Annotated in this window: 102 protein-coding genes, 2 tRNA genes and 3 pseudogenes (2 of these 107 cut by a window edge); 74 read left to right on the top strand and 33 right to left on the bottom strand. The window is 72.8% G+C overall.

Annotation, left to right across the window (positions count from 1 at the left end; all coding sequences use genetic code 11):
• Together SOY78_RS10450 and SOY78_RS10445 are read left to right on the top strand one after the other, a co-directional pair.
• A protein-coding gene (locus tag SOY78_RS10450) for a carbohydrate ABC transporter permease (RefSeq protein ID WP_324701544.1) crosses the window boundary here: on the top strand, positions 1-478 show its 3' portion. 410 nt of this gene lie to the left of the window's left edge; the window shows 478 of its 888 coding nt (coding positions 411-888); the start codon falls outside the window, past its left edge; it ends in the stop codon at positions 476-478.
• Positions 479-513: 35 nt separating this feature from the next.
• On the top strand, positions 514-1806 hold the full coding sequence (locus SOY78_RS10445; RefSeq protein ID WP_134416286.1) for an ABC transporter ATP-binding protein: 1293 nt from the start codon (positions 514-516) through the stop codon (positions 1804-1806).
• Between the two features lie 27 nt (positions 1807-1833).
• On the opposite strand, the gene SOY78_RS10440 is transcribed toward SOY78_RS10445, so the two are convergent.
• Genes SOY78_RS10440 through SOY78_RS10425 form a run of 4 tightly spaced genes read right to left on the bottom strand, consistent with a single transcriptional unit; the run spans position 1834 to position 4344 of the window.
• Positions 1834-2160 carry an NAD(P)-dependent oxidoreductase gene (locus tag SOY78_RS10440; RefSeq protein WP_277933390.1) on the bottom strand — a complete coding sequence of 109 codons (327 nt, stop codon included), beginning with the start codon at positions 2158-2160 and terminating at the stop codon, positions 1834-1836.
• Positions 2109-2828, bottom strand: coding sequence for an NAD(P)-dependent oxidoreductase (locus SOY78_RS10435; protein WP_324701543.1), 720 nt, complete (start codon positions 2826-2828; stop codon positions 2109-2111). Before SOY78_RS10435 ends, SOY78_RS10440 begins: the two co-directional genes overlap by 52 nt.
• A gap of 33 nt (positions 2829-2861) precedes the next feature.
• Positions 2862-3383 carry a gamma carbonic anhydrase family protein gene (locus SOY78_RS10430; RefSeq protein WP_324701542.1) on the bottom strand — a complete coding sequence of 174 codons (522 nt, stop codon included), beginning with the start codon at positions 3381-3383 and terminating at the stop codon, positions 2862-2864.
• A gap of 55 nt (positions 3384-3438) precedes the next feature.
• Entirely contained in the window at positions 3439-4344 is a 906-nt protein-coding gene (locus tag SOY78_RS10425) for a formyltetrahydrofolate deformylase (protein WP_134416288.1), read from the bottom strand.
• A 177-nt stretch (positions 4345-4521) separates the two neighbouring features.
• Between SOY78_RS10425 and SOY78_RS10420 the strand changes: the two genes are divergently transcribed.
• Positions 4522-6099: a hypothetical protein gene (locus tag SOY78_RS10420; RefSeq protein ID WP_324701541.1), complete on the top strand. Its 1578-nt coding sequence runs from the start codon at positions 4522-4524 to the stop codon at positions 6097-6099.
• 105 nt (positions 6100-6204) lie between these two features.
• On the opposite strand, the gene SOY78_RS10415 is transcribed toward SOY78_RS10420, so the two are convergent.
• Complete coding sequence (locus SOY78_RS10415) at positions 6205-7719, bottom strand: catalase (protein ID WP_324701540.1); 1515 nt, start codon at positions 7717-7719, stop codon at positions 6205-6207.
• Positions 7720-7946: 227 nt separating this feature from the next.
• Between SOY78_RS10415 and glyA the strand changes: the two genes are divergently transcribed.
• The 4 genes and pseudogenes from glyA (at position 7947) to SOY78_RS10395 (ending at position 13102) form a co-directional block, all read left to right on the top strand.
• A complete protein-coding gene (gene glyA / locus SOY78_RS10410) occupies positions 7947-9239 on the top strand; it encodes a serine hydroxymethyltransferase (protein WP_324701539.1) in 1293 nt (430 codons plus the stop codon).
• Positions 9236-10146 (top strand): annotated as a pseudogene (locus SOY78_RS10405) (bifunctional methylenetetrahydrofolate dehydrogenase/methenyltetrahydrofolate cyclohydrolase). The gene glyA and the pseudogene SOY78_RS10405 overlap by 4 nt, the downstream one beginning before the upstream one ends.
• A 97-nt stretch (positions 10147-10243) precedes the next feature.
• Entirely contained in the window at positions 10244-11230 is a 987-nt protein-coding gene (locus SOY78_RS10400; RefSeq protein ID WP_250161988.1) for an ABC transporter ATP-binding protein, read from the top strand.
• Positions 11231-11233: 3 nt separating this feature from the next.
• Positions 11234-13102, top strand: a complete 1869-nt coding sequence (locus SOY78_RS10395; protein WP_324701538.1) for an ABC transporter permease — start codon at positions 11234-11236, stop codon at positions 13100-13102.
• Positions 13103-13118: 16 nt separating this feature from the next.
• Here SOY78_RS10395 and SOY78_RS10390 read toward each other — a convergent pair whose 3' ends face one another.
• Positions 13119-14621 carry an MFS transporter gene (locus tag SOY78_RS10390; protein ID WP_324701537.1) on the bottom strand — a complete coding sequence of 501 codons (1503 nt, stop codon included), beginning with the start codon at positions 14619-14621 and terminating at the stop codon, positions 13119-13121.
• 102 nt (positions 14622-14723) lie between these two features.
• Here SOY78_RS10390 and SOY78_RS10385 point away from each other — a divergent pair, with 102 nt between their 5' ends.
• The 8 genes from SOY78_RS10385 to SOY78_RS10350 all read left to right on the top strand — a co-directional run bounded on the left by SOY78_RS10385 (position 14724) and on the right by SOY78_RS10350 (position 21443).
• Positions 14724-15287, top strand: coding sequence for a hypothetical protein (locus SOY78_RS10385; protein ID WP_135019643.1), 564 nt, complete (start codon positions 14724-14726; stop codon positions 15285-15287).
• Positions 15287-16213: an exodeoxyribonuclease III gene (locus SOY78_RS10380; RefSeq protein ID WP_135019644.1), complete on the top strand. Its 927-nt coding sequence runs from the start codon at positions 15287-15289 to the stop codon at positions 16211-16213. The genes SOY78_RS10385 and SOY78_RS10380 overlap by 1 nt, the downstream gene beginning before the upstream one ends.
• Positions 16214-16239: 26 nt before the next feature.
• Positions 16240-17322, top strand: a complete 1083-nt coding sequence (gene trpS / locus SOY78_RS10375; protein ID WP_324701936.1) for a tryptophan--tRNA ligase — start codon at positions 16240-16242, stop codon at positions 17320-17322.
• Between the two features lie 189 nt (positions 17323-17511).
• Positions 17512-18273: an ABC transporter ATP-binding protein gene (locus SOY78_RS10370; RefSeq protein ID WP_324701536.1), complete on the top strand. Its 762-nt coding sequence runs from the start codon at positions 17512-17514 to the stop codon at positions 18271-18273.
• A complete protein-coding gene (locus SOY78_RS10365; RefSeq protein ID WP_324701535.1) occupies positions 18270-19553 on the top strand; it encodes an ABC transporter permease in 1284 nt (427 codons plus the stop codon). The genes SOY78_RS10370 and SOY78_RS10365 overlap by 4 nt, the downstream gene beginning before the upstream one ends.
• A 58-nt stretch (positions 19554-19611) precedes the next feature.
• Entirely contained in the window at positions 19612-20214 is a 603-nt protein-coding gene (locus tag SOY78_RS10360; RefSeq protein WP_036381954.1) for a hypothetical protein, read from the top strand.
• Between the two features lie 78 nt (positions 20215-20292).
• Positions 20293-20907 (top strand): hypothetical protein, encoded by a 615-nt coding sequence (locus SOY78_RS10355; protein WP_181743507.1) that lies wholly within the window; start codon positions 20293-20295, stop codon positions 20905-20907.
• 8 nt (positions 20908-20915) lie between these two features.
• Complete coding sequence (locus SOY78_RS10350; protein WP_036381951.1) at positions 20916-21443, top strand: hypothetical protein; 528 nt, start codon at positions 20916-20918, stop codon at positions 21441-21443.
• 183 nt (positions 21444-21626) lie between these two features.
• Here the strand turns inward: SOY78_RS10350 and SOY78_RS10345 are convergent, their stop codons facing one another.
• The 4 genes from SOY78_RS10345 to sdhC all read right to left on the bottom strand — a co-directional run bounded on the left by SOY78_RS10345 (position 21627) and on the right by sdhC (position 25170).
• A complete protein-coding gene (locus tag SOY78_RS10345) occupies positions 21627-22418 on the bottom strand; it encodes a succinate dehydrogenase iron-sulfur subunit (protein WP_036381948.1) in 792 nt (263 codons plus the stop codon).
• Positions 22418-24205: a succinate dehydrogenase flavoprotein subunit gene (gene sdhA, locus SOY78_RS10340; RefSeq protein WP_036381944.1), complete on the bottom strand. Its 1788-nt coding sequence runs from the start codon at positions 24203-24205 to the stop codon at positions 22418-22420. The genes SOY78_RS10345 and sdhA overlap by 1 nt, the downstream gene beginning before the upstream one ends.
• A 77-nt stretch (positions 24206-24282) precedes the next feature.
• The gene (locus SOY78_RS10335) at positions 24283-24762 is read right to left on the bottom strand and encodes a succinate dehydrogenase hydrophobic membrane anchor subunit (RefSeq protein ID WP_036314556.1); all 480 of its coding nucleotides are present in this window, start codon (positions 24760-24762) and stop codon (positions 24283-24285) included.
• A 3-nt stretch (positions 24763-24765) separates the two neighbouring features.
• The gene (sdhC, locus tag SOY78_RS10330; protein WP_078025777.1) at positions 24766-25170 is read right to left on the bottom strand and encodes a succinate dehydrogenase, cytochrome b556 subunit; all 405 of its coding nucleotides are present in this window, start codon (positions 25168-25170) and stop codon (positions 24766-24768) included.
• Positions 25171-25417: 247 nt separating this feature from the next.
• On the opposite strand from sdhC, the gene SOY78_RS10325 reads away from it, so the two are divergent.
• From SOY78_RS10325 to ilvA, 20 genes are all read left to right on the top strand, one after another.
• Complete coding sequence (locus tag SOY78_RS10325; protein ID WP_002856569.1) at positions 25418-26569, top strand: mannose-1-phosphate guanylyltransferase; 1152 nt, start codon at positions 25418-25420, stop codon at positions 26567-26569.
• Positions 26570-26630: 61 nt separating this feature from the next.
• Positions 26631-27887: an amidohydrolase gene (locus tag SOY78_RS10320; RefSeq protein ID WP_036314553.1), complete on the top strand. Its 1257-nt coding sequence runs from the start codon at positions 26631-26633 to the stop codon at positions 27885-27887.
• A gap of 144 nt (positions 27888-28031) precedes the next feature.
• Positions 28032-29189, top strand: a complete 1158-nt coding sequence (locus SOY78_RS10315) for a BMP family lipoprotein (protein WP_061866928.1) — start codon at positions 28032-28034, stop codon at positions 29187-29189.
• Positions 29190-29315: 126 nt separating this feature from the next.
• On the top strand, positions 29316-30914 hold the full coding sequence (locus SOY78_RS10310) for an ABC transporter ATP-binding protein (protein WP_036313325.1): 1599 nt from the start codon (positions 29316-29318) through the stop codon (positions 30912-30914).
• Complete coding sequence (locus SOY78_RS10305) at positions 30911-32326, top strand: ABC transporter permease (protein ID WP_216880364.1); 1416 nt, start codon at positions 30911-30913, stop codon at positions 32324-32326. Before SOY78_RS10310 ends, SOY78_RS10305 begins: the two co-directional genes overlap by 4 nt.
• Positions 32323-33630, top strand: coding sequence for an ABC transporter permease (locus SOY78_RS10300; protein ID WP_216880363.1), 1308 nt, complete (start codon positions 32323-32325; stop codon positions 33628-33630). Before SOY78_RS10305 ends, SOY78_RS10300 begins: the two co-directional genes overlap by 4 nt.
• A gap of 2 nt (positions 33631-33632) precedes the next feature.
• Positions 33633-34064 (top strand): cytidine deaminase, encoded by a 432-nt coding sequence (locus SOY78_RS10295; protein WP_063189002.1) that lies wholly within the window; start codon positions 33633-33635, stop codon positions 34062-34064.
• 74 nt (positions 34065-34138) lie between these two features.
• Positions 34139-35473 carry a thymidine phosphorylase gene (locus tag SOY78_RS10290; RefSeq protein ID WP_036336740.1) on the top strand — a complete coding sequence of 445 codons (1335 nt, stop codon included), beginning with the start codon at positions 34139-34141 and terminating at the stop codon, positions 35471-35473.
• Positions 35474-35477: 4 nt separating this feature from the next.
• Complete coding sequence (locus SOY78_RS10285) at positions 35478-36125, top strand: DedA family protein (RefSeq protein WP_036336738.1); 648 nt, start codon at positions 35478-35480, stop codon at positions 36123-36125.
• 24 nt (positions 36126-36149) lie between these two features.
• Positions 36150-37361 (top strand): adenosine deaminase, encoded by a 1212-nt coding sequence (locus tag SOY78_RS10280; RefSeq protein WP_036384864.1) that lies wholly within the window; start codon positions 36150-36152, stop codon positions 37359-37361.
• Positions 37362-37368: 7 nt separating this feature from the next.
• Positions 37369-38175, top strand: a complete 807-nt coding sequence (locus tag SOY78_RS10275) for a MazG nucleotide pyrophosphohydrolase domain-containing protein (RefSeq protein WP_324701534.1) — start codon at positions 37369-37371, stop codon at positions 38173-38175.
• 177 nt (positions 38176-38352) lie between these two features.
• The gene (gene eno, locus SOY78_RS10270) at positions 38353-39630 is read left to right on the top strand and encodes a phosphopyruvate hydratase (protein WP_324701533.1); all 1278 of its coding nucleotides are present in this window, start codon (positions 38353-38355) and stop codon (positions 39628-39630) included.
• A 136-nt stretch (positions 39631-39766) separates the two neighbouring features.
• Positions 39767-40579 carry an FtsB family cell division protein gene (locus SOY78_RS10265; RefSeq protein WP_324701532.1) on the top strand — a complete coding sequence of 271 codons (813 nt, stop codon included), beginning with the start codon at positions 39767-39769 and terminating at the stop codon, positions 40577-40579.
• A 50-nt stretch (positions 40580-40629) separates the two neighbouring features.
• Positions 40630-42228 carry a DUF501 domain-containing protein gene (locus tag SOY78_RS10260; RefSeq protein ID WP_141843381.1) on the top strand — a complete coding sequence of 533 codons (1599 nt, stop codon included), beginning with the start codon at positions 40630-40632 and terminating at the stop codon, positions 42226-42228.
• 53 nt (positions 42229-42281) lie between these two features.
• The gene (locus SOY78_RS10255) at positions 42282-43697 is read left to right on the top strand and encodes an NAD(P)/FAD-dependent oxidoreductase (protein ID WP_060973857.1); all 1416 of its coding nucleotides are present in this window, start codon (positions 42282-42284) and stop codon (positions 43695-43697) included.
• 91 nt (positions 43698-43788) lie between these two features.
• Positions 43789-43865: transfer RNA gene (locus tag SOY78_RS10250), tRNA-Leu, on the top strand.
• Between the two features lie 184 nt (positions 43866-44049).
• Complete coding sequence (locus tag SOY78_RS10245; protein ID WP_324701531.1) at positions 44050-44925, top strand: Bax inhibitor-1/YccA family protein; 876 nt, start codon at positions 44050-44052, stop codon at positions 44923-44925.
• Positions 44926-45046: 121 nt separating this feature from the next.
• The gene (locus SOY78_RS10240) at positions 45047-46018 is read left to right on the top strand and encodes an aldose 1-epimerase family protein (protein WP_141843351.1); all 972 of its coding nucleotides are present in this window, start codon (positions 45047-45049) and stop codon (positions 46016-46018) included.
• Positions 46015-47232: an AI-2E family transporter gene (locus SOY78_RS10235; protein ID WP_141843353.1), complete on the top strand. Its 1218-nt coding sequence runs from the start codon at positions 46015-46017 to the stop codon at positions 47230-47232. The genes SOY78_RS10240 and SOY78_RS10235 overlap by 4 nt, the downstream gene beginning before the upstream one ends.
• Positions 47232-48563 carry a threonine ammonia-lyase gene (gene ilvA / locus SOY78_RS10230; protein ID WP_324701530.1) on the top strand — a complete coding sequence of 444 codons (1332 nt, stop codon included), beginning with the start codon at positions 47232-47234 and terminating at the stop codon, positions 48561-48563. The genes SOY78_RS10235 and ilvA overlap by 1 nt, the downstream gene beginning before the upstream one ends.
• A 10-nt stretch (positions 48564-48573) precedes the next feature.
• Here the strand turns inward: ilvA and SOY78_RS10225 are convergent, their stop codons facing one another.
• From SOY78_RS10225 to SOY78_RS10215, 3 genes are all read right to left on the bottom strand, one after another.
• On the bottom strand, positions 48574-49212 hold the full coding sequence (locus SOY78_RS10225; RefSeq protein WP_141843357.1) for a GPP34 family phosphoprotein: 639 nt from the start codon (positions 49210-49212) through the stop codon (positions 48574-48576).
• Positions 49213-49308: 96 nt separating this feature from the next.
• A complete protein-coding gene (gene greA, locus SOY78_RS10220) occupies positions 49309-49803 on the bottom strand; it encodes a transcription elongation factor GreA (protein WP_060973861.1) in 495 nt (164 codons plus the stop codon).
• Positions 49804-50060: 257 nt separating this feature from the next.
• On the bottom strand, positions 50061-50507 hold the full coding sequence (locus SOY78_RS10215; protein ID WP_002856530.1) for a DUF4307 domain-containing protein: 447 nt from the start codon (positions 50505-50507) through the stop codon (positions 50061-50063).
• A 115-nt stretch (positions 50508-50622) separates the two neighbouring features.
• Between SOY78_RS10215 and mca the strand changes: the two genes are divergently transcribed.
• Both mca and SOY78_RS10205 read left to right on the top strand, forming a co-directional pair.
• The gene (gene mca / locus SOY78_RS10210) at positions 50623-51615 is read left to right on the top strand and encodes a mycothiol conjugate amidase Mca (protein WP_141843359.1); all 993 of its coding nucleotides are present in this window, start codon (positions 50623-50625) and stop codon (positions 51613-51615) included.
• A gap of 48 nt (positions 51616-51663) precedes the next feature.
• A complete protein-coding gene (locus tag SOY78_RS10205; protein WP_036384966.1) occupies positions 51664-52068 on the top strand; it encodes a hypothetical protein in 405 nt (134 codons plus the stop codon).
• A 156-nt stretch (positions 52069-52224) separates the two neighbouring features.
• On the opposite strand, the gene trhA is transcribed toward SOY78_RS10205, so the two are convergent.
• The gene (gene trhA / locus SOY78_RS10200) at positions 52225-52944 is read right to left on the bottom strand and encodes a PAQR family membrane homeostasis protein TrhA (RefSeq protein ID WP_216880151.1); all 720 of its coding nucleotides are present in this window, start codon (positions 52942-52944) and stop codon (positions 52225-52227) included.
• 105 nt (positions 52945-53049) lie between these two features.
• Between trhA and SOY78_RS10195 the strand changes: the two genes are divergently transcribed.
• Positions 53050-53823 (top strand): isoprenyl transferase, encoded by a 774-nt coding sequence (locus SOY78_RS10195; RefSeq protein ID WP_036339992.1) that lies wholly within the window; start codon positions 53050-53052, stop codon positions 53821-53823.
• Here the strand turns inward: SOY78_RS10195 and SOY78_RS10190 are convergent.
• Positions 53802-54449, bottom strand: a complete 648-nt coding sequence (locus tag SOY78_RS10190; RefSeq protein ID WP_036384964.1) for a rhomboid family intramembrane serine protease — start codon at positions 54447-54449, stop codon at positions 53802-53804. The genes SOY78_RS10195 and SOY78_RS10190 overlap by 22 nt on opposite strands.
• Positions 54450-54670: 221 nt before the next feature.
• On the opposite strand from SOY78_RS10190, the gene SOY78_RS10185 reads away from it, so the two are divergent.
• Positions 54671-56125 (top strand): PhoH family protein, encoded by a 1455-nt coding sequence (locus SOY78_RS10185; RefSeq protein ID WP_036384963.1) that lies wholly within the window; start codon positions 54671-54673, stop codon positions 56123-56125.
• Between the two features lie 333 nt (positions 56126-56458).
• Positions 56459-56962 (top strand): prepilin peptidase, encoded by a 504-nt coding sequence (locus SOY78_RS10180; protein ID WP_036384962.1) that lies wholly within the window; start codon positions 56459-56461, stop codon positions 56960-56962.
• 90 nt (positions 56963-57052) lie between these two features.
• On the opposite strand, the gene SOY78_RS10175 is transcribed toward SOY78_RS10180, so the two are convergent.
• The 3 genes from SOY78_RS10175 to SOY78_RS10165 are packed head-to-tail and all read right to left on the bottom strand — an operon-like array spanning position 57053 to position 59788.
• Positions 57053-58474 carry a class II fumarate hydratase gene (locus SOY78_RS10175; RefSeq protein ID WP_324701529.1) on the bottom strand — a complete coding sequence of 474 codons (1422 nt, stop codon included), beginning with the start codon at positions 58472-58474 and terminating at the stop codon, positions 57053-57055.
• A 55-nt stretch (positions 58475-58529) separates the two neighbouring features.
• A complete protein-coding gene (locus SOY78_RS10170; protein ID WP_036384960.1) occupies positions 58530-59201 on the bottom strand; it encodes a carbonic anhydrase in 672 nt (223 codons plus the stop codon).
• Complete coding sequence (locus SOY78_RS10165; RefSeq protein ID WP_036384959.1) at positions 59198-59788, bottom strand: DUF4245 domain-containing protein; 591 nt, start codon at positions 59786-59788, stop codon at positions 59198-59200. Before SOY78_RS10165 ends, SOY78_RS10170 begins: the two co-directional genes overlap by 4 nt.
• Before the next feature lie 107 nt (positions 59789-59895).
• Between SOY78_RS10165 and glpX the strand changes: the two genes are divergently transcribed.
• Positions 59896-60918 carry a class II fructose-bisphosphatase gene (gene glpX / locus SOY78_RS10160; RefSeq protein WP_010079310.1) on the top strand — a complete coding sequence of 341 codons (1023 nt, stop codon included), beginning with the start codon at positions 59896-59898 and terminating at the stop codon, positions 60916-60918.
• A 23-nt stretch (positions 60919-60941) separates the two neighbouring features.
• Here the strand turns inward: glpX and manA are convergent, their stop codons facing one another.
• From manA to SOY78_RS10140, 4 genes are read right to left on the bottom strand one after another with little or no spacing between them, the layout of a single operon-like run.
• Positions 60942-62186, bottom strand: coding sequence for a mannose-6-phosphate isomerase, class I (gene manA / locus SOY78_RS10155; RefSeq protein WP_036384958.1), 1245 nt, complete (start codon positions 62184-62186; stop codon positions 60942-60944).
• Positions 62187-62227: 41 nt separating this feature from the next.
• Positions 62228-63841, bottom strand: a complete 1614-nt coding sequence (locus SOY78_RS10150) for an LCP family protein (protein ID WP_036384957.1) — start codon at positions 63839-63841, stop codon at positions 62228-62230.
• Complete coding sequence (gene purE, locus SOY78_RS10145; protein ID WP_141843365.1) at positions 63841-64398, bottom strand: 5-(carboxyamino)imidazole ribonucleotide mutase; 558 nt, start codon at positions 64396-64398, stop codon at positions 63841-63843. The genes SOY78_RS10150 and purE overlap by 1 nt, the downstream gene beginning before the upstream one ends.
• The gene (locus tag SOY78_RS10140) at positions 64395-65600 is read right to left on the bottom strand and encodes a 5-(carboxyamino)imidazole ribonucleotide synthase (protein ID WP_095695791.1); all 1206 of its coding nucleotides are present in this window, start codon (positions 65598-65600) and stop codon (positions 64395-64397) included. The genes purE and SOY78_RS10140 overlap by 4 nt, the downstream gene beginning before the upstream one ends.
• 162 nt (positions 65601-65762) lie before the next feature.
• Here SOY78_RS10140 and SOY78_RS10135 point away from each other — a divergent pair, with 162 nt between their 5' ends.
• The gene (locus tag SOY78_RS10135) at positions 65763-66323 is read left to right on the top strand and encodes a GtrA family protein (protein WP_002854495.1); all 561 of its coding nucleotides are present in this window, start codon (positions 65763-65765) and stop codon (positions 66321-66323) included.
• Positions 66324-66350: 27 nt separating this feature from the next.
• On the opposite strand, the gene SOY78_RS10130 is transcribed toward SOY78_RS10135, so the two are convergent.
• Positions 66351-66974, bottom strand: a complete 624-nt coding sequence (locus SOY78_RS10130; protein ID WP_095695405.1) for a hypothetical protein — start codon at positions 66972-66974, stop codon at positions 66351-66353.
• Between the two features lie 170 nt (positions 66975-67144).
• Between SOY78_RS10130 and SOY78_RS10125 the strand changes: the two genes are divergently transcribed.
• Positions 67145-67666, top strand: a complete 522-nt coding sequence (locus tag SOY78_RS10125) for a WhiB family transcriptional regulator (RefSeq protein WP_080696049.1) — start codon at positions 67145-67147, stop codon at positions 67664-67666.
• A gap of 55 nt (positions 67667-67721) precedes the next feature.
• On the opposite strand, the gene SOY78_RS10120 is transcribed toward SOY78_RS10125, so the two are convergent.
• Positions 67722-68267 carry a hypothetical protein gene (locus tag SOY78_RS10120; protein WP_254184041.1) on the bottom strand — a complete coding sequence of 182 codons (546 nt, stop codon included), beginning with the start codon at positions 68265-68267 and terminating at the stop codon, positions 67722-67724.
• Positions 68268-68329: 62 nt separating this feature from the next.
• Between SOY78_RS10120 and SOY78_RS10115 the strand changes: the two genes are divergently transcribed.
• From SOY78_RS10115 to SOY78_RS10105, 3 genes are read left to right on the top strand one after another with little or no spacing between them, the layout of a single operon-like run.
• Complete coding sequence (locus SOY78_RS10115) at positions 68330-68632, top strand: DUF3499 family protein (protein ID WP_020628239.1); 303 nt, start codon at positions 68330-68332, stop codon at positions 68630-68632.
• Between the two features lie 45 nt (positions 68633-68677).
• Positions 68678-70237 carry an adenosylhomocysteinase gene (gene ahcY / locus SOY78_RS10110; protein WP_220478842.1) on the top strand — a complete coding sequence of 520 codons (1560 nt, stop codon included), beginning with the start codon at positions 68678-68680 and terminating at the stop codon, positions 70235-70237.
• Positions 70238-70284: 47 nt separating this feature from the next.
• Positions 70285-71505, top strand: coding sequence for a TIGR01906 family membrane protein (locus SOY78_RS10105; protein ID WP_141843367.1), 1221 nt, complete (start codon positions 70285-70287; stop codon positions 71503-71505).
• A gap of 77 nt (positions 71506-71582) precedes the next feature.
• On the opposite strand, the pseudogene SOY78_RS10100 reads toward SOY78_RS10105, so the two are convergent.
• From SOY78_RS10100 to SOY78_RS10090, 3 genes and pseudogenes are all read right to left on the bottom strand, one after another.
• Positions 71583-73419 (bottom strand): annotated as a pseudogene (locus tag SOY78_RS10100) (AMP-dependent synthetase/ligase).
• Between the two features lie 68 nt (positions 73420-73487).
• Positions 73488-75101 (bottom strand): dolichyl-phosphate-mannose--protein mannosyltransferase, encoded by a 1614-nt coding sequence (locus SOY78_RS10095; protein ID WP_416383412.1) that lies wholly within the window; start codon positions 75099-75101, stop codon positions 73488-73490.
• A gap of 55 nt (positions 75102-75156) precedes the next feature.
• Positions 75157-76029 carry a hypothetical protein gene (locus tag SOY78_RS10090; protein ID WP_036384950.1) on the bottom strand — a complete coding sequence of 291 codons (873 nt, stop codon included), beginning with the start codon at positions 76027-76029 and terminating at the stop codon, positions 75157-75159.
• Positions 76030-76096: 67 nt separating this feature from the next.
• Between SOY78_RS10090 and rsmI the strand changes: the two genes are divergently transcribed.
• The 14 genes from rsmI to lepB all read left to right on the top strand — a co-directional run bounded on the left by rsmI (position 76097) and on the right by lepB (position 92241).
• On the top strand, positions 76097-76975 hold the full coding sequence (gene rsmI, locus SOY78_RS10085; RefSeq protein ID WP_036384949.1) for a 16S rRNA (cytidine(1402)-2'-O)-methyltransferase: 879 nt from the start codon (positions 76097-76099) through the stop codon (positions 76973-76975).
• A gap of 183 nt (positions 76976-77158) precedes the next feature.
• Positions 77159-78646, top strand: coding sequence for an NAD-dependent succinate-semialdehyde dehydrogenase (locus SOY78_RS10080; RefSeq protein ID WP_324701527.1), 1488 nt, complete (start codon positions 77159-77161; stop codon positions 78644-78646).
• Positions 78647-78765: 119 nt separating this feature from the next.
• Positions 78766-79719 (top strand): TatD family hydrolase, encoded by a 954-nt coding sequence (locus SOY78_RS10075; RefSeq protein WP_317676345.1) that lies wholly within the window; start codon positions 78766-78768, stop codon positions 79717-79719.
• Between the two features lie 33 nt (positions 79720-79752).
• Complete coding sequence (locus tag SOY78_RS10070) at positions 79753-81564, top strand: ABC transporter ATP-binding protein (RefSeq protein ID WP_141843379.1); 1812 nt, start codon at positions 79753-79755, stop codon at positions 81562-81564.
• A gap of 60 nt (positions 81565-81624) precedes the next feature.
• Positions 81625-82548: a 16S rRNA (adenine(1518)-N(6)/adenine(1519)-N(6))-dimethyltransferase RsmA gene (gene rsmA, locus SOY78_RS10065; protein ID WP_036384945.1), complete on the top strand. Its 924-nt coding sequence runs from the start codon at positions 81625-81627 to the stop codon at positions 82546-82548.
• On the top strand, positions 82545-83513 hold the full coding sequence (locus tag SOY78_RS10060) for a 4-(cytidine 5'-diphospho)-2-C-methyl-D-erythritol kinase (protein WP_036384944.1): 969 nt from the start codon (positions 82545-82547) through the stop codon (positions 83511-83513). The genes rsmA and SOY78_RS10060 overlap by 4 nt, the downstream gene beginning before the upstream one ends.
• Before the next feature lie 65 nt (positions 83514-83578).
• Positions 83579-85420, top strand: a complete 1842-nt coding sequence (locus tag SOY78_RS10055; protein ID WP_036384943.1) for an ABC-F family ATP-binding cassette domain-containing protein — start codon at positions 83579-83581, stop codon at positions 85418-85420.
• A gap of 140 nt (positions 85421-85560) precedes the next feature.
• On the top strand, positions 85561-87054 hold the full coding sequence (locus tag SOY78_RS10050; RefSeq protein ID WP_324701526.1) for a sugar transferase: 1494 nt from the start codon (positions 85561-85563) through the stop codon (positions 87052-87054).
• Between the two features lie 64 nt (positions 87055-87118).
• Positions 87119-87190, top strand: a tRNA-Gln gene (locus SOY78_RS10045).
• Positions 87191-87227: 37 nt separating this feature from the next.
• Entirely contained in the window at positions 87228-88721 is a 1494-nt protein-coding gene (glmU, locus tag SOY78_RS10040) for a bifunctional UDP-N-acetylglucosamine diphosphorylase/glucosamine-1-phosphate N-acetyltransferase GlmU (protein ID WP_144786288.1), read from the top strand.
• 85 nt (positions 88722-88806) lie between these two features.
• Positions 88807-89376, top strand: a complete 570-nt coding sequence (locus SOY78_RS10035; protein WP_216880147.1) for a type IV toxin-antitoxin system AbiEi family antitoxin domain-containing protein — start codon at positions 88807-88809, stop codon at positions 89374-89376.
• Positions 89363-90391, top strand: coding sequence for a nucleotidyl transferase AbiEii/AbiGii toxin family protein (locus tag SOY78_RS10030; RefSeq protein WP_225348330.1), 1029 nt, complete (start codon positions 89363-89365; stop codon positions 90389-90391). The genes SOY78_RS10035 and SOY78_RS10030 overlap by 14 nt, the downstream gene beginning before the upstream one ends.
• A gap of 111 nt (positions 90392-90502) precedes the next feature.
• Positions 90503-91483: a ribose-phosphate diphosphokinase gene (locus tag SOY78_RS10025; RefSeq protein ID WP_020627447.1), complete on the top strand. Its 981-nt coding sequence runs from the start codon at positions 90503-90505 to the stop codon at positions 91481-91483.
• Positions 91484-91485: 2 nt separating this feature from the next.
• Entirely contained in the window at positions 91486-92241 is a 756-nt protein-coding gene (lepB, locus tag SOY78_RS10020) for a signal peptidase I (RefSeq protein WP_216880146.1), read from the top strand.
• Between the two features lie 55 nt (positions 92242-92296).
• On the opposite strand, the gene SOY78_RS10015 is transcribed toward lepB, so the two are convergent.
• Positions 92297-93391 carry a PqqD family peptide modification chaperone gene (locus SOY78_RS10015; RefSeq protein ID WP_324701525.1) on the bottom strand — a complete coding sequence of 365 codons (1095 nt, stop codon included), beginning with the start codon at positions 93389-93391 and terminating at the stop codon, positions 92297-92299.
• A 200-nt stretch (positions 93392-93591) separates the two neighbouring features.
• Here SOY78_RS10015 and SOY78_RS10010 point away from each other — a divergent pair, with 200 nt between their 5' ends.
• The 11 genes from SOY78_RS10010 to galE are packed head-to-tail and all read left to right on the top strand — an operon-like array spanning position 93592 to position 106104.
• The gene (locus tag SOY78_RS10010) at positions 93592-94515 is read left to right on the top strand and encodes a glycosyltransferase family 2 protein (RefSeq protein ID WP_324701524.1); all 924 of its coding nucleotides are present in this window, start codon (positions 93592-93594) and stop codon (positions 94513-94515) included.
• Positions 94512-95573 (top strand): CgeB family protein, encoded by a 1062-nt coding sequence (locus SOY78_RS10005; protein WP_324701523.1) that lies wholly within the window; start codon positions 94512-94514, stop codon positions 95571-95573. Before SOY78_RS10010 ends, SOY78_RS10005 begins: the two co-directional genes overlap by 4 nt.
• The gene (locus SOY78_RS10000; RefSeq protein WP_324701522.1) at positions 95570-96691 is read left to right on the top strand and encodes an RNA-binding protein; all 1122 of its coding nucleotides are present in this window, start codon (positions 95570-95572) and stop codon (positions 96689-96691) included. Before SOY78_RS10005 ends, SOY78_RS10000 begins: the two co-directional genes overlap by 4 nt.
• Positions 96688-97479 carry an acylneuraminate cytidylyltransferase family protein gene (locus SOY78_RS09995; protein ID WP_324701521.1) on the top strand — a complete coding sequence of 264 codons (792 nt, stop codon included), beginning with the start codon at positions 96688-96690 and terminating at the stop codon, positions 97477-97479. The genes SOY78_RS10000 and SOY78_RS09995 overlap by 4 nt, the downstream gene beginning before the upstream one ends.
• Positions 97476-99719 carry an N-acetylneuraminate synthase family protein gene (locus SOY78_RS09990; protein WP_324701520.1) on the top strand — a complete coding sequence of 748 codons (2244 nt, stop codon included), beginning with the start codon at positions 97476-97478 and terminating at the stop codon, positions 99717-99719. Before SOY78_RS09995 ends, SOY78_RS09990 begins: the two co-directional genes overlap by 4 nt.
• Positions 99710-100849, top strand: a complete 1140-nt coding sequence (locus SOY78_RS09985; protein ID WP_324701519.1) for a glycosyltransferase family 4 protein — start codon at positions 99710-99712, stop codon at positions 100847-100849. Before SOY78_RS09990 ends, SOY78_RS09985 begins: the two co-directional genes overlap by 10 nt.
• Positions 100846-101991 (top strand): acyltransferase family protein, encoded by a 1146-nt coding sequence (locus SOY78_RS09980; protein ID WP_324701518.1) that lies wholly within the window; start codon positions 100846-100848, stop codon positions 101989-101991. The genes SOY78_RS09985 and SOY78_RS09980 overlap by 4 nt, the downstream gene beginning before the upstream one ends.
• On the top strand, positions 101988-103025 hold the full coding sequence (locus tag SOY78_RS09975; protein ID WP_324701517.1) for a glycosyltransferase family 4 protein: 1038 nt from the start codon (positions 101988-101990) through the stop codon (positions 103023-103025). The genes SOY78_RS09980 and SOY78_RS09975 overlap by 4 nt, the downstream gene beginning before the upstream one ends.
• A gap of 16 nt (positions 103026-103041) precedes the next feature.
• Positions 103042-104004: a glycosyltransferase family 2 protein gene (locus tag SOY78_RS09970; protein WP_324701516.1), complete on the top strand. Its 963-nt coding sequence runs from the start codon at positions 103042-103044 to the stop codon at positions 104002-104004.
• 10 nt (positions 104005-104014) lie between these two features.
• Positions 104015-105139 (top strand): glycosyltransferase, encoded by a 1125-nt coding sequence (locus tag SOY78_RS09965; protein ID WP_324701515.1) that lies wholly within the window; start codon positions 104015-104017, stop codon positions 105137-105139.
• Complete coding sequence (galE, locus tag SOY78_RS09960) at positions 105136-106104, top strand: UDP-glucose 4-epimerase GalE (RefSeq protein WP_324701514.1); 969 nt, start codon at positions 105136-105138, stop codon at positions 106102-106104. The genes SOY78_RS09965 and galE overlap by 4 nt, the downstream gene beginning before the upstream one ends.
• A gap of 42 nt (positions 106105-106146) precedes the next feature.
• Here the strand turns inward: galE and SOY78_RS09955 are convergent, their stop codons facing one another.
• From SOY78_RS09955 to SOY78_RS09945, 3 genes are read right to left on the bottom strand one after another with little or no spacing between them, the layout of a single operon-like run.
• Complete coding sequence (locus tag SOY78_RS09955) at positions 106147-107139, bottom strand: glycosyltransferase family 1 protein (RefSeq protein ID WP_324701513.1); 993 nt, start codon at positions 107137-107139, stop codon at positions 106147-106149.
• A 15-nt stretch (positions 107140-107154) separates the two neighbouring features.
• Positions 107155-108024 carry a glucose-1-phosphate thymidylyltransferase RfbA gene (rfbA, locus tag SOY78_RS09950; protein ID WP_324701512.1) on the bottom strand — a complete coding sequence of 290 codons (870 nt, stop codon included), beginning with the start codon at positions 108022-108024 and terminating at the stop codon, positions 107155-107157.
• 21 nt (positions 108025-108045) lie between these two features.
• A complete protein-coding gene (locus SOY78_RS09945) occupies positions 108046-109050 on the bottom strand; it encodes a glycosyltransferase family 2 protein (protein WP_324701511.1) in 1005 nt (334 codons plus the stop codon).
• Between the two features lie 33 nt (positions 109051-109083).
• Between SOY78_RS09945 and SOY78_RS09940 the strand changes: the two genes are divergently transcribed.
• Positions 109084-109944 carry an alpha-1,2-fucosyltransferase gene (locus tag SOY78_RS09940; RefSeq protein ID WP_324701510.1) on the top strand — a complete coding sequence of 287 codons (861 nt, stop codon included), beginning with the start codon at positions 109084-109086 and terminating at the stop codon, positions 109942-109944.
• A gap of 49 nt (positions 109945-109993) precedes the next feature.
• Positions 109994-111916, top strand: a complete 1923-nt coding sequence (locus tag SOY78_RS09935) for a glycosyltransferase family 2 protein (RefSeq protein WP_324701509.1) — start codon at positions 109994-109996, stop codon at positions 111914-111916.
• Between the two features lie 52 nt (positions 111917-111968).
• Here the strand turns inward: SOY78_RS09935 and SOY78_RS09930 are convergent, their stop codons facing one another.
• A complete protein-coding gene (locus tag SOY78_RS09930) occupies positions 111969-112778 on the bottom strand; it encodes a glycosyltransferase family 25 protein (RefSeq protein WP_324701508.1) in 810 nt (269 codons plus the stop codon).
• A gap of 81 nt (positions 112779-112859) precedes the next feature.
• Entirely contained in the window at positions 112860-113690 is an 831-nt protein-coding gene (locus SOY78_RS09925) for an alpha-1,2-fucosyltransferase (RefSeq protein ID WP_324701507.1), read from the bottom strand.
• 82 nt (positions 113691-113772) lie between these two features.
• On the opposite strand from SOY78_RS09925, the pseudogene SOY78_RS09920 reads away from it, so the two are divergent.
• Positions 113773-113904, top strand: a pseudogene (locus SOY78_RS09920) (IS3 family transposase); it runs 1095 nt beyond the window's last position.

Raw genomic sequence — 113904 nt, 5'->3', positions numbered from 1 at the left:
CCTGGTGACGCCGCTGTTCAACATGTGGCGCACCCTCGGGCTGTACGACACGTGGCTCGGCCTGATCATCCCCTACCTGTCCCTGACCCTGCCGATCTCCATCTGGACCCTGGCCGCGTTCTTCCGCCAGATCCCGTGGGAGCTCGACCAGGCCGCGCAGGTGGACGGCGCGACCCCGCTCGAGGCGTTCCGCAAGGTGATCGTCCCGCTGGCCGCCCCCGGCGTCTTCACGACGGCGATCATCGCCTTCTTCATCGCCTGGAACAACTTCGTGTTCGGCATCTCCCTGACCTCCACCGAGACCGCGCGCACCGTGCCCGCCGCCCTGGCCTTCTTCACCGGCGCCTCGCAGTTCGAGTCGCCGACCGGGGCCATCTCGGCGGCCGCGATCATCGTGACCATCCCGATCGTGATCCTGGTGCTGGCGTTCCAGCGTCAGATCGTGGCCGGCCTGACCAACGGCGCGGTGAAGGGCTGAGGCCCGCACACGAGACCTCCCGAAAGGACCCCCCGATGGCCTCCATCACCCTGAACCACATCGACAAGACCTACGACGACGGCTTCCACGCCATCAAGGACGTGAACCTGGAGATCGAGGACGGCGAGTTCGTCATCCTCGTGGGCCCCTCCGGCTCCGGCAAGTCCACGCTGCTGCGCATGATCGTGGGCCTCGAGGACATCACCGACGGCGAGATGCTGATCGACGGCCGCCGCGTGAACGAGGCGGCCCCCAAGGACCGCAACCTCGCGATGGTGTTCCAGAACTACGCGCTGTACCCGCACCTGACGGTGTACGAGAACATCGCCTTCCCGCTGCGGCTGATCAAGGAGAACAAGCCCTCCGAGGAGGAGATCGACCGCAAGGTGCGCGACGCCGCCCGCGTGCTCGAGCTCGAGGACCACCTCGAGCGCAAGCCCGGCAACCTCTCCGGCGGCCAGCGTCAGCGCGTGGCCATGGGCCGGGCGATCGTGCGCGAGGCGGACGCGTTCCTCTTCGACGAGCCGCTGTCCAACCTGGACGCCAAGCTGCGCGGGCAGATGCGCGCGGAGATCTCGCAGCTGCAGCGCCGCCTGGCCACCACCTCCGTCTACGTGACGCACGACCAGACCGAGGCCATGACCCTGGGCGACCGGGTGGCCGTGCTCAAGAAGGGCGAGCTGCAGCAGGTGGCCAGCCCGCGCGAGCTCTACGAGCAGCCGCTCAACCTGTTCGTGGCCGGCTTCATCGGCTCGCCGTCGATGAACTTCCTGCCCGCCTCGCTGAAGCAGAAGGAGGGCGGCCACGTGCTGTCCTCGCCGATCGGCGACATCCCGGTGCCGCCCGAGAAGGCCCGCGCCGCCGAGGGGCGGGACATCGTCTTCCTCGGTCTGCGGCCGGAGTTCTTCGAGGACGCCGAGCTGGTGGAGGACAGCCGCCGCGACCAGGGCTCCACCTTCGACGCGACGCTCACGCACCTGGAGTGGCTGGGCCACGAGCAGTACGGCTACATCGAGTTCGATCCGGACCCGGCCGTGGCCGAGATGCTCTCCTCGCTGGCCAAGGACCTGGACGCGGACGAGCTGCGCCCCGTCGTCGTGGCCACCCTCTCCGGCGAGTCCCGCGCCCGGCCGGGCACGCCGACCCGCCTGTGGGTGGACACGACGCGGGTGCACCTGTTCGACCCGACCACCGGTGAGAACCTCACCCGCGACCCCGAGGCCGGCGCCGAGCTGACCCGCCGGGCCGCCGAGGAGCGTCGCCGCCAGATCGAGATGGCGGCCGAGCGTGACGCGGTCGCGCGCGAGGCGGACGCGCCGCGCCGCTGAGCCGGCGCCGGGGACGCCGGAGGCGGGTCAGTACCCGCCCTCGGCGTCCACCAGGCCCTCCAGCTCCGTCCCGGCCGCGCGGGCCCGCAGGTTCCGCTCGACCCGCGCGTGGAGCAGCGGGACGCACATCTCCGGGGTGTCCGCCGTATGCGGCGTGATGAGGGCCCGCTCCTCAGTCCAGAGCGGGTGGCCCTCCGGCAGCGGCTCGGGGTCGGTGACGTCCGTGCCGAAGCCGTGCAGCCGGCCCGCCGCGAGGGCCTGGACGACGGCGTCCGTGTCCACCAGCGCCCCGCGGGCGACGTTCACGAGCACGGCGTCCTCGTCCAGGAGGGCGAGGCGGTCGGCGTCGAACATGCCGCGGGTCTCCTCGGCGCCGCCGCGGCGATCATCACCACCTGTGCGCCGGGCAGGACCTCGTCGAGGCGGTCGGTCGTGACGGTGCGGTCCGCGCCGGGCACGTCGCCCGCGCGTCGGCGGACCGCGGTGACGCGCACGTCCCAGGTCTTGAGCAGGCGGATGTACTCCTGTGCGATCCCGCCGCCGCCCACGACCACGGCGGTCAGGCCGTTCAGGGTGCGGCCGGAGGAGGGGCCCCACGTGGTGGCGCGGACGCGCGCGGGCAGGTCCCGCAGCAGGGCCAGGGTGAGCAGCAGTGCGTGCTCGGCCACCGGCGGCGCGTACGTGCCCTTGGCGGACGTCCACACGATGTCCGGGCGGCTGCGCACGAGCGGGACGAACGGCTCGATCCCGGCGAACGGGAGCTGCACCCAGCTCACGTGGGGGTGGGCGGCCAGGGCCGCGGCGAGTGTGTCGACCGGGATCGGGCGGACCATCAGCAGGGCCGTGGCGGAGGCGTCGCCCTCGGCCACGGCGGCGCCGCCGACGTCGGCCACGGCCTGCTCGGCCAGCCGACGGGCGTGGGCGTAGGGGGTGTCGGCGACGTCCTGCGCCGCGGGGAGGATGAGCAGGCGTTCGGGGGCGTCGTCGGGTCGGGTGCGGGGGAGAGCGGAAGTGGTGGGCATGGTGCCCACCGTCCCACATCCTCCGGGCCCGGTTCAGCCGGCGACGGCGTCCCGGTGCGCGGCGGACAGCCGCAGGTAGGTGGCCGCGTTCTTCTTGAGGCCCTCCCGCTCCTCGTCCGTGAGGGGGCGGCGGACCTTCGCGGGGACGCCCGCCACGAGCGAACCGGCCGGGACCTGCGTCCCCTCGAGCACCAGGGCGCCGGCGGCCACGAGCGAACCGGCGCCGATGACCGCGCCGTTCATCACCGTGGCGGACATGCCTATCAGGCAGTCGTCCTCCACGGTGGCCCCGTGCACCACGGCGGAGTGGCCCACGGAGACACCGGCGCCCAGGGTGCACGGGAAGCCCTCGTCCGCGTGCAGCACCACGTTGTCCTGCAGGTTGGTGCCCGCCCCGACGCGGATGGGGGCGGAGTCACCGCGGGCGGAGACGCCGTAGAAGGCCGAGGAGCGCTCGGCCATCTCGACGTCGCCGGTGATCGCGGCGGTCGGGGCGAGGAAGACGAACTCGTGGATGCGCGGGGTGGCACCCGCGACGGTGATGATGTGGGCCATGCCACCAGCCTAGGCGGGCAGCACGACGGCGCCGCGTGGCGCCGTCGTCCCGGGCTCAGCTGAAGACGACGGTCCGCCGGCCGTCCGCGAGGACGCGGTGCTGGGCGTGCCAGCGCACGGCCTGCGCGAGCGTGGAGCCCTCGACGTCGCGGCCGCGGGCCACGAAGTCGGCGGCGGTCTGGGCGTGGGTCACCGGCTGCACGGACTGCGCGATGATCGGGCCCTCGTCCAGGTCGGCGGTCACGTAGTGGGCGGTGGCGCCGATGAGCTTCACGCCGCGTTCGTGCGCCTGGTGGTAGGGGCGGGCGCCCTTGAAGGAGGGCAGGAACGAGTGGTGGATGTTGATGGCCATCCCGGCCAGGTCCCGGCACAGCTCGTCCGAGAGGATCTGCATGTAGCGGGCCAGGACCACCAGCTCGATGTCGAACTGGGCGATCAGGTCGCGCAGCCGGTCCTCCGCGGCCTCCTTGGAGTCCCGGCTCGAGGGGTCCTTGGAGACGGGCACGTGGATGAAGGGCACGCCGTAGAAGGAGGCGAGCGGCTGCAGGTCCAGGTGGTTCGAGACCACCACGGGGATCTCGATGGGCAGGGTGCCGGCGCGCTGCTGGAAGAGCAGGTCGTTGAGGGTGTGCCCGTCCTTGGAGCACATCACGAGGGTGCGCATGCGGTGCGCCGCGTCCCACAGGCCCATGCGCATGCCGAACTCCTCGCGCACCGGCGCGAGCGCCTGGTCGATGTCCTCCCACGTGGCCGGGGTCACGAACTCCACGCGCATGAAGAAGTCGCCGGTGTCCGGGGAGTCGTACTGCTGCGACTCGGTGATGTCCGCCTCCACGCCCAGCAGGGCGCCCGTCACGGCGTGCACGATGCCCTTGCGGTTCGTGCAGGCCAGCGTGAGCACGTGGGCGTGCTCGGCGCCGGAGGCGGGGGAGGGGCTGGGGGAGAGGGCTGCCGTGTCCATGGCGTCGATGGTAGGCGGTGCCGACCGCGCGGAACCGCGGGATGACGGGGCTGATCCCTGGTCGGGGGGCCGGGCCCCGTGTCATCCTCAAGACCAGGTTCCCCGCCGCGTGGCGGCGGGGGAGGCACGACGCGGCGCCCGGCACGGCCGGTCGCCCCAGCAACCGAGGAGCACCCCATGCCACAGTCCACCCTCTACTGGATCATCGCGGCGATCATTGTCGTGCTGTTGATCCTGATCATCCTCTCGGTGGTCGCCTCGCGACGTCGTCGCGAGGCCGAGACCGAGGTGGCCGAGACCCTGCTCGAGCGCCGGGGCGTCAGCGCGGACACCGCGGGTGAGCAGGCGGCCGCCGCCGCGGCCGCCCCCGCGGCCCCGACCCGCCTCTCCCGCCTGGACGAGGTGGCGGCCGAGAAGGACGCTCGCCCCGCGGCCGCGGTGAAGCCCGCCGGGGGTCCGGCTGCGTCCGACACCGCCGCGGCGGACCGCGAGACCGACGAGTCCGTGGCCGGCGTGGCCGGCGGTGCCGGGGTGACCGTGGACCAGCACGACGCCCCGAGCGCCGACGCCGCCGCTCAGACCCACCGCCGCGACGCCGCGGCTCCGGCCACCCGGGGCACTCTGCGCCCCGCTCCGGCGGCGCCGAGCACGGCGCGCGAGGCGGACACCGTGGGCCTGGGCGCGGCCGGTGTGGCCGGCGGCTCCGGCGTCACCCTGGACGAGCAGACGCCCGCGGCGGACGTCCCGGCGACCCCGGCCTCCCCGTCTGCGGTGACCGAGACCCCCGCCCCGGCGGCACCGGCCGCCGAGGCTCCGCAGCACAGGAGCCACCTCACCCCGGCTCCCGAGCACGTGCACGGGACCGTCCCCGCCGACGAGGTCGCCGCCGAGCACACCCCCACCAAGGAGCTCGCCACGGAGGCGATCCCCGTCCCTCAGGGCGAGCACCTCGAGACGCACACGGTCGCCACCACCGCGCACGGCTCGGTCACCGTCGTGGCCACCGAGTCGGACCAGGCCCTGCAGAACGGCGCCGACGGGGCGGAGCGCTCGGCCGCCGGGTCCCTGCGCATCGACGGCACGCCCGGGGTGCCCGGTCGCGTGGCGGAGGCGGACCGCGGGCCGGCGCGCACCGATGACCACGGCGCGGACGTCGCGCAGCCGGCGGCGGTCGAGCCCGCGGCTGAGCGCCCGCCGCTCGAGGCCGCCCCGGCCACCCGCCGGGCCGAGGCCCCGGAGACCCACGCCGGCACCACGCCGGCCACGCCCCTGGGCGGCACCCCGGAGCTGGATCCGACCGCAGCCTCGTCCGGCCGCGCGGAGGACACCACCCCGGCGACCCGCCGCGAGGCCCGCGCCGCGCAGTCGGCGGCAGCCGCCGGGGCCGCCGGGACTGCTGGGACCGCCGGGACTGCCGGGACCGCCGCGCCGACGTCGTCGACGCCCACGACCGTGGCCCCGGACACCTCCACCTCCTCCGCCCCCACGGATGAGGAGCCCGCCGAGGACGACACCGAGGGCGCCGCCCTCCCGGATCTGCGGGCGGACCGCGACGAGACCCGAGCCTCGGACGCTGAGGGTGAGTCGAAGCTGGCCCAGGCCGGCGCCGTGGCGGCCTCCGCGTTCGAGACCGTGCGTGACAAGGTCGCCGTCCCGCTGCGGGACAACGTGGCCGTGCCCGCCAAGGACAAGGTCGTGAAGGTGGTCAAGGACAAGCTGTCCCAGGCGCAGGAGCGCCGCTGGGGCAAGCGCTGACCGGAACAACCGCCCCACGACGACGGCGGCCGCCCCCTCGTGTGAGGGAGCGGCCGCCGCGCGTTCAGCGGAGCCCGCGCGGGCGCCCGCCGGGGGAAGGAGCCGTCAGATGCGGGCCTCGCCGCCGGCCTCGACGCCCGGGATGCCGTCGCCCTCGTGGCGCTTGACCTCGTCCTCGATGCGCTGGCCGATCGTGGCGTCCACGTTCTTCCAGTACTCGAAGGCGCGGGCCTGGACGTCCTGGCGGACGCCCTTCAGCGCGCCGGCCACGGTCTCCACGAAGTCCTCGCGCTCCTGGGCCGAGAAGACCTCGCGGACGAGGGTGCCGGCCTGACCGAAGTCGTCGTCGTCCGCGCGCAGGGCCTGGGCCTCGCGGGTCAGGGTGCCGTCGGCCTCCCAGCCGTCGTCCACCGGGCCGGTCTCGTCCGACCAGGAGTCGCCGTTGGAGTTCGGCGCGTAGGTGGAGCGGTCGCCGGTGTGGTCGTACCACATCTGGCCCTCGAAGGCGTAGTTGTGCACCGCGTTCTTGGGGCGGTTCACCGGCAGCTGGTTCACGTGGGCGCCCACGCGGTACAGCTGGGCGTCGTGGTACGCGAAGGCGCGGCCCAGGAGCATGCGGTCCGGGGAGAGGCCGATGCCCGGCACGGTGTTGCTCGGGCTGAACGCGGCGGACTCGATCTGCGCGAAGTGGTTCTCCGGGTTGCGGTTCAGGGTCAGCGTGCCGACCTTGATGCGCGGGTAGTCCTTCTGGGAGATCGTCTTCGTCAGGTCGAAGGGGTTGAACCGGTAGGTCTTGCCCTCCTCGTAGGGGATCGCCTGGATGTAGAGGTCCCACTTGGGGTGGTCGCCCTTGGCGATGGACTCGAACAGGTCCTGGCGGTGGAAGTCGGCGTTCTCGCCGGCGATCTTGGTGGCCTCGTCGTTCGAGAGGTTGTGCACGCCCTGCTGGGAGATGAAGTGGTACTTCACCCAGTGCTTCTCGCCCTGGGCGTTGACCCACAGGTAGGTGTGGGAGCCGTAGCCGTTCATCTCACGCCAGGTGCGGGGCAGGCCGCGCGGGCCCATCAGGTAGGTCACCTGGTGCGCCGACTCGGGGTTGTTGGTCCAGAAGTCCCATTGCATGGTGGCATCGCGCAGGCCGGAGTCCGGCAGACGCTTCTGCGAGCGGATGAAGTGGGTGAACTTCATCGGGTCGCGCAGGAAGAAGATCGGGGTGTTGTTGCCGACGATGTCGTAGTTGCCCTCCTCGGTGTAGAAGCGCAGTGCGAAGCCGCGCACGTCGCGCCAGGTGTCCGGGGAGCCGAGCTCGCCGGCCACGGTGGAGAAGCGCAGGAGGGTCTCGGTCTTCGTGCCCGGCTGGAACACGAGGGCCTTGGTGTACTTCGACACGTCCTCGGTCACCTCGAACTCGCCGAAGGCGCCGGAGCCCTTGGCGTGCGGGCGGCGCTCCGGGATGTTCATGCGGTTGAAGTGCTGGTGGGTCTCCAGCAGGTGGGTGTCGTGCAGGACGATGGGCCCCTCGCTGCCCACGGTCAGGGACTGGCGGTCGCTGATGGCCGGGGCGCCGTTCTGGCGGGTGGAACCGGTCGCGTGCGGGGTCGTCTTCTGGTACTCCGTCATGGAACTCTCCTTCGTCGATCGACGTCGGCCGCGCACCGATCGGCGCGGTGGGCGGCGTCATCCCCGATCTTGGCATATTTCTGAATCAGTCAAAAGAACCGGGTGCCGGGGTCGGTCGCCGGGGCCGCGGGCCGCCGTCGCGCAGGCCCGACGACGGCGCCTGGTCACTAGGATGGAGGGCACCGGAGCCTTCCGGCCGCACAGACCCCCGTTCGAAGGGAACCCCCGTGACGCAGACGCCCGACATCAACACCCAGCCCCTCGCCGAGGTGGACCCGGAGATCGCCGCGGCGCTCGCGGACGAGCTCGGCCGCCAGCGGGGCACGCTCGAGATGATCGCCTCGGAGAACTTCGTGCCGCGCGCCATCCTCGAGACGCAGGGCTCGGTGCTGACCAACAAGTACGCGGAGGGCTACCCGGGCCGCCGCTACTACGGCGGCTGCGAGTTCGTGGACGTGGCCGAGAACCTGGCCATCCAGCGCGCCAAGGACCTGTTCGGCGCCGAGCACGCCAACGTCCAGCCGCACGCCGGCGCTCAGGCCAACGTGGCCGTGATGACCTCGCTGCTGGACCACGGGGACACGATGATGGGCCTGTCCCTGGCGCACGGCGGCCACCTGACGCACGGCATGAAGCTGAACTTCTCCGGCAAGAACTACAGCATCGCCGCGTACGAGGTGGAGCCGGACACCCACCGCATCGACATGGACAAGGTGCGCGAGAAGGCCCTCGAGGCCCGGCCGAAGGTGATCGTGGCCGGCTGGTCCGCCTATCCCCGTCAGCTCGACTTCGCCGCCTTCCGCTCGATCGCGGACGAGGTCGGCGCCCGGCTCTGGGTGGACATGGCCCACTTCGCCGGCCTCGTGGCCGCCGGCCTGCACCCGAACCCGGTGCCGCACGCCGACGTCGTCTCCTCCACCGTGCACAAGACCCTCGCCGGCCCCCGTTCGGGCTTCATCCTCTCCACCGAGGAGCTGAAGAAGAAGATCGACTCCGCCGTGTTCCCGGGCCAGCAGGGCGGCCCGCTGATGCACGCGATCGCGGGCAAGGCCGTGGCCTTCAAGATCGCCGGCTCCGCGGACTTCAAGGAGAAGCAGGAGCGCACCCTGGCCGGCGCGCAGATCCTGGCCGAGCGCCTGACCGCCCCGGACATGGCCGAGCACGGCATCTCGGTGCTCACCGGCGGCACGGACGTGCACCTCGTCCTGGTGGACCTGCGCGAGTCTCAGCTGGACGGCAGGCAGGGCGAGGACATCCTGCACGAGGTCGGCATCACCGTGAACCGCAACTCGGTGCCGTGGGACCCGCGTCCGCCGATGACCACCTCCGGCCTGCGCATCGGCACCCCCGCGCTGGCCTCCCGCGGCTTCGGCGAGGCCGAGTTCCGCGAGGTGTCCGACGTCATCGCCGAGGCCCTCAAGCCGAGCCCGGACGTGGAGGCGCTGCGCGCCCGCGTCGTGAAGCTCACCGAGGACTTCCCGCTGTACGACGGCCTCGAGGGCTGGTCGAGCCGGCGATGACCGCGAAGGTCCTGGACGGCAAGGCCACCGCCGCCGCGATCAAGAAGGAGCTGCGCGGCCGCGTGGCCGCCCTCGCCGAGCGCGGGCACACCCCCGGCCTCGGCACCCTGCTCGTCGGTGAGGACGCCGGCTCGCAGAAGTACGTGGCGGGCAAGCACCGCGACTGCGCCGAGGTGGGCATCGAGTCCATCCAGCGTGAGCTGCCCGCGGACGCGACGGAGGAGCAGATCCTCGACGTCGTGCGCGAGCTGAACGAGGACCCGGCCTGCACGGGCTACATCGTCCAGCTGCCGCTGCCCCGGCACGTGGACACCCAGAAGGTGCTCGAGGCCATCGACCCGGACAAGGACGCGGACGGCCTGCACCCCATGAACCTGGGGCGGCTCGTGGCCTCGGTCGGCGGCGAGCTGGACTCGCCGCTGCCGTGCACCCCGGCCGGCTGCGTCGAGCTGCTGCGCCACCACGGTGTGGAGCTGGCCGGCAAGCACGTGCTCGTGATCGGCCGCGGCGTGACCATCGGCCAGCCGCCGGCCTCGTGCTCACCCGCCGCGAGGTCAACGCCACCGTGACCCTGGCCCACACCGGCACCACGAACCTCGACGAGCTGCTGGCGAGCGCCGACGTCGTGATCGCCGCCGCCGGCTCCGCCCACATGGTGACGCCGGAACAGGTCAAGGAGGGCGTGATCGTCCTGGACGTGGGCGTCTCGCGCGTGACCGGGGAGGACGGGAAGTCCCGCGTCCTGGGTGACGTGGACCCGGCCGTGAAGGAGAAGGCGGCCTGGATGGCGCCGAACCCGGGCGGCGTCGGGCCGATGACCCGCGTCATGCTGCTGGCGAACGTCGTCGAGGCCGCCGAGCGCGCCGCCGACGGCGAGGACTGGGCGGGGGAGCGGGTCGGCGCCTGACCTCTCCCCGCCCCGCGACGAACCCTGCGAATCGCAGGGTTCGTCGCCGAGGGGGCGGCACGCGTCCGGGCGGGCGATGCGCCTATGCTGTCGGCTTGTGAGCCCCACCACTCTGCACGCGTCCCCCGGCGACGCCTCCGTCATCCGTGCCCGTGGGCTGCGCAAGCAGTACGGCGAGTTCCACGCCGTGAAGGGCATCGACCTGGACGTGCGCCCCGGCGAGTGCTTCGGCCTGCTCGGCCCCAACGGCGCGGGCAAGTCCACCACCATGCGCATGCTCGCGGGCACCTCGCAGCGCACCGCGGGCGAGCTGACCATCCTGGGCATCGACCCGGAGGAGGACGGACCGGCCGTCCGCGCGCGCCTGGGCGTGGTGCCCCAGCAGGACAACCTGGACGAGGAGCTCACCGCCCGGGAGAACATCCTGATCTACGGCCGCTACTTCGGCCTGCCCTACTCGTACCTGCGGCCCAAGGCCGAGGAGCTGCTGGTCTTCGCCCAGCTCACCGAGAAGGCGGACGCCAAGGTCACGGACCTCTCCGGCGGCATGAAGCGCCGGCTCGTGATCGCCCGCGCCCTGGTCAACGAGCCGGCCCTCTTCCTCCTCGACGAGCCCACCACGGGCCTGGACCCGCAGGCCCGCCACATCCTGTGGGACCGCCTCTACCGGCTCAAGGAACGCGGCACCACGCTGCTGCTGACCACGCACCACATGGACGAGGCGGAGCAGCTGTGCGACCGGCTCGTCGTGGTCGACGGCGGCGAGATCATGGCCGCCGGCACCCCCGCCGAGCTCATCCGCGAGCACGCCTCCCGCGAGGTCCTCGAGGCGCGCTTCGGCGCGGACCGCAACGAGGCCGCAGCCCGCACCGTCCAGGCCCACGCGGGTGACGGCGTCGTGCACCGCGTCGAGGTCCTCCCGGACCGCGTCCTCGTCTACGCCCGACGCGCGGACGACCTGCACGACGTCGTGCAGCGCCTCGTCGACGAGGGCGCCCTGCCCGCCCCCGTCACCACGCTGACCCGCCGCGCGAGCCTCGAGGACGTGTTCCTCATCCTCACCGGCCGCACCCTGGTGGACTGACCCGTGCCGTCCCCCATCACGACGACGGCCCCCGGCCCCGCCTCGCCCGCCGAGCCGCTGCGCCCGCCGGTCACCGCGGCGGCGTCCGCGGAGCGCGTGAGGCGCCGCGGCGTCCTGCTCTACGCCGAACACCAGCTGCGGAACATGCGCCGCTACGGCGCGGTGCTGCTCGTCGGGGCGCTCGGCGAGCCCGTGCTCTACCTGCTGGCCATGGGCCTGGGCCTGGCCCAGCTCATGGGCGGCGGGATGCCGCAGGACGCCCTGGGCGGGGTCTCCTACGTCGCGTTCATCGCCCCGGCGCTGCTGGCCTCGGGCGCGCTGATGACCGCGTCCGTCGAGTTCTCCTACCCGGTGATGGGCGGGTTCCAATGGCAGCGCACGTACTACGCGGCGCAGGCCACTCCGCTGTCTCCGGCGCAGATCGCCCTGGGCCACCTCGCGGCCGTGAGCCTGCGGTTCGTGTTCCAGGCCGCCGTGTTCCTGCTGGTGATGCTGGCGTTCGGCGTGGTCTCGAGCCCGTGGGCGTGGGTGCAGGTCCTCACCGCCACGCTCGGCGGGCTCGCCGTCGGCGCGCCGATCATGGCGTTCGCCGCCTCCCTGAAGGAGGACAAGGGCCAGTTCGCCACCCTGCAGCGGCTCGTGGTCATGCCCCTGTTCCTGTTCTCCGCCACCTTCTACCCGCTGGACGTACTGCCCGTGTGGCTGCGCTGGATCGGCTGGCTCTCCCCGCAGTGGCATGCCGCCCAGCTCGGCCGCGTGCTCTCCTACGGGATGGCCGAGCCGGTCTGGCTCACCGTGGCGCATGTGGCGTTCCTGCTGGCCCTCGCGCTCGGCGGGGCCTGGCTCGCGGTGCGGATCTACACGCGCCGCCTCGGCTGGGTCCGAGGCACCCCGGACCGCGACGCCGTCACGGCCGCCCGCCGGGACCGTGCCCCGCGCCTGGGCCGCCGTGCCGCGCGCACCGGGGCCGCCCGCGCCGACGTCGCACCCGCCGCCGCGCAGGCGGGCCCGGCCGCGCCGTCGTCGTCGGTGGTGCGGGAACACGCCGTCGCCGTGCCGCCCATGCCCGAGATCCCCGTGCGCCGCGGCCCGCTGGCCGGCGCGTACTCGGGCAACGTGCGCGCGGTGATGGAGCGGGCGTTCCTGTCCCTGAAGTCCAACAACTGGGTGGTGTTCTTCTCCGGCTTCTTCGAGCCCGTGCTCTACCTGGCCTCCATGGGACTGGGGCTCGGCGCGCTGGTCGGCGACGTGGCCGGCCCGGACGGCGCCCCCGTCCCGTACGGCATGTACCTCGCCCCCGCACTGCTGGCGGTCTCGGCGATGAACGGCGCCATCTACAACTCCACGTGGAACGTGTTCTTCAAGCTGCGCTACGCGAAGACGTACCAGACCATGCTCTCCACGCGGCTGGGCCCGCTGGACGTGGCGCTCGGGGAGATCGCGATGGCGCTGCTGCGCGGGCTGATCTACGCGGTCGGCTTCCTGATCGTCATGACCGTGGCCGGGCTCGTCACCTCGTGGACGGCGCTGCTCATGATCCCCGGCGCCCTGCTCGTGGCGCTGGGCTTCGCCTCCCTCGGCATGGCGGTGACGAGCTGGATGAAGACGTTCCAGCACATGGACTGGGTCCAGATCGTGCTGATGCCCATGTTCCTGTTCTCGGCCACGTTCTTCCCGCTCGCGGTCTACCCGGAGCCGATCCAGTGGGTGATCCGCGTGTTCCCGCTGTGGCACGCCGTGGAGATGATGCGCGCCCTCGCGGTGGGCGTGCTGAGCTGGGCGACCGCCGGCCACGTCCTCTACTTCGTGGTGATGGCCGGCGTCGGGGTGTGGCTCGCCGCCCGCCGGCTCGGCGCGCTGTTCCTGCGCTGAGGCCCCCGCGGGCCGGTCAGGCCGCGCGCGCGGCGCGGCGCCGCCGGACCACGTCCAGGGCCGCGACCGCGGCGGTGAGCGCCCAGCACACGGCCACCATGCCCATGGCGGTCGAGGCCGCGTGCGCGTACGCCGCGGCCGACGGCGGACCGGCGCTCTCGGCTGCGGCGCCGGCCAGGGCCGCGAAGAACGCGCCCGTCACCACGGACAGGCCCAGGGCGGTGCCGAGACGCTGCGCCGTCTGGGCGACGCCGCCGGCCGCCCCCGCCTCGTGGCCGGCGACGTCGTCCATCATCAGCACCTGCGTGCTGGTGAGCAGCAGGGCCTGCGAGGCCGACTGCACGATCAGCCCCACCCCCACGATCCACGGCGACCACGCGCCGGCCGCGCTGCGCTCGAACGCGAGCGCGAGCACCCCCAGCGACACGAGGCCCACGAGGGCGCCGAGCAGCACGAGCACGGGCCCGCGCCGCTGCACCATCGAACCCACCCACGGGGACAGGGAGGCCACGACGACGGCGCCGGGCAGACCCACGAGGCCGGCCTCGAGCGGCGTGAACCCCATGCCGCGCTGCAGGAAGATCGCCACGATCGCGAACACCGCCGGCATGGTGGCCAGGTAGATGGTGGACTCGAGCGCGCCGATCGTGAAGGACGGCCGCCGGAACAGGGCCGGGTCCACCATGGGCTGCACGCCGGTGGCCGACGCCCGGGCCTTCACGCGCTTCTCCCACAGCCACCACGCCGTCACGAGCGCGGCGGCGAGGACCAGCAGCCAGGCGGTGCCCGGGACGATGAACGGCACCATGAGGCTCACCCCGCCGGCGCCGAGCAGCAGGGCGCCCACCGGGTCGAGCGCGGCGATCCCGCGTGGTCCGGGGGCGGGGGGCAGGCCGTGCACGCGGGTGGGCGGCGGCAGCCAGAGGGCGCCCATCGCGACGGCGGCCAGGCCCACGGGCACGTTCATGAGGAACGTGGAGCGCCAGCCCCACTCGGGGCCGAACGCGCCGAGGAACAGCCCGCCGAGCAGGGGCCCCACGGCCACGCCGAGGCCCACCACGGTGCCGAAGAGCCCGTAGGCCCGCCCGCGGGCGCGGCCGTGGAAGTTCGACTGGATGAACCCGATGACCTGGGGGTTGAACACGCCCGCGCCCAGGCCCGTGAGCAGGCGCCCGGCATTGAGCAGCAGGGTGTCCCCGGCCAGGCCGGAGAGCAGGGAGCCGAGCATGTACAGCGTGATGCCCGCCAGGAACAGGTTCTTGCGCCCCCACAGGTCGCCGGCGCGGCCCGCGGCCACGAGCACGGTGCCGAACGTCAGCATGTACCCCGCCAGCACCCACTGCAGATCCGCGCTCGTGGCGTCCAGGCCCGACTCGATGGCCGGCAGCGCCACGTTCACCACGGACACGCTCATCAGCGCGAGGAAGAGCGGCATGAGCAGTGCGGTGAGGATGCGGCGCTGGTCAGGGGTGAAGGCCCCGGACGCGGGGTCGGCGGGGTGCGGGGTGCGGGGGGTCATCGCCACAGGATAGGTGCCGACGCGGGCCGCCCGATTCGGAGCGCACCCCACGATGCGGGATGATGGAGGGCAGACCCCACGAGCCCCTCCGGAGGAGCACCCATGTCCCAGTCCCTGACCCCCGGTCCCGACGGCGCGCGCCGCGGCCCCCGCGCCGGCCTGCGCGTGGGATCGCTCGGCTTCGTCGCGATGATCGTCATCCTGATCGTGGCGATCATCTTCGCCGCGAACCAGAACGACGTGATCGGGTGGCTCGTGGTCGCCGTCGCCGCCGGCTGGCTCGTGTTCGCGGTGGTCGTGTACCTGCAGATGCGCCGCGGCGTCCAGGCCGCAGGCCGCAAGGTGGACACCGCCATGCAGAACGCCCGCGCCGACCTCGCCGCCCTGCGCGGCCGGGACACCGACGCCGCCGCCCCCGCGGTGGTCCCGCAGGCCCCGGCCGCGGACCCCCTGCGGGACACCAAGCTGGACCACTCGTTCAAGATCGCCCAGGTGCAGGTGCGCGTGGTGCGCGAGCAGCTCGCCGCGGGCGAGGGCATGGATCGCGAGATGGTGGACCGCGCCCTGGAGACCATCGACATCACGGCCTCCAACGCCCGCGACATGATCAAGGAGTCCAGGGCCGGTGGCGCCGAGGGCCCGGTGAGCGGGACGGTGATCGGCTGATGACGGCGCTGCCCGAGAAGGACCCCGTCACCGGGAAGTACCCCGAGCCCGCCGAGGGCGAGCCCGTGGTGCACGCCAACGCCGGGGCGCCCAAGGCCGACGGCGCCGTGCGCGTGGCCACCGTGAACGTCAACGGCATCCGCGCCTCGCACCGCAAGGGGATGCGGGAGTGGTTCGCCGGCCGCGGCGTGGACGTGCTCACCCTCCAGGAGGTGCGCGCCCCCGCGGACGTCACGGCGCAGCTGGTCCGCGAGATCGTGGGCGAGGACTGGGACGAGGTGCACCTGGCGGACGCCGTGGCCGCCGCCAAGGGGCGGGCCGGCGTCGCGATCGCCTCGCGGTTCCCGCTCGGTGAGGTCCGCACGGGCATCGCCGACGCCGACGGGTACTTCGACGACGCCGGCCGCTGGATCGAGGCCGTCCTGCGCCTGCCGGACGGCTCGCCGCTGACCGTGGTCTCCGCCTACGTGCACTCGGGCGAGGTCGACACCCCGAAGCAGGTGGACAAGTACCGGTTCCTCGACGAGATGGTCCGCCGCCTCTCCGAGCTGGCCGCGGGGGAGGGGCACGCCCTCGTCACGGGCGACCTCAACGTGGGCCACACCGAGCTGGACATCAAGAACTGGAAGGGCAACGTGAAGAAGGCCGGCTTCCTGCCCGAGGAGCGCGCCTACTTCGACCGGTTCTTCGGCGAGCTCGGCTTCACGGACGTGCACCGCGCCCTCGCCGGGCCGGTGCCGGGCCCGTACACGTGGTGGTCCATGCGCGGCAAGGCCTTCGACAACGACGCCGGGTGGCGCATCGACTACCACATGGCGACCGCGGGCCTGGCCGAGCGGGCGACGACCGCCGTCGTGGACCGCGCCCCCAGCTGGGGCACCCGCTTCTCCGACCACGCCCCGCTCGTGGTCGACTACCAGTTCTGACCGTGCAGGAGAGACCCGAGGCTGAGATGACCATGAAGAAGAACTCCGTGCAGGACGTCCTGGCCCAGGACGCCGCCGCCACCGCCCACCTGGCCGGCGCGTCCGCCCGGCACCGCGTGCTCTCCGGCATGCAGCCCTCGGCGGACTCCCTCCACCTGGGCAACTACCTCGGCGCCCTCGTGAACTGGGAGCGCACCCAGGCCGACTTCGAGGCGTTCTTCTTCATCCCCGACCTGCACGCCATCACCGTGCCGCAGGACCCGGCCGCGCTCGCGGAGCGCACGCGGGTGGCCGCCGCGCAGTTCATCGCCGGCGGCATCGACCCCGAGCGCTCCACGCTGTTCGTCCAGTCCCAGGTCCCCGAGCACGCGCAGCTGGCCTGGGTGCTGACCTGCATGACGGGCATGGGCGAGGCCATGCGCATGACCCAGTTCAAGGACAAGTCCGCCAAGCAGGGCGCGGACGCGGCCGGCGTCGGCCTGCTCGCGTACCCCATGCTCATGGCCGCGGACATCCTGCTCTACCAGCCGCACGGCGTGCCCGTGGGCGATGACCAGCGCCAGCACGTGGAGCTCACCCGCGACCTCGCCCAGCGCTTCAACCACCGCTACGGCGAGACGTTCGTGGTGCCCACCGGCTTCTACCCGGAGACCGGCGCGCGCATCTACGACCTGCAGGACCCCACGTCGAAGATGTCCAAGTCCGCGGCGTCCCCGAACGGGCTCATCAACATCCTCGAGGAGCCGAAGAAGACCGCGAAGAAGATCAAGTCCGCGGTCACCGACGACGGCACCGAGGTGCGCTTCGACCGCGAGGCCAAGCCCGGCGTCTCCAACCTGCTGACCATCCTCTCCGCGGTGTCCGGCACGCCGATCCCGCAGCTCGAGGAGGAGTTCGTCGGCAAGATGTACGGGCACCTCAAGGTCGCGGTGGCGGACGCCGTCGTCGAGCGCCTGGCCCCCGTGCGCGAGCGCGCCCTCGCGCTGCTGGACAACCCCGCCGAGCTCGACCGCATCCTCGCCGCCGGCGCCGAGAAGGCCCGCGCCGTGGCCACGCCCGTGCTCGAGGACGTCTACGCCAAGGTCGGCTTCCTGCCGCCGCTGCGCTGAGCCGGGCCGCACCGGCCCCGCGGCCTGCCGACGACGGCCCGCGCCCCCGACCTGCGGGGGACGCGGGCCGTCGTGTTTCTCCGACTCGAGGTGGAGGCGGTGGCACGTGCGCGGCTGACAGGATGGAGGCACCGCCCCCGCTCCTGCCGCCGTGGGGGCGAGCCCCACCGACAGAGGAGTGCCGGAGCCATGTCCACCACAGTCGCGACCCCCGGGGTCGCCGAGGTCCCGCCCGGGGCCGAACCCGTCCTGGAGACGGAGAACCTCGTCAAGGTCTACGGCCGCGGGGCGTCCCGCTTCGACGCGCTGAAGGGCATCACCCTGCAGATCCAGCGCGGCGAGTCCCTGGCCGTCGTCGGCAAGTCCGGCTCCGGCAAGTCCACCCTGATGCACCTGCTGGCGCTGCTGGACCAGCCCTCCGCCGGCGTCGTCGCGATGGACGGCCGACCCGTCTCCCAGCTCAAGGCCGCGGAGATCTCGCAGCTGCGCAACGAGCGGTTCGGCTTCGTGTTCCAGCAGTTCTTCCTGAACCCGAACCAGACGGTCCTGGAAAACACCGTGCTGCCGCTGAAGATCGCCGGCGTGGGCCGGGCCGAGCGCGCCCGCCGCGGCATGGCGGTGCTCGAGCGGCTCGAGCTCGCGGACAAGGCGAAGAACAAGGCCACGGACCTCTCCGGCGGCCAGAAGCAGCGCGTGTGCATCGCCCGCGCGCTCGTGAACAACCCGACGGTGCTGTTCGCGGACGAGCCCACGGGCAACCTGGACTCCGCCACCTCGGCGGCCGTGGAGGACATCCTCTTCGGCCTGCACCGCGACGAGGGCATCACCCTCGTGGTGGTCACGCACGACGACAACCTGGCCGCGAAGTGCGACCGTCGCGTCGAGCTGCAGGACGGCGTGGTCATCGCCGACGAGCGCGTCGGCACCGAGCGGGACGGAGCACGGGCATGAAGGTCACCGACGTCGCGGGCACGGCGCTCGCCAACACGATGCGCTCCAAGCTGCGCACCTTCCTCACCGTCGTCGCGATCGTGATCGGCGCATTCACGCTGACCCTCACCACGGGGCTCGGCGCGGGCATCAACAAGTACGTGGACAACGTGGTCGAGGGCTTCGGCAAGCCCGGCGAGCTGACCGTGATGAAGCAGCAGGACATGTCCTCGGCCGGCGCGGCGAGCGGTTCGCCCCAAGAGTACACGGAGCAGGACGCCGCCGGCGGCGAGATGTTCGGCATGCCGCTGCTCACCCAGGAGGACCTCGCCGCGATCGAGGACACCGAGCACGTCACCGAGGTGAAGACCTATCGGGTGGCCGAGCCGGAGTACATCCAGGGCCCGGACGACCGCAAGTGGCAGACCGGCTTCATGGGCAGCTCCGGTGAGATCGACATGCTCACCTTCTCCGCCGGCCGTGCCCCCGAGGCCGGCGCCGCGGAGATCGTCATGCCCGAGTCGTGGGTGGACGATCTGGGCGCCAGCGACGCCGAGGACCTGATCGGCACGGAGCTGACCGTCGTGGCGGCGACCCCGCTGCAGGAGCACAAGTCCGTGAAGGCCACCGTGGTCGGTGTGACGAAGGCGGCCGCGTCCGGTGCGGGCACCGCCCCGACGCCGTCGGAGTCGCTCGAGCAGGCGATCTACGACATCACGACGGAGGGCCTGCCGGAGTCCCAGCGGGACACCTACTTCCAGGCCACGGCGATCGTGGAGGACCCGGAGGCGAACGAGGACGCCGTGAAGCAGGCGCTGGCCGACCAGGGCCTGCTGGCGCAGACCCTCGAGGAGCAGCTCGGCGTGATCCGCGGCATCATCGACGCCGTCACGTGGGTGCTGACCGGCTTCGCGCTCATCGCGCTGCTCGCCGCCAGCTTCGGCATCATCAACACCCTGCTCATGGCGGTGCAGGAGCGCACCCGGGAGATCGGCCTCATGAAGGCTCTCGGCATGACCGGCGGGAAGATCTTCGGCCTGTTCACCATGGAGGCCGTCGTGATCGGCCTGCTCGGCTCGCTGATCGGCATCGGCCTGGGCGTCGCCGTCGGACTCATCGCGAACCAGGTGCTGACCACCGGCCCCCTCAGCGGCGTCACCGGCCTGGTCCTGTTCGCGGTCAACCCCCTCGCCCTGCTGCTGATCCTGCTGCTGATCGTGGCCATCGCGTTCATCGCCGGCACCTTGCCCGCCCTGCGTGCGGCCCGCAAGGATCCCATCGAGGCACTGCGGCACGAGTGATCCTGCCGCCGCGCCCGTCATCACCACCACCCGCACCCCCGACACCGAGGAGCTCACCATGACCACCGATCGACCGCACCAGGACCCGAACCCGGGCCAGCCCGCCGCGGGCTCCCGCTACGGCACGCAGCCCTACGCGGCCCCGGGCTACGGCGCCCAGCCGGGCAGCCCGTACGGCATCGTCCCGGAGCCGGCCGCGTTCCCCGCGCTCCTGACGCTGACACTCACGTCGCTCGCGCTGTACGTGCTGTCCTCCCTGCCGGCCCTGTTCGGCGGCGAGGAGAGCATCGAACGCATGCGGGACTCCCTTCGCCAGAGCGGCCTCACCCCCGAGCAGGTGGAGGAGATCGCGCCTGTCGTGGGCGCCTCCGTGACGGTGGGCACGATCATCGTCCTGCTCATCGGCGTGGCCCTGTACGCCCTGGTGTACTTCAACCTCCGCGGGGCCAAGAACTGGGCCCGCATCCTCGGCATCGTCGTCGCGATCCTGGGCACCCTCAGCGCCGTCGGCGGCATCTTCTCCTTCGTGACCTACCCCGGCATCGGCGGCGTGCTGGCCTCCGTGCTCAGCCTGGCGCTGGTGATCGTGAACATCCTGTGGCTGGTCAAGGCCTTCAACCCGCAGGTCGCGGCCTACACCCGTCAGGGCCGCCGCGCCTGACCCCGACGCCGTTCGCCGGCGGCGAGTCCTGGGTCGCCAGCCCTCGCCCCGGCGTCGGCCAGCGGAGACCATGGCGACATGGCCTCCGATCATCGACCCCCGCATCCCGTGTCCCCCGACTCCGACGACCTGGACGGCGGCGGGCGGCCCGTGGTGGGTCCGGACGAAGCGCGGCGGCGCATCGCCGGGCACTCCGGCCCGGACGCCCGCCCGCTCATCCGCCCCGATGCCCGCACCCCCGGCGTGTTCCGGGCGCTGCTCGGGCTCACGGTCGCGTCCGCGGTCCTCTACGCCGCGTCGATCCTGCGGAACCTCCTCCCGGGCGCGGCCCAGGACATCGCGGACTCGCTGCCCGAGGGCGGCGCGCAGTCGCCCGCGATGACTGCCGAGGCCATCGAGGGCGCCCTCACCGGCAGTGTCTGGTTCGCGACCCTGCTGGGTCTGGCGGTCTACGCGATCGTCCTCGTCGGCCTGACCCGGCACAGCAACACGGCGCGCATCATGGGTGCCCTGTTCGCCTCGATCGCCATCTTCGTGACGCTGCTGGGGGCCATCCGCCTGTTCGTCTTCCCCGCCGGGGACGTGGTGCTGCCCCTGGTCCTGGGCGGGCTGTTCGCGCTCGTGAACGCGGCCTGGCTCGTGTGCGCCTTCAACCCGGGCCTCGCGACGACCTTCCTGCGCCGCCGGGCATGATGGGGGGCATGCACCCCCTCCACGACGATCCCCACGAGACCACGGAGCGCGACCCCGGTCCCGATCGCGCGGCCCTGCGTCCCCTGCGCCTGTTCCAGACCGTCACGGCGGTCACGGGGGCACTGAGCGCGGCCGGCGTGGGGGGCGTGCTCGCGCTGCAGTTGTCGCCCACCTATGCCCGCGCCGTGCTGGAGGCGCGCTCCTGGGGCGCGAGCGAGGTCACCGACGCCGACGTCGCCGCGTTCCTCACCCCGGCGGGGGCGGGGCCGGTGGCCGCCGCGGCGGTGGTCGTCCTGACCCTGGTGCTCCTGGCCGGCATCACCCGCCGGATTCGGGCCGTGCGCCCCGTGGGGAGCGTGTTCGTGGTGCTGGGGATGCTCACGGCGGCCTTCTGGATGGTCGACGGCGGGCGGATGGTGCAGGCCGGGGGAGGGGGTCCGGTCGTGCTGGGCGCCGTCGTCGGGATGCTCGTGTCCAGCGCGGTGTGGCTGCGTGTGGCACACCGGCGGGAGACGCGCGACGCCTTCGACGTCTGAGCTCGCCCCGCCTCCGACTCCGCCTCCGGTCCCGCCCGTCCCCACGCCGAGGCCCGCAGACACGCCGCTACGCCGGTCCGGTGACGGCGCGTCTGCGGGCCTCGGCGGGAGGGGGCTCCGCCCACGACGACGGCGGCCCGCCTCCTCGTGCGAGGAGACGGGCCGCCGTCGTGGTGCGGGGGATCAGAACTGGCGGGCCAGGATGGCCTGCTTCACCTCGGCGATCGCCTTGGTCACCTGGATGCCGCGGGGGCACGCGTCGGTGCAGTTGAAGGTCGTGCGGCAGCGCCACACGCCCTCCTTGTCGTTCAGGATCTCCAGGCGCATGTCGCCGGCCTCGTCACGCGAGTCGAAGATGAACCGGTGCGCGTTGACGATGGCGGCCGGGCCGAAGTACTGGCCGTCCGTCCAGAACACCGGGCAGGACGAGGTGCACGCGGCGCACAGGATGCACTTCGTGGTGTCGTCGTAGATCGCCCGGTCGGCCTGGGACTGGTAGCGCTCCTTGGTGGGCGCGTGGCCCTCGGCGACCAGGAACGGCATGATCTCGCGGTAGGACTGGAAGAACGGGTCCATGTCCACGATCAGGTCCTTCTCCACCGGCAGGCCCTTGATGGGCTCCACCAGGATGGGCTTGGACAGGTCGAGGTCCTTCAGGAGCGTCTTGCAGGCCAGTCGGTTGCGGCCGTTGATGCGCATGGCGTCGGAGCCGCACACGCCGTGGGCGCAGGAGCGGCGGAACGACAGGGTGCCGTCGTGGTCCCACTTGACCTTGTGCAGGGCGTCCAGCACGCGGTCGGTGCCGTACATGGTCAGGCGCCACTCGTCCCAGTAGGACTCCTCGGAGGACTCCGGGAGGTAGCGGCGGACCTTGAGCACGATGTCGAAGCTCTCGACCTCGCCTGCGCCGCCGCCGGCGGACTGGGTCTGCGCCTGGGCCACGGGGGCCTCGGTCTCGGTTGCTGAGTGGCTCATCAGTACTTACGCTCCATCGGCTGGTAACGGGTCACGACGACGGGCTTGGTCTCGAAGCGGATGCCCTTGACGCCCTCCATCTCCGCCGTCTCGTCACGGTAGATCATGGTGTGCGCCATGAAGTTCTCGTCGTCGCGATCGGGGTAGTCCTCGCGGTAGTGGCCGCCGCGGGACTCCTTGCGGCCCAGGGCCGCGAGGGTCATCGCCTCGGCGATGTCCAGGAGATAGCCCAGCTCCATGCCCTCGAGCAGGTCGAGGTTGAAGCGGTGGCCCTTGTCCTGGACGGACACGTTCTCGTAGCGCCCGCGCAGCTCCTCGATCTTGGCCAGTGCGCGGCGGATCGAGTCCTCGTCGCGGAAGACCTGCATGTCCGCGTCCATGGACTCCTGGAGCTCGGCGCGGATGTCCGCGACGCGCTCGGAGCCGGTGGCGGAGCGCAGGTTCTCGATGTGCTCCACGGTCGGCAGCTCGCCGCCCTCGGGCAGCTCCACCCAGTCCGCCTGCACGGCGTACTCGGCGGCGTAGATGCCGGCGCGGCGGCCGAACACGTTGATGTCCAGCAGCGAGTTGGTGCCCAGGCGGTTGGACCCGTGCACGGATACGCAGGCCACCTCGCCGGCGGCGTACAGGCCCGGCACGACGGTGTCGTTGTCCTGGAGGACCTCGGCCTTGATGTTCGTGGGGATGCCGCCCATGAAGTAGTGGCAGGTGGGGAACACCGGCACCGGCTCCGTGTAGGGCTCGACGCCCAGGTACGTGCGGGCGAACTCGGTGATGTCCGGGAGCTTCTCGTCGATGTGCGAGGGCTCCAGGTGCGTCAGGTCGAGCAGCACGTAGTCCTTGTTGGGACCGGCGCCGCGGCCCTGACGGACCTCCTCGGCCATGGACCGGGCCACGATGTCGCGCGGGGCGAGGTCCTTGATGGTGGGGGCGTAGCGCTCCATGAAGCGCTCGCCGTCCGCGTTGCGGAGGATGCCGCCCTCGCCGCGTGCGGCCTCGGAGAGCAGGATGCCCAGGCCGGCCAGGCCGGTCGGGTGGAACTGCACGAACTCCATGTCCTCCAGCGGCAGGCCCGCGCGGTAGGCGATGGCCATGCCGTCGCCGGTGAGGGTGTGGGCGTTCGAGGTGGTCTTGTACACCTTGCCGGCGCCGCCGGTGGCGAAGACGACCGACTTGGCCTGGAAGACGTGGATCTCGCCGGTGGCCAGCTCGTAGGAGACGACGCCGGCGGTGCGCTTCTGCTTGTAGGCGGTGCCGTCCTCGCGCACGGCGTCCTCCTCCACCAGCAGCAGGTCGAGCACGTAGAACTCGTTGTAGAACTCCACGTTGTGCTTGACGCAGTTCTGGTACAGCGTCTGGAGGATCATGTGGCCGGTGCGGTCCGCGGCGTAGCAGGCGCGGCGCACGGGCGCCTTGCCGTGGTCACGGGTGTGGCCGCCGAAGCGTCGCTGGTCGATCTTGCCCTCGGGGGTGCGGTTGAAGGGCAGGCCCATCTTCTCGAGGTCGAGCACCGCGTCGATGGCCTCCTTGGCCATGACCTCCGCGGCGTCCTGGTCCACCAGGTAGTCGCCGCCCTTGACGGTGTCGAACGTGTGCCACTCCCAGTTGTCCTCCTCGACGTTGGCGAGGGCCGCGCACATGCCGCCCTGGGCCGCGCCGGTGTGGGAACGCGTGGGGTAGATCTTGGTGAGGACGGCGGTGTGCGCGCGCTGACCGGCCTCGATGGCCGCGCGCATGCCCGCGCCGCCGGCGCCGACGATCACCACGTCGTACTTGTGCACCTGCATTCAGGTCTCTCTTTCTGGGTGTCTGTGACGCGGCGGCCGCTCGGGCCGGCCGCACCGCAGGGTGAACGTTGCCGGGGTCAGCCGCAGAAGGCCGGGGAGCCCTCGAGCAGGGCGCCGGAGGCGTCCACCATGCAGGGATCGAAGGTGAAGATCACCAGGGTGCCGAGGATGATGATCACGGCCGTGGCGATGTACAGGATCATCGTCAGCCAGAAGCGGGCGCTGCCGCGGCGGGTGTAGTCGTTGATGATCGTGCGCACGCCGTTGGCGCCGTGCAGCATGGCCAGCCACAGGAGGGCCAGGTCCCAGAACTGCCACAGCGGGTGCGCCCACTTGCCGGCCACGAAGCCGAAGTCGATGGCGTGGATGCCGTCGCCCACCAGCAGGTTGGTGGTCAGGTGCACGGCGATCAGCACGACGAGGAAGACACCAGAGATGCGCATGAACAGCCAGGCGAGCATCTCGAAGTTGCCGCGGCCGCCGCCGTCGCGCGTGTACTTGGGGTCCAGACGGCGGCTGCGGGGCGCCGCGATGGTGGTCTCAGCGGTGGTGCTCATGGCTCAGTGACCTCCGAGTGCGAGGCTGAAATGACGGATGGCGAAGCCCAGGGTCAGGACGACCCACAGCCCCAGCACGATCCACAGCAGGGTCTTGTGGTGCTGGGTGCCGCCCTTCCAGAAGTCGACCAGGATGATGCGCAGGCCGTTCAGGGCGTGGAAGATGATCGCCGCGACGAGGCCGGCCTCGCCGAGCGCGAAGTACCACGTCTTGTACGAGCCGATCACGGCGTTGTAGGCCTCGGGGGAGACCCGGACCAGGGCCGTGTCCAGCACGTGGACGAGCAGGTAGAAGAAGATGACGACGCCGGTGACGCGGTGGCCCACCCAGGACCACATGCCGCCGTGGCCCCGGTACAGGGTTCCGCGGCCGTTCTTGGCCGGGGCCTGCGCAGTGGCGCTAGACACGGTTGATACCTCCAGGGGGAATGCACGATCCCGGTCCTCCGCCGTGGGACGACGACGGGCAGGGGCGTGTGCGAGTGGATTCCTCCGCCTAGGGTAGACCCTTCCCGCGCCTCCGTGCCCGATCGGGGACCCGGGCGACCACTGTGACGCGTGCGGCGCCCCGCCGCCGTCCTGTTCGGTCTGGGCTGTGCCCCGCCTGGGACGCGTCGAGTGGTCCCCCGTCCGGACGGTTCCGTAGTCTGGGCCGGTGAGCACCGATCCGAACCTGACCGATGCCCCGCGCGAGGCCGCGCCGGGCACGGCCCTGTCCCGCTTCCACGCCGTGATCCCCGCCGGGGGCGTGGGCACCCGCCTGTGGCCCCTCTCGCGGGCCGCCGCGCCGAAGTTCCTCCACGACCTCACCGGCTCGGGCCAGACCCTGATCCGTGCCACGTGGGACCGTCTGGCGCCCCTGGCCGCGGGCATGCTCGTGGTGACCGGGGAGGCCCACCGGGAGGCGGTGTGCACGCAGCTGCCGGCCCTGGCGGAGACGGATCTGGTGCTCGAGCCCTCGCCGAAGGACTCCGCGGCCGCCATCGGCCTGGCCGCGGCGATCCTCTCCCTGCGTGACCCGGACACGATCATGGGCTCGTTCGCGGCGGATCAGGTGATCTCCCCGGTGGAGGTCTTCCAGGACGCGGTGCGGCAGGCCGTCGAGACGGCGGCCACCGGCCGGATCGTGACCATCGGCATCGAGCCCACGCACGCGGCCACGGGCTTCGGCTACATCCGCCGGGGCCGCCGCCTCCGCGTGGCCGGCGCTCCGGACGCGCATGACGTCGCCGCGTTCGTGGAGAAGCCGGACCTGAAGGTCGCCCAGCAGTACGTGAAGTCCGGCCGCTACCTCTGGAACGCGGGCATGTTCGTGGCGCCCGTGGGCCTCATGCTGGCCCACCTCGAAGAGAACGAGCCCGCGCTGCACGCCGGCCTGATGGAGATCGCCCGCGCGTGGGAGACGCCGGAGCGGGACGAGGTCATGGCCCGGGTGTGGCCCGAGCTGACGAAGACCGCCATCGACTACGCCGTGGCCGAGCCCGCCGCCGCCGTCGGCGACGTGGCCGTGATCCCCGGCTCCTTCACGTGGGACGACGTGGGGGACTTCGCGGCGATCGCCCGCCTGAACCCGGTCAAGGACGCCTCCGGCATCACGGTGATCGGCGACACCCCGCGGGTGTACTCGGACGACGCGTCCGGCGTCGTGGTGACGGACACGAAGCGCGTCATCGCGCTGATCGGCATCGAGGACGTCGTCGTGGTGGACACCGAGGACGCGCTGCTGGTCACCACCACGGAGCACGCGCAGGAGGTCAAGAAGGCCGTCGAGGCGCTCAAGGCCGAGGGCGTGGACGAGGTCCTCTGACCGCGTCCCCGGCCGGGTCCGGTCCGCACCGACCGGCACCCCCGGAGTAGGGTGCTGGGCCATGACCACCTCCGACTCCGTGCTGACCGGGCCCCGTCCGACCTCCGTCCCCTCGGTGGGCCCCGTGGTGGCCGAGCTCGAGGACGAGATCGTGTCCTTCCGCCGGGACCTGCACCGGCATCCCGAGCTCTCCTATGAGGAGTACCGCACCACCGACCGCATCGTGGAGCTGCTCTCCGGCTATGGGCTCTCGCCCGTGCGGATGGAGTCCACGGGCGCCTATGTGGACGTCGGGGAGGGGCCGGTGGTGCTGGCCCTGCGCGCGGACATCGACGCGCTGCCGGTCGAGGAGGAGACCGGCCTGCCCTACGTGTCCGTCAATGACGGCGTCGCGCACGCGTGCGGCCACGACATGCACACCGCCGTCATGGCGGGTGTGGCCGTCGCCCTCGGCCGCATCCTCCGCGGGGCCACCGCCGACCCCGACCTGCGCGCGGTCGGCGAGCGGGTCCACGGCACGGTCCGCGTCATCTTCCAGCCCGCGGAGGAGCGGCTGCCCGGCGGCTCCCTGGCCGTGCTGCGGCAGGGGATCCTCGACGACGTGCCCCGCATCCTGGCGGCGCACTGCGACCCCCAGGTCGACGTCGGCTCGATCGGCACCCGCATCGGCGCCATCACCTCGGCGGCGGACACGATCCGGATCACCCTCACCGGACGCGGGGGGCACACCTCGCGGCCCCACCTCACCGAGGACATGGTCTTCGCCCTGTCCCAGATCGCCGTGAACGTGCCCGCCGTGCTCTCCCGGCGGATCGACGTGCGCTCGGCCGTCTCCGTGGTGTGGGGGCAGATCGCCGCCGGCAGCGCGCCCAACGCGATCGACAACACCGGCTACCTGGCCGGGACCATGCGCTGCCTCGACGCGGACGTGTGGGAGGAGGCCGGTGCGCTGCTCGACGAGGTGGTCCGGCAGGTGGCCGCGCCGTACGGCGTGCACGTGCAGCTCGAGCACGTGCGCGGCGTCCCGCCGGTGCACAACACCGAGGGCGAGACGGCGCTGATCGAGACCGCGGCGCGGCGGGAGCTCGGCTCGCGGGCGATCGTCCTGACCCCGCAGTCGATGGGCGGCGAGGACTTCGCCTGGATGACCCAGAAGGTGCCCGGCTCCATGCTGCGCCTCGGCACCCGGTCCCCGGGTGGCCCCATCTACGATCTGCACCGCGGGGACTACGCGCCGGACGAGCGGGCCATCGGCGTGGGCATGCGGGTCTTCACCGCCGCCGCGCTGCAGGTGCTCACGGGCGAGGACCACCACTGACCCCGCCGCCCGCACCCGCCGGAGGGGACGGGCCCACCGTTCGGTAGACTCGCGCTCATCCGGACGGGGCCGCCCGCACGGGCCCCGTCTTTCCGCGGCCACCGGCCGCGGACCTCGCACCGTGCCTTCCGAAATGAGGACCCCATGGGCATCGCCACCCCCTCGGCCGCGCGCCGTCGTCGTCTCCTGCTCCCCGTCGCCGCGCTCGGCGTCTCCGGCCTGCTGCTGACCGCGTGCGGCGCCCCGCCGGAGCAGTCCGAGGCCTCGGGCTCCGGCGCCGCCGAGAGCGAGGCCATCGCCACCGTGGACGGCGTCGGCTCGGACAACAAGGACTACAAGGCCTGCATCGTCTCGGACGAGGGCGGCTTCGACGACCGCTCCTTCAACCAGTCCTCCTACGAGGGCCTCAAGGCCGCCGAGAAGGCCTACGGCATCACCACCAGCGAGGCCGAGTCGAACGAGCCCAGCGAGTTCACCCCGAACGTGACCGCCATGGTCAACGCCGACTGCGACGCCGTCATCGGCGTGGGCTTCCTCCTCGGCGACGCCATGAAGCCGATCGCCGCGCAGCACTCGGACACCCACTTCTTCGGCGTGGACGTCACCGCGGAGGGCTTCTCCGACAACTTCCAGAAGCTCACCTACGACACGGCGCAGGCGGCGTTCCTGGCCGGCTACCTGGCGGCGGGCACCACCGAGACCGGCACCGTGGCCACCTACGGCGGCATGGAGATCCCCACCGTCACCATCTTCATGGACGGCTTCGCCCGCGGCGTGGAGCACTACAACGAGGTCAAGGACAAGGACGTCAAGGTCCTGGGCTGGGACAAGGACGCGAAGACCGGCTCCTTCACGGGCGACTTCAAGAACGTGGCCAACGGCAAGACGAACACCGCCAACTTCATCAACGAGGGCGCCGACATCGTGATGCCGGTGGCCGGCCCCGTGGGCCTGGGCACCCTGGACGCCGTCCGCGAGGCGAACCAGGGCGGCAAGGACGTCAAGGTCATCTGGCCGGACTCGGACGGCTACGAGTCCACCAAGGACGGCAACCTGATCCTCACCTCGGTGAAGAAGAACATGGGCCAGTCCGTCGCCGACGTGATCGCCGCGGACCTGAAGGACGAGTTCTCGGCCGAGCCCTACGTGGGCACGTTGGAGAACAAGGGCGTCGAGCTGGCCCCGTTCCACGACTTCGAGGACACGGTGCCGCAGGAGCTCAAGGACGAGCTCAAGGACCTCGAGGCCAAGATCGTCTCGGGCGAGCTGAAGGTCGGCTCGGAGTACTCCCCGGAGGCCTGACCCGCCTCGCCACCGCCGCAGGGCCGGCCCGGACCCCTCCGGACCGGCCCCGCGGCGCGCGGGCGCCCGGCCCGCCCCCGCCGCCGAGCGCGGCACCACGAGCATCGACCAGACGGAAGGCCCTCGATGAGGCTCGAACTGCGCGGGATCACCAAGCGCTTCGGCTCGTTCGCCGCGAACGAGGACGTGAACCTGACCGTGGAGTCGGGGCGGGTGCACACCCTCCTCGGCGAGAACGGCGCCGGCAAGTCCACCCTGATGAACGTCCTCTTCGGGCTCTACGAGCCCACCGAGGGGGAGATCCTGCTCGACGGCGAGCCCGTCCGGTTCTCCGGCCCCGGCGAGGCCATGCGCGCGGGCATCGGCATGGTGCACCAGCACTTCATGCTCGTGCCCGTCTTCACGGTGGCCGAGAACGTGGCCCTCGGCGACGAGCACACCCGCGCCCTGGGCGTGCTCGACCTCGAGGCCACCCGCCGGCGGATCCGGGAGATCTCCGCGCAGTACGGCTTCGACGTGGACCCGGACGCCGTCGTCGAGGACCTGCCCGTGGGCGTGCAGCAGCGCGTCGAGATCATCAAGGCCCTCGTCCGCGACGCGCGCATCCTCATCCTGGACGAGCCGACCGCCGTGCTCACCCCCCAGGAGACCGACGAGCTGCTCGGCATCATCCGGCAGCTGCGGGCGGACGGCACGGCGATCGTGTTCATCTCCCACAAGCTGCGCGAGGTCAAGGCCGTCTCGGACGACATCACCGTGCTGCGCCGCGGCCGCGTGGTCGGCACGGCGGAGCCCTCCGCCGAGGCCGCCGAGCTGGCCGCCCTCATGGTGGGCCGGAACGTCGTCCTCGAGCGGCGCAAGACGGCCCCGACCCTGGGGGAGGAGACGTTCCGCGTCGAGGACCTCTCCGTCGTCTCGCCCACGGGCCAGGTGCTGCTGGACGCCGTGTCCTTCGCCGTCCGCCAGGGCGAGGTCCTCGCCGTGGCCGGTGTGCAGGGCAACGGGCAGACCGAGCTGACCGAGGCGATCATGGGCCTGGTCAAGGCCACCGGCTCCGTCACCCTGGACGGTCGGGAGCTGATCGGCCGGTCCACCCGCCAGATCATCCGCGCCGGCGTCGGCTTCGTGCCCGAGGACCGCTCCACGGACGGGCTCGTCGGCCCGTTCTCCGTGGCGGAGAACATGGTGCTCAACCGGTACGACGTCGCCCCGGCCGGCAACGCCGTGCAGATGCGCCCCGCCGCGGTGCGGGCGCTCGCCGAGCGCCGCGTGGCCGAGTTCGACGTCCGCACCCAGGGCGTGGACCTGCCGGTCTCCTCCCTCTCGGGAGGCAACCAGCAGAAGGTCGTCATGGCCCGCGAACTCGTGGACGGGCTGCGCCTGTTCATCGCCTCGCAGCCCACGCGCGGCGTGGACGTCGGCTCGATCGAGTTCCTGCACGACCGGATCATCGCCGAGCGCGACGCCGGCACCCCCGTGCTGATCGTCTCCACCGAGCTGGACGAGGTCCTCGAGCTGGCGGACCGGATCGCCGTGATGTACCACGGGCGGATCGTCGGCATCGTGCCGGGGGACACCTCGCGCGAGACGCTCGGCCTCATGATGGCCGGCCAGACCCCCGACGACGCGGCCCTCGCCTCCGGCGCAGACGTCGCCGCGGGCACGCCCGGCACCGCCGGTGAGGCGCCCGCCGCCCACCCCACCACGGAAGGAGAGCGCCCGTGAGCACCGCCGCCCCGCAGCGCCCGGCCCCCGCGTCCGACGCGGCCGCCCGGCCCGCCCCCGCCGACTCCGCCCTGCGCCGGATCCTCTCGGGCAACGGCACGGTCACCGCCCTGGCGATCCTGCTGTCCCTGCTGATCTCCGGCCTGCTGATCATCGCCGTGGACGAGGACGTCCGCGATGCCGCCGGCTACTTCTTCGCCCGCCCGGGAGACCTGCTGTCCGCCGCCTGGGCCGCGTTCGCCGGAGCCTTCGCGGCCCTGTTCCGCGGCGCCGTCTTCAACTACCGGGCCTCGGACGCGACGGGCATGCTCTACCCGCTCACCGAGACCCTCACCGTGGCGACCCCGCTGATCATCATCTCGCTGGGCATCGCCATCGCCTTCCGGGCGGGCCTGTTCAACATCGGCGGCCAGGGCCAGTTCATCTTCGGCGCCATGTTCGCCACGTGGTTCGGCGTGCACCTGCACCTGCCGCCCGGCGTGCACCTGCTGCTCGTCGTCGTGATGGGCGTGCTCGGCGGCGTGCTGTGGGGCTCCGTCGTCGGCGTGCTCAAGGCCTGGACGGGCGCGCACGAGGTGATCCTCACGATCATGCTCAACTACGTGGCGGTGAACCTGCTCGCGTACCTGCTGAACACCCCCGTCCTGCGGGCGCCCGGCACCACGAACCCGGTGTCCGCTCCGCTGGACCGCTCCGCCATGTTCCCGCGGCTGCTGGGGACCGACTTCCGGCTGCACTGGGGCTTCTTCGTCGCGCTGCTGGCCGTGCTCTTCACGTGGTGGCTCATGCAGCGCTCCACCCTCGGCTTCCGCCTGCGGGCCGTGGGCGCCAACCCGGACGCCGCCCGCACGGCCGGCATCTCCGTGAAGGGCTCCTACGTGGCCGCCATGGCGATCTCCGGCGGCCTCGCCGGCCTGGCCGGCGCCACCCACGTCGCCGGCACGGAGAGCACGCTGAACACCTCCGTGGCCGGGTCCTTCGGCTTCGACGCGATCACGGTGGCCCTGCTCGGCCGGTCCCACCCGGTGGGAGTGCTGTTCGCGGGCCTGCTCTTCGGCGCCCTGCGCGCCGGCGGCGTGACCATGCAGACCGAGACCGGGGTGCCGGTCGACATCGTCCTCGTGGTGCAGTCCGTGATCGTGCTGCTCATCGCGGCCCCGCCGCTGGTGCGTGCGATCTTCCGACTGCCCGCCCCGGGCGCCGCCCGTGCCCGCCGCGCTGCCGACCCCGTGACCCAGCCCGCCGTGGCCGGCGCCGCGGTGACCGGCGCCGGCGGCCACGCCGCCGCCCCGTCCACGGGCGTCCAGGAGGCCGCGGCCACCGCCGTCGCGGACCCGCAGGCCCCGACCACGCAGCCCACGGACACGGCCCCGACCCACCGCCCGCACGAGCAGAAGGGGGACGCCCGATGAGCGCGACCGCCGCCCGGCCCCACGCCGACGTCGTCCGCCCCGAGGCCGCCGAGCCCGCCCGGGTCGTGGTCCGGCACTGGACCACCCCGATCGCCCTGACGATCCTGACCCTGCTGGCCCTGGCCGTCTTCGCCCTCGGCGCCCCCGAGGCGACGGCGACCTTCCGGCTCTCCCACGCGTCCGACGCCGTCGTGCTCCCGGACCTGACCGCCGACCCCGTGCTGGGGGGCTGGCTGCTCGTCGGGCTCATGGCGGTGCTCACCGTGGTGGCCTGGCTGGCGACCCTGCGCTCGGGGCGCACCCCCGGCTGGGCCGCGGCCCTGTTCGCCGTCGCGTTCGTGGCCGCGTTCCTCATCTGGGTGATCGGCTCGGCGGACAACACCACCGTGTTCCTCACCGGCCTGATCGCCGGCTCGTTCGCGCTGGCGGTCCCGCTGATCTTCGGCTCGATGGCCGGCATCCTGGCCGAGCGCTCGGGCGTGGTGAACATCGCGATCGAGGGTCAGCTGCTGGCGGGCGCGTTCACGGCCGCCGTCGTCGGCACCGCCACCGGCTCGCCCTGGGCGGGCCTGGCCGCCGCCATCGTGGCCGGCGTCCTCGTGTCCTGGCTGCTCGCCGTGTTCTCGATCAAGTACCTGGTCAACCAGGTGATCGTCGGCGTCGTGCTCAACGTGCTCGTGGCCGGCCTGACGAGCTTCCTGTACTCCACCGTCCTCACGGGCGGGGACACCGAGCTCAACGCGCCGCCGCACTTCCCGAACCTGCGGATCCCGGGCCTGGCGGACATCCCCGTGCTCGGGCCCATCCTGTTCGACCAGACGATCCTGGGCTACGCGATGTACCTGCTCGTGATCGCGCTGTGGTTCGCCCTGTTCCGCACCCGCTGGGGCCTGCGCGTGCGCGCTGTGGGCGAGCACCCCAAGGCCGCGGACACCGTGGGCATCGACGTGAACCGCACGCGGTACGCCGCCGTCCTGCTGGGCGGTGCGGTGGCCGGCACGGGCGGGGCGTTCTTCACGCTCGTCTCGGCGTCGTCCTTCTCCAAGGAGATGACGGCGGGCCAGGGCTTCATCGCGCTCGCGGCCGTGATCTTCGGCCGCTGGAACCCGATCGGCGCGTTCTTCGCGGCGCTGCTGTTCGGCTTCGCCACCAACATGCAGTACGTCCTGGCGATCCTCGGCACCCCGGTGCCGAGCCAGTTCATGGCGATGCTCCCGTACCTCGTCACGGTGTTCGCCGTGGCCGGCCTCGTGGGCCGCTCGCGCGGCCCGGCCGCCTCGGGCGTGCCGTACGTGAAGGAGTAGCCGTGGCGGACGGACAGCACACGACGACGGCGCCGCGCGTGGACTGGGACCGGCTGCGGGCCGCGGCCCTGGCCGCCACGGAGCACGCCTACGTGCCCTACTCGGGGTTCCGGGTGGGCGCCGCCGCGCTCACCGAGGACGGCCGCCTCGTCTCGGGCTGCAACATCGAGAACGCGTCCTACGGGCTGACCCTGTGCGCCGAGTGCGCGCTGCTGGCCGACCTGCGCATGGGCGGGGGCGGCCGACTGGCCGCGTTCGTGTGCGTGGACGGCGAGGGCGTGCTCACCATGCCCTGCGGGCGGTGCCGCCAGCTGCTGTACGAGTTCCGCGCCCCCGGGCTCGTGCTGCTCACCCCGGCGGGGGAGCGGGGGATCGACGCGGTGCTGCCGGACGCCTTCGGCCCGGCCGACCTGGAGCGGGCGGACCGTCCCTGACCTGCGGCGCGCTCCCGGGCCCGCTCGCTAGAGTCGGAGGCTGACCGTCGCAGCCGTCCTCCGAGGAGAACCCCATGACCGCGCAGCCGCAGGCCGAGCCCTTCGACGCCGTCGAGGTGATCCGCACCAAGCGGGACCGGGGGACGCTGTCGCCCGAGCAGATCGACTGGGTGGTGGACGCGTACACCCGCGGCGTGGTGGCGGACGAGCAGATGTCCGCCCTGGCCATGGCGATCCTGCTCAACGGCATGGACCGCGCCGAGATCGCCCGCTGGACGGACGCGATGATCGCCTCGGGCGAGCGCATGGACTTCGGCGGGCTCACCACCCCGGACGGCCGCCCCCTGGCCACCGCGGACAAGCACTCCACCGGCGGCGTGGGGGACAAGATCACCCTGCCGCTGGCCCCGCTCGTGGCCTCCTTCGGGGTGGCCGTGCCGCAGCTGTCCGGCCGCGGCCTCGGCCACACCGGCGGCACCCTGGACAAGCTCGAGGCGATCCCCGGGTGGCGGGCCGACCTCAGCAACGAGGCGATGCTGCGCCAGCTCTCCGAGGTGGGCGCGGTGATCTGCGCCGCCGGCTCCGGCCTGGCCCCGGCGGACAAGCGCCTGTACGCCCTGCGCGACGTCACGGGCACGGTGGAGGCCATCCCGCTGATCGCCTCCTCGATCATGTCCAAGAAGATCGCCGAGGGCACCGGCGCCCTCGTGCTGGACGTCAAGTGCGGCTCGGGCGCGTTCATGAAGGACGAGGCGTCCGCCCGCGAGCTGGCCCGGACCATGGTGGACCTCGGCCGGGACGCCGGGGTGGACACCTCGGCGCTGCTCACGGACATGTCCGTGCCCCTGGGCCGGACGGCCGGCAACGCCCTCGAGGTCCGCGAGTCGGTGGAGGTGCTCGCCGGCGGCGGCCCGGCCGACGTCGTGGAGCTCACCGTGGCGCTCGCCGCCGCGATGCTCGCCGGCGCCGGGGTCACGGACGTGGACCCGGCCGAGCACCTGGCCAACGGCCGGGCGATGGACGTGTGGAACCGGATGATCGAGGCCCAGGGCGGCGACCCCCGCGCAGCCCTCCCGACGGCGGCCCACACCGAGGACGTCGTCGCGGAGACGGACGGCGTCCTCACCGAGCTGGACGCGATGGCCGTGGGCCTGACCGCGTGGCGCCTCGGCGCCGGGCGGGAGCGACAGGGCCAGGCCGTCCAGGCCGCGGCCGGCGTCGAGGTGCACGTGCGCCCCGGCGAGCGCGTGGCCCGGGGTCAGAAGGTGCTGACCCTGCACACGGACACGCCGGAGCGCTTCGAGCGGGCGAGGGCCGCGCTCGCCGGCGGCTGGTCCGTCGGCGAGCTCGACGACGACGCCGCCCGGGCCCTGCGCGAGCGCTCCGTGATCCTGGACCGGATCGGCTGACCGGATGCTCGCGTGGCTCGAGGGGGCGATCCTCCACGCCTCCGCGCAGTGGTGGGTCCTGCCGCTGACGCTGCTGCTGTGCCTGCTCGACGGCATCGTGCCGATCTTCCCGTCGGAGTCGGTGCTGGTGGCCCTCGGCGCGATCGTCCGCGACGGGCATCCGTTCTCCCTGTGGGCGCTGTGGGGGGTCGGCTTCGCGGGCGCGTTCCTGGGGGACGTGGCCGCGTACGCGATCGGCCGTGCCGTGGGCGTGGAGCGGTTCCGGTGGATGCGGCTGCGGCGGGTGCGGGCCACGGTCGAGGTCGCCCGTCACCACCTGCACAGCCACGGCGCGCTGCTGCTGTTCACCGCCCGGTTCATCCCCGGCGGCCGCGTGGCCCTGAACCTCACGGCCGGCGCCACCCGCTATCCGCCGGTGCGGTTCGTGGCGCTGGACCTGCTCTCCACGGCCAGCTGGGCCGCGTACTCGATCATGATCGCGCGCCTGACCGCGGGCTGGCTGGAGAACCCGGTGCTGCAGATCGCCGTCTCCGTGACGGGTGCCGCGCTCGTGGGCCTGCTGCTGGACCGCCTGCTCAAGGCCCTGCTGCGCCGCCGGCTGGGCGCCGGGGTGAAGGGCCTCACCCTGGCCGAGCAGGAGGCCCTGCGCTGAGCGCCCTGCCGTAGAGTGACGCCCGTGACGACGACGCAGCTTCCGGACACCGCATCCCCCTCCCCGCTCGAGGTCGACCTGGCCGTCCTGCCCAAGGTCTCCCTCCACGACCACCTCGACGGCGGCCTGCGCGTGGGCACCGTCCTCGACCTGGCCCGCGAGGCCGGCGTCGAGGTCCCCGCGGACACCGTCGAGGGCCTGGCCGAGTGGATCGCCGAGCACGCCAACGGCGAGTCCCTCGAGAAGTACCTGCAGGTCTTCGCCCTGACCACCGCCGTGATGCAGACCCGCGAGCAGCTGCGCCGCGTGGCCCGCGAGTTCGTCGAGGACCTGGTCGCCGACGGCGTCGTCTACGGCGAGATCCGCTGGGCCCCCGAGCAGCACCTGGCCGGCGGGCTGAGCCTGGACGAGGCCGTCGAGGCCGTGCAGGCCGGCCTGGACGAGGCGGTCGAGGCCGCCGACGCCGCGGGCCACGTGATCCGCGTGGGCCAGCTGGTCACCGCGATGCGGCACGCCGACCGGGCCCAGGAGATCGCCGAGCTGGCCGTGCGCCACCGCGAGGCCGGCGTCGTGGGCTTCGACATCGCGGGCGCCGAGGCCGGGTTCCCGCCCTCCCGCTTCGCCGACACCTTCACGTGGCTGGCCGCCCACCACCTGCCCGTCACCGTGCACGCGGGCGAGGGCGACGGCCTGGACTCCGTCCGCTCGGCCCTCGTGGACGGCCGCGCCCTGCGTCTGGGCCACGGCGTGCGCCTGGCGGAGGACATCTCGGTGGAGTACGGCGGCGTGGACGAGGACGGCGAGCAGCTGGACGAGCTGACCGGCATCGTGGACCTGGGCGAGACCGCCGCGTGGGTGCGGGACCGGCAGATCGCCCTGGAGGTCTGCCCGTCCTCGAACCTGCAGACCGGCGCGGTGGACGCCGCGGCGGGCATCGCGGGCCATCCCATCGACCTGCTCGTGCAGCTCGGCTTCCGCGTCACCGTGAACACGGACAACCGGCTCGTCTCGGACGTGTCCCTGACCGACGAGCTCTACCTGCTCGCCGAGACCTTCGGCTACTCGCTCTCCGAGCTGCTGGACCTGCAGCTCAACGCGGCCGAGGCCGCCTTCCTGTCCGTGGACGAGCGCGAGGACCTCGCCGAGATCCTCGTGGCCGGCTGGGGCGAGGTCATCTCCGGCGACGCCGTCGGCCCGGTCCTCGAGGAGCTGGACGACGAGGACGAGGACGACTGATCCGCCCGTGAGCGCGAGTGTGGACCGTCTGGTGGCGGTGGTCGAGGCCCTGCGCGACCACTGCCCCTGGACGGCCGAGCTCGCCCACGCCGACCTCGCCGAGTACCTCGTGGAGGAGGCGTACGAGGCGGTGGCGGAGATCGAGTCCCGCGACGCCGCCGCATGGGCCGACGTGCCCGCGCGTCGGGCCGACGGCGCGTATCCCGCCCTGGCCGCCGAGCTCGGGGACGTCCTGTTCCAGGTGGTCCTGCACGCCGCCGTCTCCCGGGCGCCGGGCGCCCCGGCGGAGACGGCCGGGTTCCGCCTGGACGACGCCGCCGACGCCCTCACCGCCAAGATGATCCGGCGCAACCCGCTCGTGCTCACCCCCGAGGGCGGCCTGCGCCCGGCCGAGGAGCTCGCCGCCGTCACGCCCGAGGCCGTCGAGCTGGCCTGGGAGCGGGTCAAGGCGCAGGAGCGGGCCGCCGCGGGGCTCTCGTCCGCCGCCCCGGCCCACGACGACGGCGGCACCGGCCCGGGCCTCGACGTCGGCGACATCCCGGCCCGGCTGCCGGCGCTGGCCGCCGCCGCGAAGGTGGTCGACCGCGCGGCGCGGCAGGAGCCGGACCCGCTCGCCGCGCACGTCCCGGCGCCGGCCGCCGAGGCGGGGGAGCGCCCGGCGGCGGTGTGGCCGGGCGAGGCCGCGCTCGGGGCGGAGCTGTTCGCGCTGGTGCGCCGGGCCCGGGCGGCGGGGCTGGACCCCGAACGGGCGCTGCGCACCACGGTGGCCCGGGTGCGTGCGGGGGACTTGTCGGCGCTGCGTCCGTCCGGCTGACGCGGCGCCGCGCCGGCCCGGCCGCCGCCCCGACCGCGCCCCAGCGACATCGCAGCCGGGGGGAACGGCGGTCTTGTCGCCGGCGCGCGGCCGACCGGAACCGGAGGTCCCCGCTAGGCTGAGGCCGTGTCCACGCCGCGGGCACGACTTCCGACTTCGATTGAAGGAGACCCGTCCATGGCCCTGATCGACGCCATCCACGCTCGCGAGATCCTCGACTCGCGCGGCAACCCCACCGTCGAGGTGGAGGTCCTGCTCACCGACGGCTCCCTGGGCCGCGCGGCCGTGCCCTCGGGCGCCTCCACCGGCGAGTTCGAGGCGGTCGAGCGCCGTGACGGGGACAAGAAGCGCTACGGCGGCAAGGGCGTGCTGGACGCCGTCGCCGCGGTCGAGGGCATCGCGGAGGAGCTCGAGGGCGAGTTCGCCGCGGACCAGCGCGCCGTGGACCGCGCGATGCGGGACCTGGACGGCACCCCCAACAAGGGCAAGCTGGGCGCGAACGCGATCCTGGGCGTGTCCATGGCCGTCGCCGTGGCCGCCGCGCAGGCCTCCGACCTCATGCTCTACAAGTACCTGGGCGGCCCGAACGCCCACGTGTTGCCCGTGCCGATGATGAACATCCTCAACGGCGGCGCCCACGCGGACTCCAACGTGGACATCCAGGAGTTCATGATCGCCCCGATCGGCGCCCCGTCCTTCCGCGAGGCCCTGCGCTGGGGCACCGAGGTCTACCACGCCCTGAAGACCGTGCTGCAGGAGAAGGGCCTGTCCACCGGCCTGGGCGACGAGGGCGGGTTCGCCCCGTCCCTGGAGTCCAACCGGGCCGCCCTGGACCTCATCGCCGAGGCCGTGACGAAGGCCGGCTACCGCCTGGGCGAGGACATCGCGCTGGCGCTGGACGTCGCCTCCTCCGAGTTCTTCGACAAGGGCTCCTACACCTTCGAGGGCCAGCAGCGCTCCGCCGAGGAGATGGCCGCCTACTACACCGAGCTGGTGGACAACTACCCGATCGTCTCCATCGAGGACCCGCTCGACGAGGACGATTGGGACGGCTGGCAGCACCTGACCGCGCAGCTGGGCGATCGCGTCCAGCTGGTGGGCGACAACCTGTTCGTCACCAACGTGGAGCGGCTGCAGCGCGGCATCGACGAGAAGGCCGGCAACGCCCTGCTCGTGAAGGTCAACCAGATCGGCTCCCTGACCGAGACCTTCGACGCGATCTCCCTGGCCCAGCGCCACATGTTCCACTGCATGATCTCGCACCGCTCGGGCGAGACCGAGGACACGTTCATCGCGGACCTCGCGGTGGCCACCAACGCCGGCCAGATCAAGACCGGCGCCCCGGCCCGCTCGGACCGCGTGGCCAAGTACAACCAGCTGCTGCGCATCGAGGAGGACCTGGCCGACGCCGCCGTCTACGCGGGCCGCTCCGCCTTCCCGCGCTTCCGCGGCTGACCGTCCCCGACGACGACGCGCGGGCCCTCCCGGATCCTTCCGGGCGGGCCCGCGCCCGTCCCGGCGCGACCAGGAGCCTGCCAGGGGCGGGCAGTACGCTGGGAGGGTCCCCGCCACGCGTCCGAAGGAGTCCGCGATGAGTCCGCGCCGCCCCCGCGTGCCCCGTGTCGACCCGACGACGGGCGCCCCGCGCCGGACCGCCGTCGCGGCCCCGGCGGCCCCGACGACGGCCTCCCCGAAGGCGGACGCGCCCACGCCGACCCCCGCGGCCCCCACGCCGGCGCCCGCGGCGACGGACGCAGAGGTCATCGACCTGCAGAGCGTCCAGGAGCGCCGCCAGGCCGGTCACCCCGGACACCTGGACGGGCACCCGGACGCGGACCGGGCCGACACGGCCCCCGCCGGGGACACCGCCGCCCCCGCATCCCCGTCGGCACCCCCGCGCCGCACGGCTCCGGCCCGCCCGGCCGGGCGTCGGCCCCGGCCCGCCCCCCGCCGCGCCGCATCCGCCGCCGCCACGGCCGCCCGCCGTCGGGCCCCGCTGCCGGAGCCGGTGCCGGCCCGGCAGATCACGGGCCGCTCGCTCATCGTCGTCGCCGTGCTGCTGGTGGCCGCCGTCCTGGTGGCGCCCACGCTGCGCGCGTTCCTGAACCAGCAGCTGGAGATCTCGGCCGCGCGCGAGGAGATCGCCACCATGCAGGCCCAGCGCGAGGACTACGAACGGCGGATCCAGCTGTGGGACGATCCCGCCTACGTGACCCAGCAGGCGCGTGAGCGTCTCGAGCTGGTCATGCCGGGGGAGACCCTGTACTCCGTGACGGGGCGGCCCTCCGAGACCGACACCGAGGCCGAGGACACGCCCGCCGCCGGCGCGGACGAGGTCGTCAACACCCGCCTGCCGTGGGCCGAGGGCCTGTGGGACTCGGCCGTCCGCGCCGGGCTCGAGTGAACCCCGCGTCCCGCCCCCGCCCGCACCACCCCCGCACCCCCGAGGACACCATGACCGTCAGCCCCCGCCCCGCCCAGGACCGCACCGTCACCGAGCAGGACCTGGACACCCTGTCCCGCCAGCTCGGCCGCCCGGTCCGGGACGTCGTGGAGATCGGTGCCCGCTGCGTGTGCGGCAACCCCCTCGTGGCCACCACCGCGCCGCGGCTCTCCAACGGCATCCCGTTCCCCACGACCTTCTACCTGACGCACCCCGTGCTGACGGCGGCGGTCTCGCGCGTGGAGGCGGACGGGGAGATGGCGCGCATGAACGACCGCCTCGCCCAGGACCCCGCGCTCGCGGCCGCGCACCGCGCGGCGCACGAGGCCTACATCGCCGAGCGGGACCGGGTCGGGGCCGAGGCCGGCACGGGGCCCGTCCCGGAGATCGCCGGGGTCTCGGCCGGCGGCATGCCCGAGCGCGTGAAGTGCCTGCACGCCCTCGTGGGCCACGCGCTCGCGGCCGGGCCGGGGGTGAACCCGCTCGGTGACGAGGCGATCGCCCTGGTGGCCCCGTGGTGGACGCCCGAGGTCTGCGCGTGCGAGGGCGCGTGGGACGAGGCCGCGGCGGTGCCCACGAAGGACCTGTCCCGGCACGTGAGGCACCTCGAACGCGTCGCCGCGCTCAAGGAGGTCACGGTGGCCGGCGTGGACTGCGGCACGAACTCCATCCGCCTGCTGATCTCCCGGCCGGCCGGGACGGATGAGACCACCGGCGCCGTGGCCGACCCGACGGCGCCGCTGGCCGACGTCGTGCGCGAGATGCGCGTGGTGCGCCTGGGCGAGGGCGTGGACGCCACCGGCGCGTTCTCCGACGCCGCGCTGGAGCGCACCTTCGCGGCGGTGGACGAGTACGCCCGCCTGGTCCAGCGCCACCACGCCGGCCGGGTCCGGTTCGTGGCCACCTCCGCCAGCCGGGACGTCTCCAACCGGGCCGCGTTCGTCGACGGCGTCCGGGAGCGGCTCGGCGTCGAGCCGGAGGTCGTCTCGGGCGCCGAGGAGGCCGGCCTGTCCTTCGCGGGCGCCGTCTCCGCCGTCGAGACCGCGGACCTGGGCCCGGAGGACCTCGTGCTCGTCGTGGACCTCGGCGGCGGCTCCACCGAGCTGGTCGTCGGCACGCCCGCGGGCGAGGTCGTGGGCGCGGTCAGCCTGGACATGGGCTGCGTGCGGTTCACCGAGCGTCATCTGCGCTCCGACCCCCCGACGTCGGACGAGGTCGCCGCGGCCCGCGCGGACGCCCGCCGCCTCCTCGACGACGCCGCCGCCCGCCTGCCGCTGGAACGCGTGGCGCGCGTGGTCGGCGTGGCCGGCTCGGTGACCACCGTGACCGCCGAGGCCCTCGGGCTCAGCACGTACGAGCCCGAGGCCATCCACGGTGCGCGCCTGCCGATCGCCGAGTTCCGCGCGGCGGCGGAGGGCCTCGTGGCGGCGACCCGGGCCGAACGCGCCGAGCGGGGGTTCATGCACCCGGGACGGGTGGACGTGATCGGCGCGGGCGCGCTGCTGTGGAGCACCGTCCTGGAGCGGGTGGCCGAGGTCGCGGGCGTCACCGAGGCCTGGGCGAGCGAGCACGACATCCTGGACGGGATCGTGCTCTCGCTGCGGTCCTGACCACGACGGCGGAGAGTGGAGGGGCCGGGCCCGTGCGTGCGTAGACTGGCGGTATGTCTCTCACTCCTGAACTGTCTCCCAAGCCGCGCCTGCTGATCGTCGGCGGCGGCTACGCCGGGTTCCATGTCGCCCGCGAGCTGCAGAAGAAGGTCGCCGAGCGCGGCGGCGTCGTGACCGTCGTCGACCCCCGCCCGTACATGACGTACTACCCGTTCCTGCCCGAGGTCGTGGGCGGCCACATCGAGGGCCGCCACGTGAACGTGGACCTGCAGACGCACCTCAAGGACGCCGAGGTCGTCCGCGGCGCCGTCGTGTCCGTGGACCACGCCGGCCGCACCGCCGTGGTGCGCGGCGAGGGCGGCGACGAGTTCGAGATCCCGTACCAGGACATCGTGATGACCGCGGGCGCCGTGACCCGCGTGTTCCCCATCCCGGGTCTGGGCGAGCAGGGCATCGGTCTGCGCTCGGTCGAGGAGGCCGTCCAGCTGCGCAACCAGATCCTGGAGCGCCTGGACGCCGGTTCCCTGATGACGGACGCCGAGGAGCGCAAGCGTGCCCTGACCTTCGTGGTGGTGGGCGGCGGCTTCGCCGGGATCGAGGCCATCGCGGAGATGGAGAACCTCATCCGCAACGCCGTGGAGCGCAACGAGCGCCTCTCCCAGTCGGAGATCCGGATCGTCCTCGTCGAGGCCATGGGCCGCATCATGCCCGAGGTCTCCGAGGAGCAGGCCCAGGGCGTGGTGGAGCACCTGAAGGACCGCGGCATCGAGGTCCTGCTCAACACCTCGCTGGGCGACGCCACGGACGGCGTCATGAAGCTCGTGGCCATGCCCTCCAAGGAGGAGGCGGAGACCTTCGCGGCGGACACCCTCGTGTGGTGCGCCGGCGTGGTGGCCAACTCCGTGGTCAGGAGCACCGACTTCCCGGTGGACGACCGCGGCCGCGTGGAGGCCACCCCCACCCTGCAGATCAAGGACGGCGAGGCCGGCGCGCTCGAGGGTGCGTGGGCCTGCGGCGACGTCTCCGCCGTGCCGGACCTGACCGGGGCCGGCCCGGGCGGCTTCTGCGTCCCGAACGCCCAGCACGCCATCCGTCAGGCCAAGCGTCTGGCCGCCAACTACATGGCCGTGCGCCACGGCGAGGGCGAGGTGCAGGAGTACGTGCACAAGTCCCTGGGCACCGTGGCGGGGCTGGGCTTCGGCCGCGGCGTGGGCAACCCGCTGGGCACCAAGATCGCCGGCATCCCGGCGTTCCTGGCCCACCGCGGCTACCACGGCTACGCGATGCCCACCCTGGAGCGGAAGTTCCGCATCCTGTCCGGCTGGGTCGCCGAGACCCTGTTCGGCCGTGACTCCACCTCGGTGGCGGGCCTGGACACCCCGTTCAACCCGTTCCGCCGCGCCGCGGGCGTCGAGCTCGAGCCCGGCCGCTTCGAGCGGCAGCGGGCCCTCGAGTCCTCGAAGGGCTGATCCCGCAGCCAGCGGGCCGCCGGCCCCGTCCGAGCGCATCGGGCGGGGCCGGCGTCGTCCGCACCCGGGCCCGCGTCCACGGGCCCGCCACGCCCCCGTGGCCCAACTGGCAGAGGCGGCCGACTTAAAATCGGCGTGTTGCGGGTTCGAGTCCCGCCGGGGGCACCACGCGTCTCCCCGCGCGCCTCGCTTCTGCGCCCACCGTGAACAGCCGGTGAACCGGCGCGGATCCACGCTCCGACCCCGCGCGCGGACACAGACCTCCCGATAGGATCGTGCTGAACCCCGGGGCACGAACGCGGCTCACTGCGGCGGCGTGCGACCGGGCCGACTCGACCCGAAGGAGTGAGCCGTGGCGAATCCGGTCATGAACTCTCAGAACTTCCAGCAGCAGATGCAGGGCGGCGGACAGGCGCAGCCCGGTTGGTACCAGGGCGGGCAGCAGTCCGCGCAGTCCCCGTACGGCCAGCAGCAGAGCCCGTACGGCCAGGCCCAGGCGTTCGGCGCCGGCCAGGCGGCCCAGCAGTACGCGCACCAGCAGTCCATGGAGGACGCCTTCCGCGCGCCCTCCGCCTGCCCGGAGCAGACCGGCCGGATGACCTTCAACGACGTCGTCGGCAAGACCGGCCTGATGCTCGTGCTCGTCGTGGTGGCGGGCGCCGTGGGCTGGTTCTCGCCGGGCCTGATGATCATCGGCGCGATCGCCGGCCTCGTGCTGGGCCTGGTCAACGCGTTCAAGCGCGAGCCCTCGCCCGTGCTGATCATGGCCTACGCCGTGGCGCAGGGCCTGTTCCTGGGCGGCATCTCGGCGTTCTTCGAGGGCGCCTACCCGGGCATCGTGGTGCAGGCCGTGCTCGGCACCTTCTCCGTGTTCGCGGTGATGCTGGCGCTCTACACCTCGGGCAAGTTCCGCCCGACCCCGCGCATGACGAAGATCGTCATGGGCGCCATGATCGGCTACCTCGTCTTCATGCTCGTCAACCTGGTCCTCACCTGGACCGGCATCGGCAACATGCGTGAGGGCGGCCTGGGCCTGATCATCGGCGCGATCGCCGTGCTGCTCGCCGCGTACTCGCTGACCATGGACTTCGAGATGGCCGCCGTGGGCGTGAAGAACGGCGCCCCGCAGAAGTACTCCTGGTCCGTGGCCTTCGGCCTGACCGTGACCCTGATCTGGCTGTACATCGAGATCCTGCGCATCGTCGCCATCCTGCGCGGCAACAACTGACCGGCGCCCCGTCCCCGCACGGAGACCCGCACCGCCGCCCCGGTCCTGCACAGGGCCGGGGCGGTCTGCGTCCGCGAGGGCGTAGATTGAGGGGGTCCCTCGCCGCCACCCAGGAGGTCCCGTGACCGAGACCAGCGACCTGCCCGCCTTCGGGGCCCCGGACGCCACCGGCACCCAGCACCGCCTGCACCGCGGGTCCGCGGAGGCCGTCGTCGTCGGCCTGGCCGGTGCCCTGCGCAGGTACCGCGTGTCCGGCGTGGACCTGACCGAGCCGTACGGCCCGGACGTGGTCCCGCCCGCCGCCAACGGCATCCAGATGAGCCCGTGGCCGAACCGCGTCGCCGGCGCCCGCTGGATCCTGGACGGCGTCGAGCAGCGCCTGGACGTCACCGAGCCCGCGCGCGGCCACGCCAGCCACGGCCTGCTGCGCAACACCCACTTCGTCACCGAGACGTTCTCCGCCCACGCGGTGACCCTGCGCGGTGAGATCCACCCCCAGCACGGCTGGCCCTTCCGGCTCACCCACCGCGTCACCTACGAGCTCGAGGCGGACGGCGGCCTCACCGTCACCGCCGAGGTGCAGAACCACACGGACGCCACCGTGCCCGTGGCGGTCGGCGCCCACCCGTTCCTGCGGATCGGGGACGTCCCGACGGCGGAGCTGAGCCTGCGCGTGCCCGCGGACGCCTGGATCCGCACGGGGGAGGACCTCATCCCCGTGGAGACCCTGCCGGTGGACGGCACGGACCTGGACTTCCGCCGCGGCCGGGCCGTGGGCGAGGCCGCCCTGGATGTGTGCCTCACCGGCCTGACCCCGGACGCCGACGGCCGGCACCGCCAGACCCTGCTCGCCGCGGACGGCCGCGCCGTGACCCTGTGGTCCGACCACGCGTTCGCCTACACCCACGTCTTCGTCACGGACCGGCTGCCCGGCCGTGACACGGCGCTCGCGGTGGAGCCGCTCACCGCTCCCGCGGACGCCCTGAATTCGGAGGAGGGCCTGCACCGGCTCGCCCCGCACGCCCGCTGGAGCGCCCAGTGGGGCCTGACCCCCCATGTCCCCGACCACCCACACGAGGAGGATCGCGCGTGAGCTCGACCCTGGCGGCCCAGACCAAGATCGACAAGGACGTGCCCTACGGGCTGACGGTGGCCGCGGCCTGGTCCTGGCGGCTGGTGGCCGTCGTCATCGGCATCGGCGTCGTGGTGTACCTGCTGGGCTTCGTGAGCCTCGTGGTGATCCCGATCCTCGTGGCCGCGCTGCTGGCCACCCTGCTGGCCCCGGTGTTCCAGGCGATGCGGCGCATCGGGGTGCCGGGCGTCGCGGCCGCCCTGCTGTGCGTGCTGCTGCTGGTCGTCGTCGTGGTGGGCCTCATGGGGCTCGCCGGTCAGCAGATCGTGCAGGGCTTCGCCGAACTGGGCGACCAGCTGGGCCAGGCCGTCGACGACGCGATCGCCTGGCTGGCCGGCGTGGGCGTGGAGATCCCCCGTTCCGGTGCCGGGCTGGAGGGCCTGTGGCAGACGCTGCGGGACAACTCCGCCACGGTCATGAACAGCGCCGTCTCGTTCGGCTCCACGGCCGTCAACATCGGTGCGGGCCTGTTCATCGCCCTGTTCTCCCTGATCTTCTTCCTCTACGACGGCGACCGCATCTGGCGCTTCCTGCTGATCTTCGTGCCGAAGGCGCACCGGGCCACCGTGGGCCGCGCGGGCCGCTCGGGCTGGCAGTCGCTCGGCTCCTACGTGCGGGTCCAGATCTTCGTGGCGTTCATCGACGCCGTCGGCATCGGCATCGGCGCCCTGATCCTGGGCGTGCCGCTGGCCATCCCGTTGGCCGTGCTCGTGTTCCTGGCCTCGTTCATCCCGATGATCGGCGCCACCCTGACCGGCGCGATGGCGGTGCTCCTGGCGCTGATGTCCAACGGCCTGGTCAACGCGCTGCTCATGCTGGGCGTGGTGCTGCTCGTGCAGCAGATCGAGTCGAACGTCCTGCAGCCGCTCGTGATGGGCAAGGCCGTCGCGCTGCATCCGCTGGCCGTGTTCCTGGCCGTCGCCGCCGGCTCCACCGTCCTCGGTCTGGCGGGCGCCGTGTTCGCCGTCCCGGTGCTGGCCTTCGTGAACAGCTTCGTCCGCGCCCTCACCGCCGACACCCCCGAGGAGCTCACGGAGCGGACGGACCACGCCCTCGAACCGGGCGGCGCGGAGGACGAGGCGGCCGGCTCCCACCGGTACCGCCCCTCGGCGCACGACGACGCCGCTCTCGCCTCCGAGGCCGACGCGGGCACCCGGCACGGGGACGACGCCTGATGGGCGCGACGCAGGCCACGGACACCCCGGACCGGGCCGTCCCGACGCCGTCGCCCCGGTGGGTGCGGCCTGCCAGCGGCCCGCCGGCCCCGGCGGCGCTGCCCGTCACGCTCGAGGAGATCGAGCGGGCGCGCGAGACGCTGCGCGGGATCGCCGAGCTCTCCCCGCTGCAGCACTCCCGGGCGCTCTCCCGGGCCGTGGGCACGGACGTGCACCTGAAGTGCGAGAACCTGCAGCGGGCCGGCTCGTTCAAGGTCCGCGGCGCCTACGTGCGGATGGCGCAGCTGAGCGAGGAGGAGCGCGGCCGCGGCGTCGTGGCCGCCTCGGCTGGCAACCACGCCCAGGGCGTCGCCCTCGCGGCCGCCAAGCTCGGCATCCGCGCCCGCATCTTCATGCCGCACGGCGTGGCCCTGCCCAAGCTGCAGGCCACCCGGGACCACGGCGCCGAGGTCGTCCTGCACGGCTCCACCGTGGACGAGTCCCTCGCCGAGGCGCAGCGGTGGGCCACGGAGACCGATGCCGTATTCATCCCGCCGTTCGACAACCCGGCCGTCATCGCGGGCCAGGGCACCGTCGGCCTCGAGATCCTCGACGTGCTGCCGGACGTGGACACCGTGATCATGGGCATCGGCGGCGGGGGGCTCATCGCCGGCACGGCCGTGGCCCTCAAGGAGGCCGCCCGGCGTCGTGGGCGCACGGTGCGCGTCATCGGCGTGCAGGCGGCCACCGCCGCCGCGTTCCCCGGCTCCCTCGAGGAGGGCCGCGTCCAGGTGCTGGAGAGCGTGTCCACCATCGCGGACGGCATCGCCGTCGGCAAGCCCGGGGCCCTGCCGCTGCGGATCGCCGCCGAGCTGGTGGACGCCGTCGTGACCGTCACGGACGACGAGATCGCCGCGGCCCTCGTCCACCTCCTCGAGCGCTCCAAGCTCGTGGTGGAGCCGGCGGGCGCCGTCGGGGTGGCCGCCCTGCTGGCGGGCCGCACGGCGGACCTGGGCTTCGAGCTCGGCACCACCGCCGTGATCCTCTCCGGCGGGAACATCGATCCGATGCTCATGCTGAAGTCCATCCAGGCCGGACTGTCGGCGGCGGGGCGCTACATGACCGTGCGCATCCCGCTGCGGGACCGCCCGGGCGAGCTGGCCACGATCTCACGGATCATCGCGGACACGGACGCCAACGTGGTGCGCGTGGACCACACCCGCGTCGGCCCGGAGCTGTCCATGGGCGGCGTGCACATCACGATCGACATGGAGACCCGCGGCGCCGAGCACTCCGCCCAGGTCCTGGAGGCGCTGCGCGCGGCCGGCGACAGCCCGGCCCCGCTGCCCTGACCGGGCCGGCTCAGGCCGCGGAGCCGGCGGCGGCCGCGGTGACGGTGCCGCAGGTCCCGCCCACCGCGCGGCGCACGGCCTGGACCAGGAGGTCCTCGCGCGTCAGCGCCTCGATGCGGCGGACCATCTCGCGGCGGTCGTAGCGCTCGTGGGCGCCCGGCAGCAGGCGTCGGGCCAGGTTGAGGTGCTGCAGCACGCCGAGCAGGAGCACGTCCTCGTCGGAGGGCTCGGCCTCGTCCAGGACCACGGCGGTCAGGTGCGCGAGCAGCTCGGCGCGTTCGGTGCCCCGGGGGACGTGCCGGGTGGCCAGGAAGGCCTTGCGCTCGGTGAGGCGGCCGGTCTCGGTCAGATGGGCGACGACGGCCTTGCGCAGATCCGGCTTGCCGGCCGCCACGGTGGACACGAGCGGTCGGCCGGCCAGGGCGTCGACCTGTGCGAGGGAGGAGTCCAGGACGGGGTCGCCGGTGGTGCCGGCCGCGGTCACGAGCACGCGGGCCCGGTCCACGGGGACGTCCTCGAGGGTCACGATCCCGGCGGAGCGGTGGTCGGCCAGCGCGGCGGCCGCAAGGGCCACGCGGTGGTGGGATTGGCTCTCGGAGAGCCCGTCCTCGCGGGTGAGCAGCAGGTGCGCCTTCTCGACGGTCAGCATGGGGCCAGAGTAGCAACGGGGGCGCGGTGGGACCCGGGACGGACGACGGCCGCGGCCCCTGGAGGGGACCGCGGCCGTCGTCGGAGCCGGGGTCGGTCAGCCGGAGTAGGGCTGGACGTCCTTGACCTCGACCTTGATGTCCTTGCCGTTCGGGGCGGTGTAGGAGACCTTGTCGCCCTTCTTGGCACCGTTGATGGCCTCGCCGAGCGGGGAGCGCTCGGAGTAGACCTCGAGCGACTCGTCGTCCGCGGCGATCTCGCGGTTGCCGAAGAGGAACGTCATCTCGTCGCCGGCGACGACGGCGGTCACCACGGTGCCCGGGTGCACGGCGCCGTCGTTCTCGGCGGCCTCGCCGACGCGGGCGGTCTCGAGCAGGTGCTTCAGCTCCGCGATGCGGCCCTCGTTCTTGGACTGCTCCTCGCGGGCGGCGTGGTAGCCGCCGTTCTCCTTGAGGTCGCCCTCATCGCGCGCGGCCTCGATGCGCTCGATGATCTCCTGGCGGCCGGGGCCGGAGATGTACTCGAGCTCCTTGGAGAGGCGGTCGTACGCCTCCTGGGTCAGCCACGGGGCGTCGGACTGGCTGGTGGTCATGCTCTGTTCCGCCTTTCTGTCTCGGGTGATGCGGAGTCCGGGGCGCGGCGCACCGCATCCGGTGCGCGATCCGCGTCCGGCGGACGCGCCCGCATGCGAAAGACCCCGCCGATCAGGAGGACGCGCGTGACCCGAGGGCTCCGTGCGACGCCTGCCTGACTCACCGGCGGGGCGGGAATGCTCCGACGAGTCTATCCGGGCGGCGTGCGTCACACCAAAGGCGGCCGCTACGCCGAGGGCGGAGCGGCCGGGAGGGCTCAGACCTTGCGGCAGGTCTCGACAACGCCGGAGTCGCCCCGCACCACGGTGCGCACGTCCACGGTGTAGCGCTGCTGCGCGTCCGAGGGGGAGTCCCGTCGGTCGGCCGGCAGGGTCTCCAGGCGGACGGTGCGGAAGCCGACGGGGGCGGCGTGGGAGTCGGTGACGAGCACATCGCACTCGGCCTGCACGCCCTCCGGGACCGAGGCCTGGAAGGTGACGGTCGCGTGGCCGTCGTCCTCGATGGTGAAGCCGACGTCCTTGTACTCGATGGCGCCCACGGACATGTTCAGGCCGATCCACACGGACAGCAGCACGGCCACGACCAGCCCGAGACCGCCGAGGCCCGCCCACAGCCGACGACGGCCCGGACGCGTGTGGTCCGTGCCGTACCGGTTGGCTAATGTGGGGTCCTGCGCGCGGACCGCGGGGGCGTGGTGAGACATCCCCTCCACCCTAGCCGCTGCCCGCCGCCGGAGGCCGATGACGACGTCGGCCTGGACCCCTCACGCCGCCGCCCCCGCGGCGGCCCTGCCATCCGGACAGGAGTGTGCGATCCCCGTGACCGATCAGACCCCCCAGGCCCAGCCCGCCGCAGGCACCGCCCTGCCGCCCTCCACCGGGCTGCGTCTCATGGCGGTGCACGCCCACCCGGACGACGAGTCCTCGAAGGGGGCCGGCACGATGGCCGCCTACGCGGCGGCCGGGGCCGAGGTCATGGTCGTCACGTGCACCGGCGGCGAGGCCGGCACCCTGCTCAACCCGTCGTTCGGGGACACCACCCGGGCGGACCGGGACATCGCGGCCGTGCGCCGCGAGGAGATGGCCGAGGCCGCGCGCATCCTCGGCGTCCGGCACGCCTGGCTCGGCTTCCTCGACTCGGGCCTGCCCGAGGGGGATCCGCTGCCCGCCCTCCCGGCGAACTGCTTCGCCGAGGTCCCGCTCCAGGATGCGGCGACCCCGCTGATCTCGCTCGTGCGCCGGTTCCGCCCGCACGTGCTCATCTCCTACGACGAGGTCGGCGGCTACCCGCACCCGGACCACCTGCAGGCCCACGCCGTGACGATGGAGGCCTACCGGGCCGCCGGCCTCGCGGACGAGTACCCCGAGGCCGGGCCCGCGTGGGAGGTCTCGAAGGTCTACTACGACTGCGGGTTCAACCCGCGGAAGTTCCGCACGATGGCCGCGGTGGCCGAGGCCGACGGCGAGGACGTGCCGTTCGCCCGACGCCTGATGATGTTCGACGCGATGGACGCGATGCGCGAGGTGCTGCGCCGCCGTGAAGCCGGGGAGGACGTGCCCGACCCGGAGGTCATCCCGCCGTGGGTCACCGCGGACCACGACGTCACCACCCAGGTGGACGTCACCGGCTTCCTCGACGAGCGCGACGCCGCCCTGCGGGCGCACCGCACGCAGATCGACCCCGACGGCATGTTCTTCGACGCCCCCCACGACCTGCAGCGGCGCGCCTGGCCGTGGGAGGATTTCGCGCTGATCGACTCGCGCGTGCCCTCCGAGCTGCCGGAGCACGACCTCTTCGCCGGCCTGCGCTGAGCCGCCCCGGCTCGGGCCGTGCAGCCGGGGCCGGTAGAGTGGGGCGGCGTGACACCCCTGTCTGGCCTTCCCCTCGTCCTCACCGCGCTCGCGGCCGCGAGCCCCGCGCCGGTGCCCGCCGTCCCGGAGCCGACGCTGCGCCCCGGGCTCGAGGAGGCGGAGGTCACCCCCGGCATCGAGGGGTTCCTGTTCACCGCGCTCATGGTGGTCATGGCGATCATCGTCCTCCGCGTCATGGTCCGCTCGGTGCGCCGCGTCCAGCAGCGGTCCCCGGAGGCCGAGGCCATGCTCGTGGAGCGCCATCAGCAGCACCTGCCGGACGAGGTCCGCGCGGGCGGCGAGCACCTAGACGCGGACTCCGAGGACCGGCTGCGCCGCCTGCAGGAGAAGTACCCCGGCTACCTCCAGGAGCCGGCCCCGGAGCCCCAGGCCCCGGACACCGGACGCGACTGACCGTCGTCGGGCCCGTGCACGCCCGAGATTCGGCGCCGGAGACTCCACGCCCGAACCCTTGAGGCCCGCAGACGCGCCGCTACGGCATGGACGTAGCGGCGCGTCTGCGGGCCTCGGCGCTGCCCGGCGGGGCGCAGACCCCCGTCCCTGCCGCGCTCAGGCGACGAGGAGCACCGCCCGGTAGATGGCGACGGCGTGGCACACGAAGCCGGCCACCGTGAAGGCGTGGAACAGCTCGTGGAAGCCGAACCACTCGCGGTGGATCGTGGGGGCCTGCAGTGCGTAGAAGACCGCGCCCGTGATGTACGCGACGCCGCCGGCCACGATCAGCCACCCCGCCGCCGCATCCGCGGCGAAGAAGTCGCCCAGGTACAGCAGCGCCGCCAGCCCGAGCACCACGTACACCGGCGTGTAGAGCCAGCGCGGCGCGTCCGTCCACAGCATCCGGAACGCGACGCCGGCCACGGCCCCCACCCACACCAGGGTGAGCAGCACCCGCGCCCGGTCCGGAGCCAGCAGGGCCAGGGAGAGCGGCGTGTAGGTGCCGGCGATGACCAGCATGATGTTCGTGTGGTCCAGCCGCTTGAGGACACGGGAGACCACCTCGTTCCACTGCACCAGGTGGTACGTCGCCGAGACCGCGAACAGCAGCAGGCCCGTCACGGCGTAGACCGCGCTGGCCCACCGCAGCGTCCCGGTCGGCGCGAGCGCGATGAGCACGATGCCGGCCGCGAGCGTCAGCGGCGCCATGACCGCGTGGATCCAGCCGCGCAGTCGGGGCTTGTACAGCGGATGGTCGGGGTCGCGGATGCGCTCGATGCGCCAGCGCAGGCGACGGGCGGCGTCGGTCTCGCGGAGGGGTGTCACAGGGTCCATGCCTCCATTGTCGTCGGTCGGCCCGGGGCCGGCGCACGGGATGGTCGCTGTGTGCCGCGCGCGTATCCTGGAGGCTCGCAGGACCGTCCGAGAGGGGAGCGCGCCGTGGGTCGACCCGAGGCCTTCTACCGCCTGTACGAGCGGCGGCTGACGCGCGGCCTGGACCCGGAGCGCCTGCCCCGGCACATCGGCGTGCTGGTGGACGGCAACCGTCGCTGGGCCCGCGCGTTCGGGGCGTCCACGCAGCAGGGCCACCAGGCCGGAGCCGAGCGCATCCTCGACTTCATCGGCTGGTGCGACGAGGCCGGCATCCCCGTGGTCACGCTCTACATGCTCTCCACCGAGAACCTGCGGCGTCCGGCGGAGGAGCTCGCCCCGCTCCTGGAGATCATCCAGACGACGGCGGAGCGCCTCGCCCAGCCGGCCGAGGGCCGCGCCCCCGTCTGCGTGCAGCCGGTCGGCGCGGTGGACCTGCTCCCCGAGCCCATGGCGCGACGGCTCGCCGAGGTGGCCGAACAGACCAAGGACCACGACGGCGTGCACGTGAACGTGGCCGTGGGCTACGGGGGCCGCCAGGAGATCCTCGACGCCGTGCGCGAGCTGCTGCGGGACGAGCACGCCCTGGGCCACAGCGCGGCGGAGGTGGCCGAGTCCGTCACCGTCGAGCAGATCGCGGACCGGCTCTACACGCGCGGCCAGCCGGACCCGGACCTGGTCATCCGCACGTCCGGGGAGCAGCGGCTCTCCGGGTTCCTGCTCTGGCAGTCCGCGTACTCGGAGTTCTACTTCTGCGAGGCCATGTGGCCCGCGTTCCGCAAGGTCGACTTCCTGCGTGCCCTGCGCGACTACGGCAGCCGTCAGCGCCGGTTCGGCACCTGACGGTCGGCGCGGCCCCACCACAGGCCCAGCAGCACCCCGACGACGGCCCCGGCCAGGTGGCCGGTCCACGAGATGCCGGGTGCCGGCAGCAGGCCGATCAGGCTCGAGCCCAGGTGCGTGAGCGCGACGAGCACGGAGACGACGACCGCCCCGATCCGTCGCACCGCGATCCCGTAGACGATCAGGAACGCGATCAGCGCGTACACGATCCCGGAGGCGCCGATGTGCACGCCCGGGGTGCCGATCACCCAGGTCAGCAGGCCCGAGCCCAGCCAGGCGCAGACGAGCAGGGCCACCGGTCGGCGCGAGACCAGGGCGGCCAGCGGACCGAGGACGAGCAGCGCCGTCGTGTTGCCGATCAGGTGGGCCCAGCCGGCGTGCAGCACGGGGGAGAACAGGACCCCGTCGAGACCGTCGAGGCGTCGGGGGATCAGGCCCACGCCGGGGATGATCACCCGGCCGAGGAAGATCAGCACGACCTGCGCGACCCACATGGCCGCGATCAGCACGGCGGTGGGCGCGACGGCGCCCAGCAGGCGGCCGCCGGCGCGCTCGGCCAGGGTCGGGGCGGGGGCCGGGCCGCCCGGCCGATCGGGCAGGCCGGGGGACGGGCGGTGCATGCTCATGGGCCCTCCTGGGGACGGGGAGCGGGCGGCCGTCGGGACGTCGGCGGCGCGTCTCCAGTGTAGGGAGCGCGGGACGTCGGGGCCGTGGCGGGGCTCGGACGGACCGTCACCGCGACTTCATCCCGGGTTCACCGTGCCGGGACCCGGCGGACGACGCCGCTTCCTAGCGTGGCCCGTGGGCGGACCCCCGCACGCACGGTTCACCGGCACAGGAGGCAGACATGGTGGCAGAGCTCGTGGAGCACGCGCAGACCCGGCAGGAGCCGCCGAGGCCGAACCGGCCGGGCCAGGCGCGTGCCGAGGCGGGGCCGGCGGAGGCGACCGGCCTGCGGACCTACGTGGTGGACACGTCCGTGCTGCTCTCGGACCCGCGCGCCCTGCTGCACTTCGCCGAGCACGAGGTGGTCCTGCCGCTCGTGGTGGTCTCGGAGCTCGAGGCCAAGCGCGCCGACCCCGACCTCGGCTACTACGCGCGCACGGCCCTGCGCCTGCTCGACGACCTGCGCGGCCGCCACGGCGCGCTGGACCAGCCCGTGCCGATCACCCCCGAGGGCGGCACGCTGCGGATCGAACTGAACCACGTGTCCGTGGACGTGCTGCCCCTGGGCATCCGCGGCACGGACAACGACTCCCGCATCCTCGCCGTCGCGAAGGCGCTCGCGGACGAGGGCGCCACGGTCACGGTTGTGTCCAAGGACCTGCCGATGCGCGTGAAGGCGGCGGCCATGGGCCTCGCCGCGGACGAGTACCGCCACGAGCTCGTGCGTGACTCGGGCTGGCGCGGCACCGTCTCCCTCAGCGTGGCGCAGGAGCGGCTGGACGCCCTCTACGACGACGGCGAGGTCGACCTGGCCGGCGTCCCGCTGGGGACCCTGACCGGCACGGGCGTCGAGACCGGGCCGGAGGAGGCCCCGGCCGAGGCGGACCGCCTGCCGATCAACACGGGGCTGGTGCTCACCGCGCCCCGGGGCTCCGCTCTGGCCCGGGTCGGCGAGGGCGGCCGAGCCTGCCTGGTGCGCGGGGACCGCGACGTGTTCGGCCTGCACGGCCGCTCCGCCGAGCAGCGGCTGGCCATCGAGCTGCTGACGGATCCGAGCGTGGGCATCGTCTCCCTCGGCGGCCGCGCGGGCACCGGCAAGTCCGCGCTGGCGCTGTGCGCGGGCCTCGACGCCGTGATGGAGCGCCGCGAGCACCGCAGGGTGGTCGTGTTCCGCCCGCTGTACGCCGTCGGCGGCCAGGACCTGGGCTACCTGCCCGGCTCCGAGGGCGACAAGATGGGCCCGTGGGCGCAGGCCGTGTTCGACACCCTGGGCGCGCTCGTCTCCCCGTCCGTGGTGGACGAGGTGGTGGACCGCGGGATGCTGGAGATCCTGCCGCTGACGCACATCCGCGGCCGCTCGCTGCACGATGCGTGGGTGATCGTGGACGAGGCGCAGTCGCTCGAGCGGAACGTGCTGCTCACGGTGCTGAGCCGGATGGGCCGCAACTCGAAGGTGGTGCTGACCCACGACGTCGCCCAGCGGGACAACCTGCGCGTGGGCCGGCACGACGGCATCGCGGCCGTGGTGGAGCGCCTCAAGGGCCACCCGCTGTTCGGGCACGTGACGCTGACCCGTTCCGAGCGCTCGCCGATCGCCGCGCTGGTCACGGACCTGCTGGAGGAGGGCCGAGCCTGAGCCGGGCATGAAAAAGGGGCCGCTGCCGAAGCAGCGGCCCCCGGCGGGGGTGCTCGGCCCCGCGGAGGGGGGATGGGGGACCGAGGAAGCCCGCCACCATGGCCCCTTTGAAACGGGATTGAGGCCATGGGGTCTGTGTGAGCCCCGTACGTCCATCAGACGGCCGGAAGCTCGTGACTTCAGAGTAGACCCGTGCGGGGGGGGTCGTCGCAATGGGCGGCTCCGGTTGCGCTGTGGGCAGAACACCGGGTGGCCGGACCGTGAACGCGAGGTGGCCGGATCGCCCTGTGGACGGCGACCCGGCGTGTGCGCCGTCCGGCCTAGGCTGGGCGCATGAGCGGGGTGGGATGGGCGTGGGCGCACGGTGCGCCGGCGACGGCGGTGCTGTGGTCCCTGGGACTGGTGTGGTTCGCGGTGTGCACGGGCGTGCTCGTGCGCACGGACCTGCGCGAGCACCGGCTGCCGAACCGATGGACGCTGCGGCTGGCGCTGGGCGGGTTGACGATGATGACCGGGGGAGCGCTGCTGGCGGGCCGGGGTGACCTGGCCCTCTGCAGCCTGCTGGGCGGTCTCGGCTACACCGTGGCCATGCTCGCGCTGCACGTGCTCAGCCGCGGCGGCCTCGGGATGGGCGACGTGAAGCTGGCCGGCGGGCTGGGCGTGTACACGGGGGCGCTCGGCCCGACGGCGGTGCTCGCCGCCGGGGTGGGCGCGATCCTGCTCGGCGGAGTGGTGGCGGGGCTGCTGGTGCTCGCGGGTCGGGCGACGGGGCAGACGGCGCTGCCGTTCGGACCGGCGATGGTGGCGGCGGCCACCGGAGTGCTGGTGCTGGCGTGAACGTCGGACGGCCGCCCTCCGCACGGGAGGACGGCCGCTCGTCGTCGTGGTCCGGGAGGCGGCGTCGCGCCGCTCACCGAATCCGCAGGATCACTCCGGGTGGGTCATGGACATGGTGTCCAGGGCCTTGTCCAGCTGCTCCTCGGTGACCTCGCCGCGCTCGACGTAGCCGAGGTCCACGACGGCCTCGCGCACGGTCATCTTGTTCGCGACGGCGTGCTTGGCGATCTTGGCGGCGGCCTCGTAGCCGATCACCTTGTTCAGCGGGGTCACGATGGACGGCGAGGCACCGGCGAGGAAGGCGCAGCGCTCCTCGTTGGCCTCGATGCCGTCGATCATCTTGTCCGCCATGACGCGCGTCGTGTTGGCCAGCAGGCGGATCGACTCGAGCAGGTTGGCGGCCATCACCGGGATGCCCACGTTGAGCTCGAACGCGCCGTTGGTGGAGGACAGGGCGACGGTGGTGTCGTTGCCGATGACCTGGGCGCACACCATGATCGCGGCCTCGCAGATCACGGGGTTGACCTTGCCCGGCATGATCGAGGAGCCCGGCTGCAGGTCCGGGAGGGCGATCTCGCCGAGGCCGGTGTTCGGGCCGGAGCCCATCCACCGCAGGTTGTTGTTGATCTTCATGATCGAGTACGCGATGTTCCGCAGCTGACCGGAGGCCTCCACGAGGCCGTCACGGTTGGCCTGGGCCTCGAAGTGGTTGCGGGCCTCGGTCAGCGGCAGGCGGGTCTCCTCGGCGAGCAGCTCGATCACGCGGGCGGAGAAGCCCTGGGGCGTGTTGATGCCGGTGCCCACGGCGGTGCCGCCGAGCGGGACCTCGGCCACGCGGGGCAGCGCGCACTGGATGCGCTCGATGCCGTAGCGGACCTGCGCGGCGTAGCCGCCGAACTCCTGGCCCAGGGTCACCGGGGTGGCGTCCATGAGGTGGGTGCGGCCGGACTTCACGATGCCGGCGAAGTCCTCCGCCTTCTTCTCGAGGGAGACGGCCAGATGGTCCAGCGCCGGGACGAGGTTGTTCACGAGGGCGGCGGTGACGGCCACGTGCACGGAGGTCGGGAACACGTCGTTCGAGGACTGGGAGGCGTTGACGTGGTCGTTGGGGTGCACCTCGTCCTCGGAGCCGGCCTCCTTCAGGGCGCGGGTGGCGAGGGTGGCGAGCACCTCGTTGGTGTTCATGTTCGAGGAGGTGCCGGAGCCGGTCTGGAACACGTCGATCGGGAACTGGTCGTCGTGGTCGCCGGCGATGACCTGGTCCGCGGCGGCGACGATGGCGTCCGCGCGCTCCTGCGAGATGATGCCCAGCTCGGCGTTCGCCTTGGCCGCGGCCTTCTTGACCTGCGCGAGGGCGTGGATGTGGGCGGGCTCGAGGCCCTTGCCGGAGATCGGGAAGTTCTCCACGGCGCGCTGGGTCTGCGCACGGTAGAGGGCGTCCACCGGCACCTTCACCTCGCCCATGGTGTCGTGCTCGATGCGGAACTGCTGATCGGTGTTCTCTGCGGTCATGGTCACATCCTAGGACGGCGCGGGCGCCCGGTGCCGCACCGGACGCCCGACGTCGTCAGACCGCCAGGTCGCCGTGCACGCGGCCCGGTCGCGCGGTGCCCTCGGACAGCGAGTAGGTGAGCCCGACGACGGCGGTGCGCCCCGACTCGACGGCCGCGCGGACGGACTGCGAGGTCTCCAAGAGGTGGTCGCAGGTCTGGTCCACGTGCTCGGCCACGAACTCGTCGACCTCCTCCAGACCGCGGCGGCGCCCCGCCAGCACGGACGGGATGATGCGCTCCACGAGGGGGCGCACGAAGCCGCGCGGCATGGTGCCGGAGATGTAGGACTCGACCGTCGCCGTGACGGCGCCGCACGAATTGTGGCCCAGGACGATGACGAGCGGGATCTCCAGCACGTCCACGCCGTACTCGATGGAGCCCAGCACGGCGTCGTCGATCACGTGGCCGGCCGTGCGCACCACGAACACGTCGCCGAGGCCCAGGTCGAAGATGATCTCGGCCGCCAGGCGCGAGTCGGCGCAGCCGAAGATCACGGCGACCGGGGCCTGACCGGCGGTCAGGTCGCTGCGCCGCTCCGCGTTCTGGTTCGGGTGGCTCGGCTCGCCCGCCACGAAGCGGCGGTTGCCCTCGGCGAGGACCTCCCACGCCTCAGCAGGAGTGAGGCCGGAGGTGGGGACGACGACGTCGGGGGTCGGCGTCGTCTCGGGGCGGGTGTGGGGGGTCATCGGGTCTCCTTCGCGACGCCGTGGGCCAGGTCTTCGAGGACGGCGTGGTCGCCGGTGGTGGTCAGCACCACGGTGCTGCCGTCCACCTCCGCCACGAGCCGTCGCTCCGGCTTCGTCGGATCGGCGTGGAGGTCCCACGCGATCCCGTCGATCTCGATCGTCTCCGACGTCGGGACCTGGTCCACCCGCAGGCTCACCCAGGTGGGGTCGACGTCCTCGGCCTGCTGCAGGCCCGCGAACACCGTGTCCGTGACCACCCAGCCGACGTCCCACGTGGAGACGCCGTCCAGCTTCTGCAGGCGGGCGTAGTTGGCATACCAGGACTCCGGCACCTCGGGCGCCAGGGCCGGCAGGTCGCCGTCGTCGTGGGGGACCGTGGCGGCCTCGGCGGCGACGTCGACGCGGTCCTCACGGGGCCGCTGCGGCGGCTCCGGGTTGAGCAGGAGGACCACGGCCACGATCGCCAGCAGAGCCGCCAGGGAGAGCACCATGGCCATCCACGGCTGCCGGGCCCGCTGCGCCTGCGTGGCGGTCAGGACGGGACGGGGGGCGGGGGCGTGGGGGTCGGCGGAGCTCACGGTCAGCATTGTGCCACCCACGGGAGGCCGCCCCCGTAGGATGAGGACCGGGGCAGAGCCGCCCTCACGCCCCGTCTCGTGCGGACGGAGCGCCGCGAGCAAGGATCGGAGCAGCGATGACCAGCGCGTCCTCGGAGAAGACCGGCTACGAGAATCACGTCCCGGACCGCAACCTGGCCATGGAGTTGGTGCGGGTGACCGAGGCGGCGGCCATCGCCGCGAGCCCCTGGGTGGGCTACGGGGACAAGAACAAGGCGGACGGCGCCGCGGTGGACGCGATGCGCGCGTTCATGGACACCGTGGCCATGGACGGCACCGTGGTGATCGGCGAGGGCGAGAAGGACGAGGCCCCCATGCTGTTCAACGGCGAGCAGGTCGGCGACGGCTCCGGCGCCGCCGTGGACGTGGCCGTGGACCCGATCGACGGCACCCGCCTGACCGCCATGGGCTACAACAACGCGCTCTCCGTCTTCGCGGTGGCCGAGCGCGGCACCATGTTCGACCCGTCGGCCGTGTTCTACATGGACAAGCTCGTGGTGGGCCCCGAGGCCGCCGACTTCGTGGACATGCGCCTGCCGGTGAAGCAGAACGTGAACCTCGTGGCCAAGGCCCTGGACAAGCCCGTTTCCCAGGTGACCGTGTGCGTGCTGGACCGCCCCCGCCACGAGGGCCTGGTCAAGGAGATCCGCCAGGCCGGCGCCCGCGTGAAGTTCATCCTGGACGGCGACGTCGCCGGCGCCATCGCCGCCGCCCGCCCGGGCACCGGCGTGGACATGATGATGGGCATCGGCGGCACCCCGGAGGGCATCGTCACCGCGTGCGCGATCAAGGCCACCGGCGGCATCATCCAGGGCCGCCTGGCCCCCACCGACGACGCCGAGAAGCAGAAGGCCCTCGACGCCGGCCTCGACCTCGACGCGGTGCTGACCACGAACGAGCTGGTCACCTCCGACCACTGCTACTTCGCGGCCACCGGCATCACCGACGGCGACCTGCTGCGCGGTGTGCGCTTCGCCGACGGCCGCGTGCACACGCAGTCCATCGTGATGCGCTCGTCGTCCGGCACGGTCCGCACCGTGGACGCCGAGCACGACGTGAAGAAGTGGTCCAAGTGGCTGGGGGACCGCGACGCCCGCTGAGCCCGCGGGCCGGTCTGCCGGGCTCAGCCCCGCGGCAGGCCGGCCACGTGCACCGTCGCCGGGGCGCCGGCCGCGGCGCGGACGGCCAGCGGGCCGGACGCCGTCTCCGCGGCGGGCAGGAACACGGCCTCGCCCGGGCCCAGCTCGATCTCCTGGCCTGCCAGGGCCAGGCTCGCCGTGCCGCGGGTGACCACCGCGATCCCGGGCCCGTGCACGTCGAGTCCGTGGACGGCGTCGTCCTCGAGCGTGGCCTGGAGCAGCTCGAACTCCTCGAACGGCGGGCGGAAGGCCACCACGGAGTCGGCCACGCGCTCGGGCTCGGTGGAGGGCACCGGCAGCGCCTCGAAGGTGACCACGCGGCGCAGCTCGGGCACGTCCACGTGCTTCGTGGTGAGTCCGCCGCGCAGCACGTTGTCCGAGGCCGCCATGACCTCCACGCCCAGCCCGTGCAGGTACGCGTGCACGTTGCCGGCGGGCAGATGGATGGCCTGACCCGGGGCCAGGTCCACGCGGTTGAGCAGGATGGCCACCACCACGCCGGGGTCGTCCGGGTGGTGCTGGGCGACCTCGAGGGCCGTGGCCAGCGAGGGGTCGCGCTCGGCCAGGTCCGGCGCAGCCCGCAGCACGTCCACGACCTGCGCGACGGCGCCGGGGGCGCCCCACACGGAGTCGGGGTCGAGGATCGAGGTGAACGCGTCCTCGAGGTCCCCGGCGGCGAGGGCCTGGCTGATCCGGGCGGCGGCGACGGCGACGGCGGACGTGTCCCCGTCCGCCCGCTCCGTGAGGGCGCGGGCCAGGGCCTCGAAGCTGTCCGAGGAGACCTCGGGGGAGCGGAAGCCGCACATCGCCGCGAAGGGGGTCAGCGCGAGCAGCATCTCCGGCTTGTGGTTCGCGTCCATGTAGTTGCGCTCCGGGGCGTCAACCGGCACGCCGGCGGCCTCCTCCGCGGCGAAGCCCGCGCGGGCCTGCTCCAGGGTGGGGTGCGCCTGGATGGACAGCGGGGCGCCCGCGGCGAGCAGCTTCATCAGGAAGGGCAGTCGGCCCTCCGGCGCGGCGGGCCCGAGACAGCGCTCCGGGTCCGCGGCCACCACCTCGTCCAGGCCGACGTGGGCGCCGTCCGCCACGACGGCGACGCACGGGGCGCCCGGATGGTCGCCCAGCCACAGCTCGGCCTCGGGGCGGCCGGTGGGCTCGCGTCCCTGCAGGTCGGCGAGGAGCGTGGGGGAGCCCCAGGCGTAGTCACGGATCACGGGCTTCAGGACGTGCATGCGCCCAGCCTAGATCAGCCCGTCGGCCCGCGCGTCGCGCCTCACGGGGCGGGGACGCACAGCCCGTTCGTCGAGGACGCGTGGTTCAGCACGTCCTCCTGGCCCAGGTCCTCGGCCATCATCAGGTCCTCGGCGGTGAAGGGCTTGCCGTCGGAGCGGGTCGGCGGGGCCGGCCACGTGGCCGGGTCATCCTCGTCGACGTCGGGGGTCTGCGTCTCCTGCGCGACGACGGCCAGCGCGGTGAGCAGCGGCGTCGCCGTGACGCCGGTCGGGTCCGACCCGGCGGTTGCGGACTCGTCGGCCAGCATCTCGTCCACGCGGCGGTGGACGAGGTCGTAGTCGGGATAGGTGGTGAAGTGGGTGCCCGTGTCGCCGAAGTCGGGCGGGCCGACGGTCAGCCGCCGCATCTTGTGGCCGCGCGAGCGCTCGGCGAGGTCCACGAACGTGCCCAGCTGGGACTGCGGCAGGTCGGTGGTCACGATCTGCTGGCCCGCCGCGAGGATCCCCTCGAAGCGGGTGAGCACGGTGGCGGGGCTGAACTGCTCCAGCATGGCCGCCTGCATGCACTGCTGCCGGCGGATGCGGGCGTAGTCGGTGGACCATTGCCGGGAGCGGGCGAAGGCGAGCGCGTCGTCGCCGTTGAAGTGGTGGGTGCCCGGCTCCCACCAGATGTTGCCCCAGGCGCCGTCGGGCCGGACGCCGCGGTGGACCACGTAGCCGCCGCTGACGACGTCCACCCCGCCCATGGCGTCGATCAGCTGGGCGAAGCCGCCCATGTCCATGAGGGCGTAGCCGGAGATGTCCAACCCGAGGATGCCGCCGGCGGCGTCCTTCATGGCCTCGGCACCGGGGTGTTCGGCGTCCGGGTAGAGGTCTGCGTGGTGCTCCTCCACGTCCGTGTAGAGGGCGTTGAGGATGCACTCGTCGCCGCAGTCGAAGCCGTTCGGGTACACGTCCCACAGCGGGGAGCCCTCGACGAACGGCGCGTTCTGCAGGTTGCGGGGCAGGGAGAACATCACGATGGCGCCGGTGCGGGCGTCCACGGAGACCACGTGCATGGAGTCCGGGCGCAGCCCCTGGCGGCCCTCGCCGGCGTCCGCGCCCAGGACCAGGATGTTGTAGCGGCCCTCGGCCTCCGGGACGGCCGGCCCCTCCCGGAAGACCTCGCCGAGCGCGCCGCGGCTCGTGTTCGCGGCCCAGCCGCCGTAGAGCAGGGCGCCGCTGGTGAGCACGAGCGCGAGCGCGGTGACCGCCGCCGTGATCTTCCGCGCGCCGGGGGCGAGCAGGTGCAGCCGGATCAGCCGGAACGTGTCCACCCAGAGCACCGCCCAGCCCACCGCCAACGCCGCCAGGACCACCGCGAGCCCCAGCAGCACGCCGTCCCGGGCCATCAGCGAGATCAGGCTCGCGCGGGAGACCAGCCACCACAGCAGCCCGAGGATCAGCACGGCCCACACGGTGACGGTGACCCGCAGCGCCACGCGGCCGAGCCGGCGGCTGCCGGCGACGAGCTGGGCGCCGCCGGGGACCAGCAGGGTCAGGGCGGTGAGGATCAGCGCCCGGCGGGTGCGCTCGGTGGGGGAGGCGACGCGTGGATCTCGGAGCGGGTCGGGCTGCGCGTGACCGGCGGGGACGGATCCGGTGGCGGGCGACATCAGCGGTCGGCGGCCATCTGCTCGCGCAGGCGGGCCCCCTTGGCCCGGGCCTGGGCGTTGAGCTCGTCGGCGTGCTCGGCGAGGGCGGCGCGCAGGCGGTCGCCCTCCGCGGTGTCGGCCGAGGCGAGGATGCGGGTGGCCAGCAGGCCGGCGTTGCGGGCGCCGTCGATGGAGACGGTGGCCACCGGCACGCCGGCGGGCATCTGGACGATCGAGAGCAGGGAGTCCATCCCGTCCAGGCTCTTGAGCTTCACGGGCACGCCGATCACGGGCAGGGGGGTGACGGCGGCGAGCATCCCGGGCAGGTGCGCCGCGCCGCCCGCGCCGGCCACGATCACGCGGATGCCGCGCTCGTGCGCGCGGGCGCCGAACTCCACCATCTCGTGGGGCATGCGGTGCGCGGAGACCACGCCGACCTCGACGGGCACGTCGAGCTCGCGCAGGGCCTCGGCGGCCGCGCTCATCACGGGCCAGTCAGAGTCGGAGCCCATCACGACGGAGACGACCGGGGCGTCGTCCTGCAGGGGCTGGGCGGGGGTCTGGGGCGTGGCGGTCATGGGCGGGCCTCCGTCTCGGTGCCGGTGGTGGGGGCGTCGTCGCGCAGGAGTGCGGCGGCGGACTCGGCGGTCCGCACGGCCTCCTCGAGGCTGAGGCCGTGGTCCGCGACGACGTTGACGTGACCGACCTTGCGGCCCGGGCGCACGTCCTTGCCGTAGAGGTGGACCTTGGCCTGCGGGTGGGCGGCGAGGGCCACGACGCTGCCGGCGTGCAGGTCCTCGCGGGCGCCGCCGAGGACGTTCTTCATCACGACGCCGGCCCCGCGGGGGGCCGTCTCACCCAGCGGCAGGTCGAGCACGGCGCGGACGTGCTGCTCGAACTGGCCGGTGACGGCGCCGTCCATGGACCAGTGGCCGGAGTTGTGGGGGCGCATGGCCAGCTCGTTCACCTGGAAGCCCGGGCCGACCCCCGGCGTCTCGAACAGCTCGACCGCGAGCATGCCGGTGACGTCCAGCTCCTCGGCGAGGCGGACGGCCGCGGCGGTCGCGGCCGCGGCGACGGCCGGGTCGAGGTCCTGGGCCGGGGCGACCACGAGGTCGCACACGCCGGCCACCTGGACCGAGTCGACGATGGGGTAGACGGCCACCTCACCGGAGGGGGTGCGCGCCACCTGCGCGGAGAGCTCACGGGAGAAGGGGACGAGGGCCTCGGCCAGCAGCGGGGCGATGCCGGCGCCGAGCCACGCGGCCAGGGTGCCGTCCGCGGCGGAGGCGCGGGCGTCGTCGGGGTCGTCGAGCTTGAGCACGCCCTTGCCGTCGTAGCCGCCGCGGGCGGTCTTGAGGATCATCGGCCAACCGTGCTCGTCGCCGAAGGCGAGGACGGCCTCGAGGTCGTCGACCGGCGCCCACGCCGGGTTCGGCAGGCCCAGCCGCTCGACGGCGGCGCGCATGACCAGCTTGTCCTGCGCGTGCTGCAGCGCCTCGGGGCCGGGGCGCACGGCGACGCCGGCCTCCTGCAGGGCCCGCAGGTGCTCGGTGGGCACGTGCTCGTGGTCGAAGGTCACCACGTCCACCGTGGCCGCGAACGCCCTCAGGTCCGCGAGGTCCGCGTGGTCGCCGACCACGTGGGGGGCGACCTGGGCCGCTGACGCGTCCGGGGCCTCCGCGAGCACGCGGAAGGGCACGCCGAGCTCCGCGGCCGCGCCCGCCATCATGCGGGCCAGCTGCCCGCCACCGATCACACCGAGTCGAGGGGAAGTCACCCGCACAGGGTAGTCGGACCGGCTGAGAACTCCGTCACGGAGGGGCGGCCGACGCCGGATCCGAGGAGGTCGCGCGCCGGGGGCGCGGCTACAGTGTTCCCCAGCCCTGCGCGGGTCCGGCCCGCGTGCACACCCCCGTCTTGAACCGAGGAGTCCACGCCCATGCTGTCCGATCTCTGGGGCCGCCTGACCGGGATGGCCTCCCTGCTGTGGCGGGAGGTGGCCAAGTTCGGCACCGTCGGTGCGGCCGCGTTCGTGGTGGACTCGCTCGTCTTCTGGTGGATGATGACCGGCCCGCTCGAGGGGTCCAACGTCAAGGCCAAGATCGTGGGCGGCGTCGTCGCCACCCTGTTCAGCTGGGTCGCCAACCGCTACTGGACGTTCCGGGACAAGCGCTCCTCGAACAAGACGCGCGAGCTCGTGATGTTCCTGATCATGAACGCGATCGGGCTGGGCATCCAGGCCGGCTGCGTGGCGATCGCGCAGTACCTGCTGGGCGTGACCGACCCGACCGGCCTGTTCATCGCCGGCAACGTGATCGGCCTGTTCTTCGGCACCGTGTTCCGCTACTTCGCCTACCGGTTCTGGGTGTTCAAGGAGAAGCTGGACGTGGAGCCCGGCTTCGCCAACGACCTCGCGATCATCACCGGCCAGATGCCCGTGCTGCGCGAGGACCAGCTGCGTCCGCGCGGCCGGCACCGTACCCCCGACGCCGGGGTCTGAGCGCCCCGGCCTGACCCCGCCGCCCCGTCAGGGGCGCACGGTCACCGCCCGACCCGCGTCCCACGCCTCCAGCGCGGCCCGCACTCCCGCCCACGTCAGGCGGGGGCGCGGGCCGTCGTCGTCCGGGGCGACGTCGGCCCCGGCCGGGATCGACGCGGGCCGCACGTGATCCACGGGGCCGGGCAGGGCATCCGGCTGGGCGCGGATCTCGGCGGCCACGTCCACGACGGCCGGGTCGGCGGCCGGGCCGTCGAACTCGGGCTCGAGGCCGCGCGGCAGGGCCACGGCGAAGACGGCCACGGACGGGTCCGGCCACGCCTCGGGCCGGTCCGTGAGGACGGCGGCGGGGGAGTCGCCGTCGAGGGCGGGCTCGGCCTCGGCGCAGAGCACGCCGAGGGCGAGGGCGTGGGAGAGCCAGTGGACGGGCAGGTCCAGGGCGACGGCGTCGCCCGCGCCGATGCCCTCGGCGCCGAGCAGGCCCGCGAACTTGGCGGCCCAGTTCACGGTCACACGGCCCGAGAGCTCGATGCGCTGGTCCACCGCGCCGGGCTCGTCCGGGGCCCCCGGCTCCTGGACGAGCGCGGGCCGCGGGGAGGAGGCGAGGCGGAGCACGAGGGGGCCGGTGGACCGGGGCACGGAGAGGGAGACCATGGGCCCAGTGTGGCACCCGCTCGGTTTGACTCGGCATGAATCACACCGATGTAATGAACCCGGGCCAACGGTCCCGCCAGGAGGGGCCCGCCGGATTGCCCGGCACCCGCGCGGACCGCATGGTCACCCGGCCCACACCGCCACGTCGATCCCGGGAAGAGGCGTCACACATGGAGCAAACCCAGCGAGTCGAGGACGCGCACCGCGCCGATCCCGCGCCGGCGCCTCGTCCGCGGAGCGTCCCCAGCGACTGGTTCCTCGACCCCGCCGACCCGCAGGCCAGCGTCTCCAGCGCGAGCCTCGAGGATCAGGCGACCGCCTTCCTCACCGCCCACGACCTCGACGGCGAGACCGGCACCCCGGCCGCCACCGTCACCGCCCTCTTCCCCGGTGACGCGCGTCCGGTCGAGGCCGTGCCCGTCTCCGCCGACTGGGCCGCCATCCCGGGCGTGACCACCGAGCCCGTCGAGGGCGAGCTGGCCTGGCAGGCGGACGCCCTGTGCGCGCAGACGGACCCCGAGGCGTTCTTCCCGGAGAAGGGCGGCTCCACGCGGGACGCCAAGCGCGTGTGCGAGGCCTGCACCGTCAAGGACGCGTGCCTGGAGTACGCCATGGCGAACGACGAGCGCTTCGGCATCTGGGGCGGGCTCTCCGAGCGCGAGCGTCGCCGCCTGCGCCGCGCCCGCGCCTGACGCACCGCGCTCATCCGCCGGGCGCGGTGCCCGGCGCGGACCACCCGGTCCGGGCTCAGCCGCGGCCCCAGCTGGGGTCGAGCACCTGCGGGTCCACGCCCAGCGCGTCGGCGCAACGGCTCAGCGCCACCCCGTAGACGGCCCCCTCGAGGTCGGCCGGGTCGGCCGCGTCCCGCAGCGGCCGCTCAAACAGGGTGATCAGCACCCCGTCCCGGCCCTGCCGCTCGGCCCGCGCGAACAGCGCCTCCTCATCCCGTTCCCGGCCGGCGTGCAGCTCGCGCAGCCGCTCGTCGAGCCGGTCCGGGATGCGCTCCACCCGCGCGGTCACGTGCCGCAGCCCGGGCGCGTCCAGGGAGCCCAGCCGGTCCACCGCCTTCTCGACGGCGGTCAGCAGCGCCTCGCCCCGGCCCCGCTCCGAGCGCGCACCGAACGGGCGCGGATGCCGCAGCCCTCGGCCACGGCGGTCCCGGACGCCGCGCCCCGTGGGGGAGGAGACGCCGGCCTCGGCCGGGCCGCCCTCGACGCCCGGCTCGGCCCCCGCGGCGTCGCCCGCCCGGAACGGCAGGGGGTCGAGGGGATCGGAGGAGGCGGACGCGGTCATGCGCGCCATGGTAGGCCACCGCTCCGGGCCGTCCGCCGAGTAGGGTGGCGGGCGTGGGACCCATGCGACGCTGCAGCAAGACCGGATGCCAGAGCCCTGCCCTGGCCACGCTGACGTACAACTACGCGGACTCGCAGGTGGTCATCGGGCCCCTGTCGCGCCGGGCGGAGCCGCACACGTACGACCTCTGCGGCGAGCACGCTCGGCGCACCACGGCCCCGCGCGGCTGGGAGGTGCTGCGGCTGGAGCTGCCCGAGCACTACGAGGCCGTCGACGCGGACGGCGGCGTGCGCACGGTCCCCACCCGGCCCATGGCCGTCCCGCCGGCCCGCCCCGGGCTGCGCGTGGTGCGTGACGGGGACTGACGCGGCACGTGTCGTGCCGTCCTGGGCCTCGCTAGGCTGGAGGGCATGACTGAGACCTCCGCAGAGTTCCGCACCCCCGACGTCGACCCGGCCTTCGCCAACCGCACCACCGTGCCCGGTGCCTCGTTCGACTTCACGGTCCGGGACCTGTCCCTGGCCGAGGCGGGCCGCCACCAGATCCGCCTGGCCGAGCACGAGATGCCGGGGCTGATGTCCCTGCGCGAGGAGTACGGGGAGGCCCAGCCGCTCAAGGGCGCCCGCATCGCCGGCTCCCTGCACATGACCGTGCAGACCGCCGTGCTCATCGAGACCCTCATCGCCCTCGGCGCCGAGGTCCGGTGGGCCTCCTGCAACATCTTCTCCACGCAGGACGAGGCCGCGGCCGCCGTCGTCGTGGGCTCGGGAACCCCCGAGGACCCGCAGGGCGTGCCGGTGTTCGCCTGGAAGAACGAGTCCCTCGAGGACTACTGGTGGACCGCCTCGCAGATCCTCACCTGGCCGGGCGCGGACGAGGATCCGGAGCGCGGCCCCAACATGATCCTGGACGACGGCGGCGACGCCACCCTGCTGGTGCACAAGGGCGTCGAGTTCGAGGCCGCGGGCGCCGTGCCCAGCGCCACCGAGGACGATCCCGAGGAGTACCGGATCATCCTCGAGACGCTGCGCCGCTCGCTGGCCCGCGACCCGCAGCACTGGACCCGCACCGCCGGCACCCTGCGCGGCGTCTCCGAGGAGACCACCACGGGCGTGCTGCGCCTCTACCAGCTGGCGCAGGAGGGCCGCCTGCTCTTCCCGGCGATCAACGTGAACGACGCCGTGACCAAGTCCAAGTTCGACAACAAGTACGGCATCCGCCACTCCCTGCCGGACGGCATCATGCGCGCCACGGACGTGCTGATCGGTGGCAAGGTCGCCGTGGTCTGCGGCTACGGCGACGTCGGCAAGGGTGCCGCCGAGGCCCTGCGCGGCCAGGGTGCCCGCGTGATCGTCACGGAGATCGACCCGATCTGCGCGCTGCAGGCCGCGATGGACGGCTACCAGGTGGCCCGCCTCGAGGACGTGGTGGGCGAGGGCGACATCTTCGTCACCACCACCGGCGGCAAGGACATCATCATGGCCGAGCACATGGCCGCCATGAAGGACAAGGCCATCGTGGGCAACGTGGGCCACTTCGACAACGAGATCGACATGGCCGGCCTGGCCCGCATCCCCGGCGTCGTGAAGACGGAGATCAAGCCGCAGGTCCACGAGTGGACCCTGGACGGCGGCACGGAGGCCGAGCGCAGCATCATCGTGCTCTCCGAGGGTCGCCTGCTGAACCTCGGCAACGCCACCGGCCACCCCTCGTTCGTGATGAGCGCGTCCTTCACCAACCAGGTGATGGCGCAGATCGAGCTCTTCGGCGGCTCCACGGGCACCGGCGCCCTGACCGGTGAGCACTACGAGAAGCGCGTCTACACGCTGCCCAAGGTGCTGGACGAGAAGGTCGCCCGCCTGCACCTGGACGCCCTCGGCGTCGGGCTGACCGAGCTGACCAAGGTCCAGGCCGAGTACCTCGGCGTGGACGTGGCCGGCCCCTACAAGGCCGACCACTACCGCTACTGATCCCCGGCGCCCGCGGGCGGACGGACCCACTCGAGAGAGGCACGAGCATGGCTTCCCATCAGGCCGGCCGCGGGCGCGACGAGCGCGCCGGGGCGGAGGACTTCGAATCCGGGCTGGACTACGGCGCGTTCGTCGAGGACGACGCCGCCGACGATCCGAACCGCACCCAGGCGCTGCCCGCCATGGGCCGGGACGACGACGGCGGCGCCCAGCACACCTCGGCGCTCAGCCCCGAGGACCTCGCCGCGCTGCGCGGCGGGGACGCGGCGGCCGCGGACCGACGTGACGCCGACCGCCCGGCCGCGGACGCCGACCGCGACATCGTCGCCTCCCGGGCCGTGCCCGAGGGCGACCGGCGTCCGCTGCCCGGCGCCGACGAGCTCGGCCCGCTGAGCGCCGCCGTCGGGGCCCGCGCGGCGGGTTCGAGCGCAGCCGCCCCGGTCGACCGCTACCCCGAGGACGGCACCGCCGCCCCCGTGGCGCAGGCTGCGGCCCTGCAGGGCCCCACGCCGGAGGAGCGCGCGCGCCTGCCCAAGGCGGGTCCGCGCCTGGCGCAGGTGCTGCTGGCGATCCTCGCCCCGCTCGCCCTGCTGCTGGCCGCCGTCCGCCTCGTGGCGAGCCCGGTGTTCCTGTGGCTGGAGTACCACCGGCCCGGGTTCCCCGCGGACCGGTTCGGCTTCACCCTCGCCGACCGCATGCACTACGGCTCCGCCGGGCTGGACTACGTGACCAATCTGGCCGGGCCGCGGTATCTCAGCAGCCTCACGCACCAGGGCGCGCCCCTGTTCACCGAGGTCGAGGTCGACCACATGACGGACGTGAAGACCGTGCTGTGGATCGCCACCGCGGCGCTCGTCGTGCTCGTGGTGGTGTGCGCCCTGCTCATCGCGTCCCTGCTGCGCACCAGCCCCGGCGGGGTGCGCCGCGCCCTGTTCGCCGGCGCCGTGTGGCTGCCGCTCGCGGTGATCGCGCTCGCGGTCCTGGCGGTGCTGGGCTGGGAGACGTTCTTCGCCGGGTTCCACTCGCTGTTCTTCGCGGACGGCACGTGGACGTTCTCCGTGCAGGACGCGCTGATCCGCCTGTACCCGAGCCAGTTCTGGGTGGACGCGGCCGTGGTGGTCGGGCTGGTGACCCTGCTGGCGTCCCTCGTGACGCTCGTGCTCACGTGGCCTACGCGCCGCCGTCGTGAGCTGAGCGCGGACCGCCGCGAGCAGCTGCTGCGGACCCGCCTGCGGTGGGCCCGGGAGGACGACGCCGTGGTGCGCTGACCGCCGCCGGATGGCACCGGGAACGGGCCGGGAGGACGAGGCGTCCTCCCGGCCCGTCGTCGTCCGGGGGCGCGGGGTCAGCGACGGTAGAGGGCCTCGACGTCCTCGGCGTGGTCCTCGATCACCTGGGCCCGCTTGAGCTTCTGGGACTGGGTGACGTGCCCGGAGTCCTCGGTGAACGGGTGGTCCAGGATGCGGAAGCGGCGGATGGACTCGGCGCGGGAGACGCCCCCGTTGACCTGGTCCACCGCCTCCTGGATCGAGGCCAGCACGGTGGGGTCCGTCGCGGCCTCGGCCGGCGTGAGGCTGAGCTCGCGGTCCAGGGCCCACTGGGTGAAGGCCTCGGTGTCCAGGGTGATGAGGGCGCCCACGAACGGGCGGTTCTCCCCGACCACCACCACGTGCTCGATGAGCCGGTGCTGGCGCAGCGCCTCCTCCATGGGCGTGGGGTATACGTTCTTGCCGCCGGCGGTGATGATCACGTCCTTCTTGCGGCCGGTGATCCGCAGGAAGCCGTGCTCGTCCAGCGCGCCGATGTCCCCGGTGCGGAAGAAGTTGTCCTCCATCGCCTCCGCCGACGCCTTCGGCATGCCGTGGTAGCCGTCGAACACCACGGGGCCGCGGATGAGGATCTCGCCGTCCTCGGCGATCTTCACCGTCACCCCGGCCACGGGCAGGCCCACGGTGCCCACCCGGTGCGCGCCGGGGATGTTCACGGTGGCCGGCGCGGTGGTCTCCGTGAGGCCGTAGCCCTCCACGATCGGGATGCCGGCGCCGCGGAAGAAGTGCACCAGCTTCCGGGGAGAGGGCGGACGCGCCGGACACGCACGAGATCACCTCGCCGCCGAGGGCCTCCCGGATCTTGCGGTAGACCAGCCGGTCGAACAGCGCGCGCCGGGCGCGCAGCAGGGCCGAAGGCCCGGGGCCGTCCCCGAACTCGGCCTCGTCCACGGCCGTGGACCACTCGATGGCGGTGCGCTTGGCGGCCGCGTAGATCGGCCCGGTGCCGCCCTTCTGGGCCTTGGCCTCGATGCCGGCCTCGACCTTCTCGAACACGCGCGGCACGGCCAGCAACCACGTGGGGTGGAAGGAGGCGAGGTCGCCGAGCAGCGTGGCCGGGGAACCGGAGTGGGCCACCTGGATGCGGGCGTACAGGCAGATGACCTGGACGGCGTGGGCGAGCACGTGGGCCAGCGGGAGGAAGAGCAGGGTGCGCGACGTCGTCGTCGGGGACCACTGGACCACCTCGCGCGCGAAGTGCAGCACGTTGATGGCCGCGCCCACGAAGTTGCCGTGCGTGATCACGGCGCCCTTCGGGCGGCCGGTGGTGCCGGAGGTGTAGACGATCGAGGCGGGGCTGGCGAGGGTCGCCAGGGAGCGGGCGTGCTCGACGGCGTCGTCCGACACGAACGCGCCGGCCTCGGCCAGCTCCGCCAGTCCGGCGTCCGTCAGCGGGAACGTCGCCACGTCCACGCCCGCGTGCCCGGCGGCCTCGGCGACGCGCTCGTCGAGCTCCTCGCTGCCGACGGCGACCACCCGCAGGCCCGAGTCCGTGACGATGTGCTCCACCTGGTGGGCCGAGGAGGTCTCGTAGATCGGCACGGAGACGGCGCCGGCGAACCACACGGCCTGGTCGAGGACGGCCCACGCGTAGGAGGTGGGGGAGAACAGGCCCACCCGGTCCCCGGGCTGGACGCCGCGGGCGATGAGGCCGGCCGCCACGGCGCGCACCTGGGTCAGGAACGCGGTGAAGTGGACGTCCACCCAGCCGCCCGCGCCGTTGCGCACGGCGTACACGGGGGCGTCCGGCCGGTCGGCACAGGAGGCGACGATCAGGTCCGTGATGTTGGAGTCCGCCGGCGGCATGCCGACGAGCTCGGTGGCGGACTCATGGACGGGGCTCTGGTTCTGCACGGTCCGAGCGTATCCATTTCCGGGCGTGCGGCGCGCGGTCGGGCACGCCCGCGCCCGGGACGCGACCGTCAGATCCAGCTGCTGAACCACATCCGCCAGCGCCACTGGTTGTACGGGATGACGTCGCCGATCCAGACGGGCAGGAAGAACAGGGACACGGCGACGGCGATCGTCACGTACGCCAGCACCAGGGCCGAGCCCCAGCGGGGCCCGGGCCGGCGACCCGGCCGCAGCAGCAGCGAGAGCGCCAGGGCGATCATCATCACGAAGAAGGGCTCATAGGCGATCGTGTAGAAGAAGAACATGGTCCGCTCGGGCCACAGGAACCACACCAGCTGCCCGGCCACGTAGGCGCTGAGCAGGGCGCCGGCCCGCCAGTCCCGGTGGCGCACCAGCAGCCACACGCACACGAGGACGGCGGCCAGGCCCGTCCACCACACGAACGGGTTGGCGATGTCCGTGATGGCCGCCGAGCACGCGCCCGCGGCGTCCGCCGGGCAGATCCCCTCGCCGGGCTCTGCACCCTCGTAGTAGTAGCTCACGGGCCGGCCCATGAACGGCCAGGTCCACGGGTTGGCGGCGTAGTCGTGGGGGCTGGTGAGGCCCTGGTGGAAGGTCGTGGACTCCACGTGGTAGTGCCACAGGGAGCGCAGCGGACCGGGGACCAGCCCGGCGAGCAGGCCCTCCGGCGGGTTGTCCCGGTGCCAGTCCCGGTAGTAGCCGCCCTCCGTGACGAACCAGCCGGTCCACGAGGCCAGGTAGGCGACCAGGCCGCCGCCCACCACGGCCACGAACGCGTACAGGCCGTCCTTCTCGACGCCGGCCCACGCCCAGTGCCGCACCCCGGCGGTCCGGCGCGCGGACATGTCCCACAGGACCGTGAGCAGGCCGAAGGCCGCCATGAACGCCAGCCCGGAGAGCTTCACGGCGCAGCCGGCGCCCAGCAGCACGCCCGCCAGCAGTCGCCACGGGCGCCAGCCGAGCCACGGCCCGCTGGCCAGGGCGTCGCGTCCTAACCGGGCGACGTCGTGGGCGAGCCGCGCCGCGAGCAGCCGCCGCCCGTGGACGCGGTCGGCCAGCAGCGCGGCGAAGGCCGCGAGCACGAAGAACGAGAGGAAGATGTCCAGCAGCCCGATGCGGGACATCACCAGGTGGTGGCCCTCCACGGCCAGCAGCAGCCCGGCGACCGCGCCCAGGGACACCGAGCGCAGCAGGTGCTGCGTGGCGAGGGTGACCAGCAGGACGGACAGCGTGCCGGCCACCGCGGCGCTGAACCGCCAGCCCACCCCGTTGTCCGGGCCGAACGCGAGCATGCCCAGGCCGATCAGCCACTTGCCCAGCGGCGGGTGCACCACGTAGGCGGCTCCCTCGAGCGGCTCCGCCTCGCCGCGCGCGAACGCGTCGTTGACGTCCTCGCCCCACCGCCGCTCGTAGCCGGACTCCAGGAGGGAGTAGGCGTCTTTGGGGTAGTAGGTCTCGTCGAAGATCAGCTGGTCCGGGTGGGCCAGGTTCGTGAACCGCAGGACGCCGGCGATCACCGTGACCAGCAGCGGCAGGATCCAGTGCCACCGCGTCAGGGGCGCCGCACTCACCCCGAGGCGGGCGCGCAGGGCGGCGACGCCGAAGGGACCGTCGTCGGCCGCGACGGCGGCGGGGCGGGGGGCGAGGGCGGTGGCGGGCACGGGCTCCATGCTAGGCGGCGGGGTGGAGCAGGCCTCCTCGACGTGCGGCCTGCTCTCAGACGTGGCCGAGCGGCCACCGGCGGCGCACGGCGGGCGGGAGGAACCCTGCGACGCGCTGGATCCGGTCCTTGTGGGGGCGGAGCCGGTACTTGACCGCTGCCAGCGTGTCCACCGAGCGTTCCCGCCAGACACGGCGGGCGCCCCTCAGGGGGCTGCGCACTCTGACGTGATACTTGTCCAGGAGCGGCTCAGGGACGATCTCCTGTCCGATGTCGAAGCGGTCGGCGAAGCGGGCGATGCCGAGTTCCTTGTCCGGATAACCCGTGAAGTGCATGACGAACGCGTCCGTCAGGGAGTCCTCGTAGTAGTGCCCGCGCGAGTTCAGCTCTCGGTGGCCGACGATCCGGACGCGCTTGGCGTGCCCGCCCGTCTGGATGGCCCACCACATCTGGTCCTGGTCGCCGTGGGTGAACAGACCGTCGCGATCGTTGTCCCACCAGGCCCGGACCGTGGCCAGGTCCGCTGTCGAGGTCGACTCCACGATCGTGCGCGCCGTCTCGTCGTTCCGGAGCAGCATGACCCCGGTGTTGATGCGTGACCAGAACCCGTTCGGCTCTGTGGGCCCTTCGGCGATGACCAGGCTGATGTCGTCACGCTCGGCCTCGGAGATCAGGCGTCGGAGGTTGTCCGCCTCGAAGTCGGTGAAGAAGGCATCGTCGTCCATCCACACGAGCCAGTCATAACGTGGGAGCAGCCGGCGGAGGATGGCGACCTTGTAGTCGAACTTGGTGACGATATGCGGGTCGATGCCCGTCTCGAGCCGGTAGTCCAGCCCGTGCTCTCGAGCGTAGATCGCGTGGTTGACGTAGGAGCGCAGGCGGATCTCGTCGCCACCGGACGTGATGCAGATGCGGGGCTCGACGGGCATGGTCCTGACCTTTCGGAGAGGCGTGGGCCCGGGCGGGCTCGGGGCGGTGCCTCTACGATCTTGACATATGACCCCGAGACCGACTGATCTGCCGTCCCCGTCCGGCCGCATCGTCCTGGCCGCCACCCCCATCGGCAACCTCGGGGACGCGTCCGCGCGCCTGCGTGAGCTGCTGGCGGAGGCGGACGTGATCGCCGCCGAGGACACCAGGACCGCGCGGCGCCTGTGCGCCGGTTTGGGCGTCACGCCGACGGGCAGGGTGGTGGCCCATCACGAGCACAACGAGGCGGCCTCGACCCAGGGGCTGCTGGACCAGGTGCGGGGCGGTGCCACGGTGGCGGTGGTCTCGGACGCGGGCATGCCCACGGTCTCGGACCCGGGGTACCGGCTCGTGGCGGCCGCGGTGTCCGCAGGGCTGCCCGTGACCTGCGCGCCCGGCCCCTCCGCCGTGACCACCGCGCTCGCCCTCTCCGGCCTGCCGACGGACCGGTTCGCCTTCGACGGCTTCGTCCCCCGCAAGGACGGGGAACGACGGCGATGGCTCACCTCCCTGCTGACCGAGGCCCGCACCGTGGTCGCCTTCGAGTCGCCGCAGCGTCTGGCGGACGCGCTGGCCGTCGTCGTGGAGGTCCTCGGTGCGGAACGGCCGGTGTGCGTGGCCCGCGAGCTCACCAAGCTGCACGAGGAGGTGGTGCGCGGCACCGCGGCCGAGGTGCATGCCTGGGCTGCGGAGCGGCACGCGGGGGAGGGGATCCGCGGGGAGATCGTGCTGGTGATCGGGCCGCCCGCGCCCGGCGCCGAGGCGTCCGAGGCGGACGCCGTCGCCGAGGTGGCGGTGCTGGTGGAGTCCGGCACCCGGCTCAAGGAGGCCGTGGCCGCGGTGGCCGGAGCCCACGGGATGCGGAGCCGGGAGCTCTACCAGGCGGTGCTCGCGGCCCGGGGCTGACACGTCCCCGGCTGCACAGATGCTCATGCGCGATGGCGCGGCCCCGGGGCCTGGCTAGGATCAGCCGTGGAGCCGCTGCCGACCGCTGCCGGACGGCGTCGGAATACCCGTGGCCGTCCACCCGTTCCCCTGAGGGACGCGGGGCGTGCCGCCTCCGACCACCGACCCCGAAAGAGGTGCATCATGACCGTGACCGCTGAGCGCGAGAAGGCGCTGCTGGAGTCCGTCCCCACCGGCCTGCTGATCGACGGCGAGTGGCGCGATGCCTCCTCCGGCAAGACCTTCGACGTGAAGGACCCGGCCACCGGCAAGGTCATCGCGAGCCTGCAGGACGCGAACTCCGACGACGCCATGGCCGCCTTCGACGCCGCCTGCGCCGCGCAGGCCGATTGGGCCCGCACCCCGGCCAAGGAGCGCGCCGACATCCTGCGCCGCGCCTACAACCTGATCAACGAGCGCGCCGAAGACTTCGCGCTGCTGATGACCCTCGAGATGGGCAAGCCGCTCGCCGAGGCCCGCGGCGAGGTCACGTACGGCAACGGCTTCCTGCGCTGGTTCTCCGAGGAGGCCTGCCGCCACTACGGCCGCACCCTGACCGTGCCTGAGGGCACGCTGCGCATGCAGGTGCACCATCGCCCGGTGGGCCCGTGCCTGCTGATCACCCCGTGGAACTTCCCGCTGGCCATGGCCACCCGCAAGGTGGGTCCCGCCGTCGCCGCCGGCTGCACCATGGTCCTCAAGGCCGCCAAGCTGACCCCGCTGACCACCCAGCTGTTCGCGCAGGTGATGCAGGAGGCCGGCCTGCCCAAGGGCGTGCTCAACGTCGTGGCGGGCTCCTCCGCCTCGTCGATCTCCAGCCCGATCCTGCAGGACCGGCGCCTGCGCAAGGTGTCCTTCACCGGTTCCACCCCGGTCGGTGTGCGCCTCATGAAGGACGCGGCGGACAACGTGCTGCGCACCTCCATGGAGCTCGGCGGCAACGCCCCGCTCATCGTCTTCGAGGACGCGGACCTGGACGCCGCCGTCGAGGGCGCCTTCGCCGCGAAGATGCGCAACATGGGCGAGGCCTGCACCGCCGCCAACCGCTTCCTCGTGCACGAGGACGTGGCCGAGGAGTTCACGCAGAAGTTCGTGGCCAAGCTCGAGGCGCTCAAGCCCCTGCGCGGCACCGACCCGGAGTCCACCCTCGGCCCGATCGTGGACGAGGGCGCGCGCGACGACATCGACCAGCTCGTCCGGGACGCCGTGGCGGCCGGCGGCGAAGTGCTCACCGGCGGCCACAAGATCGAGGGCGACGGCTACTTCTACGCGCCGACCGCGATCAAGGTGGAGAAGGGCAACCCGATCCTCCAGCAGGAGATCTTCGGCCCCGTGGCCCCGATCGTGACCTTCTCCTCCGAGGAGGAGGCCATCGAGATGGCCAACGACACCGAGTACGGCCTCGCCTCCTACGTGTTCACCAAGGATCAGGCCCGGATGTACCGCGTGGCCGAGAGCATCGAGTTCGGCCTCATGGGCTACAACGTGGGCGTCATCTCCAACCCGGCCGCGCCGTTCGGCGGCGTGAAGCAGTCGGGCCTGGGCCGCGAGGGTGGCGCCGAGGGCATCGAGGAGTACACCTCGGTGCAGTACATCGGCATCGCCGACCCGTGGGCGGCCACGAAGGCCTGACCCTCGCGCCGAGCCGTGTCCTCCGGGGGCGGTATCGGGTGGTATCCGACGTGGATACCACCCGATGCCGCCCCCGAGGCATGTCGGGGGCCCGGGTTCGGCTCCCTAGAGTGGGGTGCATGGCCCACGCATCCGAGACCCCCCTCGCCTACCGTGCCCCCGCCCCGCAGCCGGACGACGACGGCGGCCCGCGCCGGGACGCCCACGAGGAGAAGTCGGGCCGCAAGCGTCGTCTCGATTACCCGCCCGCACCCGAGCCGCTGCCGGTGCCCGTCGTGGACAACCACACGCACCTCGACTTCCGCGACGGCCTGGTCCGCGTGGACGTCCACCAGGCGATGGACGCGGCGGAGGCCGTGGGCGTGACCGGCGCGGTCCAGGTGGGCTGCGACGTCGCCTCGGCCCGGTTCACGATCGCGGCGATCGAGGCCGAGCCCCGCCTGCTCGGGGCCGTGGCGCTGCACCCCAACGACGCGGCCCGCCTGGCCGAGCGCGGCGAGTTCGAGGAGGCGTTCGCGCAGATCGCGGAGCTCGCCCGCCACCCCCGCGTGCGCGCCGTCGGCGAGACGGGCCTCGACTACTTCCGGACGCAGGACGAGGCCGGCCACGCCGCGCAGCAGGAGTCCTTCCGCCGGCACATCCGACTCGCCCGCGAACTCGGCACGGCCCTGCAGATCCACGATCGGGACGCGCACGACGACGTCGTCCGAATCCTGCTCGAGGAGGCGGCCGACGGCGGGCTGCCCCCGCACGTGGTGTTCCACTGCTTCTCGGGCGGCCCCGATCTGGCCCGCACGTGCGCCGAGCACGGCTGGCACATGTCCTTCGCCGGTCCCGTCACCTTCAAGGCCAACGACGAGCTGCGCGAGGCGCTGCGGATCGCCCCGGCCGAGCTGCTGCTCGTGGAGACGGACGCGCCCTTCCTCACACCGCATCCGCATCGGGGCCGCCCCAACGCGCCCTACCTGATCCCGCTGACGCTGCGGGGCATGGCGGAGACGCGCGGAGACGACGTGGCGGCCCTCGCCCGCGCGGTGAGCGAGAACACCGCCCGGGTGTACGGGGCGTTCTAAGCGGATCCAGACCCGGCCCCTAGGATGGGCGACGTGCTGACCCGACTCCTCAAAGCCCGGCTGCCCGAGGGAACGCAGTACCTGGTGGACCGCCCCATGCGGATCCGCCTCGTGTTCGTGGTCCTCGGGTCCGTCCTCGTGGCCGGCCTCGAGATGGTGGCGCTCGCCTCGATCCTCCCGCTCGTCAGCCTGCTGACCTCGGGGGAGCTGGGCTCGCCGGCGCTCGAGGGGCTGCTGGCCCGATTCGGGGCCGTGACGGTGCCGGAGCAGACGGTGGCCTTCGCCGTCGTGATCGTGCTGGCCTTCCTGCTCAAGGCGATCCTGGTGCTCGCGTTCCGCTGGTGGACCATGGGGTTCACCAACCAGAACCTCATCCGCACGTCCGCCACGCTGCTGCGCTACTACCTCCGGGCCGACTACGGCCTGCACCTGACGCGCACGGTCGGCACCCTGGTCAACAACGTGACCGGCACCTCCAGCATGGCGTACACGGGGGTGGTGAACGCGTCCGTCACGTTCCTCACGGAGGCCGTGACGCTCGTCGCGGTGGCGGTCGTGGTGGGCGTCGCCATGCCGCTGACGGGGCTCGGGATGGCCCTGTACTTCCTCGCCGTCGCCTGGGTGATCAAGACCGTGATCCGCCGCCCGGCCTCCCGCCTGGGCTGGACCCTGGTGACCGCGGGGGAGCGGGCCAACACGGCGGCGCTGCAGGGCCTGGAGAACTACAAGGACGTGAAGATCCGCGGCAACGACTCGGCCTTCATGGAGGAGTACCGCGCGGCCCGCATGGAGAGCGCCGAAGCCACGCGGCTCAAGATGATCCTCACGATGATGCCGCGCTACGTGCTCGAGGTCGCCTTCGTGGCCGCCATCGCGGCGCTCGTGGCCGTGGCCTTCATCCAGGGCCGCGGCGAGGAGGCGTTCGGCTCGCTCGCCCTGCTCGCGATGGCCGGCTTCCGTGTGCTGCCGTCCATGGCCGCTCTCATGGCCACCACCAACGAGATCCGCACCTCCTGGCCGGCCTTCGAGCGCACGACGGCGGAGCTCGCCGCCGCGCAGCCGGTCCTGCACGCGGCGGACCGGCCCTACGAACGCATCACGTTCGAGGAGTCCATCGAGGTGCGGGACGCGTCCTTCACCTACCCCGGCAAGGCCGAGCCGGTCCTGCGCGACATCGACCTGCGCATCCCCTTCGGCTCCTCGTACGCCTTCGTGGGCGGCAGCGGTGCCGGCAAGACCACCCTGGTGGACCTGGTCATCGGCTTCCACCACGCCCAGCGCGGCGGGGTCTACGTGGACGGGGTGGAGCTCGAGGCCAACCCGCGCGGCTGGTGGGACAACGTGGCGTTCGTCCCGCAGTCCGTCACCGTGGTCAACGGGACGGTGCTGCACAACGTGCTCCTGGACGTCGAGGCCGCCCAGACGGCGGACCGGGCCGAGGTGGAGCGCGTGCTGCGTGAAGCCCAGCTGGGGCAGTGGCTGGACGAGCTCCCCGACGGGCTGGACACCGTGATCGGCGAAGGGGCCGTGGGCGTCTCCGGCGGCCAGCGCCAGCGCCTGGGCATCGCGCGCGCGCTCTTCCGGCGGCCCCGCCTCCTCGTGCTCGACGAGGCGACGTCGGCCCTCGACAACCTCACGGAACGCCGGGTCACCGAGGTGATCGAGTCGCTGCGCGGACGGATCACGGTCATCGTGGTCGCCCACCGTCTCTCCACGGTCAAGCGCTGCGATCAGATCGTGCTGATGGACCAGGGGCGGATCATCGGCCAGGGCACGTTCGCCGGGCTGCAGGAGACGAGCCCCGAGTTCCGCGAGCTCGTCCGGCTCGGTGACCTCTCCACCTGAGCGGACCCCGCGCCGCTGCGTCCCGGCTACCCCGTCCGGCGCCCCGATAGACTCGCGGGCATGGTCCAGCCCTCCCCGCACCCCGCCCCCGCCCCGCTGCTGAGCGCCGCGGACGTGCGGCGCATCGCCGCCGAGCTGGACCTGCGTCCCACCAAGCAGTGGGGCCAGAACTTCGTGATCGACCCGAACACGATCCGGCGCATCGTGCAGGCCGCGGACGTGACCGCGGACGAGCACGTGCTCGAGATCGGCCCCGGTCTGGGCTCGCTCACCCTCGGCCTGCTGGACGCGGCCGCCGCCGTCACCGCCGTCGAGATCGACCCGGTCACCGCCGCCCGCCTGCCGCGCACCGCCGCCGAGTTCCGCCCCGGGGCCGAGGACGCCCTCGCGGTGCTGCACGCGGACGCCATGACGCTGAGCGAGCAGGCCCTGGCCGAGGTCCGGCCCGCTGCCGCCGCCGGCGGCCCCACCGCGCTCGTGGCGAACCTGCCCTACAACGTGGCCGTGCCCGTGTTGCTGCACGCGCTCGCGGTCCTGCCGGGGCTGCGGCACGGCCTGGTGATGGTGCAGGAGGAGGTCGCGGACCGTCTCGCGGCCGGGCCCGGCTCCAAGGTCTACGGCGTGCCGTCCGCCAAGGCGGCGTGGCACGCGGACGTGCGCAAGGCGGGCACCATCGGCACCCAGGTGTTCTGGCCGGCTCCGCGCATCCACTCCGGGCTGGTCGCCTTCACCCGGCGCGAGCCGCCGGCGGGCGGCGCGCCCCGCCGGGAGGTCTTCGCCGTGGTGGACGCCGCCTTCGCCCAGCGCCGCAAGACCCTGCGCGCCGCGCTCGCCTCCTGGGCCGGGTCGCCGCAGGCGGCGGAGGACGCCCTGGTGGCCGCCGGCGTGGACCCGCGCGCCCGCGGCGAGGCCCTGGACATCGCGGCCTTCGCGCGGATCGCCGAGCACGGCCCGCGGCGCGCGGCGGAGGAGGTGAGCGCATGACGACGGAGGACCTCGGCCTCGACCCCACGGCCCGGCACGTCACGGTCAGCGCCCCCGGCAAGGTGAACCTGTCCCTGCGGGTGGGACCCCCCGGCGCGGACGGCTACCACCCCGTGGCCACCGTGTACCTGGCCGTCAGCCTGCGGGAGACCGTCACGGCGATCGCGCGCACGGACGGGAGGATCACCGTCGGCCCGTCGGGCCGCCACATCAGTCTGGCGGACACCCAGGACGTGCCCTGGGACGAACGCAACCTCGCGCACCGCGCCGCCGCGCACCTGCGGCGCACCCTCGGGCTCGATCCTGACACCCACGGCGTCCACCTCGAGGTCGCCAAGCAGGTCCCGGTCGCGGGCGGCATGGGCGGCGGCTCCGCCGACGCGGCCGCCGCGCTGCTCGCGTGCAGCGCCCTGTGGGAGACCGGGCACACCCGCGCCGAGCTCGCCGAGCTGGCCGCCCCGCTGGGCGCGGACGTGCCCTTCAGCGTGCTGGGCGGCGCCGCCGTCGGGCTCGGGACCGGGGCCGAGCTGACCCCCGTCGCGGCCCGCACCCCGGTGCACCTCGTCCTCGTCCCGGCGGACGCCGGGCTGTCCACCCCCGTGGTGTTCCAGACCCTGGACGAGCTGCGCCGGGAGGGTCACCTGCCCGACGGGCCGACGCGCCCGGAGGTGAACGAGGCCGTCCTGCGGGCCCTCACCGCGGCGGACCCGCTCGAACTCGCCACCGCCATGGACAACGACCTGCAGACCCCGGCCGTCGTCCTGTTCCCCGAGCTCTCGGACGTCCTCGACCTCGGCCTGGACGAAGGCGCGCTGCGCGGCATGGTCTCCGGCTCCGGCCCCACCCTGCTCTTCGTGGCGCAGGACGAGGCCTCCGCGCTGCGGCTGGCCTCGGCCATCGAGGAGCGCACGGGCGTGCGCGCCCTCCCCGTCCACGGCCCCGTGCCCGGCGCCCACGTGCTGTGACACCCGGCGGCGCACCCCGCCGCACCCGACCACCCCTCCTCCGTCCGGAAAGGACCACCTCCTCCATGGCCCACCTGCTCGGCGCCGAGAACATCGGCATCGCCTTCGGAACCCGCACCGTCCTCGAGGGCCTCTCCCTCGGCGTGGATGAGGGGGACCGGATCGGACTCGTGGGCCGCAACGGTGACGGCAAGTCCACGCTCATGCGCATCCTCGCCGGCCTTCAGGAACCCGACACGGGCCGCGTCACCCGCCGCGGCGGCGTCCGCGTGGGCGTGCTGGACCAGCAGGACCGGCTCGACCCGGAGCATACCGTGCGCCAGGCCGTGGTCGGGGACGTGGACGACCACGTGTGGGCCTCAGACCCCAAGGTCCGGGACGTCCTGGGCGGTCTCCTCGACGGCTTCGACCTGGAGCAGTCCGTGCGGGGCCTCTCCGGCGGCCAGCGCCGTCGCGTCGCCCTGGCCCGTCTGCTCGCCGGGGACGACGACGTCCTCTTCCTCGACGAGCCCACCAACCACCTGGACGTCGAGGGCGTCGCGTGGCTCGCCCGCCACCTGAAGCAGCGCTGGCGCCCCACCGACGGCGGCCTCGTGGTGGTCACCCACGACCGGTGGTTCCTCGACGAGGTCTGCACGCGCACGTGGGAGGTGCACGACGCCACGGTGGACCCGTTCGACGGCGGCTACGCGGCGTGGGTGCTCGCGCGCGCGGAGCGCTCCCGGCAGGCGGCGGTGACGGAGCAGAAGCGTCAGCAGCTCGTGAAGAAGGAGCTCGCCTGGCTGCGCCGTGGCGCCCCGGCACGCACGTCGAAGCCGAAGTTCCGCATCGAGGCGGCCAACGCCATCATCGAGGACGTCCCCGCCCCGCGCGACTCGGTGTCCCTGGCGAAGATGGCCACGGCCCGGCTGGGCAAGGACGTCCTCGACCTCGAGCACGTGAGCCTGACGCTGGGGGAGAAGCCGATCCTCGACGACGTCACCCTGCGCCTGGCGCCCGGCGAGCGGCTCGGCGTGGTCGGCGTCAACGGTGCGGGCAAGTCGACCCTGCTGCGCCTGCTCGACGGGCGCATCGCCCCGGACTCGGGGCGGGTGAAGCGCGGCAAGACGGTGGTCTCGGCCACCCTCACCCAGGACGTGAAGGAACTCGACGACGTCGCCCACCTGCGCGTCGCCGAAGTCATGGCCCGCGAGGGCTTGTCCTTCCAGGTCGGGGACCGCGAGATGTCCTCCGGCCAGCTGCTCGAGATGCTCGGCTTCGGCACCTCCCGGCAGTGGACTCAGGTCTCCGAGCTCTCGGGCGGCGAGCGCCGGCGCCTGCAGCTGCTGCGCCTGCTCGTGGGCGAGCCCAACGTCCTCATGCTCGACGAGCCGACCAACGACCTGGACACGGACACCCTGGCCGCCGTCGAGGATGTGCTGGACGGGTGGCCGGGGACCCTGGTGGTGGTCTCCCATGACCGTTACCTGCTCGAGCGCATCACCGACCACCAGGTCGCCCTGCTCGGGGACGGCAAGGTCCGCGGCCTGCCGGGCGGGGTGGACCAGTACCTCGAGCTGCGCGCCGCGATGGACGACGCCGGCGGCCCGGCCCGGGGAACCGGCGCGGCCCGAGGCCGCAACGACGTCGTCGGGACGTGCGCGGGCATGGGCGGGCCGGAGGAGGACACCGGACCCACCGAGGCGGAGCGTCGGCTGGCCCGCAAGGAGATGGCCCGGCTCGAGAAGCAGATGACCCGGCTACGGGACCGCAGGTCCGGCCTCGAGGCGCGGATGGCCGAGCTGGGGCAGGCGCAGGACTTCGACGCCCTCACCGCGGCCTCCGCCGACCTGAAGGACCTCGACGCGCAGCTGGACGTCCTGGAGGAGGAGTGGCTGCAGGCCGCTGAACTCGCCGAAGGGGACTGACCGGCGGGCGCTCACAGGAGGGTGCGGCGGACGGCACAGCCATTCACAATTTCCGACCTATAATCGGGGGCCGGGGCACAGCAATGTGCTCGACCCCCACGACGTGAACCATCCCCCACGTCAGGACGGAGGAGCAGAGCGTGATCGCGAGTCCCGGTGATGAGTCGACCACGCACCGCATGGGCTCGACGGCCCGCGGTCGTGTCCTGGGTCGGCCCTGGGAGCGGGGCCTTCCGCTGCTCGTCCTCATCGTGGACGTGGTCGCGGTCCTGCTCGCCACCTTCGTGTCGGCCCAGCTCCGCTTCGGCGGATCGCGGCGCACCACCCTCCCCGGCACCGAAATCATCGACTACAGCGTCATCAGCCTCGCGCTGAGCGCGGCCTGGGTGCTCGCGCTGACCATCCAGGGCTCGCGGGACATCCGGATCCTGGGGGTGGGCAGCGAGGAGTACAAGCGGGTCCTGCAGGGCACCCTCTATCTCTTCGGCACCGTCGCGATCCTCGCCTATGCGGCAGGTCTCGAAGTGGCGCGCGGCTACGTGGGCCTGGCGCTGCCGCTGGGCGTGCTCCTGCTCCTGCTGGGCCGGTTCCTCGTGCGCGGGTGGGTGGCCCGGCAGCGACACCGCGGCAGGTTCCGGCGGCGGCTCCTGCTCGTCGGCGGCCCGAAGGCGGTCCGGCACATCTTCCAGGCCCTCGACTCCGAGGCCAGCGCCGGCTACGCCCCCGTGGCGGCGGCTCTCCCCGGATACAAGGCCCGGCAGGCGGACTACCTCCCGATACCGGTCTCCACGGACCTGGACACCGTGGAGGACGTGGTCGCCCTCGTGGAGGTGCGCGACGTCGAAGCCGTGGTGATCACCTCGGGCCATTCGTTCGTCCCCGGGGACGTCCGCCGACTGGGCTGGGAGCTGCAGGAGCGCGGCGTCTCCCTGATCATGGCGCCCGCGCTCGTGGACGTCGCCGGACCCCGCCTCCACACGCAGCCCCTCGCGGGTCTGCCGCTCATCCACCTCTCCACTCCGCGCCTCTCCGAGGGCAAGGCGTTCGCCAAGCGGGCGTTCGACGTCGTCGCGTCGGGTCTGGGCCTGATCGCCATCTCGCCGCTGTTGATCGCCGTCGCGATCGCGGTCAAGGCCACGGACGGCGGGCCGGTGCTGTTCCGGCAGGAGCGGATCGGTCTCGGCGGCAGGCCGTTCACCATGCTCAAGTTCCGTTCCATGGTGGTGGACGCCGAGGAGATCCGGCAGCGGCTCGTCTCGGACGGCGGGGATGCGGACGTGCTGTTCAAGATGAAGGACGACCCGCGCATCACCCGGGTCGGCAGGCTCATCCGCCGCACCAGCATCGACGAGCTGCCCCAGCTCGTGAACGTGCTGCGGGGGGACATGTCCCTCGTGGGCCCGCGGCCCCACCTGCCGCACGAGGTCGAGGCCTACGAGCAGTACGTGCACCGCCGCTTCCTGGTGCAGCCCGGCATCACGGGCCTCTGGCAGGTCTCCGGCCGCTCCGACCTCCCGTGGGAGGAGGCGGTCCGCCTGGACCTCTACTACGTGGAGAACTGGTCCATCCTGGGCGACCTCGTGATCCTGGGCCGGACCGTCAAGGCCGTGATCGCCGCCGACGGCGCCTATTGACCCCGGATCCGCGCGACCTGTGTGGAAGAATGGGCCGTCGTCGCCGCCCCCTGGGGTCCGGCGCTCCGCCCTGGTGTAATGGCAGCACGCCGGCCTTTGGAGCCGTGCAGTCTAGGTTCGAATCCTAGGGGCGGAACACCCGTCCTCTGACCTCCACCGGTGCAGGAGCCCTCATGTCCCAGCCGTCCCCCCGTCCCTCCGCCGTGATCGTCCTGGCCGCGGGTCAGGGCACCCGCATGAAGTCGACGACGCCGAAGATCATGCATGCGATCGGGGGGCGCTCCCTCGTGGGCCACGCGCTCGCGGCGGCCTGGTCGCTCGCGCCGGAGCACCTCGTGGCCGTGGTCCGGCACGAGCGGGCCCGCGTGGCCGAGCACATCGAGACGGTGGCGGCCCAGCTGGGCATCGACGCGCTGGCGATCGCCGACCAGGACGACGTGCCGGGCACCGGCCGCGCCGTCGAGCTGGGCCTGGCCGCCCTGCCCGCGGACCTCGAGGGCACCGTCGTGGTGACCTACGGCGACGTCCCGCTGCTGACCCCGGAGACGCTCGCCCGCCTCGTCGCGGACCACGAGGCGGACGGCAACGCCGTCACCGTCCTCACCGCCACCCTCGAGGACGCCACGGGCTACGGCCGCATCGTCCGCGACGCCGAGGGCCTCGTGGAGCGGATCATGGAGCACAAGGACGCCCTCGCCCACGCCGAGTCCACGGGGGACGACTCCTTCGTGGCGATCCGCGAGGTCAACTCCGGCATCTACGCCTTCGACGCCGCCCTGCTGCGCCGCACCCTGCCGGAGATCTCCACGGACAACGTGCAGGGCGAGAAGTACCTCACGGACGTGCTCGGCATGGCCCGCGCCGAGGGCGGCCGCGTCGCCTCGGTGGGCACGGACGACGTGTGGGAGGTCGAGGGCGCCAACGACCGCCGCCAGCTCTCCGACCTGGGCCGCCAGCTCAACGACCGCGTGCTGCGCGGCTGGATGAAGGAGGGTGTCACGGTCGTCGACCCGTCCTCCACGTGGGTGGACGTCACCGTCTCCCTCGCCTCGGACGTCACGCTCAAGCCCGGCACCCAGCTGCATGGCACGACGTCGGTGGCCACGGGCGCCGTCGTCGGCCCGGACTCCACCCTCACGGACACGCAGGTGGGGGAGGGCGCCGTGGTGAAGCGCACCGACGCCACGGAGGCCGTGATCGGCGCGGGCGCGACCGTCGGCCCGTTCACCTACCTGCGCCCGGGCACGGTGCTGGGGGAGGACGGCAAGATCGGCGCGTTCTACGAGACCAAGAACGTGACCGTGGGCCGCGGCGCCAAGCTCTCCCACCTGGGCTACGCCGGGGACGCCGAGATCGGCGAGTACACCAACATCGGCTGCGGCAACATCACCGCCAACTACGACGGCGTCAACAAGCACCGCACGGTGATCGGCGCGCACGTGCGCACCGGCTCCAACACCGTGTTCACGGCCCCGGTGACCGTGGGCGACGGCGCCTACACCGGCGCGGGCGCCGTGGTCCGCGAGGACGTGCCCGCCGGGGCCCTGGCGCTGAACGCCGTGAGCCAGCGCACCCTCGAGGGCTGGGTGCCGGCCAAGCGCCCGGGCACCTCCTCGGCCGAGGCCGCGCGGGCCGCCGGCGCGGAGGGCTCCGGCGCTCAGGGCTGACCCCGCGCGCCCGACAAGAGGTCGGCGTGTCACAACCGTACCGATTCCGGTACGGTTGTGACACCAGAGATGAGGTGGTGATCCCGTGACGTATCGTGACGATCTGTGGGACGTGGCTGCGGGGAACCACGGGGTCATCACCACTACGGAAGCGGAGGAGGCGGGCGTGCCCGCCGTCGAGGTCCGCAAGCTCGCCCAGCGCGGCGTTCTGCGGAGGCTGGCCCACGGGGTGTACCTCCATCGCCAGGTTCCCCGCGACCGGTTCACGGACGCGGCGGAGGCCGTGGCCACGGGCGGTGAAGATGCATTCCTGGACTGGGACGCAGTGCTGTCACTGTACGACCTCGCCCTGGTCGATCCCTCCGTCGTACGGGTGGGCGTGACGAGGCGGTACCGCGGCTCGCCGCGCGCGCATGTACGAGTGACACGACGCCGTCCCCCGCCGGGCGACGAGGACCTCACCTTTCACAGCGGCGTGCGAGGCCTCACGATCAACCAAGCCCTTCGTGAGGCACTCGACCGCATCCCTCTCGAGCGCGTCGCCGCTGCGATCGAGGAGGCCCGCGCGCGCGGGCTGCTCACGGTGGGCGAGGCGAGGAGCTTGAAGAAGGACCTGGAGGCGCGGCAGAACGGTGGACATCGTGGCGGTCGATGACGTGGTCGTGGGCCTGGGCGATCTGGGAGCTCGAGGTGCGCCCAGGAGCGAAGGCCAACTCAACCGTCGACTGGAGGCGATCGCTGACGCGATGGGCGTTCCGGTGGACCGGGCGCGCCGGTTGCTGGGAGCAGTGATCGTGGCGCAGATGTTGCCGGAAGGCGTCGTAGTCAAGGGTGGAAATGGCGTTCGACTCCGACATGGAGCCACCGGGACGCGGGCGACCCGGGATCTCGATCTACTGGCTCGCGATCCCCAGCAGGCGCTGAAGGACTTGACCGGGTTCGTCGACCGGGGATGGGGGGCCGCGCCCGGGAGCAAGAGAGAACTCAAGGCCGACCCGGCTGCGACCCGGGTGGCCTTCTTCGGCACGGTGCATGAGGACGATCCTGCGGAGCCTCTCGGAGTGCCCGATCCCTACGTCCTGTCACGAGCGAAGGTGACCCTGCATTTTCTCTCCGCGAGGACAAGTTGGGTGTCGGTCCCGATCGAGATCGGGCGCGACGAATTCGAGGGCAGCACGCTGGCGCAGCCAGTCGAGGTCGTGGCACCCCAGGTCGCGGAGGCGGTCACCGCGTTGGGATGTGGAACACCGCGGTCTGTGGCCGTGATGGCTGTCGAGCAGCAGCTCGCACAGAAGATCCATGCCGTCACGGATCCACATCAGACGCGAGGCCACGATCTCGTGGACATCCAGTTGCTCTGGCATGGGGCGGAGGCCGAGGGTGGTGTCGACATCCCGTTGCTCGCAGATCTCGTCAGCCGTACTTTCATGTTTCGGTCACCCGGCCGGACTGCGGCAGGACACACACCGCATGAGTGGCCGCCTCCGGTCGCTCACGTCCGGACTCTCGAGCAGGGGTACCTGGATGCGCTGGAGGAGACACGAGTGGGTGCGGAGGGACAGGCCAGGCTCCTGCAGCCGCGCGTGTCCGACGCGGCGGATTGGCTGGAGTCGTTGATCACAAGGATCGCGCGGGCCGCCGGCGCCGAGGGCTCCGGCGCTCAGGGCTGACCCCGCGCGCCCTAGGATGGGTGCGAGGACCGGGCCGCCCCGGGCGGCCGACACCGACGCCGGACGCCGTCGGTCCTGGAACGCGAGACGACGAAGGATGTTGAGGACGTCATGACGGAGCTGAGCCGCAGCGAGGACAAGCGACTGGTGCTGGCCACGGGCCGCGCCCACCCCGAGCTCGCGCAGGAGATCGCCGAGGAGCTGGGCACCGAGCTGCTCCCCATGAGCGCCTACGACTTCGCCAACGGCGAGATCTACGTGCGCTCGGGCGAGTCGGTGCGCGGCAAGGACGTGTTCATCATCCAGTCGCACCCGGCGCCGCTGAACAACCACCTCATGGAGCAGCTGATCATGGTGGACTCCATGAAGCGCGCCTCCGCCCGCCGCATCACGGTGGTCTCGCCGTTCTACCCGTACGCCCGCCAGGACAAGAAGGGTCGCGGCCGCGAGCCGATCTCGGCCCGTCTCGTCGCGGACCTGTACAAGACCGCCGGCGCCTCCCGCGTGATGAGCGTGGACCTGCACACCGCCCAGATCCAGGGCTTCTTCGACGGCCCGGTGGACCACCTGTTCGCCATCCCGCTGCTGGCGGACCACATCCGCTCCAGCGTGGAGGGCGAGGAGGTCACGGTCGTCTCCCCGGACACCGGTCGCGTGCGCGTGGCGGAGCAGTGGGCGGACCGCCTGGGCGGCGTGCCGCTGGGCTTCGTGCACAAGAGCCGGGACCTCACCGTTCCGAACAAGGCCGAGTCCAAGACCGTGGTCGGGGACGTCGAGGGCCGCGTCTGCGTGCTGATCGACGACATGATCGACACGGGCGGCACCATCGCCGGCGCCGTGCAGATCCTCAAGGACGCCGGCGCGAAGGACGTCATCATCGCCGCCACGCACGCGGTGTTCTCGGACCCGGCCGCCCAGCGGCTCGGCGAGTGCGGTGCCCGCGAGGTCGTGGTGACCAACACCCTGCCCATCCCGGAGGAGAAGCGCTTCGAGACCCTCACCGTGCTCTCGATCGCCCCGCTGATCGCCCGCGCGATTCGCGAGGTCTTCGAGGACGGCTCGGTCACCAGCCTGTTCGACGGCGTCGCCTGACCATGGTCGAGCGCCTCGAGCCGGCCCGCGGGGACGACGTCGACGGCGGCGAGGCGGGCGCCGCGCCGCGGCCTCGCCGTCCGCGCCTGCCGTTCTGGGCCTCCCTGCTGGTGAACGTGGTGGTGGCCATCGCGGTCGTCGCCGTGGTGCAGGCCCTGTGGGTGAAGGTGTACTCGGTGCCGTCCGGCTCGATGGAGAACACCCTCGAGGTGGGGGACCGCATGCTGGTCAATCGCACCGCCTACCCGGACGGGATGGCCGACTCCCAGGACGTGGTGGTCTTCACGGCCAACGAGGACTGGGCGCACCCCATGCCACCGGAGGGGGCCGTGGAGAACGCCGTCCGCACGTTCGGCGACCTCACCGGCATCGGCCGCTCGCACGAGCAGGCGTTGGTCAAGCGCGTGGTCGGCACCGCGGGGCAGACCGTGGAGTGCTGCACCGCCGAGGGCGCGGTGACGGTGGACGGGGAGCCCCTGGACGAGCCGTACATCCACAACGACCTGCCGTTCCTCCGGGACGAGCTGGACTGCGAGTCCGAGGTGATGTCCGCGCGCTGCTTCGGCCCGGTCACCGTGCCGGAGGACTCGATGCTCGTGCTCGGCGACCACCGCTCGAACTCGGCCGACTCCGTGATCGCGTGCCGCGGCGTCCCCGCCGACCAGGCCGGGGACTGCGCGCGCTTCGTCACCCGCGAGGACATCGTGGGCGAGGTCTTCGTGACCGTCTGGCCGCCCACGCACTGGGGCGGGCACTGATCTCCTGAGGGGACGGGGCGTCCTGGGTGCCGGCCGCCTCCGGGCCGTGCCAGGCTCAGCCGGTCGTGGCCAGCTGCGCGGTGACCAGGGCGTCCATCGCCTCGTGCACCCGGGCCTCGGCGTCCTCGGGCACGGGTCCTTCGGTGCGGAGGCAGGCCACCACGTCGGCGGCCGTCCGCGGCTCGTCCAGCAGGAGCCAGACGGACGGGCCCAGACCTTCGAGCACGACCAGGCGGTCCGAGGCGAGCAGGACCAGGCGGCCGCTGTCGGTCAGGATGCCGTCGTCGACGGCGCAGCGGGACACCGCGCCCGGGGTTGCCACTCCGACGGAGGCCGAGAGCTCTTGGACGGTGAGTGCCTCCCAGGCGGGGGTGACGAGCGTGGGCGGGGCCGCCAGGAGGCCGTCGACGACGCCCCGCAGGTCCTCGGCTTCGGCGTAGACCAGGCGTTGGGCGCCGCCGACCGCGTCGAGGACGCGGCAGAGCGTCACGAGGCCGCGGGGGAGCAGGGAGAGGGAGGAGGTCTGGGGGACGAGCGCCGCGAGCGCGGCCACGAGTTCTATGGCCTCCGCTCGCGGCGTCACCGGGCCTGCCGGATCCCGCACGCGGTCCAGCACGGCGATCCGGGCCAGCCGGGCGTCGGGGAGGGTCGGACCGAGACCGAGGTCGTCCGGGCCTCGCTGGGTCTTCGGGCGCACTCCCCGTGACCCCAGCAGGGACAGCGGTTTGGGGTAGGGCGTGACGGTCAGGCCGTCTGGTGCGATGATCGCCGTCTCGTCGGTGAGGTAGGCGAAATGGGGTCCCAGCCGGCGCGTGGCCGTCGTCTTGCCCGTCCCGGACGCCGCCACCAGGACGATCGCCGCCCCGGTGTCCGGTGCGGCGAGGCACGCGGCATGGAACAGCAGGTGGGTGCCGCGGGCGGACTCGATCGCCCGTGAGGTCGCCAGGGACACCAGGTCCTCGTGCCACTGGAGCCACGGAGACGCGGTGTGGGCGCCGCGGTGCGCATCGGTGTGGGTGGGCGGCTGCACGACCTCCACACCGCACCGGGCCCAGGACGCGATGACCTCCGCGCGCTCGTCTCCTGTGAGGCCGCTCACCGTCACGGCATCGAGACCGGTGCCGATGCGCAACGCGGTGGTCTCGCTCATGGCTTCGTCCTCCCCCTGGGCGCCGGGCATGGCTCACCCTTTCCATCCCGTGGCTGTCCGGTCAGTGTACTGAGAGCCGTGCGGGCGGCCATGGCGCCGCCCCACCGGCTGGCACGGGTCTTCGCCAGAGCCTCCCTATACTCGACACAGGTTCTCGGGCGCTGAGTGCGCCGTCCATCCGAGCTGAGGGAGGAGCCCGCATGGCAGCCCAGTCGCCCACGGCGGCGGTGACCGTGGTGATCCCGCACTACGGCGATCCGGCCCCCACCCTCGCCCTCGTCGACCGCCTGCTGAGCGATCCCGGAGACGCGCTGGCCGCCGTCGTGGTCTCGGACGACGCCTCGCCCACCCCGTACCCCGAGGCGCACGATCCGCGTCTGACCGTGGTGCGCCGCGAGCGCAACGGCGGGTTCGGGGCGAACGTGAACACCGGCCTGGCCGCGGTCACCACCGAGCTGGCCCTGGTCCTCAACTCGGACGCCGAGATCACGGGGGCGCAGATCGACGCGCTGGTGGCCGCTGCCGCTCCGTACCAGCCGGCCGTGGTCAGCCCGCAGGTCGTCAACGAGGACGGCACGCCGCAGTGGTCCGGGCGGCACTTCCCGACGGTCCTGCACCAGACCGTCGAGTGGCTGACTCCGCTGGCCCGCTTCCGTCACCTGGACGTGCTTCACGAGGCCGTGGGGCACGACGTCGCGGCGGCCAGGTCCGCCTCGCCCGTGGCGGTCGACTGGGTGATGGGCGCCGTGCTGCTCCTGCCGATGGCGCAGGTCCGCGCCGTCGGCGGGTTCGACGAGGAGTACTTCATGAATTCCGAGGAGGTCGATCTGCAGCGCCGCCTGCGCGAGCACGGTGTGCCGTCGATCGTGGTGCCGGCCGTCCGTGTGCCGCATGGGCTGCACGGCTCCTCGGACCCGCTGCGCCGACGCGGCTGGCTGGTGGACTCCCGGTACCGCTACGCCCGGAAGTTCGGCCACCCCCGGGTCCTCAAGGCCGCGCTCACCGCGGCCACCGGGGCGAACTTCGCCGTGAACGCGCTCCGGCAGGCCCGGGGTGTGGACGTGGACGCCCGCGCCGTGCTCCGGGACGAGCACGCGCTGGTCTGGAGGGGACAGCGCCGATGAGCGCCACCGGCTACACCGTGCCCGCGCCGCCCGACGCGCGGGGCGGCCGCTCACCGGAACGGCTGTTCCTGGTCTCGCCGGCGTTCCACGGCTATCACCGCTCCATCGCGGCGGCGTGGGCGGCCCAGGGCTTCGACGTCACGGTGCACTGCTACGACGCCTACGCCACGCTCGGCATGAAGCTGCGGAACAAGGGGCTGCTCGAGCTGCCGCAGAAGGCGGGCGTGGACCGCACGGCCGCGCGGGTCGCCTGGGACACCGGGCGGGCCGTGGCCGCCTTGCGGGAGGCCCGACCGGACCGTGTGCTCGTCATCAAGGGGGACTCGCTGGGCGAGGCCTTCTGGTCCGAGATCCTCGAGGCGGGCCTGCCCCGCATGCTCTGGCTGTACGACGACCTCGCGCGGCACGACTACTCGATGGAGTTCCTGCGCTCCGTCGGGCCGGTGCTCAGCTACGCCCGCTCCGAGGCCGAGCTGCTGGCCGGCGAGGGCGTGGACGCCCACTACATGCCCAACGGTTTCGACCCGGCCATGGCGCTGCCCCAGGTGCCGCGGCGCGACGAGCTGGTCTTCGTGGGCTCGCGCTACCCGAACCGCGTGGAGCTGCTCTCGCGCCTGGCCGCGGCCGGGGTGCCGGTGCGCGCCTACGGGCGTCAGTGGAGCCACCACCCGGTGGACCGCCTGCGCACGTGGGAGCTGACCCGGCCGGACCTGCCGGCCGAACGGGACATCCCCCTCGAGGAGGCGTACGCCGTGCAGGCGGCCGCCGCGGGCGCCATCAACATCCACGGCCTGCAGGCCGGCCACGCGATGCGGACCTTCGAGGTGCCCGGCATGGGCGGTCTCCAGCTCGTCGATCGGGCCGACGTGGCCGAGTTCTACGTCCCGGACGAGGAGGTGCTCGTCTTCGAGGACACGGACCACCTCATCGAGCTGGGCCGCCGGGTTGTCGCGGATCCCGCCTGGGGAGCGCGCATCCGGGAGGCCTGCTGCTGCCGGTCGCACGCGGAGCACACGTTCGCGCACCGGGCGGCCATGGCCCAGGGGTGGTGGGCATGACCGACGCGCCCCTCTTCTGGCGCTCCGAGCACCTGCCGCGCTGGCACGCGTGGCAGCGCGCCCAGTGGCCACTGACCCGGCGGGCCGCGGACACCGCACGCTCGACCGTGCGCGGCGTGGCCGGCGCCCTGACACGCCGCCGGTCCACCGGCGACGACGTCCCCCGCCTGCTCCTGCCGGCGGGGGACGTGCACACGCTCGTCGCCCTGGAGTCCTTCGGCCCCACGCAGCTGGCCGCGCTGGCCTCGCCCGTGGCCGCCCTGGCCACCGCGCGGCCGGAGGCCGCCGCCGGGGTCGGCTGGGTGCTGCCCGCCGGAGACGCACCCGCCCTGCCCGGGGCCGTGGGCCACCGGGAGCACGCCGCCACCGCCGACGTCGTGAGGGATCGCCTGTCCGGGCTCCGCCGCGTCCTGGTGGCGGGGGAGTACCTGCCCTCGGGTCGCGCCGCCGTGCGCTGGGCCCGTCAGCGGGGGGCGCAGATCGGCGTCGTCCAGCACGGGCTGCTGGCCGTGTCCACGCCGCCCGTCCCGCAGGACGCCACCCTGTACGCCTTCACGAGCACGGACGCGGACTGGTGGACCCAGGGCCGCGCCGATGTGGAGGCCGTCCCGGTGGGCTCGGCGCTGCTGGAGCAGGCCCGCCGGACCGCGCCCGCGCTCTCGGGTGCCGGGGACGACGGCCCCGGGGTGTTCCTCGGCCAGCTGCACGGCGCCGAACTGCCCCGCCGGGACTTCGCCGCGGCCGCCGAACAGTACGTGCGGGCCACCGGCGCCGCCTACCGCCCCCACCCGGCCGAGCGGGACCGCCTCTCCCGCGGCCAGCACGCGGCCTGGCGCAGGGCCGGTGTGCGGATCGACGACGCCGGGGCGCCCCTCGTCGCCACGCGCGGGCCCGTGGCCGCCGTCTTCTCCACCGGGATCCTCGAGGCCGCGCAGGCCGGCAGACCCGCGTGGGCCGTCCACCCGGACCCGCCCGCCTGGCTCGAGGGGTTCTGGCGGCGCTACGGCATGACCCGGTGGCGGCCCGGCCGCACCCCGGAGCCCACCCCGCCCCTGGCCTCGCCGACCGCGGACCCCGCGGCCGCGATCGCCGAACACGTCTGGAAGGAGACCGTGTGAGCATCCTGTGCGTCATCCCCGTGCGCGGCGGGTCCCGGGGGCTGCCCGGCAAGAACATCCGCCTCCTGGGCGGCCATCCGCTCGTGGCCTGGACCATCCAGGCCGCCCTCGAGGCGGAGGAGGACCTGCACGTGGTGGTCTCCACGGACTCGGCCGAGATCGCCGAGGTCGCCCTCCGCTACGGCGCGGACGTCCCGGGCCTGCGCCCGGCCCACCTGGCCCAGGACTCGACCCCCACCGAGCCCGTGATCGAGCACGTGCTCGCGGCCGAGCGCGCGGCCGGCGTCGAACCGGAGGGCGTGATGCTCCTCCAGGCCACCAGCCCGCTCCGCCTGCCCGGCACTCTGGACCGCGCCGTGCGGCAGTTCCGGGACACGGGGGTGGACTCGCTGGTCGGCGTCGTCCCGGTGTCCCCGTTCCTGTGGCGCCATCCCGAGGATCCCGACGGGGAGCCGATCCCGGACTTCGACGTCACGGCGCGCAAGCGCCGGCAGGACATGTCGCGCGCCGACCTGCGGTTCCGCGAGAACGGCTCGCTGTATGTGACGCGCCCCTGGGTCTATGACCGGCTGCACAACCGGCTCGGCGGCCGGATCGGCATGCTGGAGCTCGACGACCTCGAGGGCGTGGACATCGACACCGAGCTGGACTTCGCCCTGGCCGAGCAGCAGATGGACCAGTACCTGGCGGTCCAGAAGGTGCTCCAGCACCGCCCCGACCTCGGTGCCCCGCGCACCGCCGAGACCCCCACCACCGGCCCGAACCGCACCCCCGGAGGCACGCAGTGATCATCGAACGCAGGCTCACCCCCTATCTCGTCTTCCCCGAGGACTCGCTCCTGGCCGCCCTGCAGAAGATGACCGACAACCGCGAGCGCACCGTGTTCGTGGTGGATTCCCACGGTTTCCTCGTCGGCTCCCTGACGGACGGGGACGTGCGCCGCTGGCTCGTGGCGCATCCGGAGGCGTCGCTGGACGTGGCCGCGGCCGACGTCGCCCATCGCGACCCGGCGACGGCGCCCCTGGGCGCCTCCCCGGCCGAGATGCGCGAGGCCCTGCCCGCCGGGGCGCTGCACCTGCCGCTGCTGGACGAGCGCGGCCGCCTGACGGCCCTGGCGATCAACCGGGAAGCGGAGCTGCGGATCGGCGGGCACCGGATCGGGGAGGGCCACCCGGCGTTCCTGATCGCGGAGATCGGCAACAACCACCAGGGTGATGTGGACCTGGCCCGCCGTCTCGTGGACCTGGCCGTCGAGGCGGGCGCGGACGCCGTGAAGTTCCAGCTGCGGGACATGGACGCCCTGTACCGGCAGTCCGGTGCGGCCACCGCCGGCGAGGACCTGGGGGCCCAGCGCACCCTGGACGAGCTGGCCAAGTTCTCGCTCTCCGCCGAGGACATGGTGCGGGTGTTCGACCACGTCCGGGACGCCGGCGTCGCCCTGATGTGCACCCCGTGGGACGCCCCGTCCATGCGGGTGCTGCGCGAGTATCCGGTGGACGGCGTGAAGATCGCCTCGGCGGACCTGACGAACCACGGGCTGCTGCGGGACGCGGCCGCCTCCGGCCTGCCGATGGTGCTCTCCACCGGCATGTCCCGCGAGGAGGAGATCCGCGAGTCGGTGGCCCTCGTGCGCTCCTTCGGCGTCCCCTTCGCGATGCTGCACGCCCAGTCCACGTACCCCGCCCCCTACAAGGACGTGAATCTGGCCTACCTGGACCGGCTCGCGGAGATCGCGCAGACGCCGGTGGGCTACTCGGGCCACGAGCGCGGCTTCCACGTGGCCCTGGCCGCGGTGGCTCGGGGCGCCGCGATCATCGAGAAGCACTTCACCGTGGACCGGGGGCTCGAGGGCAACGACCACAAGGTCTCCCTGCTGCCGGAGGAGTTCGCGCAGATGGTCCGGCAGACCCGGGACATCGAGGAGTCGATCGGCGTCGGGAGCGAGCGCGTGGTCTCCACGGGCGAGGCGATGAACCGCATCAACCTGGCCAAGTCCCTGGTGGCGGCCCGTCCGCTGCGGGCCGGCGCCACGATCACCGCCGACGACGTGACCGTGAAGTCCCCGGGCCGTGGCCTGCAGCCCAACGAGCTGCCGCGTCTGGTCGGCCGCACGCTGCACCGCGAGATGGCCGAGGGCGACTTCTTCTTCGCCGGTGACCTCACGGACTCGGTGCCCACCGGGCGCCAGTTCCAGTTCCGGCGCCCCTGGGGCCTGCCGGTGCGCTATCACGACGTCGAGGCGCTGACGAAGGACTGCACCCCGGACTTCCTGGAGTTCCACTTCTCCTACAAGGACCTCGAGATCGACATCGACTCGGTGTTCCGCGAGCCCATGCCGATGGGCTTCACCACCCACCTGCCGGACATCTTCTCCGGTGACTTCCTCGTGGATCTGGCCAGCGACGACGACGCCGTATGGGAGCGCTCGATCGCCGAGGTGCAGCGCACGATCGACATCACCCGGGACCTGAAGCGCTGGTTCCCGAACGAGGAGGAGCCCATCATGGTCATCACCATGGGCGGGTTCACCCTGGACCGGCACATCCGCCCGGAGGAGCGGCTGCCGAAGTACGAGCGCATCGCCGAGGCCGTGCAGCGCCTGGACACCTCCGGCATCCGGATCGCCGCGCAGACGCTGCCGCCGTTCCCGTGGCTGATGGGCGGTCAGCAGTACCACAACCTCTTCATGGACCCGGACGACACCGTGGCGTTCGTGGAGGCCACGGGGGTGCCGCTGTGCCTGGACATCTCCCACTCCAAGCTCTCGGCCACGTTCCTGGGGATCCCCTTCTCGGAGATGGTGGAGAAGCTGGCCCCGCACACCATCCACCTGCACCTCGTGGACGCCACCGGTGTGGACGGGGAGGGGCCGCAGATCGGCGAGGGCGACGTCGACTGGCCCGTGCTGTGCGAGCAGCTGGACCGCCTGGCCCCCGGGGTGAGCTTCATCCCGGAGATCTGGCAGGGCCACATCAACAACGGCGAGGGCTTCTGGACGGCCCTGGACCGCCTGGAGCAGTGGCTGTGATCCCCGAGGCGGTGACGACCGCCCCGGCCCCGCTGACGCTCTGGGTGGTGCCCGTCGCCGACCTCGGCGGCGTGGCCCGGCACGTCCTCGACGTCGCGCGCGTGGGCCTGCCCGGCCTGCGTCTGGCGGTGCTCTGCCCCGAGGGGCCGCTCGCCGAGCGCCTGCGCGAGCAGGGCGCGGCGGTGTTCACCGGGGACGTCGGTCCCGACGCCGGCCTGGCCGCCTCGGTGCGGACGCTCCGGACGGCGGTACGCACCCTGCGCCCGGCCGCGGTCCACACGCACCTGGCCTACGCCGACCTCGCGGCCTTCACGGCGCTGGGCGCGGGGCGGGCCCTGCGGCGGGCCGGTGCGCCGGCGCTGCTCAGCACCGAGCACGGGATCGCCCCGGACGACCAGCTGTACAACCGGGTCGCCGCGGCCCGGGTGAAGAACGCCGCGCACCGCGCCCGGCTGCGCGGCACGGACCTCGTGATCGCGGTGGCGCAGTCCACCGCGGACGTGCTGCGCCGCAAATGGGGCGCGGGGGCGCCCCTCACCGTGGTGCGCAACGGCGTGGACGGGCCCGCGGTGCGCGCCGCGGCCGCGGGGCAGCGCCGCGCACCGGGGGAGGGGTTGCGGATCCTCTCCCTGTCCCGGCTGGCCCCCGAGAAGAACCTCGACCGGCTGATCGCCGCACTGCCCGCCCTGCTTGACCGGGACCCCGGGACGCGGTTGACGCTGGCCGGCTCGGGTCCCCTGGAGGGGCAGCTGCGCGCCCAGGCCGAGGCGCTCGGTGTCGCGGATGCGGTGGACCTGCCCGGCTTCGTGGAGCCGTGGGGGGCCATGGCCGAGCACGACGTGCTGGTGCAGCTCTCCGCGTGGGAGAACCTCAGCTACACCCTGCTCGACGCTGCGGCCGCGGGCCTGCCCGCCGTCGCCACGGACGTGGGCGGCAACGGGGAGATCCTGCCGCCCGAGCGCCTGGTCCACGAGACCACTCCGGCGGCCATCGCCGACGCCGTCGTGCGTGCTGCGGCCGAGGGCCCGGGCGAGGTGCGCGTGGGCGACGTGGAGACCATGGCCCGGGCGACCGCCGAGGCGACCCTCGAGGTGCTCGGGCGCCGGGTGGGGAAGGTGGGTACCCGATGACCGCAGCGAGCCCGAACGAGCCGGGATCGGCGTCGGTGGCCCCGGCCGAGAAGCGTGTTCCGGGCCCCCGGTTCCGGGAGCTGGACGGTCTTCGGGGGATCGCGGCGCTGGCCGTGGTGTTCTCGCACTACACAGGCGCCCACAATTCGCACTACCCGCAGGATCCCGCCGCGTTCCACGATGCGGCCTGGGGCGCCGCCGGCGTGCAGCTGTTCTTCATCATCTCCGGGTTCGTCATCTTCATGTCCGCCCGTCGGGCCAACCGGCCGAGCGACTTCGCCATCTCCCGGGCGGCCCGGCTCTATCCGCCGTACTGGATCTCCCTGGTGTTCGCCGTGGTGCTGCTCCTCCTGCACCCGGTGCCCGGCTTCCCCTTCACGTGGAGCCAGGCCCTCCTCAACCTGACGATGGTCCAGCGGTGGGTCGGCGTGGACAACGTGGTGGACGTCTACTGGACGCTCGCGGTGGAGATGCAGTTCTACGTGATCATCCTGATCCTCCTGTATCTCACGCGCTGCCGCCTTTCGGACCGCGTGGTGCTGTGGGGGAGCCTCGCGTGGTCGGTGATCTCGTGGGCCGTGGTGTTGTTCACCGCGCCGCACGTGGGCTCGGACCCTCAGCGGGACCCCATGTGGGTGAAGCTCCTCAACAACGCCACCGTGGCCGAGTACGCTCCGTTGTTCGTGCTGGGGATGGCCTTGTACATCGCGCGGCAGACGGGGCAGCACCGCGGCTGGGTCGCGGCGGCCGCGGTGTCCGCGGTGGGCAGCACGTTCGTCATGCGGGGGATGCCCTTGGCCCTCGAGGTCCTCGTGGTGGTGCTCCTCGCAGTCACGGTGATGCTGCGGAAGAGGACGTCCGTGCTGCTCCTGGCCCCTGTCCAGTGGTACGGGAAGATCAGCTATTCCCTCTACATCCTCCACGCCATCCCCGGATACATCCTCATCCACGCGCTCTGGCCGTATGTGGGCCGGAACATGGCCATGCTCGTGGCCTTGGCCGTGGTCTCCGTTCTCGCCTGGGCCCTGCAGAAGTACGGGGAGGAGCACCTCGGCCGCGCGGCCAAGCGGGGGCTGACCCGCGTCCGCTCCGTCGTGGACGCGCGCACCGGACATCCCCGATCCCTGGGGTCGGCCCGATGACCGGTCGTATCTGGATCCTGGCGAACCAGGGCGAAGTGGGTGGCGGCGAGGTGATGCTGCACCACCTCGCCACGGCCCTGCGCGAGCTGGGGCGGGACGTGGGTGTCGTGGCCCCGGTGCACCCGGCCGAGACCGCCGATCGTCTGGCCGCGGACGGTTTCGACGTGGTCCGTGTGGGTGGGCCCGGACGCCTGGGGTACCTGCGCGCTCTCCGGGCCTGGGACCGTGGCCGAGGCAAGGACGACGTCGCGTGGTGCAACGGGCTGCTGCCGGCCGCGGCGCTGGCCGGTCGGCCGCGCCGGATCGTTCACCTGCACCAGGTGCCCGAGAAGCCGGTTCTGCGCGTGTTCTCCGCCCTGGCGCGTCCCGGTGCGCTCGCGGTCCTCGTGCCCTCCCGGTTCGCGGCGGACCGCATCCGCGGGGCCCGCGTGCTCCACAACTGGGTTCCGGGCCCGACGGCGCCACAGACACGGCGGGCCCGCGGTGCCGATGAGCCGGTGACCGTGGGATTCCTCGGCCGGCTGTCCGAGGACAAGGGCATCGTCACCCTGCTGGAGGCCGCCGCGCTGCTGCGGAAGACCGACCCGGGTGCTTTCGTGTTCCGCGTCGCGGGGGAGAGCCGGTTCGTGGCGGATGACGAAGCCGAGCGGCTCGCCACCGCCCTGAAGGCAGCCGGTGAGGACGTCCAGGTGCTCGGCTGGCAGGACACCGGCAAGTTCCTGGCCTCCGTGGACGTGCTGGCCGTGCCGTCGCAGTGGGCCGAGGTCTTCGGCCTGGTGACGGCCGAGGCGATGGCCGCGGGCGTTCCGGTGGTGGCCTCCGATGCCGGGGCCGTTCCCGAGGTGGTCGGCAGCGCTCACCCCTTCGTTGTTCCGCAGCGAGACGCGGCCGCGCTCGCGGACTGCCTGCGGGCAGTACGCGCGGTCGATCTGGGCACGGTGGCCCACTCCCAGCGGCACCGCTGGGCGTCGCTGTTCTCACCCGAGGCCGGACGCGCCGCCGTCGCCGAGCTCCTGGATGACCTGTCCCTATGAACCCCGCGGAGGACTCATGACAGAGACGCCCCTGACCCCCGAGGCCAGCGTGATCGTCCCCAGCCGGGGCGGCGCGCAGCGGCTGCCGCGCCTGATCGGCGCGCTCGCCGCGCAGGAGGACGCCCCGGCCTTCGAGGTCCACGTGGTCGTGGACGGGGATGTGGACGGGTCGGAAGCGGTGCTCGCGCAGTTGGCCGCAGAACATCCGGGCCTGGACCTGAGCTGGACCGTCTTCCGGGAGAACCGCGGACGGGTCGCCGCGCTCAACGCCGGTGCCGACGCGACGTCCGGCCGCATCCTCATCCGCGCGGACGACGATCTCGAGCCCGGACCGCACTACATCCGGGACCACGTGGCCGCGCACGCGGGCGGGCCACGCGGCGTGATCGGATTGACGGCCAACGTCCTCCCAGACTCCGCCTACCAGCGCGTCTACGGTGATGCCCAGGATGTCCTGCACCGCGAGCACGCGTATGCGCTGCCGGCGGATCAGCAGTGGCGGCACTGGGCGGGCAACGTGTCCGTCCCCCGCGCCCTCCACAAGGAGCTCGGCGGCTACGACCCCGACTACCGCCGCTATGGCTGGGAGGATGTGGACTTCGGCTACCGGCTCCATGCCGCCGGGTACCCGGTGGAAATCCGGCCGGAGCTGGAGACCCGTCACCACGCGGCAGCGGTCACCACCTACACCAAGGCCCGCCGGGCTCTGCATTCGGGGTCCGCCCGGCAGATCTTCATCGCCAAGCACGGAGTGGACGCACTCGGCGGGGACCGCGCGCCGGGCGGGCCGTGGGGCGCCGCCGTGCGGGCGGTGGCCGCTCTGAGCACGGAGCGCACGATCCAGTACAGCTCCGCCGTCATCGAGCGTGCCGCTGCCGTGTTGCCAGCGCCGATCGCACGAAAACTGATCGCGTTGCAGGTCGAAGCCGCAGCGGAGACCGGACGCACCCGGCCGGGGCGCGCCCACCAGCAGTTCTGAGGGGAGCACCATGACCGACACGCCGCACGGCCAGATCGCCATCGCCCACGACTACCTCACCCAGAAGGGCGGGGCGGAACGGGTGGTGCTCGCCCTGCACCGGATGTGGCCAGATGCCCCGATTTACACGACGTTCTACGACCCCGAGGGGACCTTCCCGGAGTTCAAGGACGCACGCATCATCACCTCGCCCCTCAACCGGGTGGGAGTGCTGCGGAAGGACCCGCGGAGGGCCCTGCCGCTGCTGCCCCTGGCCTCCTCACTGCTGCATGTGAAGGAGCCGGTCGCCGTCGTCTCGACCTCCGGCTGGGCGCATGGATTCCGCTACGACGGCGCCACGCTCGTCTACTGCCACACCCCGGCGCGCTGGGTGTATCTGCTGGACGACTACCTGGGCGAGGGAGGCCGGGACAGCATCAAGGGCCGGATCGCCCGCGCGCTGCGCCCGGGCCTGCAGATGTGGGACCGCGCGGCCGTCCGGCGCCGATCACGCTATGTGGCCAACTCCACGGTGGTGAAGGAGCGGATCGAAGACGTCTACGGGCTCGACGGTGTGGACCTCGTGTTCCCGCCGCACTCCGTGAGCACGGACGGCCCGCAGGAGCCGATCCCCGGTGCCGAGCGGCTGGCGGGGGACGGCTTCCTGCTGTCGGTCGCCCGTCTCATGCCGTACAAGCACGTGGACGTGACGATCGAGGCCGCGGCCCGCGCGGGGCGGCCGCTCGTGGTGATCGGCAAGGGCCCGGAGGAGGCCCGGCTGCGGGCGATGGCGGGGGAGGACGTGGTGTTCGGCCAGGACCTCACCGACGCGCAGCTGCGGTGGGCATACGCGCACGCGACGGCGCTGATCGCTGCGAGCCACGAGGACTTCGGCATCACGCCGCTCGAGGCGAGCGCGTGGGGCGTGCCCACCGTGGCGCTGCGGGCCGGTGGTTACCTGGACACCATCGTGGAGGGCGTCAACGGGGTATTCGTGGAGGAGCCGACGGTGGATGCGGTGGCCGGCGGGGTGGAACGTCTGCTGGAGCATGACTGGGACCGGGCCGCGATGCAGGCACACGCCGAACGGTTCTCGGAGCGGGAGTTCGCGCGGCTGCTCCTCGAGCAGGTGCAGGCCGTGGAGGACGTGCGATGACGTGGGTGGTGACCGGCGGGGCCGGGTACATCGGCAGTCACGTGGTGGGCGCCTTCCTGGAGGCAGGGATGCCGGTGGCCGTCGTGGACAACCTCTCCACGGGACGTAGGGATTTCGTCCCGGAGGGGGTGCCCTTCGACTCGGTGGACATCACGGACACCGCCTCCGTGGCGCGCGTCCTGCGGGCTCACGGTGCGATCGGCGTCGTCCACGTGGCCGGGTACAAGTACGCCGGCGAGTCTGTGACGCGTCCGCTGGTGGCCTACCGGACCAACGTGCAGGGCACCGCCAGCGTCCTCGAGGCGATGCACGAGGCCGGCGTGGAGGACGTCGTGTTCTCCTCCTCGGCGGCGGTGTACGGGACCCCGGAGCACGACCGCGTCACGGAGGGCACCCCACCCGCGCCCGAGTCGCCGTACGGGGAGACCAAGCTGATCGGCGAGTGGCTGCTGGCCGATCAGGCCCGCGCCACGGGACTGCGCCACACGAGCCTGCGCTACTTCAACGTGGTCGGCTCCGCGCCCAGCGGCGCGCCGGATCTGAGTCCCCACAATCTGTTCCCCCTCGTGTTCTCCGCCCTGGAACGAGGGGAACGACCGCGCATCTTCGGCGAGGACTACCCGACGCCGGACGGCACCTGCGTGCGGGACTACGTCCACGTGGTGGATGTCGCCCGCGCCCACGTCCAGGCCGCCCTGGCGTTGCAGACGGGCCGGCGCCTGCAGCCGGTGTACAACCTCGGGTCGGGAGAGGGGACGTCGGTGCGGGAGATCATCGACGCGCTCCTGGACGCCGCCGGCGCCGACGTGGAGCCCGAGGTGCGCGAGCGCCGGGCCGGGGACCCTGCCCGCATCGTTGCCGACGGCGCTTCGGCGCAGCATGACCTGAGGTGGGAGCCGAGCCGATCGGTCGCGCAGATGGCGCGATCGGCGTGGGACGCGCGGAGGCGATTCTCTGCCGCCTGAGCGGGCGGGGCCGCGGCGGGCCCGTCCCCGGGCTGCCCGGCCTCAGGAGGTGGATGCGTCAGCCGGCGTCGCGAGATCCCTCGGTGTTTCCCACCCCATGACCGATGCCATGCGGTGGAGCCGCCGTCGCCAGTCGAGGGTCTGCCGGGCCCGGTGCTGCCGCTCGAGGGCGTCCTCGGGCGTCCAGGCCGACGCGATCTCGCGCAGCACAGGCCAGGCGTCGTCCCGGGAGGACGGCGAGATCTCCCGCGTGGCACCGGGCCAGAGGACCGACTCCGCCGTGCTCGGTGCCGCCCCCACCACCAGGCATCCGGCGGCGAGGGCGTCCATCCATCGGCCGGTGAGATAGTCGCGCGTGGGGTGGGTGTAGGAGGCCGGGCTCACCAGGTTGGAGAACGCCAGCACGGTCTTGGCCTGCAGGAGGGCCTGCCGGACGTTGGCCTGGTTCACCAGCGGATCATGGGCCAGGGGCGGGCGCCCCGCGAAGACGAGGTCGTGCGCCGCGGCGTCGGCCGCGGTCGTGGGGTCGTCTTCCCATGCGGCCGGCTGGCGGCCCAGTCGGAGCAGATCCACGGGGCGGTCACCGTCGACGAGGGGGAACTTCTCGGTGTCCGCGCCCCACGGGAGGACGTCCACCGGTTTGCCCGTGATGCACCGCCACTCCTGGACGAGGCCCGGGTCCGTGATGAACACGTGGTCCACATGCGGCCCCTGCCGCAGAATGCGCGGCGTGCGATCGGTCCAGAAGGAATCGATGATCCACACGGCGGTGGACTCGTACCCGGGGAACCAGAGCCGGGGGTGGGCCAGGTAGGCGACCACGGCCGGGTTCGGCGCGATGACCAGGAGGTGGCGGCCTCGCAGCCGAGCGACGCGCGGCAATGAAGCGGCGGCCTTGCGCAGCGCGGAGACCTCGCCCCGGTCATCCACGTCGATGACCCGGGCATGGAAGGTCTGGGCGGCGAGCTGGACGAGCTCCGCCACGGGACCCCAGCCGGACCCGCCCGGACGGACGTAGAGGATGTCGAGCTTCATGGGTCCCGGCGGCCGTCAGCGGCCGTGCTCGAGGAGATCCAGCAGGTACCTGCCATACCCGGACTTCACGAGCGGCTCGGCGCGCTGGCGCAGCTCGTCGTCCGTGAGGAAGCCCTGACGCCAGGCGACCTCCTCCGGGGCGCTCACCTTGAGGCCCTGGCGGGAGTCGATGGTGCGGATGAAGTTCGAGGCGTCGTTGAGGTCCTTGAACGTGCCGGTGTCCAGCCAGGCGGTGCCGCGGGGGAGCACCTCCACGTTCAACGTCCCCCGCTCCAGGTAGGTGCGGTTGACGTCGGTGATCTCCAGCTCGCCGCGTGCGGAGGGCTTGAGGGCCTTGGCGATCTCGACGACGTCGTTGTCGTAGAAGTAGAGGCCGGGCACCGCGTAGTTGCTCTTGGGCTGGGTCGGCTTCTCTTCCAGGGACACGGCCTTTCCCCCGCTGTCGAACTCCACGACGCCATAGGCGGTGGGGTCGGCCACCCAATAGCCGAACACGGTGGCCCCGTTTACCTCAGTGTGCCGGCGCAGCTGCTGGCCCATGCCAGGGCCGTAGAAGATGTTGTCCCCCAGGACGAGGGCAACGCGATCATCGCCGATGTGGTCTTCACCCAGGATGAAGGCCTGCGCCAGGCCATCCGGCGACGGCTGCTGCACGTAGCTGAGTGAGATGCCGAACTGGGATCCATCCCCGAGAAGGCGGTGGAACTGGTCCGCATCCTGCGGGGTGGTGATGATCAGGATGTCGCGGATGCCCGCCAGGATGAGCGTCGACAGCGGATAGTAGATCATCGGCTTGTCATAGACCGGCACGAGCTGTTTCGAGATACCGTGCGTGATCGGATGGAGGCGTGAGCCGGTGCCGCCGGCCAGGATGATGCCCTTCATGGTGTCGACTCTATCGGGGCGTCACCGGGTCGGCGCGTCGTCGCCCGGGGACCCCGCCTGCAGAAGCCGCTGGACATCGGCCCATGATAATGGCGGCACGCCCTCGATCGGACGCAGCGTCCCCCGGGGATACCATGCGGCGCTGGCGACGGCCTCACCGGCCAGGAGCCGCCGCCACACCCTGCGCAGGTCGTCCTCCGAGGCCGAGCCGAGCCAGCGCCAGTGGTAGGCCTCGCCGTCGTCGAGATCTGCCTTCGCCACGGCTGCGGCCCCAATGCGGGTCTTCCTGGCGAACTGCTCGAAGGACCGCCATGGCATGTGGAGGATGCGCAGCCCGTCAACGTCGCGGGAGCCGGGTCGGCTCACCTCGTGGTTGCCCATCGCGACGACCGCACCCTCCCAGGGGCGAAAGGCGACTTTGTCGTCGAAGTGGCGTGCGGTGTCCAGGCGCCACTGCTTCCCGTCGAGGGTCGGGAACAGGTTGTACAGGTGAGCCCGGCGCACGGGTGTCCCCGAGGCGGCGAGGGCGTCGACCAATCGGCCATGCGGGGCGAACCACAGTTCGTCCGCGTCGAAGGGGATGATCCACCGGGCCCCCGCGGCGGAGACCAGGTCGGCCAGGCGGGTCATCTTCGCGGATTGGTAGTAGGCCGGCTCGTTGTCCGTGCCAACGTGGAGCTGAGGGAACTCGTTCGCCAGTCGTGCCAGCACCTGGGGGGTGTCATCCTCGGAGAGGTTGTCCACGATCAGCAGGTTATCCACGCCCTGCCGCACGAGGTGGCGGACCGCCGTCTCGATGACGTCCGCCTCGTTCCGCACCATGGCGATCGCCCACGGTCCCGGGTGGTGTTGGAGTGGAGGGACATCGAGACCGTTCTCCGCCGCGGTGTACTGGGCGCGGAAGACGGGATCGGATCGCAGGCGCGCGGCCTCGGTGCGCCGCTCCGAGTCCCTACGGGCCAGGAAGACGCGGTGTTTGAGGGCGCGCGCGGAGGAGAGGAGATCCAAGGGGGTCACTTCCGTCATGGGGAGGCAAAGCTCTCTCGATAGGGTAGCGGCATGGCCCCCCGCGATCTCGTCGCCGGCGCTCGTGCGCGGGCGCTATCCCTCGTACGCACCCAGCAGCCCTTCGTCCTTTGGGGGGCTGAGCCCATGAACGGCGGCAATTACCTGTACCTATGGGCGACGGCATGGGCGCGGCACCGGGACACCGGCGAGCGGTGGCTCGTGCGGCACAAGCCCAAGATGGACCCCTGGCTTCAGGAGTTCCCCGCGTTGCGCGACTTGACGGTCGGTGAGTCCGATGTGAGCTGGCGGCAGAAGCGGACGGTCGAATGGGGGCAGCAGGCGGGGAGGGACTTCCGCTTCAAGGATCTGAGGGACTTCGCACGCGAGCTGATGTTGGCCAGTAAGACCTTCGGTAGGCGCATGGCAGCCCGCCCGCACGAGGCTGTCGTTGTCAATGTGCGGCGCGGCGACTACTACACGGACGAGAAGCTCAAGGCGGTGTTCGGCTTCGACATCGCCGGTTACGTGCATGCCGCGTTGCACCGCATCCCTGCGGAGCGGCGTGATCGGGTTGTCGTCGTGTCCGACGACCCCGACTGGTGCGCCACCAATCTCGACTTCCTCGGGAGGGGGAGGTCCGTCTCCTTCATGCCGACGCCTCACGACATGTTCGAGGATCTGGCCCAGCTGGCCGTGGCGCGCGACCTGATCCTGGCGAACTCCACGTTCTCCTATTGGGGCGGGTATCTCGCCAGCGCGCGCTCCGCTCGTGAGCGCCCACGGACCGTGTTCGCGCCGTTGCACTTCAACCGCCTCTACAGCGACGGCGAGTCCCCGCTGCTCCTCCCTGAATGGACGGCGATCCCCGATGACGAGTTCTCCACGCCAGACCGACTCCACAGAGAGGCCTAACCTCATGTCCACTCGCGAACACAGCTCTTTGGCCCCGACGACGCCTTCGGTGTCCGTAGTGATCCCTGTCTACAACGGCGCACGGACCCTGCCGCTGCAGCTGGAGGCACTCCACACGCAGGTCGGTGCACGGGACTTCGAGGTTGTCGTTGTGGACAACCGCTCCACCGACGACCTGGAGGGCGCCATCCGGCCCTTCCTGGAGTCCGGCCCCCCGCTCAGGATGGTCCGAGCCGACGGGCACCAAGGGTCCTCCTACGCCCGCAACCGGGGGATCGCCGCCGCCCGCGCCCCCTACGTCATGTTCTGCGACGCCGACGACGTCGTCTCCCGTCACTGGGTGGCCGCCGGTGCGGCAGCATTCAAGACGGCTCCTATCTGGACCGGCAGCGTGGCGCACCTGCCTGCGGAGACCTTCGACCAGGGGCTGGACGCCGTCCGGGACCGGCTCGGAGACGACACCCGGCCCCCGGACGGACCCGGCCGGGAGGTCTCCGGTCCTTTTCCCGTGCTGATGGGGGGCAACTTCGGAGCGTCCCGGGAGCTGCTGGTGGCCATGGGGGGCTTCGACCAGTCGTTCCCCCACGCGGGCGACGACAACGACCTCGCCTTCCGCCTCCTGCGTGCCGGGCACCGGCTGGTGGAGATGCCGCAGGTGAGGGTCGCATCCCGGGGCAAGGCCAGCCCGCAGGCGGCTCGCAGGATCGCGTTCCGGTCCGCGAAGGCTCATGCGCTCCTGGCGGACCGGTACGGCGTGTGGAATCGTTCAAGGGCTGCGACGTGGGCGAGCGAGCCCGTGCGGTGCCTGGGTGCAGCGGTGAAGATGGCGGCGTATCCCGCGACGGCCGACTGGCGAGGGCTCGCCTCGCGGACGGTGATGGCCGCCGGTACGCTGGTGGGAGCCGTGGAGTACCGTATGCTTCGCCGTCGCCCCACGCCGTTGGTCGGCCTGGGCCTCGACCCCGAGGTCCCGGCGCTCCTCGGGGAGTCGCGGAAGGGCGTGGGCGGACCCGGCGACCCTGAGCTGGTCAGTGTGGTCATCCCGGCGTACAACGCCGAGGCCTACATCGCCGAGCAGATCGAGAGCCTGGCCGTGCAGGTGGCCGCCCCGGAGTTCGAGGTGATCGTGGCCGACAACGGGAGCACGGACCGCACGGCATCGGCTGCCCGCGAAGCGGCGGAGCGCTGCGGTCTCACTGTGACCGTCGTCGACGCCCGGGGGCCGGCCAGCGCCTCTCATGCCCGCAACGTCGGGGCTCTGGCGGCCGTGGGCGGGGTCCTGCTCTTCTGCGACGCAGACGACTTCGTCGGGCCCGAGTGGGTCCGGGAGCTCGCCGCGGCCGTGCGCTCGCGGAAGAATGCCCTGGCCGTGGGGACTCTCCTCCACGGGCGGTTCAACGACGGCGCCGTGCTCGCCGCCTATGACATCCCGCCCGAGACCGGCGAGCCCGACACGGACGCGGCCGGGTATCCGGAGGTGCACGGCGGGTTCGCCGGGCACCTTCCCACCGTCGCGGGCAATGACTTCGGCGTCCGTCGCTCCACCTACCTCGCGGTCGGCGGGATGGACTCATCGTTCCCCGGCGGCTCTGAGGAGACGGACTTCTCCTGGCGCGCCCAGCGCCGCGGGGCGGTCGTTGTGCACGCGCCGCGCGCGGTCGTCCACTACCGCCTGCGGTCCACCCCGCAGACCGTCTTCCGGCAGCAGCGGATCCAGCAGGTCGGCCGAATGCTGCTGTGGATCCGCCACCGCGACGAAGGCATGAGCGGGCCGAGCTGGCGGGTATCGGCCACGGAGGTGGCTCGACACCTTCCGGCCTATGTCCTCACCCGCGAGCGCGGAGCGCGGTTGCGACACGCCCGGATCGCCGGCGGTCACCTGGGCGCTCTGCAGGGGATGGTCCGCTATCGGCTGTTTAAGCGGATCCCACCCCGGAGGCTGGTGGACGGGGCCTCCGCCGTCGTCTCCTGAGCCACGGGCCCTCCTGCCTGTCGGGACCGCCGCGGCGGCTGGCCGGGTTGCTTCATCGAGCCGCGATGTCATGCAGGGTGGCCCGGACGGCGAGACGCGCGGCTTGCCACCGCGAGCGCAGCGCTACCGCCGTCTTCACGCGGGCCAGGAAACTTCCGGCACGGTCGGGGGTCTCGCTATCGCGGGCAAGGGACTCCGCGTCTCGCGTCGTGGACCCGCCCATGTAGGTCACCAGTCCGGGCCTCAGGACGCGAATGTCGAGACCGTACCTGTCGCGAAACAGCGGCCAGTCATCGGCGATGGTCCAGGGCCCGCCGGCGTCCTCCACGAGTCCCGAGACGAGCTTCTGCGCTCCCGAGCGCGTGATCAGGTAGAAGGCTGTCGTGTACGGGTTCCCGGCGAACCGACCCAGACGCCGGATCCGCCCGCCGCGCACGAGAGGGCGTGACAGCAACGACAGCTGGGCCTCAGTCATTAGAAGCCGTTGGAATGCCAGTGAGGGGTTCGTCGGGCCGCGGTCGGCCAGCACCGCGACGTCGAAGGTGTCGTCCTTCAGGATGTCGTCTATGACGGCCCCCGTACCGGCTGGCATAAGGACGTCGTCCTCGGAGATGAGGGCGACCCCGTCCTCGGGGCCTGTGCTCGACGCAAAGGCCTCGAGGACCCGGAAGTGGCTGATGGCGCAGCCTGCCTGGCCGGGAGTTGGTGCGGCGTCATAGCGGTCCGCGAAGCGGGCGTCATTGAAGTGCTGGGACGGATCCGAGGTGGAGCCGTTGAACGCATCGTAGAAGCGGAACCAGGCGGCCCCTGGTCCGTCCATGAACCGGGAGCGTCGATCACTGTCGGGGAGCGAGATGCACACCCGTCGCTCCAACCGGCTTGAACGAACCATGCGCCCAGCATAGCCAAGGGCGGTTCCCCCTTCCGATGTTCCGGCCGAGGTCTACCTGTCGAGGTCCCAGCACCCTTCCTCCAGCACGGTCCACGAAGGCTTGAGCTGGTGAGCACGACCACCGTTGAGGTTGTGGCTGAACAGGGCCGGTGAAATGACGAGACGCCCCGGGTGCAGATCGTCACCGATGTACCCGCCCCAGTAAGAGAAGGTGGAGTTCGTGATGATCAAACGGCGGGCATGCACGACGGCGCGCAGGTCGTGGAGGAGGTCACCGTCCTCATAGACCACCGCGCCGTGAGGCGCGAGGACGGGACCGAGGTGCTCCCTGCACCAGTCTAGGCCGTCCGAAATCACCACGATGCGTGCGAGGGGACCGGAGAGCGCCGCTGTTCGGCTGAGGGCGGCCCGAACGTAGGCCACCTGGTCCATTCCGAACTCGGCCTCATGCTGGGGAACCGAGTAGTAGTCGCCCCGCCGCACATTCACGACGACGTCTTCCTCGGAAAGGCCATCCGGGTCTGTGGCGACGGGGGAGCCGGGGAGCAGCACCTCACGGATGAAGTCCTTGAGCTCGGCGGGCTGATAGGGGACCGGCAGGGGGGACTCCTCCCGCCACGGCATCACCCGTCGTGCGGTGAAGGGTACGCGGTCCCTCGGGACGAAGTAACGGTCCCGCAAATTGGGGAAGAGTCCGACCGCTGTCTCGCGCTTGGGGTGCAGCAGGACCCTGCGCCCCTCGTGATGTGCGTCGCCTTCGAACGCCCACAGCCCTTGATAAAGGAGATTTCCCAAACCCATCCAGTCAGGAACCCAGGACACAGGATCGCCGCGGCGGATGGCTGTCAGGGCGCGTGACTTCGCCTTGTCGAGAAACTTCATGCCTCGCAATCTACAGGGCGGTCGTGGCCAGAAGAGAAGCGCCCTGGGTTTCGTTCCGATCCCGACGAAGGAGAATCGGAACATGCCCAAGAAGTTCAGCCCCGATCTGCGTGGGCGCGCGCTCAGGATGGTCCTGGAACGACAAGCCACGCAGGGAGGGCCCCGTTCGCATTCCATCCGGGCCGTGGCCCCGCAGCTCAAGGTCAGCGAAGAG

Origin of the sequence: Micrococcus sp. HOU01 (assembly GCF_035609305.1) — a bacterium.
GTDB classification, from domain to species: Bacteria; Actinomycetota; Actinomycetes; order Actinomycetales; family Micrococcaceae; genus Micrococcus; species Micrococcus luteus.
Note: the sequence above shows the minus strand (reverse complement) of the source record. Positions and strands in the feature narration are given on the sequence as shown.

Bases quoted from the DNA above. Each gene is read 5' to 3' on its own strand.
- SOY78_RS10090 (WP_036384950.1), bottom strand. From the start codon at position 76,029: ATGCCCGTCGAGCCCCGCATCTGCATCACGTCCGGTGGCGACGAGATC.
- SOY78_RS10320 (WP_036314553.1), top strand. From the start codon at position 26,631: ATGACCACCTCCGACTCCGTGCTGACCGGGCCCCGTCCGACCTCCGTC.
- SOY78_RS10225 (WP_141843357.1), bottom strand. From the start codon at position 49,212: ATGCTGACCGTCGAGAAGGCGCACCTGCTGCTCACCCGCGAGGACGGG.
- SOY78_RS10435 (WP_324701543.1), bottom strand. From the start codon at position 2,828: ATGCCCACCACTTCCGCTCTCCCCCGCACCCGACCCGACGACGCCCCC.
- SOY78_RS10215 (WP_002856530.1), bottom strand. From the start codon at position 50,507: ATGTCTCACCACGCCCCCGCGGTCCGCGCGCAGGACCCCACATTAGCC.
- SOY78_RS09925 (WP_324701507.1), bottom strand. From the start codon at position 113,690: ATGAAGTTTCTCGACAAGGCGAAGTCACGCGCCCTGACAGCCATCCGC.
- SOY78_RS10360 (WP_036381954.1), top strand. From the start codon at position 19,612: ATGACCACCGATCGACCGCACCAGGACCCGAACCCGGGCCAGCCCGCC.
- SOY78_RS10025 (WP_020627447.1), top strand. From the start codon at position 90,503: ATGACGGAGCTGAGCCGCAGCGAGGACAAGCGACTGGTGCTGGCCACG.
- SOY78_RS10335 (WP_036314556.1), bottom strand. From the start codon at position 24,762: ATGAGCACCACCGCTGAGACCACCATCGCGGCGCCCCGCAGCCGCCGT.
- rsmI (WP_036384949.1), top strand. From the start codon at position 76,097: ATGACCCCGAGACCGACTGATCTGCCGTCCCCGTCCGGCCGCATCGTC.
- purE (WP_141843365.1), bottom strand. From the start codon at position 64,398: ATGACCGCCACGCCCCAGACCCCCGCCCAGCCCCTGCAGGACGACGCC.
- greA (WP_060973861.1), bottom strand. From the start codon at position 49,803: ATGACCACCAGCCAGTCCGACGCCCCGTGGCTGACCCAGGAGGCGTAC.
- SOY78_RS10000 (WP_324701522.1), top strand. From the start codon at position 95,570: ATGACCGACGCGCCCCTCTTCTGGCGCTCCGAGCACCTGCCGCGCTGG.
- SOY78_RS10190 (WP_036384964.1), bottom strand. From the start codon at position 54,449: ATGAGCATGCACCGCCCGTCCCCCGGCCTGCCCGATCGGCCGGGCGGC.
- SOY78_RS09955 (WP_324701513.1), bottom strand. From the start codon at position 107,139: ATGAAGCTCGACATCCTCTACGTCCGTCCGGGCGGGTCCGGCTGGGGT.
- SOY78_RS10175 (WP_324701529.1), bottom strand. From the start codon at position 58,474: ATGACCGCAGAGAACACCGATCAGCAGTTCCGCATCGAGCACGACACC.
- SOY78_RS10445 (WP_134416286.1), top strand. From the start codon at position 514: ATGGCCTCCATCACCCTGAACCACATCGACAAGACCTACGACGACGGC.
- SOY78_RS09980 (WP_324701518.1), top strand. From the start codon at position 100,846: ATGACCGCAGCGAGCCCGAACGAGCCGGGATCGGCGTCGGTGGCCCCG.
- lepB (WP_216880146.1), top strand. From the start codon at position 91,486: ATGGTCGAGCGCCTCGAGCCGGCCCGCGGGGACGACGTCGACGGCGGC.
- sdhA (WP_036381944.1), bottom strand. From the start codon at position 24,205: ATGCAGGTGCACAAGTACGACGTGGTGATCGTCGGCGCCGGCGGCGCG.
- rfbA (WP_324701512.1), bottom strand. From the start codon at position 108,024: ATGAAGGGCATCATCCTGGCCGGCGGCACCGGCTCACGCCTCCATCCG.
- SOY78_RS10440 (WP_277933390.1), bottom strand. From the start codon at position 2,160: ATGTTCGACGCCGACCGCCTCGCCCTCCTGGACGAGGACGCCGTGCTC.
- SOY78_RS10425 (WP_134416288.1), bottom strand. From the start codon at position 4,344: ATGGACACGGCAGCCCTCTCCCCCAGCCCCTCCCCCGCCTCCGGCGCC.
- SOY78_RS10165 (WP_036384959.1), bottom strand. From the start codon at position 59,788: ATGCTGACCGTGAGCTCCGCCGACCCCCACGCCCCCGCCCCCCGTCCC.
- glmU (WP_144786288.1), top strand. From the start codon at position 87,228: ATGTCCCAGCCGTCCCCCCGTCCCTCCGCCGTGATCGTCCTGGCCGCG.
- glpX (WP_010079310.1), top strand. From the start codon at position 59,896: ATGACCAGCGCGTCCTCGGAGAAGACCGGCTACGAGAATCACGTCCCG.
- manA (WP_036384958.1), bottom strand. From the start codon at position 62,186: ATGCACGTCCTGAAGCCCGTGATCCGTGACTACGCCTGGGGCTCCCCC.
- SOY78_RS10420 (WP_324701541.1), top strand. From the start codon at position 4,522: ATGCCACAGTCCACCCTCTACTGGATCATCGCGGCGATCATTGTCGTG.
- SOY78_RS10345 (WP_036381948.1), bottom strand. From the start codon at position 22,418: ATGAGCCACTCAGCAACCGAGACCGAGGCCCCCGTGGCCCAGGCGCAG.
- SOY78_RS10125 (WP_080696049.1), top strand. From the start codon at position 67,145: ATGGAGCAAACCCAGCGAGTCGAGGACGCGCACCGCGCCGATCCCGCG.
- SOY78_RS10310 (WP_036313325.1), top strand. From the start codon at position 29,316: ATGAGGCTCGAACTGCGCGGGATCACCAAGCGCTTCGGCTCGTTCGCC.
- SOY78_RS10255 (WP_060973857.1), top strand. From the start codon at position 42,282: ATGTCTCTCACTCCTGAACTGTCTCCCAAGCCGCGCCTGCTGATCGTC.
- SOY78_RS10285 (WP_036336738.1), top strand. From the start codon at position 35,478: ATGCTCGCGTGGCTCGAGGGGGCGATCCTCCACGCCTCCGCGCAGTGG.
- SOY78_RS09945 (WP_324701511.1), bottom strand. From the start codon at position 109,050: ATGACGGAAGTGACCCCCTTGGATCTCCTCTCCTCCGCGCGCGCCCTC.
- SOY78_RS10385 (WP_135019643.1), top strand. From the start codon at position 14,724: ATGTCCCAGTCCCTGACCCCCGGTCCCGACGGCGCGCGCCGCGGCCCC.
- SOY78_RS09940 (WP_324701510.1), top strand. From the start codon at position 109,084: ATGGCCCCCCGCGATCTCGTCGCCGGCGCTCGTGCGCGGGCGCTATCC.
- SOY78_RS10300 (WP_216880363.1), top strand. From the start codon at position 32,323: ATGAGCGCGACCGCCGCCCGGCCCCACGCCGACGTCGTCCGCCCCGAG.
- SOY78_RS10120 (WP_254184041.1), bottom strand. From the start codon at position 68,267: ATGACCGCGTCCGCCTCCTCCGATCCCCTCGACCCCCTGCCGTTCCGG.
- SOY78_RS10015 (WP_324701525.1), bottom strand. From the start codon at position 93,391: ATGAGCGAGACCACCGCGTTGCGCATCGGCACCGGTCTCGATGCCGTG.
- SOY78_RS10060 (WP_036384944.1), top strand. From the start codon at position 82,545: ATGACGACGGAGGACCTCGGCCTCGACCCCACGGCCCGGCACGTCACG.
- SOY78_RS10135 (WP_002854495.1), top strand. From the start codon at position 65,763: ATGCTGTCCGATCTCTGGGGCCGCCTGACCGGGATGGCCTCCCTGCTG.
- SOY78_RS10115 (WP_020628239.1), top strand. From the start codon at position 68,330: ATGCGACGCTGCAGCAAGACCGGATGCCAGAGCCCTGCCCTGGCCACG.
- ilvA (WP_324701530.1), top strand. From the start codon at position 47,232: ATGGGCGCGACGCAGGCCACGGACACCCCGGACCGGGCCGTCCCGACG.
- SOY78_RS10010 (WP_324701524.1), top strand. From the start codon at position 93,592: ATGGCAGCCCAGTCGCCCACGGCGGCGGTGACCGTGGTGATCCCGCAC.
- SOY78_RS10365 (WP_324701535.1), top strand. From the start codon at position 18,270: ATGAAGGTCACCGACGTCGCGGGCACGGCGCTCGCCAACACGATGCGC.
- SOY78_RS10380 (WP_135019644.1), top strand. From the start codon at position 15,287: ATGACGGCGCTGCCCGAGAAGGACCCCGTCACCGGGAAGTACCCCGAG.
- SOY78_RS10170 (WP_036384960.1), bottom strand. From the start codon at position 59,201: ATGACCCCCCACACCCGCCCCGAGACGACGCCGACCCCCGACGTCGTC.
- SOY78_RS10005 (WP_324701523.1), top strand. From the start codon at position 94,512: ATGAGCGCCACCGGCTACACCGTGCCCGCGCCGCCCGACGCGCGGGGC.
- SOY78_RS10080 (WP_324701527.1), top strand. From the start codon at position 77,159: ATGACCGTGACCGCTGAGCGCGAGAAGGCGCTGCTGGAGTCCGTCCCC.
- SOY78_RS10390 (WP_324701537.1), bottom strand. From the start codon at position 14,621: ATGACCCCCCGCACCCCGCACCCCGCCGACCCCGCGTCCGGGGCCTTC.
- SOY78_RS09965 (WP_324701515.1), top strand. From the start codon at position 104,015: ATGACCGACACGCCGCACGGCCAGATCGCCATCGCCCACGACTACCTC.
- galE (WP_324701514.1), top strand. From the start codon at position 105,136: ATGACGTGGGTGGTGACCGGCGGGGCCGGGTACATCGGCAGTCACGTG.
- SOY78_RS10430 (WP_324701542.1), bottom strand. From the start codon at position 3,383: ATGGCCCACATCATCACCGTCGCGGGTGCCACCCCGCGCATCCACGAG.
- SOY78_RS10315 (WP_061866928.1), top strand. From the start codon at position 28,032: ATGGGCATCGCCACCCCCTCGGCCGCGCGCCGTCGTCGTCTCCTGCTC.
- SOY78_RS10185 (WP_036384963.1), top strand. From the start codon at position 54,671: ATGGTGGCAGAGCTCGTGGAGCACGCGCAGACCCGGCAGGAGCCGCCG.
- SOY78_RS10370 (WP_324701536.1), top strand. From the start codon at position 17,512: ATGTCCACCACAGTCGCGACCCCCGGGGTCGCCGAGGTCCCGCCCGGG.
- SOY78_RS10265 (WP_324701532.1), top strand. From the start codon at position 39,767: ATGAGTCCGCGCCGCCCCCGCGTGCCCCGTGTCGACCCGACGACGGGC.
- SOY78_RS10355 (WP_181743507.1), top strand. From the start codon at position 20,293: ATGGCCTCCGATCATCGACCCCCGCATCCCGTGTCCCCCGACTCCGAC.
- SOY78_RS09970 (WP_324701516.1), top strand. From the start codon at position 103,042: ATGACAGAGACGCCCCTGACCCCCGAGGCCAGCGTGATCGTCCCCAGC.
- SOY78_RS10105 (WP_141843367.1), top strand. From the start codon at position 70,285: ATGGCTTCCCATCAGGCCGGCCGCGGGCGCGACGAGCGCGCCGGGGCG.
- SOY78_RS10055 (WP_036384943.1), top strand. From the start codon at position 83,579: ATGGCCCACCTGCTCGGCGCCGAGAACATCGGCATCGCCTTCGGAACC.
- SOY78_RS10350 (WP_036381951.1), top strand. From the start codon at position 20,916: ATGCACCCCCTCCACGACGATCCCCACGAGACCACGGAGCGCGACCCC.
- SOY78_RS10415 (WP_324701540.1), bottom strand. From the start codon at position 7,719: ATGACGGAGTACCAGAAGACGACCCCGCACGCGACCGGTTCCACCCGC.
- trpS (WP_324701936.1), top strand. From the start codon at position 16,240: ATGACCATGAAGAAGAACTCCGTGCAGGACGTCCTGGCCCAGGACGCC.
- SOY78_RS10260 (WP_141843381.1), top strand. From the start codon at position 40,630: ATGACCGTCAGCCCCCGCCCCGCCCAGGACCGCACCGTCACCGAGCAG.
- ahcY (WP_220478842.1), top strand. From the start codon at position 68,678: ATGACTGAGACCTCCGCAGAGTTCCGCACCCCCGACGTCGACCCGGCC.
- eno (WP_324701533.1), top strand. From the start codon at position 38,353: ATGGCCCTGATCGACGCCATCCACGCTCGCGAGATCCTCGACTCGCGC.
- SOY78_RS10180 (WP_036384962.1), top strand. From the start codon at position 56,459: ATGAGCGGGGTGGGATGGGCGTGGGCGCACGGTGCGCCGGCGACGGCG.
- rsmA (WP_036384945.1), top strand. From the start codon at position 81,625: ATGGTCCAGCCCTCCCCGCACCCCGCCCCCGCCCCGCTGCTGAGCGCC.
- SOY78_RS10290 (WP_036336740.1), top strand. From the start codon at position 34,139: ATGACCGCGCAGCCGCAGGCCGAGCCCTTCGACGCCGTCGAGGTGATC.
- SOY78_RS09975 (WP_324701517.1), top strand. From the start codon at position 101,988: ATGACCGGTCGTATCTGGATCCTGGCGAACCAGGGCGAAGTGGGTGGC.
- SOY78_RS10075 (WP_317676345.1), top strand. From the start codon at position 78,766: ATGGCCCACGCATCCGAGACCCCCCTCGCCTACCGTGCCCCCGCCCCG.
- SOY78_RS10130 (WP_095695405.1), bottom strand. From the start codon at position 66,974: ATGGTCTCCCTCTCCGTGCCCCGGTCCACCGGCCCCCTCGTGCTCCGC.
- trhA (WP_216880151.1), bottom strand. From the start codon at position 52,944: ATGGACCCTGTGACACCCCTCCGCGAGACCGACGCCGCCCGTCGCCTG.
- SOY78_RS10150 (WP_036384957.1), bottom strand. From the start codon at position 63,841: ATGTCGCCCGCCACCGGATCCGTCCCCGCCGGTCACGCGCAGCCCGAC.